The sequence below is a fragment of the Actinomycetospora sp. CA-053990 genome (assembly GCF_050948445.1).
Lineage (GTDB): Bacteria > Actinomycetota > Actinomycetes > Mycobacteriales > Pseudonocardiaceae > Actinomycetospora > Actinomycetospora callitridis.
On sequence record NZ_CP192043.1, the window covers coordinates 339,992 to 451,670 of the forward strand.

Below are 111,679 nucleotides of genomic sequence, written 5' to 3' on the forward strand. Positions count from 1 at the left end.
GGTCGGTCTTGCGGGCGTAGTCCTCGTACTTCGGGAAGATGCGCGCCATCTGCTCCCAGAGCGGACCCCGCTCCTCCGGGCCTGCGGTCCGGGCGCGGACGGTCAGCTTCCGGGTGCCGACGAGGACGCCGGCCTGCGGCTCGGCGAGCAGGTTCCGGTACCACTGCGGGTCCTCGGGGGCGCCGCCCACCGAGGCGACGACGACGAGGTCGTCGCCGCTCGTGCCGTAGATGAGCCCGGTGCGCCGCGGCTCGCCGGTGCGGGCGCCGGTGGTGGCGAGGACCAACGTCGGCACGCCGCGCCAGTCGTGGCCCTCGGTGCCGCCGGAGGCCACGTAGTGCCGGACGTGCTCGGCGACCCAGTCGGTCGTCGAGTCGGTGGCGCGCTCGATGTCGGCCGCGACGGCCATGGTGGTTCTCCTCAGCAGACGATCTCTAGGGCCCGTGTGCCCCGGCCGGGGCCGGTTGACACGACGGACACCACCACACCTCACGGGTGAACGGCGCGCCGGACCCGGCGGCCGGCCGGAAGCGCACGAGCGTGCCGCAGCGCCGGCACGGCCGGTTCGACCGCCCGGTGACCCAGTGGTTCTCGCCGCGGCGCCTGACGCCGGTGGTGGTCATGCCCGTCCGGTGCTCCAGGCTGTGGCGGATCATGCGCCGGGCCAGCGCGAGCAGGGGCTCGAGGTCGACGTCGCCCACCGGGATCCACGGCCACAGCCCGCGCAGGAAGCAGAGCTCGACGGCCCAGAGGTTGCCGAGCCCGGCGACCCCGCGCTGGTCGAGCAGCGCCTCGACCACCGGCCGCGCCGGGTCGCGGGCCAGCCGGGAGAGCGCCTCGCCGAGGTCGAACTCCTCCTGCGTCGCGGTCGGCTGCCCGGCCAGCACGTCGGGACCGAGGTGACCGACCACCCGGTGCTCGTCGCGGGTGCGCACGAGCTCGAGCACCGGGACGTCGACGCCCACGAGCGAGACCCCGGAGTCGAGGGTCAGCACCGCGCGGACGGCGAGGTGGCGCGGGAGCAGGGGGCGGCCGTGGGTCCCGTGCTTGCGGACGACCGTCCACGAGCCGCTCATCCGCAGGTGGCTGTGCAGGGTCAGGTCGTCGGCCCTGTCATGACGGAGCCGGGTCAGCAGGTGCTTGCCGTGCGCGCGGGTGGTGACCAGGGTCCGCCCGGCGAGGTCGGCGGTCGCGAGCGACGGCGTCCGGAAGTCGCTGCGGACCACGGTCGCGCCGGAGAGCGCGTCGAGGCGGGCGGCGCAGCGGTGGACGGCGTCACCCTCCACGCGATCCCTCCTCGCGTCCGCCCTAGCGCCGCCCCAGACCCAGCCGCTCGGCGGCCCACGCGGCCGCGCCCGAGGCGGGGCCGGTCGCCGAGACCGCGCCCGGGTCCCCGCCGTGGGCCAGGCCGAACCCGGTCCGCTCGGCGAGCCACTCCCGCACGCGCGGCATGTCGGTCAGGCCGCCGCGCACGAGCATCGCCGGCCGGGGACCGGAGAGGGGCCCGACCAGCGCCGAGATGCCCTGGGCGATCTCCTCGAGACCCGGCGCGAGCATGGCGCCGAGGTCGGCGTGCGTCAGCGACACGACGCCCGGCACCGGGTTCTCCGGCGGCAGTACGGGCAGCGCGACCCCCACGGTGCCCTGCGCGGCCAGCGCCTCCTTGGCGTCCCGGACGCTCGTGCGCAGCCGGTACCAGGCGCGGTGGGCCTCGAGGTCGCCGCCGAAGCGCACGCGCGCGGCGAGGTGGGGCGGCGAGCGGTCGAGGATCAGCTGGGCGAGGGCGTCGTCGAGCACCTCGGCGCCCACGTTGACCGACCGCATCGCGGTGACCGAGCCGGTGCCGTCGCCGCCGCGGTCGACGACGGCCAGCTCCGTGGCCGCGCCGCCGACGTCGACGACCAGCAGCCGGCCCTGGCCGCCGAGCCGGTGCGCGGCCGCGCGCGGTCCGTCGAGCAGGTCGAGCTGGTCGGGCGAGGTGTAGGGGATGGCCGAGAGCGCGGCGAGGCCGGCCTGGCGCAACGCCTCCCGGGCGGGCGCCGACCACGACGCCGGGTGCAGCAGGACCACCGACGACGGCAGCGTGCCCCGGCGCCCGGCCTCCGCCCGGATCACCTTCGCGATGAGCGCCGTGGCGACGTCGACCGCGGTCGTGGGCCGGGGCCACTGCGTCAGGAGCTCCGGCGGGCCGCCGGTGCTCGCCGCGAGGTGCGGCCGCGTGCGCAGCAGCGCGGCGGCCGGGTCGAGCGTGCCGGCCTCCAGCGCGGGCCGGCCGGCGAGGACCGCGCCGTCGGGGCGCGAGAGCACCGCCGACGGCATGCCGGACGCACCGTCGACCGTCACGGCGCCCACGCGCACCCAGCCGTCCCGCGGGTCCACGTCGGCCCAGGCCCCGACGGTCGTGGAGGTCCCGTGGTCGATCGCGAGGGTCCAGCGCGCGTCCGGTGCCGTCATGACGCCGTCGCCCCTCCGCTCACCCGCCGCAGGGTGTCACAGGGCGGGTCCCGCCGTGCGGTCAGGCGGACTCGTCGACCGCCTCGGGAGCGAGCACCACCGGCAGCCGCGCCCAGGCGTTGACGAGCACGCTGCGGCGACGCTGCAGCGGCACGTCGGACCCGGCGACGAACGCCGGGAAGCGGTCGAGCAGCGTCCGCAGCGCGACCTCGGCCTCCAGCCGGGCCAGTGACGCGCCGAGGCAGAAGTGCAGCCCGTGCCCGAAGGCGAGGTGCCCGGTGGTGTCGCGCAGCTCCTCGTAGTGGTCGGGCCGCTCGAAGCGCGCGGGGTCGTGGTTGGCGGCGGCCAGCGACACCATCACCATCGCGCCCCGGGGCACGACGACGCCGTCGAACTCGACGTCCTCGGCGGCGAAGCGCAGCGGGGCCTGGGCGATCGGCGAGCCCCACCGCAGGAACTCCTCGATCGCGGCCCGCAGCTCGTCGGACTCCGCGACGGCGAGACGGTCGCGCAGGGCGTGGTCGCGCAGCATCGTCTCGACCGCCGTCGTGATCAGCGTCGCCGTGGTCTCGTGGCCGGCGATCAGCAGCAGCATCCCCATCGCGACGATCTCGGAGGTGGAGAGCTGCTCACCCTCCTCGGAGACCTCGATCAGCGCGGAGATCAGCGCCTCGTCGGGCTGGGCGCGCTTGCGCTCGACGAGCTCGGCGAGGTACGCGCTCAGGCTCGCGCTGGCCTGGTGGGTGGCGGCCTCGCCGGAGTCGTCGATCATCGTCCGCGACCACGCCCCGAACGCGTCCTGGTCCTCCACCGGCACGCCGAGCAGCTCGCAGATGACGGCCGTCGGCAGCGGCACCGCGAAGGCGTCGACGAGGTCGACGGGCTCCCCGGCGGGCAGCCCCGCCAGCAGCGCGCCGGCGATCGTCTCGATGCGGGGGCGCAGGGCCGCGACCCGGCGCACGGTGAACGCCTTCACCACGAGCTTGCGCAGGCGGGTGTGCACCGGCGGGTCGTTGAGCAGCATCATGTCGCCGGTCGGCGAGGGGATGCCCGGGACGTTCGCCCGCTGGTCCTCGGGCAGGGAGTTGCGGAAGTCCTTGACGAAGCGCGGGTCGGCCATCACCGACCGGGCGTCGGCGTACCGCGTGACCAGCCACGTCGTGCCGCCCTCGGGCAGCTCGACCTCGCGGACCGGGGCCTGGTCGCGGACCTCCCCGAGGACGGCGAAGGGCTCGCGCCAGTAGTCGTCGGTGAAGACCGGGCCGGTGGCGAGGTCGGTCACGGGCAGGACCCCTTTCGGGCACGCTCAAGATTCACTGAGTGTTGGTTCAGTGATGACGCTACCCGCGCCGCAGGGGTCCCGCCGTGCCTGGCGGGGGGCTCAGGTGCCCCGCTTGCCCATGCCCGCGCTCGACGCCCCGAAGGTGCGTCCGGTCTTCCGGAACTGCTCCTCCAGACGGGGCACCATCTGCTTCGCCTGCGCGAGCACGGGCAGGTCGCCGAGCCAGGAGAACGTGATCGGGCGGGCGGCGGCGACCAGGGCGACCGCCTTCGGGACGAAGATCCGGCGCTTGCGCTTGAGGATGCCCTCGAGGAAGGCGTCCGCGCAGTCCTCGACCGACGTCAGCGCGCCGAGGGGGTAGGGCAGCTTCTTGAGCGTGTCCTCGAAGGTCGACGAATCGGCCTTGACGTCGCGCACGAGGTCGGTGTCGATCCACCCCATGTGCGCGGTGCCGACGCCGATCCCGCGGTACGCGAGCTCGAAGCGCAGGGCGTTGCCGTAGTTCTCCACGCCCGCCTTGGCGCCGCAGTACGCGGCCATGCCGGGCAGCGCGGTGAAGGCGGCGAGCGACGACACGAGCAGGATGTAGCCCTGCCGCTTCTCGACCTCGGCGACGGTGGCCGAGACCGTCCGCGAGACGCCGATGAGGTTGACCTCCATCACGCGGGCGATGACGTCGGCCGGACTCTCGGCGACCGTCCCGTGGTTGGCGATCCCGGCGTTGGCGATCACGACGTCGATCCCGCCGAGCGCGGCGACCGTCGTCGCGACGGCGGACTCCAGCGAGGACTGGTCGGTGACGTCGCACTCGGCCCAGCAGTGGCCGGGGCCGAGCTCGGCCACGAGCTTCTCCAGCCGCTCGGGCTCCATGCCCACCGCGGCGACGTGCGCGCCGCGGGCGGCGGCGCGCCGCGCGGTCTCCTCGCCGATGCCGCGGGCGGCACCGGTGATGAACAGGACCTTGCCGGCCAGGTCGGCGGCCTCATGGGATGGCACGGGGGGATCTCCTTGAATTCGGGCGTCAGGAACGGGAGGTCGGCGTGAGGACGTACTCCTCGGGCCGGAAGTGCTTCAGGCGCCGCCGGAACGGCATCGTGAACGTGGGCCAGAGCGCGGAGTTCTGGCCGTGCTTGTCGAGGTACCAGCTCGAGCAGCCGCCATCGACCCAGACGGTGCCCGCCGTCCGCCGCTGCATCTCCTCGACGAAGGCGGTCTGCGCGGCGCGGGTCGGCTCGACCGCGCCCACGCCGTGCTCGCGCATGTGGCGGATCGTGTCGAGCACGAGGTTGATCTGCGATTCGATCATGAACACGACCGAGTTGTGGCCGAGGCCCGTGTTGGGCCCGAGCAGCGTGAAGGCGTTCGGGAAGCCCGAGATCATCGTGCCGTTGTGGGCGAACGGCGAGCCGGCCCACTCGTCGGCCATGCTGCGGCCGTCGCGGCCGTGGACGCGGTGGCTGATCGGCAGATCGCCGATGGCGAAGCCGGTGCCGGCGATGATCGTGTCGACCTCGTGGGAGACCCCGTCGGCGGTGACGACGGCGTCCGGCCGCACCTCGACGATCTTCTCGGTGACCACCTCGACGTTGTCGCGGTCGAGCGCGGGCAGGTAGTCGTTGGACAGCAGGATGCGCTTGCAGCCCATCGAGTAGGTCGGCGTGATCTTCTCGCGCAGCTCGGGGTCGGTGACCTGCCGCCGCATGTGACGCTCGGCGATGGCCGCGGCCTTGCCCATGCGCTTCGGGTCCTTGAACCCGAAGACGAACGTCTCGCGCGCCCAGTAGATGGCCTCGCGCACGATCCGCTGGGCCGGCGGGAACCACCGGAACAGCAGCTTCTCGACGCCGGTGATGGCGCGGTCGCCGCGGGGCATGATCCACGGCGGGGTGCGCTGGAAGACCTTCAGCGCGCCGACGACGGGGGCGATCTCCGGCACGAACTGGATCGCGGACGCGCCGGTGCCGATGACGGCGACGCGACGGCCGCGCAGGTCGAGGTCGTGGCGCCAGGTCGCGGAGTGGAACACCGGGCCCTCGAAGTCCTCGAGGCCCGGGACGTCGGGGAACGACGGGTCGGACAGCGCGCCGGAGCCCAGCACCAGCACGTCCGCGGTCCAGACGCCCTGGCTCGTCGTCACCACCCAGTGCTGCGCGTCGTCGTCCCACGACGCGTCGAGCACCTCGTGGCGATTGCGGGTGAAGCGGTCGATGTCGTACTCGGACGACACGCGCTGCAGGTAGGCGTGAATCTCCGGCTGGGCCGAGAAGGAGCGGCTCCAGTCCGGGTTCGGGGCGAACGAGAACGAGTAGAGGTGGCTCGGGACGTCGCAGGCGCAGCCGGGGTAGGAGTTGTCCCGCCAGGTGCCGCCGACGTCGTCGTGGCGCTCGAAGATCAGGAAGTTGTCCTCCCCTGCCTGGCGCAGACGGATCGCCGTGCCGAGCCCGGAGAAGCCGTTCCCGACGATCGCCACCGCGAGGTGGGCGACGGGCTCGTGGCTCGTGGTCCCTGATGTGGTCTCAGAAGACGCCTCTGTCGGCGTGGTCATGGGTCCTCCTCGTGGCGTCGGCGGCCGTGTCCCCGATGCGTTGGTACACGACCGTACCGGAGCGCCGGTCAGTGTGGTACGCGGTGGTACCGTTGTCCAGTGTCCGTTCGCGCACCCTCGAGCGCCCCGGCCTCCTCGGGGGGCTCCGGGAGTCCCGCCCACCGCGACCGCCTGGTCGAGGCGATGATCGCCCTCGTCGCCGACCGCGGGTACGCCGCGGTGACGGTGGCGGACGTCGTCGCCACCGCCCGCGTGTCGAAGCGGACCTTCTACCAGCACTTCGCCGACCGCGAGGACTGCTTCCTCGCCGCCTACGTCGCGGCCGCCGAGGGCCCGCTGACGCGCATCGCCGAGGCGGTCGCGCCCGCCGTCGAGGCCGCCGACGACGCGCCGGCGCCGGACCTCGCCACCGAGGTCGACACCGCGACCCGCGCCTACCTCGACGCCCTCGCCGAGAAGCCGGCCCTGACGCGCACGCTGCTCACGGAGATCAGTGGGCTCGGGCAGCGCGGCTGGCGGGTGCGGCGCGAGGTGCTCAACCGGTTCGCCGACCAGCTCTCCGTGCTGGTCGGCCTCGGCGCCGCCCGCTGGGCCGCGGGCGGGTCCGGGACCGTGCCGGAGCTCGAGGGGCTGCAGGGAATACCGCGCCCCACGGCGGTCGCCCTCGTCGGCGGCATCAACGAGCTGGTGCTCGACGCCGTCGAGGACGGGCGCGGCGACCGTCTCGGCGAGCTCGCCCCGACCGTCACCGGGCTCGTCCTCGCGGTGCTCGACCGCGCCGCTCGTCCGGACGTGTGACGCCCCGGGCGGCTCCGGGAGGACGCCCGGCGGAGTGCCGTCAGCACGCCGTGCCGGTCCTCGGCCGTCCGGGGGCGGTCGGCCACCGTCGTGGCCTGCGTATCCTCTCCGACCACGACGGCCCGCGGCCGGCACCCGACAGCCGGTCGGCGCCCCCGGCGCTCCGTCACCGCGAGGCACGAGGTGAGGCGGCGATGAACCGACCCGGCGGACTCCCGGTCGGGGGCGACCCCTCGGGCCCCGGCGGCCCACCCGGCGGACCTCCCCCGGTGGCGGCCCGCCCCCGGCGGTCGTCCGCCCGGCCGGCCCGCGGGCCCGCCTCCGGGACAGGCACCGGGCCCGCCCCCGGGACAGGCACCGCGGCCGGCCCCGGGCGGCCCGGCCCCCGAGCGGCCCGGCGGGTTCTCGATGCCCGGCCGCGGCCGGAAGACCCCGCGCGGGACCGCGGCGGCCGGGGCCGGCGCCGCCTCGCCGCCCTGGGCGCAGCCGACGCGCGTTGGCGCGCCGGACTGGAACCGCGACCCGCAGGTCGGCTTCGACCCGGACGTCGCCCGCGAGGCCCGGGAGCAGCGCCCGTCGTGGCGCGAACGGCTCCCCGAGCGTCCGGGGTGGTCGCGCAGCGGCGCCGGTTCGGGAGCGGGCGGACGCCCCCGGCGGGGCGGCCCCTTCTCCCACTGGAGCTGGCCCAAGCGCATCGGCGCGGTGCTCGCGGTGATCGTGCTGCTGTTCGTCGGCTTCGGGATCTACCTCGACACGCAGATGACGCGGATCCAGGCGCTGCCCGAGTACGAGGGCTCCTCGAGCTCCGGGACGAACTGGCTGATCATCGGCTCGGACAGCCGCGCCGGCCTCAGCGACACCGCCGCGCAGCAGCTCTCCACCGGCGAGGTCGACGGCAGCCGCACCGACACGATGATGCTCGTGCACGTCGGCGGGTTCGGCGGCCAGACCTCGCTCACCAGCCTGCCGCGCGACTCGATCCTGCCGATCCCCGGCCACGGCCGGGGCCGGCTGAACTCGGCCTACTCGATCGGCGGGCCGGAGCTGTTGACGCAGACCGTCGAGACCGCCGCCGACATCGAGATCGACCACTACGCGGAGATCGGTTTCGAGGGCTTCGCCGGCATGGTCGACGCGATCGGCGGGGTCGACATGTGCCTCGACGACGCGATCGACGACCCGAAGGCCGGCATCGACCTGCCCGCCGGGTGCCAGACGCTCGACGGCCCCCAGGCGCTGGGCTTCGTGCGCACCCGTGCGTTCCCGAACGCCGACCTGCAGCGCATCCAGAACCAGCGCAAGTTCCTCTCCGCGCTGGTCAGCGAGGCGGCGAGCCCGGTGACGCTGCTCAACCCGTTCCGGATCGTGCCGTTCGCGAACTCGGCGATCGGCACCCTGACCGTCGACGACAGCACCCACATCTGGAACCTGGCGAGCCTGGGCTTCGCGATGCGCTCGCTGTCGGGCGAGGGCGGCGTGACCACGACGGTCCCGATCGACCTGTCGTCCAGCGTCTCGGGCGGCGTGGTCTGGAACAAGCAGAAGTCCGCGCAGTTCTTCGACGCGATCCGTGACGACGAGGAGATCCCGCCGAACCTCCTCACCGGCGGCTGACCCGGCGAGCTCTAGGCGGGCGGGTCGACGATCTGGATCGCGCCGGTGGAGACGCCGGCCACGTAGAGCCGGCCCGTCTGCGGGTCGACGCCGAGGGTGTACGGGTTCTGCACCGTGGCGACCCGTCCGACCTCGCGCGGCTGCGGCGCGGTCATGTCGTAGGCGATGACCTCGTTGGTGCCCGAGGAGGCCACGTACACGCGGTCGCGCGCGGGGTCGTAGGTGATGCCGTAGGGCCCGCCGGGCTGGGCGACGCGGGCGACCTCGCGTGGCCCGCCGTTCGGCCCGGAGGTCGGCTCGAAGACGATCACGGCGTCGCCGCGCGTGTCGGTGGCGATCATGCGGCCGTGCCGGTCGGCGACCATGTGCGTCGGGCCGGCGCCGGACGGCACCTCGCCGACGATGCGCAGGGTGTCGACGTCGTAGGTGGTCAGCGTGTTCTTGCGGACGTCGACCATGCCGACGATGTTGCCCACCGGCACGATCCCGGCGGGCTGGACGGCGTCGGTGAAGACCTTGACCACCTGGTCGCCGCGCACGGCCGAGACGGTGCCGCCGAGCTCGTCGGCGGCCATCACCGTCCCGTTGGGGGCCTGGGTGACGTCGTGGGGCACGGTGCCGACGACGATCGGCGCCTGCGCGGTGCCCCCGGGCAGGCCGACGCGGACCACGGCGTTGGCGCTCTCGACGGGCACCAGCACCGGCCCGCCGGGGCCGGCGAGCTGGAGGTGTCGCACGAACCCGGGCAGCGGCGTGCGGCCGCGGACCTCGCCGGTGTCGGCGTCGAGCAGGACGAGCTCGTTCGGGTTGCGCTTGGCGACGGCCACGGTGCGCGTCACCGGGTCGACGACGATGCCCTCGGGCGCGTCGCCGACGCGGACCTGCTGTCCGGGCGGCGTCGATGTCGGCACCGGGGCCGAGCGCGGCTCGGCGGCCAGCGGCAGGTTCTCCGTGGGCGGGCGCGTGCCCTCGGTGGGGACACCGGGCGGCAGGAACCCGGTGGTCGTCGGCACGGGTGGCGCGGGGCTGGCGGGCGCGGCGGCCGGCGGCGTCGGGGCCTCGTTGCTGCAGCCGGCGACCGCGAGGCCCGCGATCAGACCGACGGCGACCACGGCACGGGCGGTGCGTCTGCGCATGGGGCGGGAGTATGTCCCGCCGGGCGTGTGCTCCGCGCGACGACGCCGACCGGCCCCGTTCGGGTGCCGGTCGGCGTCCGGGTGGTGCAGTCGTCGCGCCGGGATCAGGCCTGGTCGGCGCTCAGCGCGTGCGCGGGCGTCGGGGCCTGCGCGAACTCCTGGACGAGCGTGCGGCAGAAGGCCGGCAGGTCGTCGGGGCTCCGGCTGGTGATCAGCCCCTCGTCGACCACGACCTCCTCGTCGACCCACTCCGCGCCGGCGTTGCGCAGGTCGGTCGCGATGCTGGGGAACGACGTCAGGCGGCGCCCGCGCAGGACGTCGGCCTCGACGAGCGTCCACGGCGCGTGGCAGATCGCGGCGACCGGCTTGCGGTTCGCGAAGAACTGCCCGACCACCTGGACGACGTCCGGGATCGTGCGCAGCAGGTCGGGGTTCGCCACGCCGCCCGGCAGCACCAGGGCGTCGTAGTTCTCGATCTTGACCTGGGTGATGACCGCGTCGACGTCGAAGCGGTCGCCCTTGTCGAGGTGGTGGAAGGCCTGGATGGACCCGGGCGTCTCGGAGACCAGCACGGGGGTGCCGCCCGCGTCCTCGACCGCCTTCCAGGGCTCGGTGAGCTCGACCTGCTCGGTGCCCTCCTTGGCGCAGAGGAACATGACGGTCCTGCCCTGCAGCGGTGCGTTCTCGACCATCGTCGTCCAGCGCTCCCTCGCGTCGTGGTTACCCTCGGGGGGGTATCGCACCGGGCCCTGTGCGGGACGGTGCCGGGGACGCGAGGGGCTCCCCCGGCCCCGGCGCGACGAAACGGAGGCACGTCGATGGCCAGCACCACCCTGTCGGTCCCGGAGATCCACTGCGGGCACTGCAAGTCGGCGATCGAGGGTGCCGTGGGTCCGCTCGACGGCGTCCAGAGCGTCGAGGTCGACGTCGACGGCCGCCTCGTGCGCGTGGAGCACGACGAGGCCGTCACCGTCCGGGCCCTCGTCGACGTGATCGAGGACCAGGGCTACGACGTCCCCGAGCAGGAGGCGCTCGCGAACTGAGCCGCCTCAGGCGGTCTTGCTGCGCCCGCCCTTGGCCGTCGCGGCCTCCTCGTCCTCGTCCTCGTCGGACTTCTTCTTCGACGACTTGCGGGTGGAGGACTTCTTCGGCGCCTCCTCGGCGGGGGCCTCGTCCTTCTTCTCCGCGGTCTTCTTCGAGCGCGAGCGCTTCGGCCTCTCCTCGGCCGGTGCGTCCCCGGTCTCGTCCGCCGTGTCCGACGACGCGGCCGCGGGCTCCTCGGCCGGTGCCTTGCCCCCGGCCGCCTCGACGCTGCGGCGCAGCGCGGTGAGGAGGTCGGTCATGTCGTCGCCCTCCTCGGCGGGCGCGGCCTCCGGCGTGGGACGCCCACCGCCGTGCTCGATCTTGTAGTCGATGAGGTCGACCATCGCCTGGCGGTAGTCGTCCTCGAACTGGTCGGACTGGAAGTCGCCCGAGAGGCTCTCGACCAGCGAGGACGCCATCTGCATCTCCTGCGGGCGCAGCTCGACCTCGGTGCGCAGGGTCTCGAACTCGGGCTCGCGCACCTCGTCGGGCCAGAGCATCGTCTGCAGCACGATCGCGTTGTCGCGCACCCGCAGCAGCGCCAGCGTCTCCCGCTGCCGCAGCGCCACCTTGACCACGGCCATGCGGTCGGTCTCCCGCAGCGCCTCGCGCAGCAGCGCGTAGGGCTTGACCGCCTTGCTCTCGGGCTCGAGGTAGTAGCTCTTGTCGAGCAGCAGGGCGTCGATCTGGTCCGAGGGCACGAACTGCACGACGTCGATCTCGTGCCCGCTCGCCACCGGCAGCGTCGAGAGGTCGTCGTCGTCCAGCATGATCAGCTGGCCGTCGTCGGTCTCGTAGCCCTTGGCGATCTCGGAGTACTGGACCTCCTCGCCGCAGACCGAGCAGGTGCGCTTCTGGCGGATGCGTCCGCCGTCGCGCTCGTGCACCTGGTGGAAACGGATGTCGTGGTTGCTGGTGGCGGCGTAGAGCCGCACCGGCACGTTCACGAGCCCGAACGACACGGCGCCGTTCCAGATCGCGCGCATCATCGGCCCCTCTCGGCGGGCACGGTGCGTGGTCTGCCCACCGTGCGAAGCCACCAGCATGCCCCACCGGCACCACTCGTCCCAGTCAATGACGCGCCGACCCCGGTCCCCGCCGTTGTCGGTGGGCGGGGGCACGATGGCTTCGTGCTCCCGATGCTCCCCGTCCCCGGCGACCTGCCGGTCGAGGGCGCGTGGAGCTACGAGGTCGACTGGGCGGGGGTCCGCCTGCTCGCCGACGTCGATCAGGGCGAGCTGACGCTGTGCACCGCCGACGGCGAGGACGTCACCGCGCGGTTCCCCGAGTTCGCGGGGCTCGTCGACGCCGTCGCCGACGGCCTGCTCGACGGCGAGGCCGTGATGCTCGACGGCGGGAGCCCCTCGGCCGACGCCCTGGGCGAGCGTCTCGGGGTGGAGGACGCCACCCGCGCCCGGGCGCTGGCCCGCGAGCGTCCCGCGGTCTTCATGGTCTACGACGTCATGCGGCTCTACGGCGTGCCGCTCGACCCCCGGCCCCTCGAGGAGCGGCGGGCGGTGCTCTCGCGGCTCGACCTGTCGCGGGCCACCCGCATCCAGATCTCGCCGGCCTACGACGACGGGTCCGCCCTGCTCGCCGGCGTCGTCGCCCAGCGGCTGTCCGGGGTGATCGCCAAGCGCCGGGGTACGCCGTACCGCTCGGGGGACTCGGGGGGTGACTGGGTCCGCGTCGCCCCGCACGCGCCACGGGAGGGAGCGCACGCGGGCCCGCCGGCCACCGTGTCGTCCTCGGCGTCTCCGCTCCCGTCGACGACGTCCTCGCGGCGGCCCCGCCACGCCCGTCGCGAGCGCACGCCCCAGCACGACACGCTGTTCTGAGCGGGCCGACGCGCCCCACGACCGCCGCGAACCCCAGTGATCTCCGCCCGACTGCCGTATCGTGGGTCGGCCGAGCTGCGCGGTTCCCGCGCGGTGAGCACCCCCCGGAGGAACGGGACCGATGAGCGACGTCGACGGTGAGAAGCTCGTCGAGGCGATGCGCCGCAGCGCCGACGAGCTGAGCAGCTGCCGCGGCCTCCGCGACCTCGAGGTGACGCTGGAGCAGATCGTCACCGCGGCCGTGGAGACGATCCCCGGGGTGGACGAGGGCAGCGTCTCGCTGACCGAGGGCGGGGGTGTCTGCACACGGCACCCCACGACGGAGACGATCCGCAGGCTCGACGAGGCGCAGACCGCGGTCGGCGAGGGCCCCTGCCTGACGGCTCTCGCGACGCAGTCCGAGGACGGGGTCGTCGTCGCCCAGGACCTCGCCGGTGCCGACGCGCAGCGATGGCCCCGATTCGCCCCCGTCGCCGTCGAGCAGGGCTACCGGGCCCTGCTGTCGACCCAGCTCCGGGTCGCCGCCCGCCCCCGCGCCGCGCTGAACCTCTACGCCCACGACGCGGACGTCTTCGACGAGCACTCCCGGATCCTCGCCGGCCTCTTCGGCGCCCAGGCCGCCCTGCTGTTCTACGGCGCGGAGAACGCCGGCCACCTGCAACGGGCGGTCGACAGCCGTGACCTCATCGGTCAGGCGAAGGGCATCATCATGGAGCGCTTCACGCTCGACGACGACGGCGCCTTCGCGCTGCTCGTGAAGTCCTCGCAGGAGACCAACATGAAGCTCGTCGAGGTCGCCCGCTGGCTGGTCTCCGAGGTCGTCGGCCGCCGGGCCCACGGTGCGAAGGCCACCGCCACCACCCGCGAATAGTCGATCGCGACACCGGCAACCCGGCCGGACGCGGACCGACGGACGGAGGACCGCCGTGCCACCCCACCCCGAGAGCGTCCCCCCGGCGGGGAGCGGCCGTGGCCGGCGCCACGACACGTTCGCGGTGCTCGGGCGTGCCCAGGCCGCGGTCGATCGCGCCCACGTGGCGCTGGACCGGGCCTTCGAGAGGTCGATCCACTCCTCGTCGGCGCCCGCGAGGCGACAGGCGCCCCCCGCGCCGGACGCGGCCGCCCTGTGGCTGCTGCGCCGGCGGTTCGACGGCGGCCCGGGACCGACCGACCCGTAGCCCGCTAGTCCTCGCTCCCGAGCGCCGCCTCCAGGGCCTCGGGCGTCCAGCCGATGACCCGGCCGCCGGTGCGGCCCACCTCGCGCATGGCCTCGAGGAACTCCGCAGGCGTGCCCTCGAGGTCGATGCGCACCTCGCGGCGGGCCCGCCGGGCCGCGTCGAGCGCCTCCCGGCCGTCGTGGCCGGCGGTGAGCGTGGCCAGCAGCCCCCGGTGGAGGCCAGCGAGCCGCGGGCGGCGCCGAGACGCCCCAGGGCGTCGTCGAGGGACGACAGGAGCGCGGCGCGGTTGCCCTCGCACATCGCGGCGGTGAGCTCGGGACGGGTGGCGGCCACGCGGGTGCCGTCGGTGAACGACCCCGCGGCCAGCGCCAGGGCCAGCTCGCCGCCGTCGGCGCCCACGGAGGCGAGCACGGCCGCGAGCAGGTGCGGCAGGTGCGAGATCCGGGCGACGGCGAGGTCGTGCTCGTCGGCGGCGGCGGGCACGACGACCGCCCCGCAGGCCAGCGCGAGGGCGGCGACGTCGACCCACACCTCGAGGTCGGCGTCGTCCTCGGTCGCGACCACCCAGACCTTCTCGTGGAAGAGCTGCAGCGACCCGGCGTCCCACCCGGAGAACTCGGTGCCGGTCATCGGGTGACCGCCGACGAAGCGGGTGGCGGGCGCCCGGCGGGCCGCGGCCTCGGCCACCGGGCCCTTCACGCTGGTGACGTCGGTGAGCCGGCACCCGGGGGCCTCGCGGGCCACGACGGCGAGCACGTCCTCCAGCGCCGTGAGCGGGACGGCCAGCACGACCAGGGCGTCCTCGGCGGCGGCGCGGGCGAGCGCCGCGTCGACCGAGACGGCGACGTCGTAGCCGTCGGCGGCGGCCTTCTCGGCGGTCGTCGTCGAGGCGGACGCGCCCCAGGCGGACCGGCCGGCGTCGGTGGCGGCGCGCAGCAACGAGCCGCCGATGAGGCCGAGGCCGATCACGCACACGGGGCGGTGCTGCGCGGCGGCGAGGGTGGCACCTGCGGATTCGACGACAGCTTCCACGGGGCCGACCCTAGGACGACCCGGGAGAGTGAGGGAGGTGCGCCCGAACGGGGGCCGAGCGGAGGCTCAGGCCCGCCGGAGGGCGTCCAGGACGTACCCCGAGTACAGGGCCACCCCGGCGACCATGGCGTCCTCGTCGAACACGACGCGGTTGGAGTGGTTCGGCGGCGCCTCGGCCGGGTCGACGTCCGCCGGGCACGCCCCGAGGAACGCCAGCGCGCCGGGCACGCGCCCGAGCACGTAGGAGAAGTCCTCCGAGCCCATGATCGGGTCCGGCATCGGCTCGACGAAGCGCGACCCGAGCACGGAGCGCCCGGCGTCGGCCACCCGGTCGGCGACGTCCGGGTCGTTGACCGTCACCGGGTAGCCGGCCTCGATCTCGACCTCGCAGGTGCAGCCGTAGGCGTCGGCCACGCCGGTGCACACCCGCGTGACCTCGTCGAGCACGCGGGCCCGGGTCTCCTCCGACAGCGTGCGGACGGTGCCCTCGAGCGTCGCGGTCTCGGGGATGACGTTGGTGGTGGTGCCGGCGCTGATGTGGGCCACGGTGAGCACGGCCGGGTCGAAGGCGCTGACCCGCCGCGTCACCATCGTCTGCAGCGCGCCGACCATCGCCGCCGCCGCGGGCACCGGATCGAGCGCGTCGTGCGGAGCGGAGGCGTGCCCACCTCGCCCGGTGACCGTCACGTGGAGGTCGTCGGACGACGCCATGATCGAGTCGGGGCGGGTCTGCAGCGTGCCCGCCGCGAGGCGCGACGTGACGTGCAGGGCCATCGCCGACTCGGGCGTCCCGCCCGGCCCGTCGGCCGAGAGCAGCCCCTCGGCGATCATCATGCGCGCGCCGTGGGAGCTCTCCTCGCCGGGCTGGAACATGAGGACGACGGTGCCGGCGAGGCGGTCGCGCCGTCCGGCGAGCAGCCGGGCGGTGGACGCCAGCATCGCGGTGTGCAGGTCGTGCCCGCACGAGTGCATGGCGCCGTCGACCTCGGAGGAGAACGGCAGCCCCGTGTCCTCGTTCATCGGCAGCGCGTCCATGTCCGCGCGCACGAGCACCGACGGCCCCGGCCGCGCACCGCGCAGGACGGCGACCACCGAGCTGCACTCCCGGCCGGTGTCGACCTCGAGCGGCAGGTCCTCGAGCGCGGAGAGCACGGCGGCCTGGGTGACGGGCAGCGTCAGGCCGATCTCGGGGTGCCGGTGCAGGGCGCGCCGCAGCTCCAGCGTCCGTGGTTGCAGGGCGCGGGCCTCGGCCAGCAGGGCGCGCTCCGGGGCACGGTGCGCCGCGCGGCGCCCGCCCGCTCGCCGCTCCGGAGCGCTCACCCGTCCGATCCTGGCACCCCCACCGTGAAGTCGCCGCATCCCGGTTCACCCACCGGCGTACCCCCGGACGGCCGGAGGCCCTGCGCCGACGACCGTCCGGCGCTTCCGTGACCTCGCCGGACTTCCACTGGACACTTGCCCGGACCTACCGTAGGGCCATGGCAGGTCAGGGGTCCGCAGGCGCCGCCGCGACACGCGGGGGCGCCGGCACCGTCGCGCCCCTCGACGGGTGGGCGGTGGCCGTCACGCGCGAGGAGGGTCGCTGGCGCGCGGTCGCCATGGAACGCGACAGCCTCGCCGACCTCGACTCCGCCATCAGCGCGCTGCGCGGCCTGCGGTCCACCGGCGCCGTGCTGGGTCTGCTCGACGTCGACGACGAGTTCTTCGTGCTCGTGCGCCCCACGCCCGGCGGGGTGGCGCTGCTGCTCTCCGACGCGGTCGCCGCGCTCGACTACGACGTCGCCGCCGACGTGCTCGACCTGCTGCGCCTCGAGGTGCCCGACGAGGACGAGGCCGACGACGACCCGTGGCCCGAGGGCGACCTCGGGATGCTGGCCGACCTCGGCGTCCCCGCCGACGAGCTCGCCGTGCTGGTCGAGGAGATCGACCTCTACCCGGACGAGCAGCTCACCGCGATCGCCCGTCGCTGCGGATTCGCCGACGAGCTGGCGAAGGTCGTGGAGACCGCTGACGCCTGAGCAGTGGATGTCCCGTGCGATCGAGGTGGCACGGACGTCCGGTGACGACGTGCCCGTCGGCGCGCTGGTGATCGACGCCGACGGCCGGGAGCTCGCCGCGGCGGCCAACGCCCGCGAGGCCACCGGCGACCCCACCGCCCACGCCGAGATCCTCGCCCTGCGCGAGGCCGCCCGGCACCACGGCGATCACTGGCGCCTCGGCGGCTGCACGCTCGTCGTCACCCTCGAGCCCTGCACCATGTGCGCCGGCGCGGCGGTGCTCGCCCGCGTCGACCGGATCGTGTTCGGGGCCTGGGAGCCGCGCACCGGTGCCGCTGGCTCCCTGTGGGACGTGGTGCGCGACCGGCGGCTCAACCACCGCCCCGAGGTGCTCGGCGGGGTGCTCGAGGCCCGGTGCGCCGCGCTCATGGTCGACTTCTGGCCCGGTCGTCGGCGCGAGGACCGCGTCCCGTAATCTTGACGTCGGTAGCGTGTCCGAGCGGCCAAAGGAGCGCGCCTCGAAAGCGCGTGTGGGTTCTGCCCACCGTGGGTTCGAATCCCACCGCTACCGCCCCTGACGACGAAGGGCCCCTCCCGGATTCCGGGAGGGGCCCTTCGCGTCGATGCGGCTGCTCAGCTCACGGCCTGCCGGGTGAAGTTCGGCGGGATGATCAGGTCCTCGGGGGCGAGCTCGTGCACCGAGCTCTTGCCCAGGCCCATGAGCCCCGAGCCGATGCCGCTGCGCAGGATCTCGAAGACGTTCTCGACGCCGGGCTGGCCGTTGGCGGCGAGGCCCCAGAGGTAGGCACGCCCGATGGCCACCGCCCGGGCGCCGAGCGCCAGGGCCTTGACGACGTCGCTGCCGCGCCGGATGCCGCCGTCGAGGATGACCTCGACCTCGCGGCCGACGGCCTCGACGATCCCGGGGAGCACGCGGATCGGCGCCGGGGTGGAGTCGAGGTTGTTGCCGCCGTGGTTCGACACCTGGATCGCGGTGGCACCGGCGTCCACGGCGCGCTTCGCGTCGTCGATGCGGGTGATGCCCTTGACGCAGAACGGCCCGTCCCACTGCTCGCGCAGCCAGGCGACGTCGGCCCAGGTGGGCGGCGGGGTGAACATCCACTGCCCGTACGCGCCGAAGAAGGTCGGGGGCTCCTCGCCGCCGACGGGGATGTTCGGCACCGTGAGGTCGGGGATCTTGCCCGCGCGCAGCATCCGCAGGCCCCAGCGCGGCCGGGTGACGCCCTCCGGGATGTACTTGATGAGCGTCTTGAGGTCCATCTTCTCCGGGATGGCCGGGCTGCCCCAGTCCCGTCCGTGGGAGAACGACCAGTCGAGGGTGACGATGAGTCCCTTGGCGCCCGCCTTCTTGGCGCGCTCCGCGCGGGCGGCGAGGGTGTCGCGGTCGCCCACCCAGTACATCTGGAAGAACGTCTTCTCGTTGGCCTCGAGGACGTCCTCGACCGAGCGGCTGGCGAACGAGCTGAGCCCCATCGCGGTGCCGGCGTTCTTCGCCGCGCGGGCCACCGCGACCTCGCCCTCCGGGTCCACGGCCTGCACACCGGTCGGCGAGATGATCACCGGCATCGAGACGTCCTGGCCCATCACCGTGGTGGACAGGTCCTTCTCGAACGGCAGGTCGCACACGTGCGGCAGGAACTCGAGCTCCCGGAACGCCGCCATGTTGTCCTCGAGGGTCGCCCCCGCCTCGCTCCCGGCCACCAGGGCGCCGTAGACCGACTTCGGGAGCTCCTTCTTCGCCCGCCGATGGGCCTCGGCGACCGACTCGAACCACTGACCAGCCATGTGCAACCTTCCGGGTCCCGTGACCTGCTTCACCGCTCCCGGTCACCGTAACCGGACGCGGCGACCCGCACGGTGTCTGCGCGGACGGTCCGGAACCCTCCGAACGGAGGGGTCGGGTCACCGCCCGGGCGGGGGGCCGGTGGAGGCGCGGACGACCAGCTCGACCGGCAGGCGGTGCTCGTCGCCGGCGACGCCGGGGCGCAGCAGCAGCTCCGCGGCGCGCCGGCCCTTCTCCCGGTGCGGCTGGCGCACGGTGGTCAGCGCGGGGTGGGCGTCGGCGGCCGCGGGCACGTCGTCGAAGCCGACGATCGCCACGTCGCCGGGCACCGACAGGCCGGCGTCCGCGGCGGCCGCCATCGCGCCGAGGGCGAGCTCGTCGCTCATCGCGAGCAGGGCGGTGGGGCGCGGGCGCCGGGCCAGCAGGGCGGCGGCGGCCTGGCGCCCCGCGTCGCGCCCGTAGGGCACGCGCTCCTCGACAGGCACCGCCGACCACGCGTGCCCGGCCCCCTCGACGACCTCCCGGTAGCCCCGCAGGCGCTCGCAGGACGCGCGGTAGTGGGCCCGGTCCTGGCGGTCCTGGTCGGCCGTGCCCTCCCACCCGTCCTCGATCAGGGGCATGGCGACGACGCCGAGGCGGGTGTGGCCGAGGTCGAGCAGGTGGCGGGCCGCGGAGGCGGCGCCGCCGCGGTCGTCGATCCCGACGTGCCCGGCGCCGGGCAACCGTGGGCCGTCGACGACGACGAAGGGCAGGCCGCGGTCGACGATGGCCGCGAGTCCGCCCTCGGCGGGCACGTCGCAGTAACAGATCATGGCGTCGACGAGCGCGACGCGGGCGACGGCACTGTCCGGCCCGCCGGCGATGAGCACCAGGGCGAGGTCCTCGCGCTCGCACACCTCGCTGACGCCCTGGAGGAACAGCACCGCGGCCGGGTCGCTGAACCCGAACGACATCGGTGCTCCGTGGACCAGGCCCAGCGCGTTCACCCGGCCCCGCGAGAGCGTCGCCGCGAGCGGATCGGGGCCCGCGTAGCCCAGCTCGCCCGCCGTGCGCAGCACGCGGCTGCGCAGGCGCGGGCTCAGGCGCTCGGGGTGGTTGTAGGCGTTGGACACGGTGGCCCGGGAGACGCCGAGGGCGCTCGCCACGGTCGCGAGCGTGACCCGCCCGCCCGCGCGTCCGCCCGTCTCCACGCCCCGATCCTCCCCCGTCGTGGTCGGCACCCAGGAGACCGATCGCAGGTGAACCGGTTCAAATGCAGGCGATCGGCTCCGACGCACCCCTTGCGGACCCTGGCTTTGAACCGGTTTAGTCGTTGCCACCGACGACGAGGAGGGGCTGATGGAGCTCCGAGCGATGTGGCGGCGGGCGACGCGGTGGATCGGCGGCGCCACGCACCGGCGCGCGGCCCGGGAGGTCGCCGACGCGGCCGAGCAGGTCGTCGGGCGGGCCGCGGCGCGGGCGCGGCTCGCGGCGGTCGAGGCCGAGATCGTGGCGCTGATGGCGGACGACCGGATGCCGGCGCGCGGGCGGCGTCTGCGGGCGCTGGAGCAGGCCAGGGACGACCTGCGGGCGGAGCTGGAGGAGGACCGGGCCCCGGTGACGCGGGAGGACCTCGCAGTCAGGACGTAGGTGACACCTCCGGATTCTCTGCACCACACCGGCCGAACGGCCGAACCGCCGACCACCGGCGGGCGAACGGTGCGCAGTGATCCCCGACGGAGGAGGTGGCCGCGTGTCCCTGCCCCTGATGCCGGCTCGTGCGGACGCCCCACCCGAGGTGGGGGGCCCGTCCGCAGCAGCCGGCACGGCACGGGACGGGCGGCGTGGCCGTTCCCCGATGTCAGTGACGCCGCCCGCCGAGGCGGCGGAGCCCGCGGTGCCCGCTGGGTCCGCTGGGTCCGCTGGGCCGGCGGGGAGCGAGGCGGCGGCCGCCGACGCCGCGCTGCTCGTCCGTCTCTCCGACCGCGAGACCGCGGCGCTCGACGCCCTCTACCAGCGCTACGGGCGCCCGGCCTACTCGCTCGCGCGGCGCATCTGCGCCGACGACGGGCTGGCCGAGGACGTCGTCCAGGAGGTCTTCCTCGCGCTCTGGCGCGACCCCGGGAAGTTCGACCCGGGGCGCGGCGCCGTCGCGAGCTGGCTGATGACGCTGGTGCACCACAAGGCGGTCGACGCCGTGCGCCGCGAGGCCACCCGCCGTCGCCACCACCCGACCACGGGCGAGCCGGACGAGGGCGTGCCCGCCGCGGGCCCGTCCGCCGCGCGCCAGGCGCTCGGCGCGGTGATCGGCGAGCAGGTCCGTGCGGCGATGGGGCGGCTGCCCACCGAGCAGCGCACCGCGCTCGGGCTCGCCTACTACGGCGGCTACTCCCAGCGGGAGGTCGCGAGCCTCACCGGCGTGCCGATCGGCACCGTGAAGTCGCGGATGTTCGCGGGCGTGGCACGGCTGCGCGTCCTGCTCGGCCCCGTCCTCGGCTCCTCGGCGGATGCGCTCGGGGACCTCGCGTGAGCACCTGTCCTCAGCGGGCCGACGCCGTCGGCGCCGCCTTCTCCGCGCTCGAGCCCGACGAGGAACGCGCCGTGCAGGCCCACCTGCCGCACTGCGCCGACTGCCGTCGCGCCTTCGACGAGGCCCTCGAGGTGGTCGCCGCCCTCGGTGCCGCGGTCCCGTCCCTCGAGCCGCCCGCCGAGCTGAAGGGTCGGGTCCTCACCGCGGCCCGGGCCGAGCCCGGGACGCCGGTCCGTCCGGTGCGCAGGCCGGCCCCGGCCCGCCCGGTCACCCACCCGGTCACCCACGGACCCCGCACTCCCGACGGCCCCCGGCCCGCCGGCCCGACCCCGCGGCCCCGCTCGCGGCGGCTCGTCACCGCCGCCGGCGGCCTGGTCGCCGCGGTGGTGCTCGGCGTGGGCCTCATCGTGGCGCGCGGCGTGCTGCCCACCCAGGAGGCGCCGCCGGACACCCCGGCGGTGGCGCTGGACCAGCAGGCCGACCGGGTGGTCGACGACGCCCGGTCCCGCGACCCCGGCCTGCGCTCCGCGGTGCTGCGCGGGGCGGACGGCAACCCGGCCGCGGTGGTCCTCGACCCGGGTGACGCCACGGCCCCGGTCCGCATGGTGTCGCTGGACCTCCCCGCGACCGGCAACCAGCGCGACTACGTCCTGTGGGCCACCGGCATGCCGGGCAACGCCCCGGTCGCCGTGGCGGTCATGGACCCCGCCGACGGGGTGACACGCCCCCTGGAAGCGACGGCCCAGCCGTCCGGACCCGGGGACCCGGCGCCGCGCGGGTGGGCGGTCTCGGTCGAACCCACGGGCCCCGTGCCCGCGCGGCCGTCGACGGTCGTCGCGGTCGGGCTGGCGGCGGCCTGAGCCTGCTCGCCCACCCGCGACACGCCGTTCCACCGTTCGTCGCTGCTCACCGTTCCCCGGTCGCAGTCCGCGCGCGCCGCGTCCGCGACGACGGTGCCACCGTCGGGGTGCGCGGATACCGTGGACCCCGCCGGCGATCACCCCGCCGGCGGTGGCGAGCGGGTCGGGGAGGTGGCACCGATGGCAGGGGTGTCTGCTCTCACGACCGGGGAGCTCGGCGTCACGTCGTCCGCCGACCACGCCGAGGCCTCGCCGGGGCGCCCCATGCTCGCGAGCGCGGGCGACGTCCCGCGCGGCGCGGGCTGGGCGTTCGAGTTCCTCTGGGACGGGCTGCGCTGCCTCGCGCGCACCGGTGACGAGGGGCTGCGGCTGGTCACCGACGCCGGGCGCGACGTCACGTCGCACTTCCCGGAGCTCGGGATCGCGGCGCCCTGGACGGGCACCGGCGGGCTCGTGCTCGACGGGGTCGTCGTCGCCCTCGACGGGGTGGGCCGCCCCAGCGCCGGCAAGCTGCGCCGCCGGGCCCGTGTCGCCCACCCGTCGGAGATCCTGCAGGCGCGCGTGCCGGTCTCCTACTACGTGTTCGACGTGCTGGAGGTGGCCGGCGTGTCGACGCGCCGCCTGCCCTACCGCCAGCGTCGCGAGCTGCTCACCGAGCTCGACCTCTCCGGCAGCCGCGTCGTCATCCCCCCGTACTTCACCGGTGTGGGCGCCGAGGCCGTGGTCACCACGGCGCGGCGCTACGGCCTGGACGGCGTGGTCGCCAAGCGCCTCGAGTCCACCTACCAGGTCGGCCGGCGCTCGCGGAGCTGGATCGAGACGCCCGTGCGTCGTGTCCAGGACGTCGTGGTCGGCGGCTGGGTTCCGGCCCGGGGGCGGCCGGACACGGTCGGGGCGCTGCTCGTCGGGGTGCCGGGCGAGTCGGGGCTGCGCTACTCGGGCCGCGTGCTCACCGGGGTCACCGCCGCGGCGCGGCGCGAGCTCGACGGCGTGCTGAGCGCGCTCGAGCGGCCCGAGAACCCGTTCGTCGACGTGGTGCCCGAGGACGCGCGCGGTGCCGCGCGCTGGCTGGTCCCGCGCCTGGTCGGCCAGGTGGAGCACCGCCGCTGGACCGCCACCGGGCTGCTCGAGCGCCCGGCGTGGCAGGGGCTGCGCGCAGCGCACCCGGCCACGGTCGCGGCCCCGGTGCTCGCGGCGCCGGTGGTCGACACCGACCTCGAGCTCGACGACCTCGAGACCGCCGAGTCCCCGAGCGGCGGGCTGCGCGCCCGCCCGTCGGCCACCGTCGCCGACATCGTCACGGCGCCGTCGCCCGAGGACGTCGAGTCGGCCCTGCGCTCGCGCTTCTCGGCGCACTTCGTGCACAACACGCTCACCGCGATCGCGTCCTACGTGCGCACCGACCCGTCCCGGGCCCGCGAGCTGCTCACCGAGTTCGCCGACTTCACGCGGTACTCGTTCCGCTCCGGGGGCGAGCTGACGACGGTCGGCGACGAGCTCCACAACGCCGAGCGCTACCTCACCCTCGAGCAGGCGCGGTTCGGTGCGCGGCTGCGGGCGGAGGTCGCCGTCGCCCCCGAGGTGCGCGGGGTCCTGGTGCCGCCCTTCGTCGTGGCGCCCCTGGTCGAGAACGCCGTGCGCCACGGCATCGAGCCGGTCCCCGGGGGCGGCGCGGTCAGCGTGTTCGCCTCGGGCTCCGGGTCCGACTGCGTGATCACCGTGTCGGACGACGGCGCCGGCATGGGTCCCGAGGCCACGCGCACCGCGTCACAGGTCGACCGCCGTCACGGCGGCATCGCCGAGGTCTCCCGCCGGCTCCACGCCGCCTTCGGGTCGCAGTGCGACGTCCACGTCGACACCCGGCCCGGCGTCGGCACGGCGGTCCGGATGCGCATCCCGGCGATCTCGACGGCCGAACCGAGCCGGACCCTCGTCGGCTGAGGTCCGGCCCGGCTCCGGCGCCGGAGCGGCTCCGGCCTAGTCGTCCTCGTCGTCGTCCACCACCGCGCAGGTGATGTCCGACGGCGCCGCGTCACTGCCGCCGAGGACGTCGGACAGGATCGGGACGCCGGCGTCCACCCCGCAGGCCTGGACGGGCAGCACGGTCAGGTCGTTGAGCAGCGCGATCCCGGTGTCGCCGTCGTCGGTGGGAACGGGGTCGGCCGAGGCCAGCGGGGCCGCGGCGAGCAGCCCGGCGGCGGACAGGGCGACCGATGCCGACAGGGTGGCGGCAACGCGTCGGAACATGGCAGGACTCCTCGCAGAGGGCGGAACGGGAGCGACCGTTCGTCGCAATCAGTGCTGCGATGAACGGTCGCCGTGGACTCAACCCCGCCCCTCGGAGCCGGGCAATCGGTGCGACGAAGGCCCACCGGAAAGCGTGGTGGTCGGTTGAGCGGGATCGGCGGTGGGCAACGCGCGACGAGCGGCGACTCGTGGACGACGAACGGCGGGCCGGTGGGACGCGGCCGGCGGCGGCACCATGGAGTCGTGGAGGTGCTCGCGGTGGACTGGTCGGGGGACGCCCGCGCATCCCACCGGCGGATCCGCCTCGCGAGCGCCCGACCGGGCCGCCTCGTCGACGTCCGCGCCGGTCTCGACCGCGACGGCCTCACCGAGCACCTGCTCGCCCGCGCCGCCGAGACGCCCCTCGTCGTCGGTCTGGACTTCTCCTTCGGCCTGCCCGCGTGGTTCGCCCGCGAGCACGGGTGCGGGGACATCACGGCCCTGTGGGGCCTCGTGGCCCGCGACGGCGAGGAGTGGCTGCGGGCCTGCCGGCCGCCGTTCTGGGGCCGGGGACCGACACCGCGCCCGCCGCACGACCCGGCGCGGCCGGGGTACCGGGCCACCGAGGAGGCCGCCCGCGCCGACGGCCTCGATCCCCGCTCGACGTTCCAGATCGGGGGCGCGGGCGCCGTCGGCACCGGCTCGCTGCGGGGTATGCCCCACCTCGCGCGGCTGCGGGCCGCCGGGCTCGCGGTGTGGCCGTTCGACGACGCCGGGCCGGCCACGGTGCTCGAGATCTACCCGAGGGTCCACACCGGGCCCGTCGTGAAGCGCTCGGCGACGGCCCGCCGCGCGGTCGTCGACGCCGACCCCCGCATCCCGCCGGAGCTGCGCGACGCCGTCGTCGACACCGAGGACGCGTTCGACGCGGCGCTCTCGGCGCTGGACATGGCCGAGCACCAGGGCGAGCTGGCGGCGTTGCGGGCCGCCGCGCCGGGCAGCCCGGAGTCGATCGAGGGCGCCTTGTGGCGTCCGGTCCGCCCCGATGCTCCGGTTGCGGACCATTCGTCGGCGACGGCGTAGCCCCGTCGGGGGCAGGATGTCCCCCGGCGGGGGCAACAGCAGGGAGGAACGCGCGTGAGCCTCGGGTCACGTCCGGTCCGGGTCGCGATCGTCGGTGCCGGCGGTCGGGGTCGTCTGCACGCCCGGAACGTCCGCCTGGCGGGCGGGCTCGTGACGGCGATCGCCGAACCGCGCCGGGAGCGCCGCGAACGCCTGGCCGACGCCTGCGACGTCCCGGAGCAGGCCCGGTTCGCGCGGTGGACCGAGCTGGCCGAGCGCGCGGACCTCGTCGACGTCGTCGTGATCGCGACCCAGGACCACGACCACGTCGACCCCGCGATCGCGTTCGCCGAGCGCGGCGTGCACCTGCTCGTCGAGAAGCCGATCGCCCCGGACGAGGCCGCCGCGCTGCGCGTCGCCGAGGTCGTGCGCCGGACCGGCGTCCTCTTCTCGATCTGCCACCCGCTGCGCTACGCGCCCTACACCGCGGCGCTCGTCGCGGCCCTGCGGGCGGGGCGGATCGGCGACCTCGTGTCGGTGCAGCACCTGGAGCCGGTCGGCGCCTGGCACTTCGCCCACTCCTACGTGCGCGGGGAGTGGCGCCGGGAGGACCTCGCGTCGTCCCTGCTGCTCGCCAAGTGCTCGCACGACGTCGACCTGCTGACCCACCTCGTCGGCGACCGCCCGACCCGCCTGTCCTCGTTCGGCCGGCTGAGCCACTTCCGGTCCGACAAGCAGCCCGAGGGCGCGTCGTCCCGCTGCCTGGACTGCGCGGTCGAGCCGACGTGCCCGTACTCGGCGCCGCGGCTCTACCGGTCGTGTCTGGGCGACCCGGAGTGGGAGCACCAGCTGCTCGGGGCGGTCACCGAGGTGCCGACGGCGGAGGCCCTCGACGAGGCGCTGCGCACCGGTCCCTACGGCCGGTGCGTCTACTGCTGCGACAACGACGTCGTCGACCACCAGGTCGTCGCGTTCGAGTTCGACAGCGGCATCACGGCCACGCACACCGTCACCGCGTTCTCCGAGCTCGCGCCGCGCCAGACCCGGGTGTTCGGCACCCACGGCGCGGTGGAGGGCGACGGCCACGTGCTGCGCTTCCACGACTTCCGCACCCACCCCGGCCAGGCCGTCGAGACGCTCACGCCCGGCGACGGCCGCCCGCCCCACCAGGAGGGCGACGAGGAGCTCGTCCGCGCCTTCCTGCGCGCCGTCGCCGACGACGACCCGTCCCCGGTGCTCACGGGGCTCGACGAGACGCTGACGAGCCATCGGATCGTCTGGGCGGCCGAGCGGTCGCGGCGCTCCGGGGAGACGGTGACGCTCGACTGGGACCCCCTCGGCGACTCCGTCGGGGTCGCGGGATGAGGATCGGCGTCACCGTCCCCAACTTCGGCCCCGCCGCGACGGTCGACTCGCTGCGCGCGTGGGCCGCGCTGGTGGAGGACGCCGGTTTCGACTTCCTCATGGTCGGCGACCACGTCGCCGCGACCCCGGACGTCACCGCCGCCTACCCGGGCCCGTTCTGGGAGCCCCTGACGCTGCTGGGCTACCTCGCGGGCGTCACCCGGCGCGTCGAGCTGGGCACCACCGTCCTGGTCGTGCCGTACCGGGACCCGCTGCAGACGGCCCGCAGCCTCGCGGGCCTCGACCAGCTCAGCGACGGGCGGCTGATCGTGGGCGTCGGGGTCGGGTGGGCGCGCTCGGAGTTCGCGGCGCTCGGCATCGACCCGGGGCGTCGCGGGGAGATCACCGACGAGTACCTCGGCGCGCTGCTCGCCCTGTGGAGCGACGACGTCGCGAGCTTCGCGGGGCGCCACGTCGCCTTCACCGACGTCGACACCCGCCCGCGCCCGCACCGCCGGCCGCACCCGCCGCTGTGGATCGGCGGCAACGGCGACGCCGCCCGCCGACGCGCCGTCCGCTGGGGTCAGGCCTGGCACCCCCTGCGCGTGCCCGCGGGCTGGCTGCGGGCCGAGGGACTGCCGGCGCTGCGGCGCGCCGCGGACGAGGCCGGCCGCCCGGTGCCCGCGCTCGCCCCGCGGATCGTGCTGCACCCCTCCGACGAGCGCCGGCGCGACGCCGACCGCCTCGCAGGCCAGGGCCGTCCCGACCAGATCCGCGCCGATCTCGACGAGCTGCGGGACCTCGGGGCGACGCACGTCCTGCTCGACACCCACCGCGACGCGGCGACGGTCGGGCACGACCACGCGGCGGAGCGCGCGGTGCTCGAGGAGGCCGCGGGCTGGCTGCTGGGGTGACCCGGTCTCAGCCCCGCGCGGAGACCAGGTTGTCCCACGCGAGACGGCGGGCCTCGGCCAGCGCGCCCCACAGCGGCGCGGTCTCGCCGAGCGCGCCTGCGGCCACCGGCACCTCCCGCGGGGCGAGCTCGGCGACCGTGGCCTCGACGTGCGGGAGCAGGCCCGGCAGGAGGCCGACCGGCCCGCCGAGGACGAGCAACGCGGGGTCGACCGTCGCGCACACGGCGACGGCGGCCTCCCCGAGCGTGCGGCCGGCCTGCGCGAGCACCTCGTCGTCGAGGGCGTCCGCGCTCGCCCGCAGCCCCTGCGCCGCGATCTGCTCCCCGAAGCGGAAGCGGCCCGTGCCCTCGCCGAGCGGCAGGTAGCCGATCTCCCCGGCGAGCCCCCGCGCGCCGCGGACGAGCGCGCCGTCGAGGACGAGCCCCATGCCGACGCTGTGCCCCTCGCCGACGTAGAGGTAGGCGAACGTGGACGTGCCGGAGGCGGCGCCGTGGTCGCGCTCGGCGAGCGCCGCGAAGTTGACGTCGTTGTCGAGCACGATCATCGACGGGTCGACGCCGCGCACGTCGTCGGTGCCCACCACGCCCGCGGGGAAGGCGGACTCCCGCAGCTCGACGACCCGCCCGGTGGCCGGGTCGACGGGGTTGGCGATCGACACCGCGACCGCCCGCACCGGGCGCCCGTGGCCGAGCCAGCGCTGGGCGAGCGTGTCGAGGACCTCGTGCAGGCGCGCCGCGACGACGTGCCCGTCCTCCGGCGGGTCGTGGTCGGACCGTTCCAGCGTGCGGCCCGTCAGGTCGCCGACGGCACTCCGCACCACCGAGCGGTTGATCTCCACGGCGACGACGACGCCCGTGCCCGGGGCCAGGTCGTAGAGGGTGGCGACCGCGCCGGGGACCCCGGAGCGCGGACCGACGGCGACGAGCACGGCGTCCGACTCCATGCGCCGCACGGCCTCGCTGATGGCCGGCGGGGAGATCGCGGTGCGGCGGGCCAGCTCGGCACGGGTCAGCGGGCCGTCCTCGGTGGCGAGACAGTCGAGGATCGCGCGCTCGGTGGTGGCCCGGCGCAGTCCGCTGTGCGGCGACGTCGCCCGCGCCGCCGGGTCCGGCTCGTCCATGCCACCTCCCGGGCGTTGGCGTGCAGGGTAGGCCCTGGTCACACCGCCGTGTCGTCCTCCCGGAAGACGAGGCCCAGCTGGTCTCCCGCCTCGGCGAGGACGCCCTGCACGGCGAGCGTGTCGTCCAGCGGCATCACCGTGCTCTCGGTCGCGCCGGAGCGCAGGCACTCGGTGACCTCGACGAGCTCGTGGCTGTAGCCCGCGCCGATGGGCGGCAGCTCGATCCGCTCGCCCGGGTCGTTCGTGTCGTGGTGCAGGACGATCGTCGTCGGGTGGTGGAACCGGGGGAGGACGTCGATCCAGCCCGTGGTGCCGAAGACCCGCGCCTGCCCGGGCGACGGGCTGTGGAAGGACGTCTGCAGCGTCGCGTAGCGCCCGTCCTCCCAGGACAGCAACATCGCGCCGTCGGCGTCGACGCCGGTGGTCTCCCGGGACGCGACGGCGTGCACGCGGTCGGGCGTGCCCAGCACCATCTGCGCGAACGACACCGGGTAGACGCCCAGGTCGAGCAGCGCGCCGCCGCCGAGCTCCGGGGCGAACAGGCGGTCGGTCGGGTCGACGTCGCGGACCGTGCCGAGGTCGGCCTGCACCGAGCGGGGCTCGCCGATCTCGCCCTGCGCGATGAGCTCCCGCAGACGCACGACGGCGGGCTGGAAGCGGGTCCACATCGCCTCCATCGCGAACACGCCCTGGGTGCGTGCGGTGTCGACCACCCGCCAGGCCCCGGCCAGCGTGGCCGTGAAGGTCTTCTCGACCAGCACGGCCTTGCCGGCCTCGAGGCAGGCCACCGCGAGCGCGGCGTGCTGGGGGTGCGGCGTCGCCAGGTAGACGACGTCGACGTCCGGGTCGTCGACGAGGGCGCGGTAGCTGCCGTGCGCGCGCACGTCGGCACCGCCGTGGTCGTCGGCGAACGCCCGGGCGCGTTCCTCCGACCGGGAGCCGACGGCGACGAGGGACGCGCCCTCGACCAGGGCCAGGTCCTCGGCGACCTTCGCGGCGATGCGGCCGGGTCCCGCGATGCCCCAGCGGATGTCCTGCATGGGCTCACTGTGTCAGGACCCCGGACGGGCCAGGAGGTCGACGTCCCGTGCGGTCCCCGAGACCACCAGGACGCCGTCCTCGGCGCGCAGTTCCGTCGCGGAGATGGAGAACGGCAGCTCGCCGGGGTCGACGCTGGTCGAGAAGCCCGACAGCCGCGAGCGCAGGGCGCTCGCCGCGACCTGCCCGGCCGCGCCCTCGCCGCCCTCGGCGCGGATGTCGCGGGCCGACAGGGTGATGCGGCCGCCGGAGAGGCGGAACGACGCGATGACCGCGACCTGCACCTGCTGGCCCTGCACGGTCGTCGACGACGTGAGGCGCACCGACGACGCCGGGTCGACGTCGGCCAGCGCCTCGCTGCTGCCCGAGGCGCCGGAGTCGTCGGCCTCGGCCTCGGAGCGCAGGCGCTCGAGGTCGGCCTCGGTCAGCGGCTCGATGGTCAGGTCGCCGACGTCGAGCAGCCGGGCGAGGTCGGTGGGGTTGACCCGCGCCGCCGCCGTGACCTGGCGGGCCGGGATCTCGCGGACCTGCCCGTTCACCAGGTTCTCCAGCGGCAGGGACACCCCGGAGAGGTCCGCGGTCAGCGTGAGGTCGCGCAGCTCGCCGTAGCGGATGCCCGGCGCCGAGAGCCCGACGTCGTCGTAGCTCCCGTCGAGGGCCTGGGTGAGGAACGGGAAGCCGCGGATGTCGACGTCCGGCGACTGCGGCAGGTCCAGCGAGCTCTGCAGCGCCGCCCCCACCCGGTCCTCGGCGACCCAACGGGCCGCGAAGTCGATGCCGACCAGCACGGCGACGATCACGACCAGGGCGATCAGCAGTCCGCGCACGCCCGACACCGTGTCATCAGCCGTCGACGACGCGGTCGGGCGGGGCGGGGGCCGGACGGTTGGCGCCAGCCTCCCGCGCGGGCGGTCGGTGGCGCTGCGCCGATCGGCCTGACTCCGGCCCGATCCCCGCATGACCTGCGTGTCGATCGAGGGCGACGGGCACCAGGCAGCGTTCCTGACGTCTCGAGCACCCGGGACGGCATCCGGCACGAGGACGGGGAGGCGCATGACCTCCGAGAAGTACGGCCAGACGTCACCGCACCAGACACCACCGATGGTGTCCGACGCCGTCGCGACCTGGTTCGACGACGTGTTCCGCATCTATGGCGAGGTGGTGGACTCGCAGCGGCGCCTGGCCGTCGCGCTCGTCCACGCGTCCTCGCCGGTGCTCGACGTGGGGGAGCGGGCGAGCGAGAAGGCCGCGGCGGGCGCCGAGCGCCTGTCCGCGACGGTGCAGGCGCGGCGGCAGGACCCGGGTCGCACCGCGGCGCCCAGACCGGTCGCACCGCCGCCGTCCGGCGGCTCCGGCGAGCAGGAGGACGGCGGGGAGCTCCCGGCGTCCCGGGAGGACGTCGCCGGGGACGAGGGCTCCAGGGAGGTGAGTTCCGGGGACGAGGGCTCCGGCGACGAGGAGATCGCCGACGTCACCGCGGCCGAGGCGGAGGCCGCCGGCACGGAGGAGGCGGGCACGGAAGAGGCCGACGCCGGCGCCGTGGTCCCGACGGGGGCCGGCGAGGACGTGGATGCCGATGCCATCGCCCCGCTCGACGTCGACGGGTCGGTGGACGTCGACACCCCGGTGCAGACCGACACCGGGACCGCGGAGGCCGCCACTCCGGTGGCGACCGACGCCGGGACCGAGGGCGACGGCGTGGACGACGACGCGGGCGGAGACGCCGGGGAACGCGACAGGACGCCACGGCGATCGAACGGCGACGACGCGGACAGCTCCGCGCGGAGCCGTGCCACCGGCGCCCGGAAGGCCTCCGGGGCTCCCGGCCGGCACGGCGGCCGACCTCGGGCGCGTCGGGCGGGCGCGGGACCTCGCGCTGATCCGGCGGTGCCGTCCCGGCCGACCGCCGGGGCGGCACCGCAGTGCGGGACCCGGAAGCACGAACGCCGGCCGGGCCACGAGGGTCCGGCCGGCGTCGCCGCTGGTCAGCGGGTGCGGAGGATACGGGATTTGAACCCGTGAGGGTGTTGAGCCCTACACGATTTCCAATCGTGCGCCTTAGGCCGCTCGGCCAATCCTCCGCGGGGGACGATACAGCCCGGCGGGAGGCGCCGAGGGGGTCGGGGCGGGCCTCGCGTGGGGATCGGCCGACTTCGTTACACTGGGCCACGGACCCCGCGCGGCGTCCATCCTGTGAACTCCCCCAGGGCCGGAAGGCAGCAAGGGTCAGCGGGCTCTGGCGGGTGCGCGGGGTCCCCTTCATCTCCCCTCCGGCGGCGTCGGGGGGTCCGCGTAGCCTCGGGCTCGTGGCTCTGGCGCTCTACCGCAGGTACCGGCCGGCGACGTTCGCCGAGGTGGTCGGTCAGGAGCACGTCACCGATCCGCTGCGCACGGCGCTGTCCGCCGGCCGGGTCAACCACGCCTACCTCTTCTCCGGGCCGCGGGGCTGCGGCAAGACGTCCAGCGCGCGCATCCTCGCCCGCTCGCTGAACTGCGAGCAGGGCCCGACGCCCGAGCCGTGCGGCGTCTGCGAATCCTGCATCGCGCTCGCCCCCAACGGGCCCGGCTCGCTGGACGTCACCGAGATGGACGCCGCCAGCCACAACGGCGTCGACGACGCCCGCGAGCTGCGCGACCGTGCCCACTTCGCGCCGGTGAGCTCCCGCTACCGCGTCTTCATCATCGACGAGGCGCACATGGTCACCACGGCAGCGTTCAACGCGCTGCTCAAGGTGGTCGAGGAGCCGCCCGAGCACCTGATCTTCATCTTCGCGACGACCGAGCCGGACAAGGTGCTCACCACCATCCGCTCGCGCACCCACCACTACCCGTTCCGCCTGCTGCCGCCCAGCACGCTGCGCGGCCTGCTCGAGCGCATCTGCACCGAGGAGGGTGTCACCGTCGAGCCGGCGGTCTACCCGCTCGTGGTGCGCGCCGGCGGGGGATCGGCGCGCGACTCGCTGTCGGTGCTCGATCAGCTGCTCGCCGGCGCCGGCCCCGAGGGCGTCACATACGCCCACGCCGTGGGCCTGCTCGGGGTCACCGACGTCGCGATCCTCGACGATGTCGTCGACGCGCTCGGGGCCGGTGACGGGCCTGCTGTGTTCGGGGCGGTCGACCGGCTCGTCGAGGCGGGGCACGACCCGCGGCGCTTCGCCGCCGACCTGCTCCAGCGCCTGCGCGACCTCATCCTCGTGCAGGCCGTCCCCGACGCGGGGGAGCGCGGCCTCGTCGACGTCCCCGCCGACGAGATGGAGCGGATGGTCGACCAGGCGCAGCGCCTCGGCCCGGCGGCCCTGGCCCGCCACGCCGAGCTCGTGCACACCGCGCTCACCGAGATGCGTGGGGCGACCGCCGCGCGGCTGCTGCTCGAGCTGGTCTGCGCCCGCATGCTGCTGCCCGCCGCCTCGTCGGCGGACGCAGCGATGATCCAGCGCCTCGAGGGCGTCGAGCGGCGTCTCGCGGTGGGCGCGCCCGGCCCGTCCGACGACGCGTCCTCCCGCTTCAGCCGGCCGTCGCAGCGGCCCGAGGAGGACGCGCCCCCGCGCGCCGGCGAGCTCGACGCCACCGTCGTCCCGCCCACCGACCGGCCGGCGGCCACCGTCGAGGCCCGCGACGAGCCGCCCCGCGACGCTCCCCGGGAGCGCCCGCAGGCGGCGCCCCAGCGCCCGGCCGCCCGGGAACGTCCGGCCGCTCAGGAGCGTCCCGCGGCCCCGGAGCCTCCGCAGGCGCCCGAGCCCGAGCCGACCCCGGAGCCCCAGCGCGCCCCCGCGGCCGCCGGCGCGCTCGACGCCGCGGCACTGCGCCGGGTCTGGCCCGAGGTGATGACCCAGGTCCGCGAGCGCAACAAGCCCACCCACGCGCTGCTCCAGAACGCGACGGTGACGGCGGTCGAGGGCACCACGATCACCCTCGGCATGCCGACGCCCCCGCTCGCGCGCCAGCTCTCCCAGCCCAACCGCGCCGACCACGTCGCCGCGGCGCTCGGGGCCGTGCTCTCGGGGCAGTGGACGGTGCAGGCCGTGCACGGCACCGGCGGGGGAGATGGGGGCGGTGGCGGTGGCGGCAACGCACGGGGCGGCGGACGCCCGGAGCAGCCCCGTCAGCGCCCCGACCCGCCGCGGCGTCCCGAGCGCCCCCAGCGCCCGGAGCAGCCACCGCGGGCGGACGCTCCCCCGGCCGAGGCTCCCGCCCGTGGTGCTTCGGGCGACGCCCCGCCGGCCCGGCGCCCCGCACCGCCGTCGGACATCCCGCCCCCTCCGGAGCCGCCCGAGGACGGCGACGTGAGCGAGGAGGACATGTACGCCGAGGCCGCGGCCGACCCGGGCGGCACCGCCGGCGGCGCGCGCGTCGACCCCGAGGAGGCGGCCATGGAGCTGCTCACCTCGCAGCTCGGCGCGCGGCGCGTCGACGGCCGCTAACGCTCAGCCCAGGGCGCGAGCCAGGAACGCGACGGCCCGGGGGTAGGCGTCGAGCCGGTTGGCGCGCTTGGCCAGCCCGTGGCCCTCGTCGTCGTAGACCACCATCTCGACCTCGACGCCGTTGGCCCGCACCGCCGCGGCCACCTGCTCGGCCTCGGAGAGCGGCACCCGCGGGTCGTTCGCGCCGTGGATGACGAACAACGGCGCGCGCACCTCGCCGATGCGCGTCAGCGGCGACGCGCGCTCGAGGAACGCGCGGTCGCGCTCCAGCGAGCCGTACTCCCGCTCGCGGTGGGCGCGCCGGTAGGGCGAGGTGTTCTCCAGGAACGTGACGAGCGACGAGATGCCGACGATGTCGACGCCCGCCGCCCAGAGCTCGGGCTGGAAGGCGAGCCCGGCGAGCACCATGTAGCCGCCGTACGAGCCGCCCCACAGCGCCGCCCGCGCGGGGTCGAGCCCGAGGCGGGGGAGGTAGGCGTGCAGGGCGGCGAGGTCGGCGACGGAGTCGAGGCGCCGTTCGACGTCGTCGAGCGAGTACCAGCGCTTCCCGTAGCCCACCGAGCCGCGCACGTTCGGTACGAGCACGGTGTGCCCGGCGCCGACCAGCGCCTGGACGATCGGCGAGAACGCGCGCACCGACTGCCCCTCGGGCCCGCCGTGCACGATCGTCACGCTCGACCCCGACGGCTGGGACGGGGAGTAGACGAAGCACGGGACGGTCTCGCCGTCGGGCGTGGGGACGCCGTGGCTGGTGGGGGCGACGAGGTCGAGGTCCGCCAGCGGCTCGCGGGACGAGGCCACCACGCCGGACCGGCCGCGCGCGGCGTCGAGGAGCAGGACGTCGGCCGGGGTCGCGGGGTCGGTCCACGTGATCGCGAGCCCGGTGCCGTCGGGCGACCAGCGTGGCACGGCGAGGAAGTCGGCGACCCCGCCGTGCAGCTCGGAGGGCAGGCCGACCGCGTGCCGGAAGGTGCCGTCGACGTCGTGGACCGCGAGGCGGCTCGTGCCGTCGTCGTCGGTGATCACCAGCAGCGTCTCGCCGTCCGGGGACAGGCGTGCGGTGACGTCGTGCTCGTCGTCGGTCACCAGCCAGGTCAGCTCGCCGCTGCGGACGTCGAGCCGGGCGACGCCGAGGTGGTCGCGCCCGGAGTCCGTGGTGATCACCGCGGCCTCGCCCCGCGGCATCCATTGCGGCCCGAGGTAGCGGGCGTGCTCACCGGCGTCGGTGAGCTCGGTGGTCGTGTCGCCGGCGAGCAGCAGGACCTGCGAGCTCAGCGCCGGGCGACCGGGTCGCGTCATCAGCGCGCGGGTGCCGTCGTGGCTCACCGCGGCGCCGCCGACCATCCCGCCGCCGTCGTAGAGGACGGTCTCGGTGCCCCTGTCAGCACCGCGGACGCGGCGGACGACGAGGTCGAAGTCGACGCCGTTGCGGCGGTTCGTCGTGTAGACGACCTCGCCCGTCGGGAGGACCTCGACGAGACCGTGGATGTAGGCCGGATCGTGCACGAGCGGGACGAGCCCGTCCTCGCCGACCGGCTCGGTCACGGCGTCCGGGTCGAGCAGCGAGAGCTGGGCACGCTCATCGCCGCCGGCGTCGTGGGAGACAACGACGCGTCTCGTGCCCGGCAGGTACCGCCCGTGGCAGGCGCCCGACAGCGCCGTGAGGGGCACGCGAGTGCCGTCGGGACGCAGCTCGACGAGCTGCACCGTCCCGGACCCGTCGTACCCCGCGAGGATGCGGCCCTCGGCGTCCACGTCGAAGGCGCGCCAGGTGGTGACCTCGAGGAGGCGGTGCAGCAGATCGGTCGTCTCGTCCATCGGGAGGCAGCCTGCCTGCCCACGCGCTCCGCGGCGACCACGGGCGCGCGGTTAGGGTGGTGATGTGCAACCCGGTCAGAACCCTGAAGGCATGGACATGGGCGCGCTGCTGCAGCAGGCGCAGGCGATGCAGGAGCAGCTGATGTCCGCCCAGGCGGAGCTGGCCGAGGCGGAGGTCACGGGCCAGGCGGGCAACGGCCTGGTCACCGTCACCCAGACCGCCACCGGCGAGGTCCGCTCCGTGAAGATCGACCCGAAGGTCGTCGACCCGGACGACGTCGAGACGCTGCAGGACCTCATCGTCGGCGCGATCTCCGACGCCGCGCAGGCCGCTGCCGAGCTGCAGGCCGAGAAGATGGGCCCGCTCGCCGGTGGGCTCGGGGACATGGGCGGCGGGCTGGGCCTGCCGGGTCAGTAGGTTCGTCGGGTGTTCGAGGGACCGGTCCAAGACCTGATCGACGAGCTGGGCCGCCTGCCCGGTATCGGTCCCAAGAGTGCCCAGCGCATCGCCTTCCACCTCCTCGCCACCGAGGAGGCCGACGTGACGCGCCTGCAGGAGGCCCTGCAGAAGGTCAAGGTCGGTGTCGTCTTCTGCGACGTCTGCGGCAACGTCTCCGAGCAGCCCCGCTGCCGCATCTGCAGCGACGCCCGACGCGACGCGACGGTCGTCTGCGTCGTCGAGGAGCCGAAGGACGTCATGGCGGTGGAGCGCACCCGCGAGTTCCGCGGTCGGTACCACGTCCTGGGCGGGGCGCTCGATCCGCTCTCGGGCATCGGCCCCGATCAGCTGCGCGTCCGTGAGCTGCTCACCCGCATCGGCGGCGCCGGCGACGAGCCGGAGATCGCCGAGGTCATCCTGGCCATGGACCCGAACACCGAGGGCGAGGCCACGGCCACCTATCTCGTGCGCCTGCTGCGCGACTTCCCGGGGCTCAGCGTCACCAAGCTGGCCTCCGGCCTCCCCATGGGCGGCGACCTCGAGTTCGCCGACGAGCTCACGCTCGGCCGGGCCCTCGCAGGCCGCCGCGCCTTCTAAAGCCGGGCGTCCCGCGCCCGGATGGGCGTGCGGTAGGCGACGGACTCGGCCCGGTCGAGCTCCATCTCGGCGCGGTGCACGCGCCCCATCCGCTTGCGCGTCGCCTCGCGGTGCACGGAGATGCCCACGAGCACGCCCAGGACGAACAGCGCCCAGAAGATCACTACGGCGATGATGATGGTCATGGCGGTCATCGTCGGCCGCCCTTCGTTGCGCTCATGATCAGTGCCTCCCGTCGAGTCGTGCGGCCCGTCGTGCGGTCCACAGCTCCGGCGATCCAGCTCCGGTATTCCTGACAGTGCTGTGTGAGAGCCCACAGCACAAGCGAATTCTGCAATTGCACGCAACGATTGCGTGACGGCATGGCCGTCCGGGGTCTACCGTGTACGGACAGAGGTCGGCAGGGGGGCCGGCGCTTGAACGCCCGACCCCAGGAGGCTCACGGATGACCTGGTCGCCCGGCCCCGTGGTGACCCGCCGCCGCCTCGGCGGCGAGCTCAAGCGCCTGCGTGAGGCGAGGGGCTTCAAGCTCGAGGACGTCGCTCGGCAACTCGAGTGTTCGCAATCGAAGATCAGCCGTCTCGAGAACGGCAAGGGCGTGCCCCGCTGGCGCGACGTGCGGGACATGCTCGAGGTCTACGGCGTCCCGGACGGCGACGAGCGCGAGCGGCTCCTGGACTGGGCGCGCGACGGGCGCGCGAAGATGTGGTGGCGGTCGTACAGCGACGTCCTGCCGCCGGTGATGGCAACCTACGTCGAGCTTGAGTGGGATGCGGCAAAGATTCGCGCCTACGAAGCCCACATCGTTCACGGGCTGTTGCAGACCCGCGACTACGCCCGCGCGGTGCTCCGCAACGCCTACGGCTCGACGACGTCTGAGCAAGACATCGAGAAGCTTGTCGAGGTGCGAATGCGGCGGCAGGAAGCGCTGACCGCGAGCCACGGACTGTCGTTCCACTGTGTTCTCGATGAGTCGACGCTTCACCGGGTCGTTGGCTCCCCGGCCATCCTTCGAAGTCAGGTCGAGCACTTGATCGCAGTGGCCCAGGCCGAACACGTCGACGTTCGCGTGCTGCCCTTCTCGGCAGGACTGCTACCCGGCAGCCGCGAGGCCTTTGCCAAGCTCGACTACTCCGAGGGCATCGAGGACGGCGTCGTCTATGTCGAGCGGCCCGGGATGGCCGGCGAGTTCCTCACCGACCCGAGTGAGGTCTCTGATCACGAGACCTGGTTGGACGGCCTCTACGCGGTCGCCCTGACCGAGGGCGAGTCCATCCCGCTCATGGAGCGAGCCGTTCGCCGCATCGACGCCACCGGTGGGTGATCACGCTCTTCCCGGCGCTGCCGGGCCCCTCGAAGATGCCGCAGTGCATCTGCCCCGTGACGCTGACGTGATGGTGAGGACTAGCTCCTTCTGTAGTGAAGGGAGCTGTGTCGGCGTAGCGCTTGAACCGGACGGGGTGCGTGTTGTCGACACCAAGCTCGGCGACTCCTCGGGGCTTCGGTTCACACCGGCCGAGTGGGCGGCGTTCGTGGCCGGCGTGAAGGCCGGGGAGTTCGACCTTCCCTAGGCGAGATCTGGTTCCGTGGAGCGAACGCTCCGCTCAGCGGAACGATCGCTCCAGATCCCGGGATCTTGCCGACCTCGGTGACGAAACCCGCGCTCAGCGCGGGTTCCGCCACCCAAGTCGGGCCCTCACCGTGCGCGCCGTCCCCCGCGTCGCCTGACCGGAGTCGCCAGCGTGAAGGCCGGGGAGGTCCCGACCTCGGTGACGAAACCCGCGCTCAGCGCGGGTTCCGCCACTCAAGTCGAGAACGTCAGCGCATCGCCCGGTTGATCGCCGACACGACGGCCTTCAGCGAGGCCGTGAGGATCGAGCCGTCGATCCCGATGCCCCAGACCTCGACGTCACCGACGGCCGCCTCGACGTAGGCGGCGGCGCGGGCGTCGTCGCCGGCGGACATCGCGTGCTCGGCGTAGTCGAGGACGCGGACGTCGTAGCCGACGGTGGCGAGGGCGTCGACGAAGGCGGCGATCGGGCCGTTGCCGACGCCGGTGACCTCGTGCAGATCGCCCTCGACCTTCAGCGTGGCGCTGAGCTCGGCCTTGCCGTCGTCGTGGGTCGAGACCCGCGAGCTGACGAGCTCCAGGGGCACCCGGCGCAGCAGGTACTCCTCGGTGAAGATGTCGTACATCTCCTTGGCCGAGACCTCGCCGCCCTCGGAGTCGGTGACCTCCTGGACGCGGCGCGAGAACTCGATCTGCAGGCGTCGCGGCAGGTCCATCTGGTGCTCGGTCTTCATCAGGTAGGCGACGCCGCCCTTGCCCGACTGCGAGTTGACCCGGATCACGGCCTCGTAGGTGCGGCCGACGTCCTTCGGGTCGATCGGCAGGTACGGGACCTCCCACGGGTGCTCGGACACGTCGTGCCCGGCCTCCGACGCCTCGGCCGCCATGGCCTGCAGGCCCTTGTTGATCGCGTCCTGGTGCGAGCCCGAGAACGCGGTGAAGACGAGGTCGCCGCCCCAGGGGTGGCGCTCGCCGACGGGCAGCTGGTTGCAGAACTCGACAGTGCGGCGGACCTCGTCGATGTCCGAGAAGTCGATCTGCGGGTCGATGCCCTGGCTGAAGAGGTTCATGCCGAGGGTCACCAGGCAGACGTTGCCGGTGCGCTCGCCGTTGCCGAACAGGCAGCCCTCGACGCGGTCGGCGCCGGCCTGGACGCCGAGCTCGGCGGCGGCGACGCCGGTACCGCGGTCGTTGTGGGGGTGCAGCGACAGGATGATCGAGTCGCGGCGCGCGAGGTTGCGGTGCATCCACTCGATGGAGTCCGCGTAGACGTTCGGCGTCGCCATCTCCACCGTGGCCGGCAGGTTGACGATCATCGGCTTCTCGGGCGTCGGCTCCCAGACGTCACCGACGGCGTCGACGATCTCCTTGGCGTAGGAGAGCTCGGTGCCGGTGTACGACTCGGGCGAGTACTGGAAGCGCCAGTCGGTGCCCGGCCGCTTCTCGGCCTCCTCGCGGACCTTCTTCGCGCCGTCGACCGCGATCTTCGTGATGCCGTCACGGTCGGAGCGGAAGACCACGCGCCGCTGCAGGATCGAGGTCGAGTTGTAGAGGTGGACGACCGCCGAGTGCACGCCCTCGAGGGACTCGAACGTGCGCGCGATCAGTTCGGGCCGGGCCTGGGTCAGCACCTGGATGCGGACGTCGGCCGGGATCGCGCCCTGCTCGATGATCTCGCGGACGAAGTCGAAGTCGGTCTGCGAGGCGGCGGGGAAGCCGACCTCGATCTCCTTGTAGCCCATGCGGACGAGCAGGTCGAACATGCGGCGCTTGCGCGCGGGCGACATCGGGTCGATCAGGGCCTGGTTGCCGTCGCGCAGGTCGACCGCGCCCCAGAGCGGGGTCTTGTCGATCACGCGGTCCGGCCAGGTGCGGTCGGGCAGCGAGATCTTCTCGACGAGGTCGGCGAAGCGCCGGTAGCGCTGCACCGGCATGCGGCTGGGGCGCTGGGTGTTCCAGGCCGGCTGGCCGTCGGGGATGTCGCCGTCGGGATGGACGACGGTCGAACGGATGTCGGCGATCGGCTCGTCGTTCATCGACGTGCCGGGAGTGATGCTCATGGGGTGTCGCGCTCCTGGATCCTGCAGCACTGCGAGGGATGGCGACCGGCAGCGCGCATCACCCGCGGCAGGGGGCCGGTCTTTTCAGACCCCGCCGCGGCGGCGAAGAAGCAGGCCCGGGGTGATGGCCGGGGCTGCGGGCGCGGAGAACATCGCCTCCACGGTAGCCCCGGCACGTCGTGGTCCGGTACCCCGGGACCCCGGACGGAGGGGTCCGCGGACCCCCGATCAGGCCTCCGACCTGCGAAGGAATGCTCCGGTGACACAGGTCGCACCCTCGGCTACCGGCCAGTCACCCAACGTGCCATGATGTCGCGCATGGCGCAGGATGCGAGCACGGACACGTCCGAACAGCGGCGTTCGCACACCTCCGAGGACATGCGCGCACTAGTCCGCAAGGTCCTCACCGTGGCGGCGTCCGTGATCCGGATCCTCACCGTCATCTTCGCGGCGATCCTCGTCGTGCACGTGATCCTCGCGGTGGCCGGGGCCAACCCCGCCAACGGCATCACGATCTTCTTCCGCGATCTCGCGAACAACCTGACGCTGGGCATCGGCGACCTGTTCCTGCCCGCCAGCGAGTCGCTGCGGATCATCCTGAACTTCGGGCTCGCCGCGGTCGTGTGGCTCGTGATCGGGATCGTCGTCTCCAAGCTGCTCAACGCCCTCGCGCCGTAGCCGCTCCACGGTGGTGACAGCCACCTCGTGAGCCCACGCGCCTCGGATAGGGTCGGAGCCGTTCGCCGACCAGCAGGTGGAGGTCCGTCGCGGTGGCACTCGTCGTCCAGAAGTACGGCGGCTCGTCGGTGCAGTCGGCCGACCGCATACGACGGGTGGCCGAGCGCATCCTGCGCACCGGCAAGGACGGGAACGACGTGGTCGTCGTCGCCTCGGCCATGGGCGACACGACCGACGAGCTGACCGACCTCGCGGCGCAGGTGCACCCCAGCCCGCCGCCGCGCGAGATGGACATGCTGCTGACGTCGGGCGAGCGCATCTCCAACGCGCTCCTGGCCATGGCGATCAACGCCCAGGGCGGCCGTGCGCGGTCGTTCAGCGGCTCGCAGGCCGGCATGATCACCACGGGGAAGCACGGCGACGCCCGCATCGTCGACGTCACCCCGGGTCGCATCCACGCCGCCCTCGCCGAGGACCACATCGCGCTCGTCGCGGGGTTCCAGGGGGTCAGCGCGGACTCGAAGGAGATCACGACGCTCGGCCGCGGCGGGTCGGACACGACCGCCGTCGCGATGGCCGCGGCGATGAAGGCCGACGTCTGCGAGATCTACACGGACGTCGACGGCGTGTACTCCGCCGACCCGCGCATCGTCCCGGACGCGAAGCTGCTCGAGACCATCACCTACGAGGAGATGCTCGAGATGGCCGCGTGCGGGGCCAAGGTGCTGCACCTGCGCGCCGTGGAGTACGCCCGTCGCGAGGGCGTGCCGCTGCGGGTGCGCTCGTCGTACAACGACAAGCCCGGCACGACGATCGTCGGGTCGATCGAGGAGCTCAGCGTGGAACAGGCCGTCCTCACCGGCGTGGCGCATGACCGGTCCGAGGCCAAGATCACCGTGATCGGCGTGCCCGACCAGCCCGGCTTCGCGGCGCGCATCTTCCGCGCGGTCGCCGACGCCGAGATCAACATCGACATGGTGCTGCAGAACGTGTCGCACCTGAAGACGGGCAAGACCGACGTCACCTTCACCCTGCCGGTCAAGGACGGCCCGAAGGGTGTCGCCGCCCTGTCCGCCGTGCAGGGCGAGGTCGGCCACGAGGACGTCATCTACGACGAGCACATCGGCAAGGTGACCCTCGTGGGCGCCGGCATGCGCAGCCACCCGGGCGTCACCGCGACGTTCTGTGAGTCGCTGGCCCTCGCCGGCGTGAACATCGAGATGATGAACACCTCGGAGATCCGGATCTCCGCGCTCATGCGCGACACCCAGCTCGACGACGCCGTCCGCGCCCTCCACGCCGCCTTCGACCTCGGGGGCGACGAGGAGGCCGTGGTGCACGCGGGAACAGGACGCTGACCATGACCACCCTCGCCATCGTCGGCGCGACCGGGGCCGTGGGCTCCGTCATGATCGACATCATCAACGCCCGGGAGTCCGTGCCCTGGTCGGAGATCCGCCTGATCGCCTCGCCGCGCTCGGCGGGCAAGCGCCTCACGGTGCGCGGCCAGGAGATCGAGGTCGTCGCGCTCGCGCCCGAGGCCTTCGACGGCATCGACATCGCGATGTTCGACGTGCCCGACGAGATCAGCGCCGAGTGGGCGCCGGTCGCGGTGTCCCGCGGCGCGATCGCGGTCGACAACTCCGGCGCGTTCCGCATGGACCCCGAGGTCCCGCTGGTCGTGCCCGAGGTCAACGCGGAGGCGGCGCACACGCGGCCGAAGGGCATCGTCGCCAACCCGAACTGCACGACGCTGTCGATGATGGCCGCGCTCGGGGCCCTGCACCGCGCCTTCGGGCTGCGCGAGCTCGTCGTCGCCAGCTACCAGGCGGCGTCCGGAGCGGGCCAGGAGGGCATCGACCGCCTGCGCGCCGAGCTCGCGGCAGTGGCCGGCAAGGACGTCGGCAACCGGCGCGGCGACGTCGCCGAGGCCCTCGCGGCCGCCGGGCTCTCCGAGGACACCCCGTTCGGCGCCCCGCTGGCGCTCAACGTGGTGCCGTTCGCGGGCTCGCCGAAGGCCGACGGATGGACCTCCGAGGAGCTCAAGGTCCGCAACGAGTCGCGGAAGATCCTCGACCTGCCCGAGCTCAAGGTGTCGGCCACCTGCGTGCGCGTGCCCGTGATCACGACGCACTCGCTCGCCGTGCACGCCACCTTCGCCGGCCCGGTCGACGTCGCGACGGCGCACCAGGTCTTCGCCGCCCAGCCCTCGATCGTGCTGGTCGACGAGCCGGAGGCGAAGCGCTTCCCGACCCCTGCCGATGTCGTCGGCGAGGACCCGACCTACGTCGGGCGCGTGCGTCAGGCGCTGGACTTCCCGGACACCCTCGACTTCTTCGTGTGCGGCGACAACCTGCGCAAGGGTGCCGCGCTGAACACCTACGAGATCGCCGAGGAGCTCGTCCGGAGCTGAGGCGCCGCCCCGCTTTTCTTGACTCGTTCCAGTCTCGGTGGCACCTTGGGGTCATCATGACCTCACGGACCGAGCCCGAGGGCGACCCCGCAGCGATGCCTGTGGTCGCGTCTCCTGCGGATCCGCGCCACCACGTGGCCGACCCGCGGGCACGGCTCCGCCAGGCCGGGCTCCGGGTCACCGCGCCCCGCCAGGCGGTGCTCGGCGTCCTCGGCGAGCACCCCCACTCCACGGCCGACGCCGTGGCGTCCGCGGTGCGGGGCCGGTTGGGGTCGGTGTCCACCCAGGCCGTGTACGACGTCCTCGCCGCGTGCGTGGACGCCGGCCTGGTGCGCCGCATCGAGCCCGCGGGCTCGGCGGCGCGGTACGAGACACGCACGGGCGACAACCACCACCACGTCGTCTGCCGCGCGTGCGGCGCGACCGGCGACATCGACTGCGTGGTCGGCGAGCGCCCGTGCCTGGCCCCGTCCGACGCGGGGGGCTTCGTCGTCGACGAGGCCGAGATCGTCTTCTGGGGCACCTGCCCGGCCTGCCGCGCCGCGGGAGCGGGTACCCCTCTGGCCAGCACCGACGGGACGAACTCGATCCCGTCACGGTGAGACACGAGAGCCACCACCACGAGGAGAGGCGAACGTGACCAATCCGAATCGCTCTTACGCCACCGATGACGCCGGTATCCCGGCACCCAGCCACGAGTTCTCCGCGACGGTCGGGACGGACGGTCCCCTGGTCCTCCAGGACCACTACCTGATCGAGCAGATGGCGAACTTCAACCGCGAGCGCATCCCGGAGCGGCAGCCGCACGCGAAGGGGAGCGGGGCGTTCCTCAAGTTCGAGGTCACGCAGGACGTCTCGGCCTACACCAAGGCCGCGGTCTTCCAGCCCGGTGAGACCACCGAGGGCATCATCCGGTTCTCCACCGTCGCCGGTGAGCGGGGCAGCCCCGACACCTGGCGCGACCCGCGCGGCTTCGCCCTCAAGCTGTGGACCCGCGAGGGCAACTGGGACATGGTCGGCAACAACACGCCGGTCTTCTTCATCCGCGACCCCATGAAGTTCCAGAACTTCATCCGGTCGCAGAAGCGCCTCGCCCGCAACGGGCTGCGTGACCACGACATGCAGTGGGACTTCTGGACGCTCTCGCCCGAGTCGAAGCACCAGGTCACGTGGCTCATGGGCGACCGGGGCATCCCGAAGGACTGGCGCCACATGAACGGCTACTCGAGCCACACCTACATGTGGATCAACTCGGCCGGCGAGGAGTTCTGGGTCAAGTACCACTTCAAGTCGGACCAGGGCGTCGAGTGCCTGACCGAGGAGGAGGCCGGCCGCCTCGCGGGTGAGGACGCCGACTACCACCAGCGCGACCTCTACGAGGCGATCGAGCGCGGGGAGTTCCCGAGCTGGACCCTCCACGTGCAGATCATGCCGTTCGAGGACGCGAAGACCTACCGGTTCAACCCGTTCGACCTGACCAAGGTGTGGCCGCACAGCGACTACCCCCTCCAGGAGGTCGGGAAGATGACGCTGAACCGGAACCCGGTCGACTACCACACCGAGATCGAGCAGGTCGCGTTCGAGCCGAACAACCAGCCGCCCGGGCTGGGCCTGTCGCCGGACAAGATGCTGCTGGCCCGCGGGTTCTCCTACGCCGACGCGCACCGCGCCCGGCTCGGGGTCAACTACAAGCAGATCCCGGTGAACTCGCCGCAGGGCACCGACGCGCACCCGTACACCGTGGCGGGCGCGATGCGCGTCGTGAACGCACCGGACCCGGTCTATGCGCCGAACACCAAGGGCGGCCCGCAGACGACCGAGACGATCCAGCCGCCGACGTGGTACTCGGACGGCCAGATCCAGCGCGCGGCCTACACGCCGCACGCCGAGGACACCGACGAGGTCCAGGCCCGCACGATGATGCTCGAGGTCTGGGACGACGACATGCGCGACCGCTTCGTCGAGAACGTCTCCGGCCACCTCTCCAAGGGTGTCGGTGACGACGTCCTCGCCCGCGCGTTCGACTACTGGAAGTCGATCGACGAGGGCATGGGTCAGCGCGTCGAGGACCGCGTCCGCGAGCTGACCGGCAAGGAGCAGAAGGTCCTCAGCCAGAGCTGAGCCGCGCGCTCACACACGTCGCCACGGCCCACCCCACCCATCCTGGTGGGGTGGGCCGTGGTGCTCGAAGGGAGATCACCACCATGGCCACCGCCCCCATCACGAGCCCCCTGCCCGACGACGCGCAGCAGATCGTCGGCGCCGTCCTGCAGGACAGCCTGGCCGACTTCGTCGACCTGTCCCTGACCGCCAAGCAGTGGCACTGGAACGTCGTCGGTCGCAACTTCCGCGAGGCGCACCTGCACCTCGACGAGCTGGTCGAGCTCGCGCGCACCTACTCGGACGAGGTCGCCGAGCGCGCCGCCACCATCGGTGTCTCGCCCGACGGCCGCACCGAGACCGTCGCCAAGAGCAGCGGCCTGCAGAAGACCGAGGAGGGCTGGCGCGACGTCGAGGACGTCAACGAGGCCGTCGTCGAGACCCTCGCCCGCCTCATCGAGCGCATGCGCGAGCGCATCGAGGCCACCGACGAGCCCGACCCGGTGACCCAGGACCTGCTCATCGCCCAGACGGCGAAGCTCGAGGAGGCCCACTGGATGTGGCAGGCCAAGACGGCCTGACCCGGTCGGGCTCTGTCTGTCAGGCGGGCACCGGGAGCCCGAGCGCGCGGCGGGCGAACGCGATCTCGGCGACCGTGTGGCGCAAGGTCTCGGCCACCACCAGGGACCCGTGCCCGGCGTCGTAGCGCACCATCGCGTAGTCCCGCCCCCGCTCCGCCAGGGCGTCGAGGTAGTTGTCGATCTGACGGATCGGGCAGCGGGGATCGTTCTCGCCGGCGAGCACCAGCACCGGGGCCCGCACCGCGTCCACCCACGTGAGCGGTGAGGCCTCGGTGTAGCGCTCGGGCACCTGCTCGGGCGAGCCGCCGAACAGCGACCGGTCGAAGGCGCGCAGCGGCTCCATCTCGTCCTCGTAGGCCGCGAGGTAGTCCGCCACCGGGACGCCCGCACACCCCACCGCCCAGCGCTCCGGCTGGCGCCCGAGGCCCAGCAGCGTGAGATAGCCGCCCCAGGACCAGCCCTCGAGGACACAGGCGGCCGGGTCGGCGAGCCCCGACGCGACGGCCCAGTCGTGCACGGCGGCGACGTCCTCGAGCTCGGTGGTGCCCGCGCGTCCCTCGATGGCGTCCCGCCACGCCGACCCGTAGCCCGACGAGCCGCGATAGTTCACGTGCACGACGGCGAAGCCCGCGTCGACCCAGACCGCGCGCACCGGCGACCAGCGGTCCTCGTCGGCCGCCTGCGGGCCCCCGTGGATCATGAATACGGTCGGGACGGGGCCGGTCGTGCCCGCCGGCCGGGTCCACAGCGCGTGGACCGGGCCCGCGACCCCGTCGACCCACGCGTCCTCGAGGGCGACGGAGGGCTCGGGTCGCTCGCCGGGCGGGGCCAGCAGCTCGGTGTCGGTGCCGTCCGGGCGCAGGGCGCGCACCGACGACGGATACGCCGCCGAGGACCAGCCGTACTCGACGGTGCCGTCGGGGCGCACGTCCGCGCCGCCGACCGACCCCGCCGCCGTCGGCAGGTCGGACAGCGCGCCCGTGGCGAGGTCGTAGCGGTGCAGCGTCGTGCGGCCCGCGCGGGTGTGGGCGACGAGCAGCGCCGAGGCGTCGGGGTAGAAGCCGGCGGCGAGGTCGCCGGGCAGGTCGATGTCGAGCACCGTCTCGGTGTCCGTCGCCAGGTCCCAGATCAGCAGCTCGTCGCGGCCCCGGCGTTCGTGGCCGACGAGCAGCCGCTGGTCGCCCTCGACCGGCGCGAACTCGATCGGGTCGAGTCCCATCCCCTCGCCGTCGTACCGCTCGCCCACCGCGGCGCCGTCGGACACCCGGAGCACGCGGATCGCCGGGTGGCGCGAGTCGCCGTGCTCGGCGTGCGAGATGGCCAGCAGCGTCTCGTCGCGCGACAGCGCGCCGATCCCGGCGTCCTCGGTGTGGGTGTAGACCACCCGGGCCTCGCCGCCCTCCTCGCTGACCGCGAGCGTCGACCCGTCGTCGGTCGACCAGCCGACGGCCACCGTGCGCCGGCCCAGGTCGAGACCCGCCGGATAGCCGGGCTCGGCGCCCGAGACGGCCGGCTCGGCCGACCCGCCGTCGAAGGGCTCGCGGACCCACACCCCGAACTCGTCGCCGTCGGTGTCGTCGAACCACCAGATCGCGGTGCCGTCGGTGCTCGCCGCGCCGCCGCGTGTGCCGTTCGGTCGATCGGTGACCCGCCGATGGGTGTCCGTGGACCGGTCCCAGGCGTAGATCTCCCAGGTTCCGGTGGCGTTCGACGAGTACACGCTGTGGTCCGGGGCATCCCGCGCCCAATCGGGCACCGAGACGCGCGCGGCCGTGAACCGGCCTCGCCAGCGGTTCTCGACGGCGTCATCGGCGAACAGGGCGTCCGGGATCTCCGGAGCCGGGTCCTGGCGGCGGTGCGGCGACGACGCGGTCATGCCCCGAATCCTGCCCGTCGGTGTGCCGATGCCGCCGGGTGGACCGGCCGGTGGGAGAGGATGCGCACCGGGGGGAGTGACTGATGACCGATCTCGGGCCGGACGACGAGGGGACGCCGCCGAACCTGGCGCGCGTGTTCGACCACTATCTCGGCGGCGACGACAACACCGTCGTCGACCGTGAGTTCGCCGCGGAGGTGGATCAGGTCCTGCCCGCCATGGGCGACCTGTGCCGGGGCCACCGACGGTTCTCCGCGGCGGTGGTGGACCACTGGTGCGCCGAGGGCATCGACCAGTTCCTCGAGCTGGGCGCGGGCCTGCCGACCGTCGACCACGTCCACGTCCGCGCCCGCCGGGTGCACCCCGGGGCGCGGGTGGCCTACGTCGACTACGACCCGGTCGCGGTCGTCCACGCCCGCCGTGTCGTCGCGCGCCACGAGGGCGTCTCGGTGCTGCTGGCCGACGCGGGCGACGCGGAGACGGTGCTCGCCGCGCCCGAGGTCCGGGACCTCCTGGACCTCGCCCGGCCGGTCGGGGTGCTCGCCGTTGGCATCCTGCACTACGTGCCCGACGCGGTCGCCGTGGAGGCGATGCGCCGCTACCGCGAGGCCCTCGCGCCGGGGAGCGGCGTCGCGATCTCGCACCTGACGGGCGTCGGGCGGCCCGACGTCCACACGTGGTCGACGATCAACCACGGTGGCTGGAGCTACGCGCCGACGCTGCGGGACCCCGAGGACATGGACCTGTGGCTCGAAGGACTGGAGCTGGTCGGCCCGGGCTGGGCCTCCGCGCCGCACTGGGCCCCGGAGGGCGCGGTGCCGCGTGCCGAGGAGACGGCGAGCGGGCTGTGGGGTGTGGTCGCGCGGAGACCCGCCCGCCGGGGATGATCGGTGCGTGATCCGCACCCAGCGCCACGACGGCGCGGTCCACGAGATCCGCCTCGACCGCACCGAGCGGCGCAACGCCCTCGACACCGCCCACTGCCGCGACCTGCACGCGGCCGTCGACGCGGCTCTCGCCGACGGCGCCCGCGTGCTCGTGCTCACCGGCGAGGGCACGGCGTTCTGCTCCGGCGCGGACCTCGACACCGTCGGCGACCCCGACTTCCTCGCCGCCCTCTACGGCATGCTGCACCGGCTCGCGGAGGTGCCGGTGCCCGTCGTGGCCGCGGTGCACGGGCCCGCGATCGGCGCCGGCACGCAGCTCGCGCTCGCCGCGGACCTGCGCGTCGTCGACCAGGCCGGCGTGTTCGGGCTGCCCACCGCAGGCCTGGGCCTCGCCGTCGACCCGTGGACGGTCCGCCGGCTGGCGCTCGTCGCGGGTGGCGGGGCGGCGCGACGCATCCTGCTGGCCTGCGAGCGCCTCGACCACGACGCTGCCCGGGCCGCCGGCCTGGTCGATCGTGTCGGCGACCGCGGCACCGCCCTGGCCTGGGCCACCGAGATGGCCGCCCTCGCGCCCCTCACGCTGGCCTACAACAAGCTCGCCGTCGCCCGGCTGCTCGAGGACGCGCCGGTGCCCGACGAGGTCGCTGCGGCCTTCGACGCCTGCTGGGCGAGCGAGGACCTCGTGGAGGGCCGCCGGGCCCGGGCGGAGAAGCGGGCGCCGGTCTTCCGGGGTCGGTAGCTGGTCAGCCCTCGCCCGGCCAGTGGGCCAGCGTGTCGATGTAGGACTGCCGGACGCCCTCGATGCGCTCGTCGAGGTCCTCGCGGGTCCAGGACGAGACGTCGATCGGCGGCAGTACGGCGACCTGGACGACGCCGGGATGGATGATCAGCGCGTTGCGACTCATCAGCTCGCCGGTGTTGCGGAAGACGAGCGGGACGATCGGCACGCCGGCCTGCATGGCCAGGTGGAACGCGCCCTTCTTGAACGTCCCCGGCGTCGGGGTGGGCGAGCGGGTGCCCTCGGGGGCGATGACGATCGAGGTGCCCTCGCGCAGCCGCTCGACGGCGGGCTCGAGGGCCTTGCGGGCCTGGGCGTTGTCGGCGCGGTCGATGAACGCCGTCTCGAGCAGGCGCATGAGCCCGCCGAACAGCACGTCGTTGGCCAGCTCCTTCTTCGCCACCGGCGCGAAGTTGCCGCGCAGGAGCCCGCCCAGGACGAGGACGTCGAGCTGGCTCTGGTGGTTGAACAGGAAGACCGCCGGCTGGGCCTCCCAGATGTGCCGGGCGCCGTGGACGTCGAGCGAGACGCCCGAGGCCATCAGCGAGAGATCACCGCCGAGCCCGATGCCGAGGTTGAGCCCGGCCCGCCGCGAGCCGCCGAGCAGCCCGAGGCCGAGGCCGGTGGCGAAGCCGCCCATCATCCCGGCGAACGTGGCGACGGTGCGGCCGATCTCGATCGGTGTCGTCCACGGGCGGCCGTCGAAGTCGAGCGCCGGCCAGGCGCGCTCCGCCGCGGCCCGGCGCAGGCCCGCGCTGGGGTTCACCGCGGCCGGGTGGCCCACGGTCGCCAGGAAGGGGACGTCCTCGCCGCCGTTGGAGTACGCGAAGCTCGCGTCCAGGTCGACGTCGTGGGCCGCCGCGAACTCCTTGACCGCCGCCGCCTTGCCCTCGCCGTAGGGCGAGCGGCCGTCGGGGTGCCCGGTGAGCGTGCCGTCCTCGCCGACCTCGACGGCTGTGTAGATCGTGTGGTCGACGCCCAGGGCCTTCGCGGCCGGCTCGACCTGGAACCGGGTGGCCGAGCTCGCCAGGACGACCGTGTGGCCCTTCTCCAGGTGCAGGCGGATCAGCCGCCACGCCTCCGGGTAGACGCTCGGGCCGATCTCGTCGCGGAAGAGCTGGTTGCCGATCTTCTCGAGCTCCTCGGGCGTCCGGCCCGCCCAGGTGCGCAGCGTGATGCCGAGGAACTTGCGGAAGTCCTCCTCGCCGTGGAGGCCCTGCCAGCCGCTGACCAGCGTGTCGAGCGTCGTGCGCGGGTGCAGGTCGAGGTTCTTGACGTGGTGACGCATGAAGGCGGTGACCGAGTAGCCCGCGATCACCGTGCCGTCGAAGTCGAAGAACGCGCCCACCTGGGGGCCCTCGGGTGCCGCGGCGACCGCGTCCATGAGGTCGGCGGCGGTGACCGCCGTGCTGGTCTCAGGGTCGGACACCCGCGGACTCCTGTCGGTTCGTCGCGTCGGTCTCGTCGATGGTCACGACTCGTTCCACTACCCCGCGAATCTCCGCGGCGAACGCCCGGCGACGGGTCGCCAGGTCCGGCTCCCCCTCGCGGGGGGTGTTCGGGGCCAGGAGACCCCGGTTGGCGGCGAGCCGCACCGCGGAGGCGAAGAGCTCCCTCGACAGCGACTCGGGCCCGTGCAGCTTGCCCTGCAGCAGCAGCTGACGCCCGACGGCGGCGGAGCGGTCGAGCAGCGCGTCCTCGTCGACGGGCGTGTCCGGGTCGTGCTCGGCGAGGCGCTCGGCCACCACCCACTGCGCGTCGACGAAGGACCGCAGCACCCGGTGCGCGCACAGGAACCGGCTCTGGCGCAGCAGCTTCTGGGTGCGGGCGACGTCGTCGACCCCGGACTGCCAATCGGGGTCGATGAGCGTGAGCTCGCGGATCAGCTCCTCGCGGAACGTCTCCTTGTCGGGGAAGAAGAACTCGTACTTCAGGAGGTCGCGCAGGTCCAGGGCCGCCTGGAAGCCGCGCGCGAGCGCGTCCCGGCCGGTGAGGTCGCCGACCTCGAGGATCGAGAGCTCGACGATCGCGCGGTTGACGAAGTGGTGGATCGCGGAGTTCCGGTAGAACGCGGCGACGATGTGGTGGCCCCGCTCGACCGAGAACACCGGCTCGGAGCCCTCGGTGTAGGCGCTGACCACCTTCTCCCGGCGCAGCGAGAGGAGTGCCTCCGCGACGCCGCCGTTGGTGCGCAGGGAGCCGATGCCGGTGTGCGGCAGTCCGCGGGCGTCGACGTAGTCGAGCACCGGCTCGACGACCCGGCGGACCTGCGAGAGCGTCAGCGCGCGGTCACGCACCCCGAGCAGGGCGAGGGCCGCCAGCGCGATGGGCGTCACCGGCGTGACGCGGTTGATGCGGACGAAGACCTCGAACGCGGTCTTCTGCAGGGCCAGGCGGCGGGCCGCGGAGTCCTCCGCCGCGACGCCGTCGACGTCCTCTCCCGTCTGGCTCGGACGGACGTCGAGCGCCGGGTCGTTGGCTGCGGAGAGCGCGGCGCGCAACGACAGCGGCTCGCCGAAGCTCACGTGCACCCCGCCGACCGGGCGGCGCTGCGCCCGGGCGTAGCCGGCGAGCCAGCGCAGGCCCTCCGGGGTCTTGGTGGCGCCGGTCTGCTCGGCCGCCATCTGGTGCACTTCCTGGAGCTGGTCGTGGATGATCGACACCGGGACGAGGTAGACATCCTCGGCGCGCCGGGTCTCGACGGCGCTGGCGACGTCGGAGAGCAGCCCGTACTTCGGTGGCCGGAGCTTCCCGGTGCGGGTGCGCCCGCCCTCCATGTACCACTCGAGGTTGAAGCGCTTCGCCGACAGCCACGAGAAGTACTCGCGCACCACGGCCTTGTAGACCGGGTCCCCGCCGAAGCTGCGGCGGATGAAGATGATGCCGCTGCGCCGCGCGAGCTGCTCGAGCCCGAGGATGCGCAGGTTGTCGCCGCCGAGGACGTGGTTGCGCGGGAAGTCGTTGCTGCGCAGCACGTCGGCCAGCACGAACGGGTCGGTGTACGAGCGGTGCGACGGCAGGAAGACCAGGGCGTGCTCGGCGTTGAGCTCCCGCAGCGGCTCGAGCCCCGCGGTGTCGGCGTGCACGGTCCACGCCTTCTCGTGCATGGGGCGCAGCACGCCGGAGAACAGGTCGACGGCGCTGGGGTCGAGCGAGGCGACGATGCTCTCGAGGTCGGTGGCCGCCTCGGCGGACACGTCGTCCTCGGGGCGGCCGGTCTCGGCGGCGAGCCGACGGATCTCGCGGCTGAAGTGCGCCGACCCGATGATCTGGGACGCCACCTCGCGGGGCACCTTGAAGCGGTTGCCGGTGAGCGCGCGCTCGGCGCGGTCGAGCGCGAGCGTCGCCTGACGGGCCACGAACCGCACGAAGTCCGCGCTGTCGGTGGAGTCCCGCTCGCGCCGGTGGCGGCGCAGGAGCTCGCGGACCGTGGCCGGGCGCCCGACCACGACCTCGTGCTGCGGCGGGCTGCGGCGCGCGGCGCGGGCGCGGTTGCGCAGCGCCCAGCCGCGGGTGAGGACGTCGGCGAGCCGCAGCAGCGTGCCGTCGGGCTCCGGATCGGTCGCCCACACCACCCGGACGGGGACGAGCAACGGGTTGTCGCCGCGCGTCAGGCGCGCGGCGAGCTGCTCGCTGTCGGCGGGCAGCACCTCGAGGCCCCGCCCGCCCGGCTGACCGTCCCCGCGGACCCGGGCGAGCCAGCGGTCGACGAGGCGGCGCTCCATGCCGGAGGGCGCGTCGACGAGGACGACGAGAGGCCGGTCCCCGGAGTCCGGGAGGACCGCCGTGTCGACCTGGGTGCTCACGTCTCGCACCTCCCGCGTCTCGCGACACCGCGTGTCCGGCGTCACCGTCGTGCCTGCTTCGGACCCTACCGGGTGGGGTCGTCCGACGACCGGCCGTGAAGGTCGATCACTCGGGTCCGGTGATGACCTACGGCGCCGCGGTGAAGCCCTGCGCGATCCGCGTGAACGCCCAGGGCTCCTGCTCGATGCCGCTGCAGTCGTCCGTCTCGTCCTCGGTGCCGGGGCAGGAGCCGTTGTCCCGGGCGAGGGCCCAGAAGCCGACGCCGCCGTAGCCGTTGCCGCGGGCGTCGTCGACGACGGCCTGCGCGTCCTCCGGCGTCGTCGTCATGTCCATGTCGTTGCGCCCGACCATGAACGTGACCCCGGTGCGCCGCCGGACGTCGACGGGGTCGCTGCCCGGCCAGAGGGCCTCGAGCTGACCGACGGCGGTACGTGCGGCGCCGGTCATGGCGTCCGCCCAGGCGCCCTCGTACGAGAAGTTCATGACCATGAGGTTCACGCGCGCGGCGACGCCCGCCGTCGTGGCCTCGCGCACGAGGTCGACGGCGTCGGCGCTCATGCCCTCGCTCACACCGTCGATCTGCACGGTCAGCGTCACCCGCGTGCCGCGCTCGCGCTGGAGCAGGGCGAGGGCCTCGGCGATGCGGCTCGACGACACCTCGCGGCCGCTGTCGGTCTCGACGTCGACGTCGAGGTGGTCGGTGCCGACGGCGTCGAGCGCGGCGCCGTAGGCGCGCGCGAGCGACGGCGCGTCCGGGCAGGCCTTCTCGAGGTAGTCGCCGAGCGCGCCGCCCGACGACACGGTCACGGTGCCGCCCCGGGACTTCAGGCCGGCCACCCGCGCCATCACGGCGGGGTCGGCCAGCGGGGTCGTGCCGCCCCAGGTCGGCGCACACGAGCCGTCGGCCCCGGCGAGGACGAAGGCGAGCACGACGTCGGCGTGGCCGGTCGCGTCGGCCATGTCGGTCATGGTCGGGAGCGGCGGGGTGGTCAGGTCGACGTACGGCGCCATCCCGACCGTCGGCAGCGGGCCCTCGGGGGCCGCCACGCCGGCACGCCGCGGGGCGTCCGACGACGCGCCCCCGGCCTCCACGACGTCCGCCAGCGCCGGCTCGGGGGACGGGGTCTCGCCGGTGACCATCGGTGCGGTGATCAGGACCGCCACGAGGGTGGCGAGCAGGAAGGCGCGCAGCGACGGCCGGGTCGCGCTGCGGCGGGGCCGGCTCAGGTGTCCGCGCCGGCGTCGTCCGCGGCGTCGGCGGCGTCGTCCTGGGCGTTCGGGACGTTCTGGGTGTCGGCGACCGGCGCCGGGTTGGCGCGGGCGGGGCCTGCGGCACCACGGGCACCGGCGCGACGACGACCGGGCGCGGTGCGACGCGCGCCTTCGGGGTGGTCGAACGGGGCGTGCTGCGCGTGGTGGCGCGCGCGGACCGGGTGGTGGTGGACGTCGCCGTCGGCTCGACCTCGGCGACGTTCTGCGCGGCGGGTCCCGGATGGCGGTCGGTGCGGGCGGAGCCGTCGTCGGCGCCGGCAGCAGCGTCGGCGAGGAGGTCGGCCCGACCGGACCGGCCACCGCGCCGACGGCCACGACGCCGACGTAGGACGCGCAGACGGCGGTCGCCAGGATCGCGGCGGTGCGCCAGCGGCGGGCGCGGCGCCCGCTGCCGTCGGCGAAGACGGGAGCGGCCCCGGCGACCGGGGCGGCGAGCGGGGCGGGGGCGGCGAGCGGGGCCGGCGCGGCGAGCGCGGCCGGAGCGGCGGCCGCGGCGCGGCGGGCCGCGCGGCCCGGGTCGGGCGAGGCGCTGATCAGCGTCGTCGTCGCCCGCGCCGCGATCTCCTCCGGGTCGGAGCGACGGGCGGCGGGGCGCTTGGCGCGCACGGGTGCGGGGCCGGGGGTGGCGGCGGCGGTGGCGGTGGTGTCGGCGCCGGCCGGCGTCACCGCGGTGGCCTGCGTCGCGCCCGTGGGCGGGAGCGGGCGGGGGACCGGGCCCTGCAGCGGGACGCCCCGTCCCGGCGCCTCCGCGTGGCGCGGGCGGTCGACGGCGTGGGTCGACGGGGTGTGGGCCTCGGGAGCCGGCCGGGGGTGGGCAGCGCGACGGCGTGCCGGGTCGCGGGTGCCGGATCCGCGAGCAGGTCGGCCACACGTGTCGTGTGCCGGGGCTCGGCGTCGCGTCGCGAGGCGCCGGACCCGTCCGGTCCCGCCGAGTGCCGCCCGCCCGTCACGGGTGTGGCGGTGGCCGGCCGCGCGGGCGCGGCGTGCCGCCCGGTGGGCGGCTGCGGTGCCCCTCCGTGTCGCATGGTGTCCCCGATCCGTGTGAGAGCGCCCCCGACAGGGTGATCCGAGAGGACCATCGTCCCCCGACATCGTGTCGTTACCGGACGGAGACCGACAAGTGCTGGTTCCGACGAGGGAACCAACGTCACTCGACCGTGGAGAGCAGGGCTGACGGACGAACGCGCGACGCGTGGGTCACCGGGCCCGCGCCACCACCGGCGACCTCATCCGCGCACCGACCCGCGACCGCAGGCCGCGCCGCGACCCGACCAGGCCCAGAAACGCAGCAAGCCCCGAACCCGTGAGGGCTCGGGGCTGTGCCGATGTCCTGCGACATCACGACGTCGGGGTGGCGGGATTCGAACCCACGGCCTCCTCGTCCCGAACGAGGCGCGCTACCAAGCTGCGCCACACCCCGGAGGCGATCGCGCAGTCGGAACTCTACCCGTTGGCCCCCGACCGGGCGGACGGGGGCCGCCCCCCGCCCTCGACGGCGGTGGCCGGCGGCGAGGAGGTCGGGGTGGGACGGGGCACGAGCTCGAGCAGGGTGGCCTCGGGCCGGCACGAGAACCGCGCCGGGGCGTACGGCGAGGTGCCGAGACCGGCGGAGACGTGCAGTCGCATGTGGGAGCCCCAGCGCGAGGCGCCGCGGGCGCGGGAGCGGTCGACACCGCAGTTGGTGATGATCGCGCCGTAGCCGGGCAGCCGCAGCTGGCCACCGTGGGTGTGGCCCGCGAGGACGAGGTCGTAGCCGTCGGCGGCGAACGCGTCGAGCACCCGGGGCTCGGGGGAGTGGGTGAGCCCCAGGCGCAGGTCGTACGGCCCGTCGGCCGGGCCGGCGATGCGGTCGTAGTCGTCGCGGCCGATGTGCGGGTCGTCGACGCCGCCGATCGCGAGGCGGAGCCCGTCGACGGTGAGCGTGTGCCGGGCGTGGGTGGCGTCGAGCCAGCCGTGCTCGAGGAACGCGGCACGCAGGTCGCGCCACGGCAGCTCGGGTCCGAGGACCCGGTGCTGGGGGTTGAACAGGTAGTGCGCGGGGTTCTTCGGCTTCGGCCCGTGGTAGTCGTTGCTGCCCCAGACCACGACGCCGGGCTTGTCGAGCAGGCCCCCCAGCGCGCGCAGCACCTCGGGCACCGCGCGCCGGTGGGAGAGGTTGTCGCCGGTGTTCACCACGAGGTCCGGCTCGAGCTCCGCGAGCCCCTCGACGAACCGCTGCTCGAGGCGCTGGCCGGGCCGCAGGTGCAGGTCGCTGACGTGCAGCACGCGCAGCGTCCGGCCGGCCGCGGTGACGGGGTCGAGGACCTCGAGGCGGGCCCGGCGCAGCGCGAACCAGTGCCGCTCGACCCCGACCGCGTAGCCCAGCCCGAGGGCCCCGGCGGCGGTCACGCCCGCGGCGGCGCGCAGGGCCGTCCCCGCGATCGTCGTCCCGCTCATCCGCCGCCTCCCGTCGCTCCGGTGTTCGTGCCCCCCGCCAGGGGTGGCGGGCCGCTCGGCGGCGTCGGGGGCGAGGGCACGGTCCCGTTGGAGACCTGCAGCGTCACGACCTGGTCGGGGAGGATCGAGCCCCGCGGGTTCTGCCCGACGACCGTGCCGGCCGGGGCGCGGTTGCCCACCTGCGTCTGCGCCACCTGGAAGCCGGCGTCGCGCAGCTCCTCGGTGGCCTCGTCGACCTGGTCGCCGACGACCTCGGGCACCTGCTCGTTGCTGCCGCCCTGCAGGTAGCGCGGGCTCGTCGGGGGCAGCTGGGCCACCGGGAGCGGCGCGAAGAGCGGGTTCATCGCCTTGTACCAGGTCAGCGCGGGTGTCTTGCCACCGAAGATGTTGGGGTCACCGCAGGGGAACGGCGGGTTGTCGCCGCCGCTGTCGCACAGACCGCGGGGGGACGACGAGTCGTCGAAGACGATCACCGCGCCCGAGTACTGCTGGGTGAAGCCGAGGAACGCGGCCGACTTGTTCTGCTGCGTCGTGCCGGTCTTGCCGGCCATCGGGCGGTTCCAGCCCTGGGACGTCGCCGCGGCGTTCGACGTGCCGCCCGGCTGGTCGTCCTTGGCCAGCCCGCTCATCAGCGTGTCGGCCAACGCGGGGTCGACGACCTGCTCGCAGGGCTGCTCCGAGACCGGCACGGGCGAGCCCGACGCGTCGGTGACCGACTCGATGGGCGTCGGCGGGCAGTACATGCCGCCCGAGGCGAGGGTGGCGCCGGAGTTGGCGAGCTCGAGCACGCTCGTCGGCGTGACACCGAGGGTGAACGAGCCCTGGTTCTGCTCGCGCACCGTGTCGGCGATCGACACGCCGTCGGGGCCCGGCTCGGCGAGCGAGCGCATGCCGAGGCGCACGGCCATGTCCACCACCGGCGGAACCCCGGTGTACTCCATGAGCTTCACGAAGCCGGTGTTCGGCGAGGTGGCGAGCGCGTCGGTCATGCTCAGTCGCGGCGGGGCCGGGCTGGCGTTGCGCACCGGGAACGGGTTGCCGCTGCCGTCGCGGTAGATCGGCGACGCGTAGCCGTCCGGCGGGATGTCCATCTGGTAGTTGATGCCGAGGCCCTTCTCCAGGGCCGCCGCGGCGGTGAACACCTTGTAGACCGAGCCCGCGCCGAGGTTCACGGGTTCCCAGGGCAGCCCGTAGCTCGTCTGCAGGGCGTCGCCGTCGACGCCGAACACGCGGTTCGCGCCCATGGCCACCACGCGGTGCTTGTCCCGCCCCGGTTGGATGTTGGCCATGGTGTCCGCGACGTTGCGCTGATCGGGCGGGACCTCGTCGTTGAGGGCCGTCTGCATCAGGTTCATGGCGTTGCGGTCGAGCGTGGTGCGGATCGTGTAGCCGCCGCGGTTGATCTGCTCGGCCGAGATGCCGGACTCGCCGAGGTAGTCGACGACGTACTTGCAGAAGAACGCGGCGTTGCCCGCGCCGATGCACCCGTTGGGCGGCGTGGCCAGCGGCTCGACGATGCCGAGCGGGGCGGCGACCGCCTCCTGCGCCTGCTGCTGGGTGATCATGCCCTGGCCCAGCATCTGGTTGATGACCTCGTTGCGCCGGCCGGTGGCGGCCTGCGGGTGGCGGGTCGGGTCGAACTGGGTGGTCGACTGCACCATGCCGGCGAGCAGCGCGGCCTGCGGCACCGTGAGCCGCTCGGGCGTGGTGTTGAAGTACGTGCGCGCCGCCGCGGCCACGCCGTAGGAGTTGTTGCCCAGGAAGACGATGTTGAGGTACCGCTCGAGGACCTCGTCCTTGGCCTCCTGCTTGGTGCGCCCGGACGCGAGCTGGCGCTCGAGCTGCAGGGCGACGCGCACCTCACGCAGCTTGCGGGCGTAGGTCGGCTCGGTGGCCTCGAGGCGCTCCGACTCGGTCTGCGCCGTGACGTAGAGCTGGTAGTTCTTGATGTACTGCTGCGTGAGCGTCGAGGCGCCCTGCTGCGTGGAGCCGGCGGTCTGGTTGGTCACCAGCGCCCGCAGCGTGCCGGTCCAGTCGACGCCGTCGTGCTCGTAGAACCGGCGGTCCTCGATCGCGACGATCGCGCCGCGCATGGCGGGCGACATCTGCTGCAGCGAGACCGGCGTGCGGTTCTGTTCGTAGAGGTAGGCGATCGGCGCGCCCTGGTTGTCGGTGACGGTCGAGACCCCGGGCAGCTGGCCGGCCGCGAGGTCCGACGACGTGGCGTTGACCGTGTCGCTGGCGTCGTTGGAGATCAGCCCCATCGCGCCCGCGAAGGGGAAGGTCATGCCCGCGACGATCACGCCCGCCACCAGGCAGATCGCCAGGAGCTTCGTGATCGGTCGCACCTTCGCACCGATGTTCCGTTCGCCCCTCGCCACGACGGTGAGGGTACGCGGTGGGGCGTGAACGACCTGTCGGCGCGGCCCGCGCGTCGGGTGCCGCGCGGCGGTCGGGCGGCGGTGCGGTGCAGCGGTGCTGCGCGGATCCCGTTGTGACGGGAACCGTGCGCCCATACAGTGCGTCAGACCCCAGTGACGGGCAGGGCGCGCCCGGGGACGGATCCGGCGCGCGCACGTGTGGCGCACCTGCGGGGAGGTGTGTCCGCGGACGAGGCGCCCGCACGGGGACACGAGGGTGGGGACACGACGTGACAGGTGAGTCGGTGCCGTTCGTGACGGCGAGCTCGGCGACCTCGTTCGACTGGCGGCACTCCGCGCGCTGCCGCGACGACGACCCGGAGACCTTGTTCGTCCAGGGCGCGCAGCAGCGGGACGCCCGCGAGGTGTGCAAGGCCTGCCCGGTGCGCACGGAGTGCCTCGCGCACGCGCTGGACAACCGCATCCGGTTCGGCGTGTGGGGTGGGATGACCGAACGCGAGCGCCGGGCCCTGCTCAAGCGCCGGCCCGACGTGATCTCGTGGGCGGCCCTGCTCGAGTCGGCCCGCCGGGCGGCGCTCGCGAGCCCGCCGGCCGACCCGGACGCGCCCGCCCGCACGCGCCGCAGCGCGCCGGCCCGCCCCGCCGCGCCCCCGGCGCCGGCCCGTCCCGCCGCGGGCGGGACGCAGCGCCACGTCGGCTAGGACGCCAGGCGGCGCCCGATCTCGCGCAGACCGTCGAGGTCGTGCACGTCGGTGCTCATGGCGGGCACGTCGATGATCGGCACCGTGGGGTGCGCCCGGGTGAAGCGCCCGAGGACGCGGCGCTCCCGCTCGGCGGTCTCGACGCGGTCGGCGTGCAGGCGCAGCACGGCCGCGGCCAGCTCGTCGCCGCGCGCCGACTCCAGGGTCTCGGCGCCCTCCCGGGCCCGCGCGCCGGACAGCGTCGCGTGCACCGGGTGGGTGCGGTTGAGCACGAGGCCGGCGAGCGGCATGCGCTCCGACGACAGGCGCTCGACGAAGTAGCTCGCCTCGCGCAGGGCGTCGGGCTCCGGGGCGGCCACGACGACGAACGAGGTGCCCGGGGCCCGCAGCAGCTGATAGGTCGCGTTCGCGCGCTCCTGGAAGCCGCCGAAGAGCGTGTCGAAGGCCTGCACGAACGCCGACGCGTCGGCCAGCATCTGGCCGCCGAGGATCGTCGAGACGGCCTTGGCGAACAGGCTGAACGTCGAGCCGACGATCTTGCGCAGGGCGCTGCCGCCGGCGCGCGCCGGCGCCGAGAGCAGCCGGATCATGCGCCCGTCGAGGAACGACGAGAGCCGCTGCGGGGCGTCGAGGAAGTCCAGCGCGGACCGCGACGGCGGGGTGTCGACGACGATGAGGTCCCAGAGGCCGGTGCTGGAGAGCTGGCCCAGCTTCTCCATGGCCATGTACTCCTGCGTTCCGGAGAACGAGGTGGAGATGGTCTGGTAGAAGGGGTTGTCGAAGATCGCCTGCGCGCGGTCGGGCGTGGTGTGGCCGGAGACCATCTCGTCGAAGGTCCGGCGCATGTCCAGCATCATCGCCTGCAGCTCGCCGTCACCCCGGTCGGCGGTGTTGCGCAGCGCGCCGGGCACGTTCCGGGGCTCGTTGTCGAGCTCCTCGAGGCCCAGCGACTGCGCGAGCCTGCGGGCCGGGTCGATGGTCAGCACGACCACCCGGCGTCCCTGCTCGGCGGCCCGCAGGGCCAGCGCGGCGGCGGTGGTGGTCTTGCCGACCCCGCCCGAGCCGCAGCAGACGAGCACCTTGGTGTCGCGGTCGGCGAGCAGCCCGTCGAGGTCGAGGTGGCGGGGTCGTCCGGCGCGGGCGTCGGCTCGATCGGCGGCCATCAGCGCACTCCCTGCTCGCGCAGCAGCTCGGCCAGCTCGTAGATGCCGCCGAGGTCGACGCCCTCGGTGAGCTCGGGCAGCTCCAGCTGGGGCAGGCCGGCGGCGGTGAGGCGTGAGCGCACCGCCGACTCGATCTGCACCCGCTCGGCGTGCTCGACGGTCTCGCTGACCAGCCCGTCCACCTCCTCGTCCTTCAGGAACAGCCCGGCGGCCTCCAGCCCCGAGCGCAGCCCGGAGCCCAGCCCCGCGCCCGTCGCCGCCCCGGTCAGCGCCGTGGCGGGCAGGCGGGAGGGGCGGATGCGGTTGACCAGCACCGCCCCGGTGGGCAGGCCGGCCTCGGCGAGCTCGTCGACGGTGTCGAGCGTCTCCTGCACGGGCAGGTCCTCGAGCTGGGTGACGAGGTGGATCGCGGTGCGCGAGGAGTGCAGGAGCTCCACCACGCCCTCGCTCTGCGTGTGGATGGGGCCGGTGCGCGCGAGCGAGCCCATCGCCTTGGTGACGTCGAGGAACTTCACGATGCGTCCGGTGGGCGGCGCGTCGAGCACGACGGCGTCGTAGAGCGGCACCCGGCGTCCCCCACGGCGGTCCTCGCCGACGGTGCGCCCGACGCACTCCTTGACCTTGCCGGACAGCAGCACGTCACGGAGACCCGGCGCCAGCGTGGTCGCGAACTCGATCGCGCCCATCCGCCGCAGCGTCCGGCCGGCGAGGCCGAGGTTGTAGAACATCTCGAGGTACTCGAGCAGGGCCGCCTCGGCGTCCACCGACAGCCCGCGGACCTCGCCGCCGTCGGGGGCGACGGCGATGCGCTGCTCGGCGTACGGCAGCGGCGGGGTGTCGAAGACCTGGGCGATGCCCTGCCGGCCCTCCACCTCGACGAGCAGGGTGCGTCGCCCGCCCGCGGCGAGCGCGAGGGCCAGTGCGGCGGCGAGCGTCGTCTTGCCCGTGCCGCCCTTGCCGCTCACCACGTGGAGCCGGGCCTCGGCGAGGGCGGCGGGCCAGCGCTGATCGGTCACGACGTCCACCCTAGGCCCGGTCCTGCGCGATCGCGGGCGGTGCGGACGGGGTCCGGGTCACAGCGGTGTCGGGTGCGGTCTCTACCCTCGCCCGTATGAGTGCGGATGCCGTGAAGTGGGAGTACGCGACGGTTCCGTTGCTGACCCACGCCACCAAGCAGATCCTCGACCAGTGGGGTGAGGACGGCTGGGAGCTGGTCACCGTGCTGCCCGGGCCCACCGGTGAGCAGCTCGTGGCCTATCTGAAGAAGCCGCGGGCGTGACCGGGCCCCGGGAGCGGCTGCAGGAGCTCGGGCTCGAGCTCCCGGCGGTGGCCGCGCCCAAGGGCGTCTACGTGCCCGCCCGCCGGACGGGCGACCAGGTCTGGACCTCGGGGCAGCTGCCGCTCGTCGGCGGGGAGCTACCGGCCACCGGGCTGGTCGGCGCCGACGTCGACCCGGACGACGCCGCGGCCTACGCCCGGATCGCCGCGCTCAACGCGCTGGCGGCCATCGACGCCCTCGTGGGGCTCGAGGCGATCCGGTCCGTGGTCAAGGTCGTCGGCTACGTGGCGTCCGCCCCCGGGTTCGGCGGTCAGCCGCAGGTGGTCAACGGGGCGTCCGAGTTCCTGGGTGCCGTTTTCGGTCAAGCGGGCGAGCACGCCCGCTCGGCGATCGGAGTGGCGGCGCTGCCGCTGGGGGCCCCGGTCGAGGTTGAGGTCGTCGTCGACCTCACGTGAGCTGGGTTCCGGACCGTCCGACACCACGGGCGGCCCGGTCGGATCGCCGCAGGGTGGATCGGAGCACAGAGCGTGGACCAGAACGGGACCGTCTCCTCGTCGGCCGACGAGGCCGAGCAGGCGTGCCACGACGTCCTGCTGGCGATGGCCGGCCGGCTGCCGGACCGCCTGCTGTGGCGTCTGCGCGACTGGTTGTCCAGCGGCGCCCACGTCGCCCTGCGCACCGCGCTCCCGCGGGCTCTCCTGCGCCACCGCATCGGTGTCTCCGAGGACGAGCGCGCCCGTCTGCGCACGGCCGTGCTCGCCTGGGGCGGGCCGGCGCGGCTGGTCGACGCCGTGCTGCACGTCGACGCGGCGCCCGAGCCGACCGCAGGCTTCGTCGAGCCGGGCCGCGGGCCCGGGTGGGACGACACCGACCTGGTGCTCCGCGCCCTCGCGCCCGTGGCCGGCGGCGTCACCGCGGTCCGCCGTGCCTGGCGCCACGGGTCGGGGGCGCCGGTGCGCGTGGTGATCGTCGACGGTCCGGCGGACGCCTCCACCGGCGGCCGGGCGGCCCTGACCGGGGCGCTGCAGCGCGCGCTGCGTGCCCGGGGCGAGTCCGACCCGTGCGTCGAGGTGCTCGCCCCGACCATCGTCCCCACGCCGTACCACCGGGCCGCGCTCGCCGCGGCCGAGGTGCTGTGGCGCCGCGGCACCGACCGCGTCCCGCCCGCCCGTGCCGGGCTCGGCGCGGAGGCCGGGGAGCTGGTGGGCCATGGCTGAGCGCGACATGACCGGTGAGGAGCGCCCGGAGCGTCTCGGTCTGCCGGGCGACGTGGCCGGACCCGACCTGGCCGGACCTGACCTGGCCGGACCTGACCTGGACGGCTCGCGTCCGGCCGACCCCGACGCGTCCGCGGGGCTCGCCCGACGCCGCGCCGACGACTATCCCCGGATCAGCCGGCTCGGCTTCCAGGGCTTCGCCGCCGACCTCGCCGGCCTCGCCGGCGGGGCCGGGGATCTCGCCAACCTGCCGCCCTGGTCGGTCCGTGACGACAGCGCCGGCGACCGCCCCGACCGCGACCCGGTCGCGCTGGCCGCCTGGCGCCGCGTCGCCGAGCGTCGCCGCCTGCGGGCCGGCCTCGAGCCGGTCGGCGCCGGCATGGAGGTCGTGGACGACATCCCGGCCGCCGACGTGCCGGATGTCGTGCGGGCCGAGGTCGTCGGCGACCTCGCCGACGACGACCGTGTCGAGCACTCGGCCTGGACCGAGGGAACGGGGCACCACATGGCGGGCGACCGGGCGGAGGTCCCGGTCGACGAGGACGCCGTGGAACTCGTGGACTCTCCGGCTGCGGCTGAGGTCGATCACGACGACGCCGAGCCCTCCGACGGGTTCGTGAACGAGATCCGTCCGGACGAGGTGCCGGCCGAGACCCCTGCCGACGAGCCCGCCGCGCCGCCGGCCGCCTCGACGTCCGAGGGACGGCCGGAGAGCGGACCCCCGCCCGCTCGCGGCCCCGGGGCTCCCGCGGCACGCGGCGGCCGCGATCCCCGCCCCGGCACGCCCCCGACCGCCCGCCCCGACCAGGGCGGGCGCCACGAGGTGCTGCTCTCGCTGGCGGGGCGGATCGACGACGACGCCCTGTCCTCGGTGCGCGAGCTGGTCGCCGTGGAGGACGACGCCGCGGCCGCGGAGCTGCTCGGCGGCTGCCTGCTGGCCGCCGGCGCCGGGGTCACGGCGCGCGAGCACGCGGTGCTCGGGCGCTGGTTCGCCGCGTCGCGCGTCGACCCGGAGCTCGTCGACGTCCTGCCGCGAGACCCCGAGGCCGACCGGCGCGAGGAGCACCGGTTCACGCCCGACCCGCCGGCCTCCGCGCGGGCGCCCGGCTCGTCCCGCGACGCCGGCGAGGCCGTTGCCCGCGCCGCCGCGCGGCTGCCCGGGGTCCAGCGCGTGCGCCAGTGCTGGCGCACCACCCCGGCCGGGTCCGCACCGGGTCCCGTGCCACACCGTGTGGTGCTGGTGGAGACCCACTCCGCCGACGACTGCGAGCACGTCGCGCACCACGTCGCGCACGCCGCCCGCGAGCTGGGTGCGGTGTCGGTCGAGGTCTTCGCCGCCGGCGCCGAGCTGCCCGCCTACCACCGGGCGGCCGTCCGCGTGGCACGCCCGCTCGGCGCCGCCGCGCCGTCGGCTCCGTTGTCCTCGGCGTCCGAGACCGCGCCACTGGGCCCGCCCGTCGGGGCGCCCCGCCCGTCGCCCGGCCCCTCGAGCCGCCGTGACGACGACGAGGTGCCGCCGTTCGGCGTGCCGGTGTCCGCGGCGTCGGCGGGCCCGCCGTCGTTCCTCACGGTGACCGGCCCCGACGACGCCGACGAGCGCCGGCCCGCCGAGCCCGCCGAGGAGCGGTCCGGCGACGAGCAGTACCGCATCGTCGCCGCCGCGGGCCCCGACCCGCTCGAGCGCGAGCGCGCCCGGACCCATGACGTCGAGGCCGACGCCCCGGAGCCCGAGGCCCCGGCGGAGTCCGAGACGGTCGCCCCCGAGGAGCCCGCGCCGGTCGACCTCGACCCGGAGGCGACCGCGGAGCGCATCGCGGCGCTGTGGCGCACCCCGCCGCCCGACGAGATCCTCTCCGACGAGCACCCCATCTCCTCGTGGGCCGAGACGTCGCTCGGGGTCAGCTTCGGTCCCGACGACCCGCTCGCCGGTCCGGCACCGGCCGGGCCGTCGGTCGACCCGGACGCCGCCACCGGCGAGTTCCCCGCCGTCGCCGCCCCGGCGACCCCGCCCACCGGCGTCGACGTGCCCGCCACGAACGGCGTCGACCTGCCCGGGGCGAACGGGGAGGCGCGCGTCCGGCGAGCCCGGCACAGCCGCAGCGAGACCGGTGAGTTCGAGGCGCCCGTCGTCGACACCCCGGTCCGCCTTCGCCGACCCCGCCGGCGCGCACCAACGGCCACCACCACGGCTCCGAGCGCCCCGACGCCTCCGGGGACGCGGTGACCGGGCCGGTCCAGCGTCCCGCCGAGACACCCGCGCCCTCCACGCCGCCGTCGCCCGCGGCCCCGGTGGGCTCCTCCGGTCCCGACTCCGTCGACTCCCAGCTCTCCGACCGCGAACGGGAGCTGCTCGCCCGCCTGCACGAGGAGCTGGCCTCCCGCGAGCGTCTCGAGGCTGACGCGCCCGACCCGCTGACGGGCCGCCCCGTGGCGCCCCCGCCGGGGTCCGAGGACGCCACGGCACCCCGGCCGCGCCCCACGGGCCCGCACCCGGGACCGGGTCGCCCGCCGGGGCCACCGCGGCCCGGACCCGGGGGGAGCAACGGGCACCGTCCCGTCAACGGCCACGGTCTGCCCCGTCGCCGCGATCACGACGGCGAGGACGGGGCGTCGCCGGGCGCCTGAACCGTCCCGGCGACGAGGAGACGGCCCGACATCGCTCCTTCGTCGCGCTGCCGTCCCGTTCCGCCGCCTAGGGTGCCCCGCGTGACCACCGACCTCGTCGACCTGCCCCCGCGGTTCGGGATGGACCGGCCCGCCTTCGACAAGATCGGCAGCCGGCCGGCGGGCGAGCTGCGGCTGGCGGCGTCGGTGGTGCTCGTGCGCGACGCGGCCGCCGGACCGGGCGTCGAGGTGTTCCTGCTCGAGCGGGCCGCCGAGATGGCGTTCGCCGCGGGCATGTCGGTCTTCCCGGGCGGCGGGCTCGACGCGGCCGACCGGGAGGCGCTGGCCGAGGGCCTGGTCGACGCCGACGCGGCCGAGGACGCCGCGCGCAGCTGGGACACGGCGCCGGACGCCGCCGCGGCGCTGATCGCGTGTGCCGTGCGCGAGACCTACGAGGAGACCGGCGTGCTGCTCGGAGGAGCCGCGCCGCCGGCCGCCGGGACGCGGGAGCGCCTGGTCGCGCGCGAGACCGGCCTGCGGGACGTCGTGGGGCACGTCGAGGCCGCGGCGCTGCGGCCCTGGGCCCGCTGGGTCACGCCGGAGGGGATGCCGCGCCGCTACGACACCGCCTTCTTCGTCGCCGGGGTGCCCGACGGCCAGGAGCCCGACGGCGCGACCACCGAGGCCGTCGGGGCCGGCTGGTGCGCGCCCGCGCAGGCGCTCCACGAGTGGGAGGACGGCGTGCGGGCGCTGATGCCGCCGACCTGGGCGGTGCTCAGCGAGCTCGCCGCCGCCGACTCCGCCGCCGGACTCCTCGACGCCGCCGCGGGGCGACGCCCGGAGCCCGTGACCCCGAGCTTCCGGCCCGACGGCGAGCGCGTCGGCCTCGTCGTCCCGTCGCACGCGTTCGGGGTGGACCGATGAGCGGCCGTCCCGTCCCGGGCCCCGCAGGCGCGTCACCGGCGCACCCTGCCTACGGGCTCCTGAGGCCCGTCACGGAGGCCGCGGCGGTGGTCCTGGCGGAGAACCCGTCACCGATGACGCTGGACGGCACCAACACCTGGATCCTGCGGGCACCGGGGCAGGCCGGCTGTGTCGTCGTCGACCCCGGCCCGGAGGACCCGGCGCACCTCGACCGACTCGAGGCCTGCGGGCCCGTCGAGCTCGTGGTGCTGACCCACCGGCACCTCGACCACACCGAGGCCGCGCGGACGTTCGCCGAGCGGGTCTCCGCCCCGGTCCGTGCGCTCGACCCGACGCTGACCCTCGGCGCCGAAGGCCTCGCCGCGGGCGAACGCCTGGGCGTGGCCGGGCTCGACCTGCGCGTCCTGGTGACGCCGGGGCACACCGACGACTCGCTGTGCCTGGTGGTCGACGACGACGGCAGCGTCCTGACCGGTGACACCGTCCTGGGTCGCGGCACCACCGTGCTCGGGGACTACGAGGGCGCGCTCACCGACTACCTCGACTCGCTGCGCCGGCTCGCCGAGCTCCCCGAGGGCACCACGCTCCTGCCGGGGCACGGGCCGGACCTCGCCGACGCCGGCGAGACCGCCCGCCAGTACCTGCAGCACCGCGAGCAGCGGCTCGACCAGGTGCGCGCGGCGCTGGACGAGCTCGGGCCCGAGCCCACGCCCCGTCAGGTCGTGGAGATCGTCTACGCGGACGTCGACGAGAAGCTCTGGCCGGCGGCCGACCAGTCGGTGGCCGCGCAGCTCGAGCACCTGCGCAGGGTGGACTAGCGGGCCCGTCGCGCCAGGCGGTCCGGCTCGAGGATCAGCACGCTCTTGCCCTCGAGGCGCAGCCAGCCGCGGGCGGCGAAGTCGGCGAGCGCCTTGTTGACCGTCTCGCGGGAGGCGCCGACGAGCTGGGCGATCTCCTCCTGCGTGAGGTCGTGGGTGACGCGCAGCAGACCGGCCTCCTGCGACCCGAAGCGCTGCGCGAGCTGCAGCAGCGCCTTGGCCACGCGGCCCGGGACGTCGGTGAAGATGAGGTCGGCGAGCAGGTTGTTGGTGCGGCGCAGGCGCCGGGCCACGACGCGCAGCAGCTGCTCGGCGATCTCGGGTCGCTGGGCGATCCACTCGCGGAGCGCGTTGCGGTCCATCGTGTAGGCGCGCACGTCGGTGACCGTCGTGGCGGTGGAGGTCCGCGGGCCCGGGTCGAAGATCGAGAGCTCGCCGAACATGTCGGACGGCCCGAAGATCGACAGCAGGTTCTCGCGACCGTCCGGTGACCGCCGGCCGATCTTCACCTTGCCGGTCGAGACGATGTAGAGCCGATCGCCGGGCTCGCCCTCGTTGAAGATCACCGTGCCGCGTGGGAACTCCACGCGCTCGAGGGACTCCGTGAGCACCTCGATGGCGGCGGGGTCCACCCCCTGGAAGATCCCGGCCCGCGCCAGTACCTCGTCCACCGTCCGCTCCTCAACGACTCTCGCTCTACCGCGCGCGTCCATCGGGTCACCGACCCCCGTCCGCACCTCTGTGTCACCAGTCACGTTCGCCGCAGCATAGTCACGTCCCTCGCCGTGATCACGCCACGCGACACCTTGGAACTCACCGCATCGGGGCTGATCGCCGATTTCACGGTCCCTGTTCCCCCGATCGGACCATCATAGTCCAGAGATCCGGCGGCGTCGCTGCCGTGCGTGAGCGTCAGGCCCGTTCCTTGGTTCGCCGGGGCCCGCCCCGTTTGCCGAGGTTGCGGAGCCGGAACATCTGGAGGGCTCCGCCGATCCCCTGACGGAACAGCGCCTTGACCTCGTCGGGCCGGGCGCGCTCGAGGAAGTCCTCGACCTCGTCCTCGCGCACGGTGCCGGAGCGCAGGCGGGTCTCGAGACGCTCCATACCGAGCGCGAAGACCATCACCAGCAGCGGGATGAGGATGGCGAGCCAGGCGGTCATGGTCTGCGCATCGTCGCGCACCGGTGAACGCCGTCGGGCATCGGGGTCGCCCCGGCGTGTCGTGGGCGCCGTGCCCCCGACCTCCGGCGCAGAGCCGCGTCCTACCCTGGGTGGGTGAGCAGGGCTGCGCGCGCCACGGGCGAGGAGAGCCGTCTCGCCCTGGTGCGGCGGGCGCGACGGATGGACCGCGATCTCGCGATCGCCCACCCCGACGCGCACGCCGAGCTGGACTTCACCTCGCCGCTCGAGCTGCTCGTCGCCACCGTGCTGTCCGCGCAGACCACCGACGTGACGGTCAACCGCGTCACCCCGGGTCTGTTCGCCCGCTACCCGGACGCGGCCGCGTACGCCGGCGCGGACCGCACGGAGCTCGAGGAGATCCTGCGCCCGACCGGCTTCTTCCGGGCGAAGGCCGAGTCGGTGACGAAGCTCGGCGCGGCGCTCGTCGAGCGCTACGACGGCGTCGTCCCCGGGCGCCTGGAGGACCTCGTCACCCTCCCCGGTGTCGGGCGCAAGACGGCCAACGTCGTGCTCGGCAACGCCTTCGGCGTCCCCGGCATCACCGTCGACACACACTTCGGGCGCCTGGCCCGCCGCTTCGGCTGGACGACGTCCGAGGACCCGGTGCAGGTGGAGAAGGAGGTGGGCGAGCTCATCCCGCGCAAGGACTGGACGATGCTCTCCCACCGGTTGATCTTCCACGGCCGCCGCGTCTGCCACGCCAAGAAGCCGGCCTGCGGGGCCTGCACGCTGCGTCGCGACTGCCCGTCGTCGGAGACCGGCGAGACCGACCCCGTGAAGGCCGCCAAGCTGATCAAGGGGCCGGACGCCGACCACCTGCTGTCCCTCGTCGGCCTCGAGCGGTGACCCGCGCCGAGGTCCGGGCCACCCTCGTGGTCGTGGTGCTGGCCGTGGTCGGTGTGATCGCGCTGTGGCCCCGGGACACGGGGGCTGGGTCTGCTGGGCTCCCCGCCACCGACCCGAGCTCCGTGCTCCAGCCCGCCCCCGCCGCCGGCAGCGACGACCCCGCCGCCGTCGCCTCCGCCCGCGCGTCGGCGGCGCTGGCCCCCTGCCCGGAGCCGGTGCCGGGCGCGGCGCCCGTCGCGGCGCTCTCGGGCGTGACGCTGGAGTGCCTCGGCGCGCCGGGTCCGGTCGACCTCGCCACGGCCCTGGCCGGGCGGGACACGCTGGTGAACCTCTGGGCGTCCTGGTGCGCGCCGTGCCGCGACGAGATCCCCGCGCTGGCGGCCTACACGGCACAGCCGGGCGCGGTGGCGGTGCTGGGCGTCGACGCCGCGGACCGCACGACGACCGCCCTCGCGCTGATGGAGAGCCTCGGCGCCCGCTACCCGTCGGTGAGCGACCCCGCGCAGGTCGTCGGGCCGAAGCTCGGCGCGCCCCCGATCCTGCCCGCGAGCGTGCTCGTGCGCGCCGACGGCTCCGTGGTCGACATCCCGCCCCAGGTGCTGCGCACCCCCGAGCAGGTGCGCGCCGCCGTCGACGCCGCCCGGGGCGGTGCCGGATGACCGACACGGACTCCGGCACCGACTCCGGCACCCATCCCGAGGCCGCCCCCGACTGGCTCGCCCCGCTCGTCGCGGCGTGCCGGCGCCTCGGGCCCGACGACGTGCCGTTCCGGCGGCGTATCGCCGGGACGGCGCCGAACGGGCGCAGCGCCGCGGTGCTCATGCTGTTCGCCGGCCCGGGCGACGCGCCCGAGCTGCTGCTCACCGAGCGCGCCGCCGAGATGCGCGCGCACGCGGGCCAGGCCGCGTTCCCCGGCGGGACGATCGACCCCACCGACGCCGGGCCCGTCGCCGCCGCGCTGCGCGAGGCGAACGAGGAGACCGGCCTCGATCCCGACGGTGTCGTCCCCCTGGTGACGCTGCCTCCGCTGACGATCCCGGTCACCGGCTTCGCCGTGACGCCCGTGCTCGCGCACTGGGCGCGGCCCGTACCCGTACGGGTCGTCGACCCGGGCGAGACCGCCGCGGTGGTCCGCGTGCCGGTCGCCGCGCTCACCGATCCGGCGGCGCGGTTCCTCGTGACCGGCCCATCCGGGTACGTGGGTCCCGCGTTCGCCGCAGGAGGACTGCTCGTCTGGGGCTTCACGGCGGGCCTGGTGGACTGGATGCTCACCCTGGCCGGGTGGGCGAGACCCTGGGACCGTTCCGATGTGCGTGACCTCGACGAGGTGTGGGCGCAGCGGCACGACCTGAGCGCAGGGACCACTGCAGGGACGTCTGTGCACCCCGCGAGCTCTGGGCACCCAGCGCCGAGCAGGCCGGACGCGGCCGCCGAAGGAGGTCCGATCCGGTGAGCTGGGTCGATGTCGTCGTCGTGTTGCTCGCGATCGCCGCGGGCATCTCGGGCTGGCGCCATGGTCTCGCCGTCGCGGCGCTGAGCTTCCTCGGCGTGCTCGGCGGCGCGCTGCTGGGGCTGAAGATCGCCCCTGCGCTGGTCGACAACTTCGAGGGGACGACGTCGAAGATCGTCGTCAGCGTCCTGCTGGTCGTCGCGCTCGTCGCCCTGGGCGAGACGCTCGGGGTCTACCTCGGGCGCGCGCTGCGCGACCGGATGCGCCTGCCGGCCGTGCGCACCGTCGACTCGGCCTTCGGCTCGGTGCTGCAGGCGATCACCGCGCTCATCGTCGCCTGGCTGATCGCGCTGCCGCTGGCGAGCTCCTCGGAGACGGCGCTCGCGTCCTCGCTGCGCGACTCGCGGGTGCTGGCCGGCGTCGACTCGGTGATGCCCGCCCCGCTGCGCGCGTTGCCCTCCGAGCTGCGGGCCCTGTTCGACGCCTCGGGCTTCCCGGACGTCCTGAGCCCCTTCTCGTCCACCCCGATCGCCGAGGTGCCCCCGCCGGAGCAGGCGCTCGTCGAGGACCCCGTGGTGCAGCAGGCCCGCGCCAGCGTGCTCAAGGTGCGTGGGCGCGCGCCGTCGTGCCAGCGGGCGCTCGAGGGCACCGGGTTCGTCGTCGGCGAGGACCGGGTCATGACCAACGCGCACGTGGTGGCGGGCACCGACGAGGTGTCGGTCGAGGTCCCGACCTCGGACGGCGACTCCCGCACCCGCGCGGCCCGCGTCGTCTATTACGACGACGAGGTCGACGTCGCCGTGCTCGCGGTGCCCGGGCTCGACGCGGACCCGCTGGACTTCGACTTCGCGGGCGCCGAGACCGGCGACAACGCCGTGGCGCTCGGCTACCCGCTCGACGGGCCGTTCTCGTCCTCGCCGGCGAAGGTGCGCCAGCGCATCCAGCTGCGCGGCCCGAACATCTACGAGAGCGAGACCGTCACCCGCGACGTCTACACGATCCGCGGGCAGGTGCGGTCGGGGAACTCCGGCGGCCCGCTGGTCGACCCCCAGGGCCGCGTCATCGGCGTCGTCTTCGGTGCGGCGGTGGACCAGGGCGACACCGGCTTCGTGCTCACCGCCGACCAGGTGCGCCCGGCCCTCGACGCCTCCCCGGGCGCCACCGGCCGCGTGAGCACGGGGTCGTGCGCGGCGTAGGTGGGTGTCGGCTCCGCGCCAGCATGGGGGCCATGCTGACGTTCACCGTCAGCAAAGCCCCCACGATCACTCGTCCAGGAAGTCCAGCAGCGCGTCGGTGACGTGCTGGGGCGCCTCCTGGTGCGGGAAGTGCCCCACCCCGCTGAGCGTCCGGTGCACGTGCCCCGCGTCGCACCAGCGCGCCGAGGCACGGGCGACGCGGTCGGGCACCCAGGGATCGGCCTCGCCGTGGATCTGGAGTACCGGCACCGTCACGCGGCGGGCCATCGCGGCCGCGTAGCGGGCCCCGTCGGGCCGGAACTGCGAGCGCACGCACCAGCGGAAGCCCTCCAGCGCCGTGTGCGAGACGCGGGGGGTCAGCATCGCGGCGCGGTGGCGGTCGGCGACCTCGGCGAACTCCGGCGCCGACGCCCACCCGTCGCCCGAGCCCGCGCGCAGCAGATCGGCGACCCAGGCGGCGTCGTCCCGCCGGAGCCGGCGCTCGGGCAGGCGCGGTGGCTGGAGCCCCGCGACGACCCGGACCGCCGGCCCCCACGGACGACGACGGGCGGCGGCGCGCACGGCCCGGGGTGCGGCGCCGCGACGGCCGCGATCCGGGAGACGACGCCGGGGCGCAGCGTCGCGAGCGTCCAGGCGACCGCGCCGCCCCACCCGGCGCCGACGATCGTCGCCTCGCGCGCCCCCAGCGAACGGACGAGGCCGGCGGCGTCACCGGCCAGGGTCCACAGGTCGTAACCGCGGGGCGGGCGGTCGGATTCGCCGTAGCCGCGCAGGTCGGCCGCGGCGACCCGGTACCCGGCGGTCGCGAGGGCCGGGAGCTGGTGGCGCCAGGCCCACCAGAACCCGGGGAAGCCGTGGAGCAGGAGCACCAGCGGCCCGGACTCCGGGCCCGCCTCCGCGACGTGCAGCTGCACGCCGTTCGCCGAGATGGTGCGGTGGGTCCAGGGCCCGGGGATCTCGACGGCGGACCCTGCGGCAGTGCTCAGGTGGGTGCTCAGGCGGCGTCGGCGCGGCCGCGGCGCAGGACCTCGACCGACTCCTTCGCGGTCTCGATCGTCCGCTCCGGCGCCTTGATCTTGCGGACCTTGAGGTAGCCGAGGAGGCCCAGGATGCCCGCGACGAGGATCATCAGCCCGAACGTCACGGCGTAGCCCGCCCACTGCTGGGTCGGCCAGATGAGGTTGAAGGCCTCGGACACCGCGATGAAGAGGAAGAACAGGCTGAACAGCGCGATCACGCCGGCGACGACGAAGAAGACGCTGCCCTGCACGCCCTTCTTGACCTCGGCGGTGATCTCGGTCTTGGCCAGCTCGACCTCGGCGCGCACGAGGGTCGAGACGTGGGTCGTGACCTCCTTGACCAGCGAGCCGACGGAGGCGTCGCCGTCCTGCCGGACGGGCTCGGCGTTCAGGGGGATCGAGGGCACGACCGGCGGGGCGGACGAGCCGCTGGCCGGCTGCTCGGGGCGGGTCACGGGCGCTCCTGCGTGGGTCGGTCGCTCGGGGTGGGGACGGCGAGCGGGTGCTGAGGTCGGTCATCGTGCCACGTCACCGGGTGTGCGCCGCGCTCCACGGCGCGCCGCCCGCTGATCACTTCTCGGCCCGGTCTTCCCCCTGACCGCCCGCGGTACTCAACGCGTTCCCCCGTTGGGGGTCACTCTCCGCTCGGCCGGCGGCGCAGTTCCTTCACCGCGCCCTGCCGGCGCTTGGCCTCCAGGCGCCTGCGGCGGGCGGAACGGGACGGTGACGTGGGACGACGGGCGGGCGGGGGCGGCGCCAGGGCGTCCCGCAGGATCGCGGCCAGGCGCTGGCGTGCGGCGCGGCGGTTGCGTCGCTGGGAGCGGTCGTCGGACGCGACGACGGTGAGGACACCGTCGTGCAGGCGCCCGGCGAGCCGGTCGAGGAGCCGGGTGCGGTCCTCGTCACGCAACGGCGCCCCCGCCGGTTCCACCGAGCGCAGGTCCACCGAGAGCTCGACCCGCGAGTCGGTGGTGTTCACGCCCTGACCGCCGGGTCCACCCGCGCGGGAGAAGCGCCAGTGCAGATCGGCGGCGGACAGCACGACGTCGCGGGTGACCACGAGGTCACCCGCGACGTCGTCGCCGGTCGGCTGCATCCCGACCAGGATGCCCGGATCAGCTGCGCGGGCCCACCGGGAGCACGGTGCGGCCCCACGTGGCGTTGGTGACGACCGCGGCCGAGGCGTACCAGGCGATCAGCGCGCTGAGCAGCCCGACGAACCCGCCGACGGTGGCGATCCCGTCGACACCGGTGAGGTCACCGGCGGCCAGCAGCGCGAACGTGAGGAACAGCGTGGCGAACACACCCACCAGCGCGCCGGTGGTCCGCAGCGACGCGAAGAGCATGTAGAGCGTGAAGATCGCCCAGCCGACGAGGAAGATGCCCGTCGCCGTCTTCACCTGGGCCTCGGTGACGCCGGAGGCCTCCATCTGCGGCTCGATGAACTGCACGTAGGCCGCGAAGGCCAGCCAGAACGCGCCGTAGGACGCGAAGGCCGTCGCACCGAACGTGTTGGCCTTGCGGAACTCCCACATCCCGGCGAGGAACTGGGCGAGACCGCCGTAGAAGAGGGCGAGCGGCAGCACCAGCGGCTCGAGCGCCTCGGGGGCGAGCCCGGCGTTGAACAGGCTCAGGGTGAAGGTGGTCAGGGCGAAGGCCGCGAGACCGAGCGGTCCCGGGTCCGCGAAGCTCGGGGTGGAATCCGCGGGCGCGGGGCTCGGCGCCGGCCGCGCGGTGCGCTCCTCGGTGGTGCTCGACATAAGTCGCTCCTCTCGGGTGGCCCCACGGCGCTGTGGTGCCGATCACGTGGTCCACCTACTGCCCGGTTTCGGGAACCGGATATGCGGCCTGCGCGAACCGGACCGATACAGGTCCGTTCGGCGGTTGCCACTCGGGCCGTTCGGCCGCAGGAGGTGGGCCGTGACGTGGCCGGTCGGCGCGGTGCTGGGACGATCGGGCTCGTGGCCGATCCGCTGGAGCCCCTGACCCGCCTGCCCGGCGTCGCCGCGGACGCCGACGCCGTCCGCGCGGCGTTGACGGCGGTGCACAACCACCGCGCGAACCGGCGCGGGTGGCCCGCGACGTCCGCCGAGGCCTCCGTGCGCGCGGCCCGTGCCTCGTCGAGCCTGGACGGTGGGTCGGCCGAGCTGCCCGACGACGGCCGCGTCACCGATCCCGTGCTCGCCGGCGCCCTGCGGGTCGCCGAGGACCTCGACGGGCTGCTGGCGGCCTGGCGCTCGGCGCCGCGCCAGGCACTCGCGCGGCTGCACATGCTCGCCGCCGCCGACCTGCCCGGGATCACCGACGACGACCTCGGCAGGCCCCGCCTCGACCGTGGTGTCGGCGAGCGCCTCGACGGGCTCGCAGGGCTGGTCACGGGGGGCACCTCGGTGCCGGCGCCCGTGCTCGTCGCGGTCGTGCACGGCGAGCTCCTCACCCTCGCGCCCTTCCCGACGGCGGGAGGCGTCGTGGCGCGCGCCGCCGCTCGGCTGACCGCGGTCGCCACCGGGCTCGATCCCAAGGGCCTCGCCGTCCCCGAGGTCGGCCACTTCCGGGCGGAGACCGAGTACCGCGAGGCCGCCGCGGCCTTCGCCACCGGCTCGCCGGAGGGGCTGGCCCGCTGGTTCGCCCACTGCGCCGAGGCCTGGCAGGTCGGCGCGCGGGAGGGGCTCGGGATCGCGGAGGCGGCGCAGCCCGCCTGACGCACTCCTGACCGACCCCGGCGACGCCGGACCGCCTCCCGGACGCCGCGGCTAGGGCGTCCGGGCGTCTTCGGCCCCGAGCGCGGCACGCCTCCGTCCCCAGGCCCCTCGGCCGTCCCCAGCGCGGCGGCGGACGCTCCCTCCCTGCGTCCCTCCCGCGGCAGCGTCCTCGTCGACGGCGGGACGCGAGAGGGGTCACCGATGGCGGGGACGGGTGGGGCGGGCGCACAGGGTCGACGGCGCGCGGTGGTGATGACCGACGACGAGGAGCTCCTCGACGAGGTCGTGCGGCTGGCCGCGGCCGCGGGTGCCGAGCTGGAGCGGGTGCCGGACGCGGCGGGGGTGCGCCGGCGCTGGCACACGGCCGGGCTGGTGCTGGTCGACGAGGACGCCGCCCGGGCGCTCGGGCCGCTGCGCCTCGGTCGCCGCGACGGGGTCGTGCTGCTCTGCCGCGGCGAGCCGCCGGGATCGGTCTGGGAGCGCGCCGTGGCGGTGGGCGCGGAGCACGTGGTGTCGCTGCCGGACGGCGAGCACTGGTTGATCTCGGCGCTGGCCGACACCGGGGCGCGCGCCTCGCCGGACGTCGGGCCGGGCCGGGTGGTCGCCGTGGTCGGGGGACGTGGCGGCGCCGGGGCCTCGGTGCTCGCCGTGGCGATCGCGGGGCGGGCGAGCACGGGCGGGACGCGGGCGCTGCTCGTCGACTGCGACCCGCTCGGGGGCGGGATCGACCTCCTCGCCGGCGCCGAGGAGCTCGAGGGCTTCCGGTGGGGCGGGCTCGCGCTCGGCGGCGGAGGCGGGGGACGGGTGTCCGCGGCGTCGCTGCACGAGGCGCTGCCCTCGCCCGACGGGATGCTGACGGTCCTCGCGTGCGACCGCGGCGGCGGCGGCCCGGAGCCCGACGCGGCCGTGGCCGTCGTCGAGGCCGGCCGCCGGGCCGGGGACGTCGTGGTGTGCGACCTGCCCCGGCACCTCTCGGACACGGCCCTCGCCGTGGCCGACGCCGCCGATCTCGTGGTCCTGGTGGTGCCCACCGAGGTCCGCGCGGTCGCGGCCGCCGCCCGCGTCGCCGAGCCGCTGGTCGAGCGCGGGGTGCCGCTGCGTCTGGTCGTGCGCGGCCCCGCGCCCGGCGGCCTCGACGCGGACGACGTCGTCCGCGCCCTGGGGCTGGACGTGCTCGCCGCCGTGGCACCCGAGCCGGGCCTCGCCCCGGCGCTCGACCGCGGCAAGGTCCCCGGCCTGCGGCGCGGTCCCCTGCAGGACGCGGCCACGGCGGTGCTCGAGGCGCTCGACGCCGTGGCCGACCGGGGACGGGCGGCGTGAGCACCGCACCGACGGACCTCGTCGATCGCGTCCGGACACGGCTGGTGAGCTCCGGCGGGCAGGCCGGGGTCGACGACCTGGCGGCCGCCGTGCGGGCGGAGGCCCGCGGCGTGGTCGGCGACGCCGACGTGCTCTCCGCCGTGCGGGGCCTGCAGCGCGAGCTCGTCGGCGCCGGCCCGCTCGAGCCGCTGCTGCGCGAGCCCGGGACCTCCGACGTGCTCGTCACCGCCCCGGACGCGGTGTGGGTCGACCGCGGCGCGGGGCTCGAGCGCACGAACATCCGCTTCCCCGACGAGGACGCGGTGCGCCGCCTCGCCCAGCGGCTCGCGAGCGCGGCCGGACGGCGCCTCGACGACGCCAGCCCGTACGTCGATGCGCGCCTGCCCGGATCGGGCGTGCGCCTGCACGCGGTGCTCGCGCCGGTCGCCGCCGACGGGACGTGCGTGTCCCTGCGGGTGCTCCGGCCCGCCCGCCACGACCTCGCGACCCTGGCGGCCAGCGGCACGGTCGACGCCGACGGCGTGGCCCTGCTCCGCGCGGTCGTCGCGGCGCGGCTCGCGTTCCTCGTGGTCGGCGGCACGGGCTCGGGCAAGACGACGCTGCTCGCCGCGCTCCTGGGCGAGGTGGCGCCGAGCGAGCGCATCGTGTGCGTCGAGGACGCCGAGGAACTGCGCCCGGCGCACCCGCACGTCGTGCGCATGGTCGCCCGGCCGGCGAACGTCGAGGGCGCCGGGCAGGTAATGCTGCGCGACCTCGTGCGCCAGGCGCTGCGGATGCGCCCGGACCGGCTCGTCGTCGGCGAGGTGCGCGGCGCCGAGGTGGTCGAGCTGCTGGCCGCGCTCAACACCGGTCACGACGGCGGGGCGGGCACGGTGCACGCCAACGCGCCGCGCGAGGTCCCGGCCCGGCTGGAGGCGCTCGCCGCCCTCGGCGGGCTGGGACCCGCCGCGCTGCACAGCCAGCTCGCCGCCGCGGTGCAGGTGGTCCTGCAGGTCCGACGCGACCGCGACGGGACGCGCACGCTCGACGCCGTCGGGGTCCTGCGGCGCCGCGACGGGGCCGGCGAGGTCGTCGTGGTGCCCGCCTGGACCCGGGGCGACGGATGGGCGACCGGTCGCGCCGACCTCGGCGCGATGTTCCAGGAGCGGGGCGTGGCGGCCCCGTGGCTCGACCCACCCGACCCGCCGGCCCGGCCGTCCGCCGCGGCACCGCGCGCGGTGAGCGTCGCCGCTGGCGTGTCCCTGCTGCACCGGGAGTCGGCGTGAGCGCGGCGGCGCTCCTCCTCGCTGCGGGTGCGCTGCTCGCCTGGCCCACGCCGGTGCCGGGGCTGCGGGTGTGCGGGGCGCTCCCCGGTCGACGGCGGGCGCCGGGCCTCGACCGCCTCCGGCCCGCCCTGCGACGACGCGGCGTGCTCCTCCCCGCCGCCGCCGTGCTGGGCGTGGTGCTCGCCGGCCCCGGGGAGGCGTGGCCGCGTTCGCGCTCGCCGCCACGGTGCACCGCCAGCGGGCGACGACGGGCGCGGAACGGGACCGGGCGGCCGCGTCCGCCGGGCTCGCGGAGGCGCTGGCGTCGTTCGCCGCGGAGGTCCGCGTCGGCGCGCCCCCGGCCGCCGCGGCCGGCTCCGCGGGGTCCGACGCCCACCCGGTGGCCGCCCGGGTCATGGCGCTCGTGGGCGCGACCGCGCATCTCGGGGCGACGTCCCCGCGGCCCTGCGGGCGGCGCGGGGTCGTGAGCCGGTCGTCGCCGAGCACCTCGACCGCCTCGCCGGGGCGTGGGCGCTCGCCGAACGCCACGGGATCGCCCTGGCCGGCCCGGCGGCGGCGGTCGCCCGCGACCTCCGGGTCCGCGCACGGGTCGCCGGCGGACTGCGCGCCCGCCTCGCGGGGCCGCGCGCCACCGCCGCCGTCCTCGCGGGGCTGCCGGTGCTCGGGCTGGTGCTCGGCGAGGGGATCGGCGCGCGGCCGTGGTCGGTGCTCACCGGGGGTCTGATCGGTCAGGTGCTGCTCGTGGTGGGCGTCGGCCTGGTCTGCGCCGGGCTCGCCTGGACCGAGCGGATCGTCGCGGGGGTGGCCCGGTGATCCCCGGGGTCCTGGTGCTCCTGGCCGCTGCGGTGCTCGTGGCGCCGGGCCCGGTCACGGCACACCACCGGACGTTCCCGCGCCGGCCGCCCCGGGCTCCGGCCCGGGAGGGTCTGGTCCCCGGCCTGGCGCTGCTCGCGGTGGGGGCCGCGGCCGCACTCGCGGGGGCCGGTGTCGCTGCAGTGGTCACGGGCGTCGCCGGCCTCGCGGTCCTCGCCGTGCTGCCGCGCTGGCGGGCGCACCGGGCCAGGCCGCGCCCGGACCCGCTCGGTCTCGCCGGGGCATGGGACCAGCTGGCGGCCTGCCTGCGCGCCGGGCTCCCGCTCGACCGGGCCGCGCGCGCCGTGGTGCCCGTCCTGCCCGCGGCGGCCGGCGAGGCGCTGGGCCGCGTGGCCGACCTCGTCGCCCTCGGCGCCGACCCCGCGGACGCCTGGGCGCCGGCGCTCGACGACCCGGGCACGGCGCGTCTCGCCCGCGCGGCCCGCCGGTCCGCGCGCAGCGGGGCCGCGGTCGCCGACGTCGTCGAGGCCGTCGCCACCGACCTGCGGGCCGAGGCCGCCGACGCCGTCGAGGCCCGCGCCGAGCGCGCGGGCGTGATGGTCACCGGGCCGCTCGGCCTGTGCTTCCTGCCGGCGTTCCTCGCCCTGGGCATCGTCCCGGTGGTCGTCGGGCTCGCCGGGCCGCTGCTGGAGCAGCGATGAGCCCGCACGCCCCGCCGGGGCGTGGGACGAGAGGAGAACCCCATGACCGCACGGACGACGACCTGGCGCCACAGGCTGGCCCGGCTGCGCGAGGACGACGACGGGATGTCCACGGCGGAGTACGCGGTAGATTCCTCCTCATACCGCGGCCCAGACGGGCCGAGAAGGGGCCATCGTGGCAGGCAAGCGAGCACTGATCGTCGTGCGTCTCTCCCGCATGACGGAGGCGAGCACGTCGCCGGAGCGTCAGCGTGAGGTGTGCGAGAGGTTCTGTGCGGACCGGGGCTACCGCGTCGTCGGGGTAGCGGAGGACTTGGACGTCTCCGCTGGCACCGTCTCCCCGTTCGACCGGCCACAGCTCCGGCCGTGGCTCGGCGAGCGGTCGGTTGAGTTCGACGTGATCGTTTTCTACCGGGCGGACCGGATCATCCGCCGCGTCGTGCACCTCTCGCGACTGATCGAGTGGTCGGAGGAACGCGGCAAGCAACTCGTGTCCGCCACAGAGCCGATGTTCGACCTCACGACGAGCATGGGTCAGGCCGTGGCCGTGTTCATCTCCGCCATGGGTCAGATGGAGCTTGACGCCATCTCCGAGCGCAACAGCAACGCAGCTCAGTACAACATCAGGGCGGGCAAGTACCGGGGCAGCACGACGCCAGTCGGCTACCGCGCCGAGAAGGATGGTGCCGGTGACTGGCGGCTGATCCCCGACGAGGGTGGCCTTGCTCCGGTCATCCGCGACGTCATCGGCCGCGTCATCGCTGGCGAGCGTGCCGCGTCCATCGTCGCTGACCTCAACGCCCGTGGCGTGCAGACGCACAAAGATCGTCAGGCCGACCTCATGGGCCGTCCGACCACCGGGCGGAAGTGGACGATCAACAACCTCAGACGGATGCTGTGTTCTCCTACCATCATCGGTCAGGTTGTCCACCGTCCGGCGCTCACCGACGACGAGGGCAAGCCGATCAAGGGCAAGGGTGGCGAGAAGCAGTACGGCCCTGAGCAAGTGCTGTTTGAGGACGGCGCGCCCCTCGTACGCGCTGAGCCGCTTGTGTCCGCCGCCGACTTCTACGCCGCTAAGCGAATCATCGATGACCGGCGGGAGGCGGAGCCTAAGCAACGCCGCTCCGCCGAGACGTCGCTACTCGTCAACGTCCTGTTCTGCGGTCACTGCGGAGCACCCATGTGGAAGCTGAAGGGTGGACCGGGCCGGACACCTCGTTACCGGTGCGCGTCCGCCGGCACCGGCAAGTCGTGTGGCAACCGGTCAGTGACCATCCCGGAGGCAGACGGACGAGTCCTGGACCTACTGTTCGCCGCACTCGGCAACTTGCCGCATATCGAGAAGGTCTATGCACCCGGAGTCGACAACTCGTCGGCCATCGCTGAGATCGACGCTCAGCTTCTCTCGCTGTCGTCGGCTGTTGACCGGTTCCCGGCAAGCTCGCCCGCATGGGAAAGCATGATGGAGAAGGTCGACAGCCTCACAGCCGCGCGGGAAGCGCGGGAGGCTGAGGGGGACATTGAAGCCGGCTATCAGTACGTCAGGACGGGCGCGACGTTCGGACAGTACTGGCAGAACCTCTCATCAGCCGGCCGCAACGATTACCTCCGCGATCACGGTATGCGCGTCACCTTCCTGCGCATGGGCGACGACGAGCCGGATTGGCAGATTGACCCTGGCGACATTGCCACGATGATTGAGGCTGTCAGTCCCGGCTCTATTGCCGCCACGCAGGCAAAGTTGGCCGAGTTCGGTCTACCGACCGATGATCTCGGCCTGATCCTCAGCTCTATCGAGCGCACCGGGCCGGAGGCGGAGTTGCCGTCCGGTGCCCTTGAACTGGACCGGCCATAGTACCGAGCCTAGACACACGAAAGCCCCGGCACCCGGTGCAAGGTGTCGGGGCTCTCGTGCGTTCAGGACTGTCTAGGCACGTAGGTGAAGCCGGCTAGGTACTCGTGTGGCCGGCTGTCCTCCGGGAAGTGGTGGCCTACGTAGACGAGTCCGGAGCACGTTAGGCAGTCATAGGTGCGGTGCCCTCGCCGGCCGTCTCTGGTGCCGGCGCACTGACAATGAGCCCAACTGACGATGACGTTACCGTGCACGAGGGCGTGGCCCTCCGAGCAACGCTCAGGGCCGATCTCGACTAGCTCACCGGGCGGGCGGTCAGGCCGGCTCACTGCCGGTCTCCCGGACAATCTCCGCTGAGTCGACCTCTCGCGCCTGAAGGATGATCTCCGGCCCACCACTGGACATCGGCTGCACCCGCAACGCTGCCGTCCGAGAGGCCGGCGGTAGCCGGCTCTCGTTCGCCCGTTGCACACCCTCGACGAAGTTGCGCAGCTCCCCCGCCTGTTCGTCGGGCACTCCCACGGACTCCGTCTGCCCAGCCTTCGCGTGATTGCGGTTGTACCGCACGTTGGCCCACAACGTCATGCGCTCACCGTACTGCACGGGGCCGACGGTGCCCCGAGTTCCCGTCTTAGATCGATTCCGCCGGCCTCGCAGAGCCGGCGAGGGCGAGGCCGACCGGAGAAGTATCCTCAGTGGCGCAGGAGATGTCTCAGGGCTCTATGCTCGACATGGACGGGACGGCGGGACGAGGGGGACGCTTTGGGCACTGCCGGCGGAGCAATCATCATCTCGATCGTCGCAGCCGTCATCTCCCTTGGGAGCCTTATCAGTAGCATCCTCATCGCGATCCGAAACGAACGCAGCAAGAAGGCTGATGTTCTACGCGACAGCCGACAACGGCTGTTGTATCACATAGAGCGTTTGCGGCTGTGGGGTCCGGAGGATGGCGACGAAACCGCCTACGATGCATTAGCCACACTCCGCGCAATAGTCAACGAGGAGCCGACTTGTGTGAGCGACCGCGAAGCAGCGCTCGCTTCCGTGCACAGAATGGAAAGGCGAGTCAGTAAGCTTGTAGTGTCTAGAGGCAAGTATCGAACTGCGCGGTTCAGGCTTGAGCCCGAAGAATCTGATTTGTCAGAGCTGCCGCCCGGGTTCGCTGTAGATGTAGCACTGATAACGGAACTTGAAAACGAGTGTACCGTGCTACTTAAGCTAGCGAGCCCGCCGGAGCCAACTGTCAAACAGTAGCCTCATCGATGTTTGACTAGTTGCTCGCCGATGAAGTCACGCATACGCTCGAAGTCTTCGGCTGAGCAGTCGTTGCGCCATGGAAAGCCATACTCCCGGACGAGCCACGAGTGCACGTGCCGGGTCTCCTGACCCGTCTGCTGCGCTAGCTCGACGGCTAGCGCATTGACTTCCTTCTTCAACGCGTAGTAGCGCTCGCGCTCGACGTACTCAACTTCCGTCAAGCCCATTTCAAGGCGGAACTCCTCGCGGGTCCGCCATACCGACGCAGCGTCATAATCTCGCCAGTAGGCGACTTCCCCACCGGGGTAGTCCGACGGCGACCCCTTGAACCGGGGGTCACGTCGAGGTTCGGGCGGCAGCTCGTCCGGTCGCACCGGTCCATCCTGCACGACTGACAGGCAGCGCGAGGGTGTGCCCCCGGCCCATCGCGCGGTCTAGGCTATCCGGGACGGCGGGAGCGAGGGGGGACCTTGGCGACAGCACGGCGCATCAGTCCGGGCGCTTATACAGCCCTACGTGACGCGTTGGCTAGTGTCTACTGGTTCAAGCCGGACCTTCGGGCGTTCCTACGGAGCGCTCTCTACGATGCACCCGAACTCCTGAGAGACCTTGACTGGGATCAGTACAAGATTCGGACTGTGAGCGACCTCGTTGGTCGAATGCAGGCACGGGAGAACGACTATCAAGACCAGATTCTGCGCTTGATGCAGCAGGTCGCCGATTTTGAATCGTTCGAGCACCTGGCGAGGCTCGATGACGGCGCCGAGAAAGTGCAGCGGGCGAAGGCAGCCGTGAAGGCGTTGAAGGACTGGATAGCGCCTCACCGTAAGCAGATGGAGGACCTTGCCGCTGCTGAGGAACGCTTGCGCGAACGCCGGGACGCCGATTTGGGTGCTCAAGCCTTTCAGGCGCGACTAGATGAGTTGCGTGCGCAGTTTTACTCGCTCCACTCCGGGTCCAACACCCCTCAGGAACGGGGTCTAATCCTCGAATCCCTGCTCCGCGACCTGTTTGAACTCTTCGACCTTGACCCTCGCCGTTCATTCAAGTTGAACGGCGAACAGATCGACGGGGCTTTCACCTACGAAGGTACTGACTATCTAGTAGAAGCTCGATGGACTAAGGACAAGATTCAACCTAAACACATTCGAGACTTCAGCGGCAAGGTACACGAGAAGCTAGACAACACGCTTGGCGTGTTCATCTCCATCAATGGATTCACCGAGAATGCGGAAACCATGAATCTCGGGAGCGGGGGCCGGCCCAACGTCATCCTAATTACGGGAGCAGACTTGAACGCGGTCCTCGAAGGTCGCATTGACCTCGTGCAACTCTTGCTCCGCAAACGCAGGCACGCCGCGCACACTGGTGAGATAAACCTACCGGTCAGCCGCATCCTGACGGAGGACTAGTTTGGTGTCACGCCTGCTGAATTGGGCGCTTAGATTCCTCTGGGTGCCTGGCATTGCTCTTCTCTGCATCGGCATTATTGGTGACGTTCAGAACTGGTGGGATGAACTCGGGTACACCAGCAACATGGTTGCCGGCGCGACAGGCGCGTGCTTTGGGGTACCTATCGCCTATTTCGTCATCCAACGGCTGAGCCGCGAACGAGATGAACGCCGTGGCCGGGAGAGCCTAGAGGGACGGACGCTAGAGCAGGTAGTGAAGTTCAAAGCGGATGCGGAGATTCTCCTGACCAGTGACCGTCAGATCCTGGCGGAGATGACTCGCGATGCAGGCCGACTGACCGCTTTCGCCGTGAACGTGAAGTGGCTTTGGGGCGAGGGCTACAAAGTCGGTTCGCGTCGTTTAGAAGAGGCGCACAGACACTCGCGGCGACTGAGGGCGAACGTCGAGTCTCTGCGCCTATGGGAACTGCCTGAGGCAACCGACCCAGTCTGGGCGCGCCTGTGCTCCAGGTGGGCGCTCTTAGAGCGGGAACTTCTCCCACGGGCAACGTTAGAGGGTATCGATGTGCTCCCTCCGCACTTGTCACAGGACATTGGAACGTATCTTCAGGAGACGAAGGGTGACTTCTCCTCATTCTATGAGTACGCAGGAAGCGGAGATTTAGACTACATCGATGAAATCATTAGCGAAGCGATCGAGAAGGGCACCGGGTTGCCGCCTCCCAGTGACGGCAAGGACGTAGTACACGAGCTGTTCGAGGAAGGGCGCCTACATTTCATCCGAATTGGGAAGCAGATAAAGGCGTATGAACAGTTTCTGTCTATCGTCGAGATTGCGGAGAACATGGCCCGCGAGAAGCTTCTAGTGCCAGCTACAGAGTAGGGCTCTAACGTTGGGCGACGTCTGACAAGCCATGCAATTCCCGCAGCTCAGAGGGTGTGCGGTACTAGCTTAGGACGTCCTGAAACCGGCAGACTCCCGAGATGCCTCCCCGGCGGTCCCGCGTGGCCGGCTGAGGTGGGTCACCCCCCGGTAGGTAGGGGGGAGGGGTCGCGCTTCGCTCGACAGGACGCGTTGTCGTGATTCGAGAAGTTCGCCATAAACAATTGTGAATAATGCGAAATAAGCAAATAAAGCGGAATTGAGAATTATCAATTCGATCAGCAATCAGCGTTGATATGTGATGTGCATGGGTGCATGCCATAGGGGTATGGGCATGGGGTATGGGCATCGGGTTTGCCCATGCCCTATGCATGTGGGCATGCGTACGCATTCGGGTATGCGATATGCATTGGCTATGTGATATGCACATGCGCTTAGTGCAGTAACAAGGGGTAAGCAATCAAGGGGGGGTATGCACAAGGGGTGGCACACACGGGGTGTGTGCAGGGTGTACCTAGTGCAGGGGGAGAGAGGCAGGGCCGACACAACCTCAGAACGGTGCCGGTCCCTACCTCATCCCCTCGTCAGGCGCAGGGCTCATCGCGGGGCATTGCCAGTCCACTTCGTATCCCTTAGCTCCGTTGCTCCCCCATGGATTCATCGGGGCGGTGACCTTCACGCCTGGACCCGTGCTCAGGTGCACGGGAAGCTAATTACTGACCTGTCCGGCCATCAGGTCATCAAGCTGCCCTGTCTCATAGGCAGCGACAATCTCAGACGGAGTCCTATTCTTCAGCTCCTCGCGAGTCCACTGACCAGCGGGAGGGACCTCGTTGGTACCCGTGCCGGCACTACGGCCGGCGTCATTGGGCTGCGTCATGGTTACCCCATCCCCTTATCGCGCTTCTGCTCCGCGATGCTCTTGCCAGGCAGGCCAAGCCGCGTACTCGTGTCGCCTTCCCACGGCTGAAGGAACCCGGCGAAATCACTGAGCGCGTACCGACGCCGGTTCGGCTCAGAGTTGCGAACACGATCGGAATAGTCGATCAGGTAACTCTGTCGCTTCACCGGATCATCAATATCGTGCGGAAACTCGAAAGTCTCCGGGTCATCCGTGCTGACATGCTCGATGTTCCTGTTGCGGATGAAGCTCCGCACATCATTGAGCTTACAATTGAGGTGGCCGGCGAGTTCACTAATCGTCATCGTTCGGTCATTCTTAGCCATCAGGTTTATACCCTTCTCCTAAAAAATTATGCGGCTAGAGCCGGCCGGCCCTCAGCGAGGGCTAGGGCCGTCTCGGTCTGATAGAGCGTCACCGGCTTACCGCTCGGCGGGAAATACGTTCCTGCCTCGTCGAGCTGTCCGGCAGCAACCCACCGACGCACACGAGCGGCAGCGTTGCGCACGCCCATAGCGGTCAAATCCGCCACGCTCGACAGGGTGGGAAGGTCCGCCGGCCTGAGCCGGCGGGACGGGGCACAACTTATGCTTCTAACGTTGCTGGTCATAGCGTTGTCCGTTTTCCTCATTGAGCCGTAGCCGGCTCGAACGGCCCTCCCTAAGGTGGTTGGGCCGGGAAGCCTATTGATGTTGTTAGAGAGCAAATGTGATGACCCAGAGAGCGAGCGCGACCGCAACGGAGAGGAAGCAACGCGCTCAGCACTCAGAACCGTGACGTAAAGAAGTGCCCGACGACCGACCGTCGAGCCCTCCGGGTCGGGTCTTATCGGTCGAACGGACCGACCATGTTGAAACCGGGACCGAACGCCGGCCTCGTGCCGCCGGGAAGCATCTTGTGTGCGTAGGCGGACGGGCCAGGCCAGTCGGTCACGTCGGGATGCTCTGCGATGAGGTCAGCGGCTAGCTCACCGATGACACCGTCGCTAAAGCGCATTTCCTCGTCGGTAACCTGTCGAGCCTTGTAAAGGTTGGCACGAGCCGCGACCTGATGAGCGGCGTGTGCGCCCGACTCAACGGCGATACCGTCAATAATCTGCTGAGGGGTCATAGTCTCTCGTTCCTAAACGGGCCATTGCCGGCCCTCAGATAAACGCTCACGGCCTGAATAGGGTTGGCCGGTACCCGAGTAAGGGTCAAGCCGCAGAATCAATCTCAGGGCGTCTGTAGTGACGCCGGCCGGCATCGAAGTTGTGCGTGCCATACACGCCTCTAGTGATCCGGTCTAGGTTGGAGTCACCGCCACCTTGACCGTCCTCGCCGACATACCCGACGGTTGCCGGCGCTCTCTCCGGGAGAGGCCGGCTCTCGGCCCACTCGACGTAGGCACGCACAGCCTCCGGCAGCTCGAACGTCTCAGAGCACAGCTCGACCGGCGGGGCGTGCTCGCCGGTCACGCAGCCTGCCGGTCAACCGCTAGGTCATGCACGGCCTGGACGAGGTCCCGGAATCGGTAGGCCGGCCTCAGTGGGCCGGACTCGTCGGAGCCATAGCCGACGATCGGAGGACGAGCGTGCTCGATGGCCTGGCGGACGACGGCCGGCGGAAGCTGAGACTCAAAGCTGAAGTCCAGCCCGGTCATAATCTGGTCGCTCATGCGTGCCCACCACGCTCACGCTGTCGCTGAGCGAGGCCAACGATGACGGGCAGAATGTCCGTGTGGCTCAGAAACCGGCACTCAGGTTCGAGGTCACGGCTCAGCACGCGGTCGGCAGCCTCAACGGCAGAGCGCGGGCCGGCGATCGTCACCACATCGCCGGCATGCACACCTAGCCCGATGACCGGTAGCAAGTGCTCGACCTCAGCGGTACGGCCGTCAGCCGTCGTGATCGTCGCCGGCTCGGCCCCGACATCGCCGATGCTGTACGTGACCGCGTTCGCGAGGATCACAGCCGGCCTGAGGTGGAGGTCAGAGCGGACGACCACGTTGCGCTCGATCATGCGGCACTTCCGGTGAAGCGAGGATCAGTCGCAGCCTCAGCGGCAAGCCGGGTGACCTCTGCGACGAGATACATCGGACGCTGATCGGAGTTCCAGACAACCGGCCGCAGCCGGCCACGGGCGCGCCACGAGTAGACCTGGCCTCGTCGGGCGAGGCCGGCCCGTTCAGCACCGGTGGCGCTCACGACGCGAGTCCCGTAGTCCTCGCCGGCAAACGGCATGTTCGCTAGGTAGAAGTCATCCGACTGGCCGGCTCCGTAGCCGAGCCGGGCCGGATACCCGTTTTCGTCATAGACAGTTTCGTCAATCATGGACATTCGCTCATCCCAAACTAGGTAATGGTCCTCCGGCATCGTCATCGTCCTGAGGAACGTAAATAACCGACTCGTCGATAGCGTCGGACCAAAACTGATCCCACACGATCGAATCGTTGACCTTGCTGACGTGGCACACTTGCCGGCCCCGTGCGGTCCGGCCGTTGAATAGGATTACCTGACTTAGGTCTACCGTGGCGCCATCGTCTCGTGTGGCAGGGCGGACGAGCATCGGGTAATTAACCGGCACCTGAGAAGGGTGCCGGATTGGCTCGGCTTCTCGTGAGCCGGCTTGAACCCAACCGATCACGCCGTCAGTGCCGGGGACAGCCGGATATTGACTCCAACGCTTCTCGTCCTCGTGCTCTGAATCCTCGAACACGTTAAGCGGATCATCGATAGGACCGGGGTCAGTCGGGACCTCAGGGTTACCGCACTCCGCACACAGATAGTCGTCCGTCAGCTTTCCACACGACACGCACTCAACCTGATGCTTCGCATTATCCGGTGTGTAGTCGACGAGGTCAGCCGGCCTTAGCGGGCCGGCTACCCATCCCATGCCATCCGGGGGACGTTGAATAACACCCTTCTCGCCGAGCGTTTGCATGGCTCGGCGAGCTTTGTTGATGCTCATGCCTAGATCACGGACGAGATCAGCCGGGTAGCACACCCGGCGTGAGTCGAGTACGTAGGCATAGGTACGGAGTTGCTTAGGATTCAGCGGCGGGGACGGGCGGACCAGACGTCCGTCCTCGTCCTGTGGCATAGGTGGCATGATGGTAAACAGGAAATCCTTCAACAGGGCTAGTTGCCGGACGGGGGAGGCTTCCGAGCCTCCCACGGATAGACCCTTGTAACTATCAACATTGCCGGTGCCTCGTTCATTGCTCCCAAGGGGTCGCTTATCACTCGGCCCCGGCCTATTACTAACAAAGTTAGTAATACCCTGTGTGCAAACTTGGGTACCCCCGGAAGAGTGACGGAGACTGTCACCCTGGAAAACTTGGGTAGGGTCAGTCTCTTTGCCGGAAAACTTGGGTAGGGAGGTACCTAACGTGCCGCCGAGCCGGAGCACGGTTGCGCTCTCCCGAAGGTTGCTTTTCTGCGCCCATGCGTGCGTGTAGCGGCCCGTTGGATCGTCGGTGACGTCATCGAAATGACCGGCCTCAACGAGCCGCTCAATCACGGTGCCTGCACCGCGCTCAGAAACGTCAGCCTCACGAGCGACGTAGCCGCGTGTCGTGAGCACAGCTCCCCGGCCACGCTTAATCATGTTCCGGAGGATCACGACGGCTACAGCGAAGTTGTGATCCGGCTTCTCGCCGGCTCCCTGCATTGTGCCGTTCAGAACGGCAATCATTCGTTTATAGGTTGGCATTAGCTATCTCTCAGTGGCGGCTACGTAATTCATCCCCCGGCGTGCTCGCCCGTAGCCGTAAAACGAGGGCCGGAAAGGTAAGCAAACGCGTCTAACAACGCGCGTGCAGGGGTCATTATATCACGAGGTACCGGTTTCCCGGACCATTTTGAGCACTTTGTTGATCTACGGCTTGCACATTCGGAGTAACAGTTTCATGATTCTTGCTGGTCACGAGTGACGGGAAAATTGTTTTGTGCTATCTGGCACATAGTGCAATTGGAACTTCATTTTGGGACCAAATCTGTCAGGCGAGCTAGCGTTTCTTGCACCGCCATGCCAGCGGCATTCATGGCAACCTCGTGCTCGTCCGGCCGGTTGCTGTCGCCCGGCTCGGCCGTCACGGTTCCGTCCGTCGACACGGTCAGGCTGAACACGGTTCCCGGCTCCATGGTTGACAGCTTCGCACCGGCGCAGCCGGGAAGTGCACCGGGGGTAGCTCAGAAATGGTTGACAGCCGGCAGGAATGCCATTTGTCAACCTTTCCGACGGCGGAGGAGACGTCGCAGCCATCGGCAGCGGCAGCGGCCGGCACGTCGCCCGGTCATCGTCCACCGACGTCCCGAGCCGTCGTCGCGGTGCCGTCCTGCCACGTGCGACAGCATGCACTGTCGCTGTGCTGTCTGCACAAGCACTGTGCGCGTGCAAGCGTCTGGGGGTGACCGCACCCCGCGACCGCGCCCGTCAGGCGCTGAGCGAGGCCGTCAGGGCCAGGGATGAGGCACGGCGCGAGTACGAGGCCACCGACGGTGCGCTACGGCAGGCCATCCGCGACGCGGAAGCCGTTGGGGTGACCCTCGTCGAGATCGCGGAGACGACCGGGCTGCACAGGAACACGGTGCGGACCATCGTGAGGGGCGAGGGCGGCAGCCCGCGCGAGTAGCCGTCGTTACCTTCGTCGGATGCCCCCGGCTCCCCCGGTCGTGTTCCCGACGGCGTACTACGCGGCGTTGGCTGCGCTTATCCCGCTCGTGTGGATCACGCTCGTGTTCGAGGCCAAGATCAACCAGGAGCCGTGGCCGGACCACGTGCGCAACGACGTCCACGCGGTCCTGGTCTACCTGGCTCTACAGCTCATCGGCCTCATCGGGCTGCCGCTCATGGAGTTGGGCGTGTTGCTGACCCTTCGCGACCAGCAACCGAAGTGGTGGGTGGAGCAGAGCGTCGGGCGGTTCCTGGTCGTTGCGGTCGGTCAGATCGTCGTCCCCGTCATCTGGCGGGTCGTGAAGCAAGCCGTGCCGGAGCGGTGGCACGACGGCATCGTCAAGTGGGGCGGAGCGGCCCTGGTCGTGTTGGCCTACTTCTTCGCGGGTGGCCTACTGCCGTGGCAGGGCAGCCTGTAGCTACCGGCCTCCGCGCCAGGGCCAGAGGAACGCTCTGACGAGATCGGCCAGGGCGCGGACCACGGCGGCACGGTGCCGGGACTCTGTGCCGGCGAGAGCGACGAGGGCGACGACAGCGGCAGCGACTACAGCACTGAGCAGGGCAACGCCCCACCACGGCGGAGGAACCATGCCCTCCTAAGCTAAGCGAACGTGTGTTCGATCCGCGCGCAGGGGGGGCAACTCCTCTGACCGGCTCCGGCCCTCCCGGCGTGTCGTGCCTGGTCAGTGGCGCACAGTGCGGTATGAGTACCGGTGTACCGCGTATGCGATCGGGACCATCGCCGCGGCGGCCTTCGGGGCCCTGCTCTACACGGTGATCACGGGCGACTCGATCATCGGGGCGCTCACCGCGATCGTGCAGCGGGCGCTGACGAGCACGTTCTGACGTCCGGTCCTGATACCGGCTCGGTCACCGTCGAGGCGGCGTTCGCGGTCGGCAGCCTCGTGGTGGTGCTCGCCGTGGTCCTCGCGGCGATGGGGGCGGTGGTGCTGCAGCTGCGCTGTGTCGACGCCGCCACCGAGGCCGTCCGCCTCGGTGCCCGCGGGGATCCGGACGCGGCCCGCCGCGCGGCGGCGCGGCTGCTGCCCGACGGGGCGGAGGTCGTCCTCGAGACCCGCGGTGACGACGTGGTCGCCCGGGTCCGGGCGGCGCCGCTCGGCTCGGCGCTACCCGCGCTGCGGGTGGGCGCCGAGGCCGTGGCGGCGCGCGAGCCGTCGCCGGTCGCCCCGGTCGAGGGCCCCGACCCGCTCCCCGGCGAGCCGCCGGAGGCCGACGCCGCCGGCGCCGCGGCTCTCCCGGAGAGCCCGGCCGTCCCGGTCGGCCCGGTCAGCCCGGCGTCGGCCTCCGCGGTGCGCACGCCTCCGGGCGGTGCGCGGTGAGCGGCACGGTGGGCGGTCGGGAACCGTTCGACGACGGCTACGCGACGGTGTTCGCGGCCGCCGCGGTCGGTGTCCTGGTCTGCCTGTTGGGTCTCGGGCTGCAGGTCGGGGCCGCGGTCCTCGCCCGGCACGGCGCCGAGACGGCGGCGGACCTCGCCGCGCTGGCCGGGGCCCGCGAGGCCGTGCGCGGGGCCGATGTGGCCTGCTCACGGGCCACCGAGGTCGCCGCGGGCAACGGTGCGCGGCTCGTGGCGTGCTCCGTCGAGGGCTGGACCGTGATCGTTGTCACGGAGAGATCGTGCGGGTGTATGCCGAGCGTGGCCGGCGACGCCTCGGGACGCGCCCGCGCGGGCCCGGTGGCGTCCGCCGGCACCCCGTCCGGAGTCGTGGCGGTGTCCGGTGCGTAGCCGGGACGGGACGAGCGGAGGGCGGTCCCGGCTGAGCGGCGACCTCGGCGGGCGTTCGAGCAGGGTCACCCAGCTCAGCGCGCGCTCGCCCGCTGAGCGGGGCCGAGGGTGACGCTCGGCGTGTGATCACGGCCGATGGGCGATGACGGGTGGCGCCGTCACGTGTGCATGCCGTTACTGGGAACAGCACACCGGGAGCAGGAACACCGGGGCACAGGAGGAACCGATGCAGTGGTGGGACAGCTACCGCGCCGTGTACGGCACGGAGCTCCGTGCTGAGGCCATGGTGCTCGCCGACCACGGCTGGGCCGTCGTGCCCGGCACCTTCCCGCAGGGCGAGGTGTGGAGCGGCTGCGCCGAGGCGCCGCAGGCCGGTCCGTGCCCGGTCCTCGACGACTGGGCGCTGCGGGCGTCCACCGACTGCGGCCAGATCGCCGAGTGGTGGTCGGGCCTGCCGTACTCGATCCTCCTGCCCACCGGACTGACCTTCGACGTGCTCGAGGTCCCCGCCACCGTGGGTCGCCGCGCCGCCGCCGTCCTCCGGGCGCTCGGGGTGCCGGTGCCGATCGCGGCGACGCCCACCGGCGAGTGGCTGTTCCCGGTCGGCGCGGGCGAGCCGCTGCGTCCCGACCTCGCTGAGCGCGGCGGCATCTCGCTGCACGGCCGCGGCAGCTGGTTCGCCGCGCCGCCGTCGACGTACCCGCAGGGTTCCGTGCACTGGCGGGTCCGCCCGTCGGCGTGCGGCTGGATCCTCCCCGACCCGTTCCGCGTCCAGGACGCGTTGGCCGAGGCCGTCGCGCAGCGTCCCGCCGTCGCCGGCGGCGGGTCGACCTACCGCCTCGCCACCGTCGCGACCGGGGTCCGCTCCTAGGACCCCGACGCGACACCCACCACAACTCCACACTCGGGTCCCCTCGGGGGCGACGCCGGATCAGCGAGGCCCACGTGATGAGGGCCGCGCCCGCCGCCCCACCCGGATCCCGTGGCCGACGCGCCGGTGCACCCGCCGCGACCGGCCCGCGGTCCGGGCCAGGGAGGACCCGCGGCGGTGGACCGCCCGCGACGAGAGCGTCGCGCGGTCCACCGCCGCCACATACCGCGCCGCAGGCCGGGTCGATGAGCTCCCCGGCCTGCGGCGTGACATACCTCGCCGCGGGTCGGGACGGCCCCGAAACCCCCGACCCGCGGCGGAGCCCAACCCCTCCTAGAAGCAGCGAACGAGTGGTTCGCTGCTTCTAGGCGCACGAACTCCCCGTTCGCTCGCGCTCAGCCCTCCGCGAGCCGGGTCAGCACCACGTCGAGCACGACGATCGCGCCGGCCTTGTCGAGCGGGTCGTTGCCGTTCCCGCACTTGGGCGACTGCACGCAGGACGGGCAGCCCGACGGGCACTCGCAGTCGGCGATCGCGCCCCGGGTCGCCGTGAGCCACTCCCGCAGGGCCTCGTGGCCCCGGTCGGCGAAGCCCGCGCCGCCGGGGTGGCCGTCGTGCACGAACACCGTGGGTCGGCCGGTGTCGGGGTGCAGGGCGGTCGAGACGCCGCCGATGTCCCAGCGGTCGCAGGTCGCGACCAGCGGCAGCAGCCCGATCGCCGCGTGCTCGGCCGCGTGCAGGGCGCCCGGCCAGCGCGACGGGTCCAGGCCCGCCCGCAGGAGCGCGTCCTCGGTGAGCGTGTACCAGACCGCCCGGGTGCGCAGGCTGCGCTCGGGCATGTCCAGCGGCGTCGAGTCGAGGACGCGCCCGGATGGGAGTTTCCGCAGGTAGCCGACCACCTGCTCACTGACCTCGACCGAGCCCAGGCACACCTGCAGGTCCCCGTGCGAGGCGCACTGCTCGGTCTCGATCACGGTGATGTCGATGACCGTGCGGGCCTGGGTCGTCCACTCCGGGTCCTCGGCGTGCAGGTGGGCGAGGCCGTCGTCGAGGTCGAGGGAGTCGACGACGTAGCTCTCGCCCTGGTGCAGGTGTACGGCGCCGGGGTGGACGGTCGCGGGGGCGGTGCCGGGGTCGACGGTGCCGAGCATGCGCCCGGTGTCGGACTCGACGAGGACGACCTGCTCGCCGCCACTGCCCCGGATGTCGACCCCGGCGTGCGGGCGGTCGGTGGGGTGCGACCAGAACCAGCCGCCGCGCCGGCGCCGCAGCAGGCCCTCGGCGACGAGGTCGTCGACCACCGACAGGGCGGCGTCACCACCCAGGGACGCCACGTCGTCCCGCGTCAACGGGATCTCCGACGCCGCGCAGGCCAGGTGGGGCGCGAGCACGTAGGGGTTGGTGGGGTCGAGCACGCACCGCTCCAGGGGAGCGCCGAGCATGGCCTCGGGGTGGTGCACGAGATAGGTGTCGAGGGGGTCGTCGCGGGCGACGAGCACCACGAGCGCGTCGTCGCCCGACCGCCCAGCGCGCCCGGCCTGCTGCCAGAACGACGCCCGCGTGCCCGGGAACCCGGCGACCACCACGGCGTCGAGCCCGGCGATGTCCACCCCGAGTTCGAGGGCGTTCGTCGTCGCCACCCCCCGCAACGACCCGCTGAGCAGCGCCTGCTCCAGCGCACGGCGCTCCTCGGGCAGGTAGCCCGCCCGGTATGCCGCGACCTGTGATGCCAGCTCCTCGTCGATGTCCGCGAGCACCCGGCGGGCGCCCAGCGCCGTCAGCTCCGCCCCGCGTCGCGAGCGCACGAAGGCGAGCGACCGCGCGCCCTCCACCACGAGGTCGGCGAGCATCCGTGCCGTCTCCGCCCCCGCCGATCGCCGGACCGGGGCGCCGTTCTCGCCGGTGACCTCCTCCAGCAGCGGTGGCTCCCACAACGCGACCGCCCGGGCGCCGCGCGGGGACCCGTCGTCCGTGACTTCCGCCACGTCCAGACCGGTGAGCACCGAGGCCGAGACGGCCGGCTCGGACACCGTCGCCGACGCGAGCACGAACGTCGGGTGCGCGCCGTAGCGCGCGCACACCCGCCGCAGTCGCCGAATCAGCAGCGCGACGTGCGAGCCGAACAGGCCGCGGTAGGTGTGGCACTCGTCGATGACGACGTAGCGCAGGCGGCGCAGGAAGGTCGTCCAGCGCCCGTGCCGCGGCAGGATCCCGCGGTGGAGCATGTCCGGATTCGTGAACACCCAGTTGGCGTGCTGGCGCACCCAGTCGCGCTCCGGGAGCGGGGTGTCGCCGTCGTAGGACGCCGCGCGGACGCCGTCGACGCGGAGCTCCGCGACGGTGCGCAGCTGGTCCGCACCCAGCGCCTTGGTCGGCGAGAGGTAGAGCGCGGTGGCCCGCGGATCGGCGTTCAGCCTGGTCAGGACGGGTAGCTGGTAGGCCAGCGACTTCCCCGACGCGGTGCCGGTGGCGACGACGACGTGCTCGCCGGCGTGCGCCCGGTCGGCGGCCGCGGCCTGGTGGCTCCACGGGCGCTCGATGCCGCGGGCGAGGAACGGCGCGCGGACGTCCTCGGGCACCCAGTCCGGCCAGCCCTGCGTGACGCCCTCGCGGGCGGGCACGAGCTCGGCGTGGGTCAGCGGGCTCTCGCCCGCGGGCGTCCCGGCGAGCACCCGACGCAACAGCACGGAGCCCCGGCTCCGGCCGTCGAGCACCGCTCCGGTCGTGGCTCCGGGAGCGCCGAGCAGCCGTCCGCCGTCCACGTCCGTCGAGCCTGGCACAGGTCCTCCCGTCGCTGCTCTCGTTCGTGAAAGACGTACACCTCACAGCTCGTCGGGGAACTGCTGTGCGCCTGGGTGAAGGCCACCTCCTACACTGCGGCACCTGTCCACCACCCGCCGTGCCGGGTCGTGACTGTGATCATCACGCGCCGCAGCCGCCGCGAGGCCTGGCCCGGCGCGTCGTGTTTGTAGGTGCCAACCGGGAGGCTGGATGCAAGCGTCCGTCCTCGCCGCGGGGATCACGTTCTCCGCCGGCGACAACATCGTGGTCATCGTGGTGGCGGCCGTCGCCGTCGTCGCGCTGGCCATCGGCTTCGTCCTGCGCAGGCAGGTGCTCGCCGCCGACGAGGGCACGCAGGGAATGCGTGACATCGGCAAGGCGGTCCAGGAGGGCGCGAGCGCCTTCCTCACCCGCCAGTTCAAGACGCTCGCTCCGTTCATCATCGTCGTCTTCCTGGTGCTCTTCGCGCTGCCGGCCAACAGCACCGGTGAGCTGATCGGGCGCTCGGTGGCCTTCGTGGTCGGCGCGCTGTTCTCCATGTCGATCGGCGCGCTGGGCATGAACCTGGCGACGCAGGCCAACATCCGCGTCGCCGCGGCGGCCAACGAGTCGGGTGGGCGCGACAAGGGCGCGAAGATCGCGTTCCGCACCGGCGGCGTGGTCGGCATGGCCACCGTCGGGCTCGGCCTCTTCGGTGCCTCGATCGTCGTGCTCCTCTACGTCGAGGAGGCCCCGCGCGTGCTCGAAGGCTTCGGCCTCGGCGCGGCCCTGCTCGCCATGTTCATGCGTGTCGGTGGCGGCATCTTCACCAAGGCCGCCGACGTCGGCGCCGACCTCGTCGGCAAGGTCGAGCAGAACATCCCCGAGGACGACCCCCGCAACGCGGCGACGATCGCCGACAACGTGGGCGACAACGTCGGTGACTGCGCCGGCATGGCCGCGGACCTCTTCGAGTCCTACGCCGTGATGCTGGTGGCCGCGCTGATCCTGGGCTCGGTCGCGTTCGGCACGCTGGGCCTGACCTACCCGCTGATCATCCCGGCGATCGGTGTCATCACCGCGATCATCGGTGTGTTCATCACCCGCACCCGCGAGGGCGAGAACGCGCTCCGGGCGATCAACCGCAGCTTCTACGTGTCCGCGGTCATCTCCATCGTGCTCTGCACGATCGCCGCGTTCACCTACCTGCCGTCGAGCTTCACCGAGCTGCCCGGCGTCGACGCCGCCCGCATCGGCGACCTCGCCGCGGCCGGCAACCCGCAGATCATCGCGTTCGCCGCCGTCGCCATCGGCATCGTGCTCGCGATCATCATCCTGTCGCTGACGGGCTACTACACCGGCACCGAGACCCAGCCGGTCAAGGACGTCGGCACGAGCTCGCTCACCGGCGCGGCGACGGTCATCCTCGCCGGCATCTCCGTGGGCTTCGAGTCCGCCGTCTACACCGCGCTGGTCATCGGCGCGGCCGTCTACGGCGCGTTCCTGCTCTCGGGCTCGGTGTTCGTCGCGCTGTTCGCCGTCGCCCTCGCGGGCACCGGCCTGCTGACCACGGTCGGCGTCATCGTCGCCATGGACACCTTCGGTCCGGTCTCGGACAACGCGCAGGGCATCGCCGAGATGTCGGGCGATGTCACGGGCGCCGGCGCCGACATCCTGACCGAGCTCGACGCGGTCGGGAACACCACCAAGGCGATCACCAAGGGCATCGCGATCGCCACGGCGGTGCTCGCCGCGACGGCGCTGTTCGGGTCGTACAACGACGCGATCACCCAGGCCTACTCCGAGGCCGGGCAGGCGCTGACCGACATCTACAACGTGACCGCCCCGAACGTCCTCGTCGGCGTGATCATCGGTGCGGCCGTCGTGTTCATGTTCTCCGGCCTCGCGGTCAACGCCGTGTCCCGCGCCGCGGGGGCGGTGGTGTACGAGGTGCGCCGCCAGTTCCGCGAGAACCCCGGGATCATGGACTACTCCGTGCGGCCCGAGTACGGCCGCGTGGTCGACATGTGCACGCGGGACGCGCTGCGCGAGCTCGCCACCCCGGGCCTGCTCGCGATCCTCGCCCCGATCGCCGTCGGCTTCGGCCTCGGCGTCGGCCCGCTCGCGGGCTACCTCGGCGGCGCGATCGCGGCCGGCACGCTCATGGCGGTGTTCCTGGCCAACTCCGGTGGTGCCTGGGACAACGCCAAGAAGCTGGTCGAGGACGGCAACCACGGCGGCAAGGGGTCCGACGCCCACGAGGCGACGATCATCGGCGACACCGTCGGTGACCCGTTCAAGGACACCGCCGGCCCGTCGATCAACCCGCTGATCAAGGTCATGAACCTGGTCTCGGTGCTGATCGCCCCGGCCGTCGTCGCGCTGTCGGTCGGCGTGGACGCCAACCCGGCGATCCGCATCACGATCGCGGTCGTCGCCCTGCTGGGCATCGTGGTCGCGATCTACGTGTCGAAGCGCCGCTCGACCGCGATCGCCGACTCCAACACGGACGCCCCGGCGACCGCCCAGGCCTGACGGCCACAGCTGTACCGCGCGAAGGGCACCTTCGGCCGATCTAGTCGGCTGAAGGTGCCCTTCGTTCGTTCCCGGACGGGTCGGTCACCAGGGCACGAGGCCGTCCCTCTCGACGAAGCGGCCCGAGGGCGACGTGGTGTCGAGCGCGGCGGCGACGATCGCGTCGGCGCCCTCCTCGACGGTCTGGGTGCCCTGGTGGTCGTTCAGGTCGGTCGCGGTGAAGCCCGGGTTGACGACGGTGACGAGCACGTCGGGCATCGTCCTCGCGTACATCACCGAGATCATGTTCAGCGCCGCCTTGGACGACGGGTAGGCGAGGTACGGGTGGTTCTCCCACCGCCAGTCGCTCATGTCGGCCAGCGAGCCGAGGCTCGACGAAACCATGACGAGCCGTGGCTGCTCGGCGCGCCGCAGCAGGGGCAGGAACGCGCGGGTGACGCGGACGAGGCCGAAGACGTTCGTCTCGTAGGCCTCGCGCAGGACGTCGGCGCCGGCCTCGGCGGGCTCGACCATCTCGCCGACGATCGCGGCGTTGTTGACCAGGACGTCGAGGCTGTCGACGTGGGCCTCGGCCTCCTTGACGGCGGCGGCCACCGACGCGTCGTCGGCGACGTCGAGGGCGATGGGGCGGATGTCGAGGGCGGGGTCCAGCGTCTCCGCCAGGCGTCCGGGCTCGCGGCACCCGGCGAGGACGGTCCAGCCCTGGGCGGCGAGACGGCGGGCGGCCACCACGCCCAGCCCGCGGGACGCTCCGGTGATCAGTGCGGTGCTCATGGCGCCCACGCTGCGCCCGCGCCGGCCGGCCCTCCAGGGACGGCGGACCCGGGGACCCGCGGTACCAGGCTCCGCGGCCCGCGACGGAGCAGAGTGGGGTCATGAGCCGCGGTGACCACGCCGAACTGGCCGCGGCGCTGCGCCAGTGGCGCGAGCGCCTGACGCCCGCGGACGCCGGGCTGCCCGCCGGCCCGCGACGGCGCACGCCCGGGCTGCGTCGCGAGGAGGTGGCGCGCCTCGCGGGCGTCTCCGTCGACTACGTGGTGCGCCTGGAGCAGGCCCGCGGCCCGCACCCGTCGGAGTCGGTGCTCGGGGCGCTGGACCGCGCGCTGCGGCTGTCGGCCCCGGAGACGGCCCACCTCTTCGACCTCGCCGGGGTCGAGCGTCCCGGCGCCGGCCACGTCATCGACACCGTCCGGCCCAGCGTGCTGCGCCTGCTCGACCGCATGGCCGACCTCCCCGCCATGCTCGTCGATGCCCGCAGCACGCTGCTGGCCTGGAACCCGCTGGTCGAGGCCCTCTACGGCGATCTCTCCGCGATCCCCCGCGACCGGCGCAACATGCTCTGGATGCGCTTCGGGCCTGCGGGCGGCGAGGGTCGCTCCCTCGTGGTGGACGAGGACGGGACGCGCGAGCGCCTCGACCGGCTCTCGGTGGCGCAGGCCCGGGCGGCGCTCGGGCGCTACCCCGGCGACACGATCCTGCGCGGGATCGTCGACGAGCTGCTTCGGACCAGCCCCCTGTTCGCCGAGCTGTGGGCGCTGCGCCCGGTCGAGGACCGCCGCGTCGACCGCAAGAGCTTCGACGTCCCCGGCGTCGGCCGGATCACGCTCGACTGCGACTCCCTCGACGTCCCGGGCGACGACCAGCGCCTCGTCGTCTACTCCGCCGCGCCGGGCACCCGGGACGCCGAACTGCTCGACCTCCTGCGCGTGGTGGGGTTGCAGACCGTCTGATCCGGGTGTCGGTACCCCCGTTCGTTCGAACGCATGTTCTAGGCTCCGCGGGCGTGGGGCAGCTGTCGTTCTGGTCGGCGGACGCCCGTCCGCGCGCCCTGGGCGATCTCGAGGGCCTGCTCTGCGGGCCGGGGCGGGCGGAGCTCTTCGGCCGCGGGTCCCTGGCGCGCCTGATCGTGGTCCTGGGCCCGCCGCCGGAGCCGGAGCCGGAGCCGGAGCCGGAGCCGGAGCCGGAGGAGGACGAGGACGCCGATCTCGAGGCCGAGCACGAGGAGCCCGGTCCCAGTACCAGCGTGGGGGCCATGCTGACGTCCAACGTCAGGATCGCCCCCAGCTCGCCGGAGGGACACGCCGAGCCGGTGGCCCACGAGACCGAGGACCACGACCCCGCCCCCGACGTCGACCTCGACGACCTGGCCTTCCTCGACCTCGACCCCGACGAGATGGCGGCCCGCCTGGGCCTGACCCCCGCCACCCCGACGCCCGTACCGGAGTCCTCAGATCGAGATGGGGGATTTCCTGACGTTGAACGTCAGCATGGCCCCCATGCTGACACCGACCACCCACCCGACCCCGCCCTGACCTGGCGCGCTCACGCCGTGCGCTGCGCGCTCCGGACCCGGGGGGTGCCCGCCGAGATCGGGCGCACCGAGGACGGCCGGCCCGAGGTCCGGACGGCCTTCCGTGCCGACCTCGTCGACCTCGCCCGGGCGTGGACGGCCGGGGACGGAATGAAGAAGGTGCCGGCGGAGTTCGAGCTGGACGGGCCGCGGTTGCGTCTGTGGGTGCTCGCGGCCGGGGTGCACGACGGCCGGGCGTACACGCTCGGACTCGATCCCGAGGACCGCGGCACCGACGGCGACCTGCTCACGGCGAGTCGTCACCTGGGTCTGGGCGCGTCACTCCACCCGCCGGCCCTCCGGGTCGTCGGCGCCCGCCGGCAGCGGCGTCTGGGTGAGCTCGTGGGGCGCCCGCCCGGCGATCTGATCGACGGCGTCTGGCCGGTGTGAGGCCCGCGACACCCCGCCGGGGCCGTCCCATCAGGCCGCTGTGCAGGGGTGATCGGTGTCCGGACCACGCCGTCCCCACCCGGGTGCGGACGTGATGCGACCGGTCGCACCCGGAAGCACATTGACGGTGAGGCACACTGGCGACGGGTGGCGTCCCGCCACACGAACGACGAGACGAGGCATGTCCGTGGCAGCGAAGGGCTCGACGACGGCACGCAGCGCGACCACCGAGACCGCCGACACCACCGAGGTGGAGTCGACGGAACGGTCCGGCGCGCGCGCGACGTCGAGCACGAAGTCCGGCGGCAAGGGCTCCGGCGGCGGCCGGAAGACGGGCCGCGGGGGTGCGACCCCGGCCGGGGACGGCGGACGCCGTCTGGTGATCGTCGAGTCGCCCGCGAAGGCCCGCAAGATCGCCGACTACCTCGGCTCGCGGTACATCGTCGAGTCCAGCCGTGGCCACATCCGCGACCTGCCGCGCGGCGCCGCCGACGTGCCCGCCAAGTACAAGGGCGAGTCCTGGGCCCGCCTGGGCGTGGACGTCGACCACGACTTCGAGCCCCTCTACGTGGTCTCCCCGGACAAGAAGTCCACGGTCTCCGAGCTCAAGGAGGCCCTCAAGGAGGTCGACGAGCTCTACCTCGCGACGGATGGCGACCGCGAGGGCGAGGCCATCGCCTGGCACCTCCTCGAGACGCTCAAGCCGAAGGTCCCGGTCCGCCGGATGGTGTTCCACGAGATCACCGAGTCGGCCATCCAGGCCGCCGCCGCGAACCCGCGCGACCTCGACCAGGACCTCGTCGACGCGCAGGAGACCCGCCGCATCCTCGACCGTCTCTACGGCTACGAGGTCAGCCCCGTGCTGTGGAAGAAGGTCATGCCGAAGCTCTCGGCGGGCCGCGTGCAGTCGGTGGCCACCCGCGTCATCGTCGAGCGCGAGCGCGAGCGCATGGCGTTCGTGTCCGCCGGCTACTGGGGCATCGACGCCCAGCTGCGGGCGACCGAGAAGAAGGACGAGCAGGCCCCGCGCAGCTTCAAGGCGGCGCTGACGTCGATCGACGGCGCCCGCGTCGCCACCGGCCGCGACTTCGACTCGCTCGGGCAGCTCAAGAACAGCGACGTCAAGCGCCTCGACGAGGGCGACGCCCGCCGGCTCGCGGAGGCGCTCGCCGACCGGGACTACACGGTCTCGTCGGTCGAGGAGAAGCCCTACACGCGCAAGCCCTATGCGCCGTTCATGACGTCCACGCTCCAACAGGAGGGTGGCCGCAAGCTGCGGTTCTCGGCCGAGCGGACGATGCGCACCGCGCAGCGGCTGTACGAGAACGGCTACATCACCTACATGCGTACGGACTCCACGACGCTGTCGGAGACCGCGATCAACGCCGCGCGCACCCAGGCCCGCGACCTCTACGGCGACGAGAACGTCGCGGAGAAGCCGCGCCAGTACACGCGCAAGGTGAAGAACGCGCAGGAGGCGCACGAGGCGATCCGTCCCGCCGGGGACTCCTTCCGGACCCCCGGGCAGGTCGCGAACGAGCTCTCCGGCGACGAGTTCCGGCTCTACGAGCTGGTCTGGCAGCGCACGATCGCGAGCCAGATGCGCGACGCGCGCGGCACGACGATGAGCGTGCGGATCACCGGTACCGCCGCGACGGGCGAGGAGTGCACCTTCTCCGCGTCCGGGCGCACCATCACGTTCCCCGGCTTCCTGCGCGCCTACGTCGAGACCGTCGACGAGGAGGCCGGCGGCGAGGCGGACGACGCCGAGAGCCGCCTGCCGCGCCTGGCGGAGGGCGACGGCTGCGCCGCGGAGTCGCTGGACCCCGAGGGCCACAGCACCAACCCGCCCGCGCGCTACACCGAGGCGAGCCTGGTCAAGACGCTCGAGGAGCGCGGCATCGGTCGTCCCTCGACCTACGCGTCGATCATCAACACGATCCAGGAGCGCGGGTACGTCTGGAAGAAGGGCGGCGCCCTCGTCCCGAGCTGGATCGCCTTCGCGGTCATCGGGCTGATGGAGGTCCACTTCGGCCGACTGGTCGACTACGACTTCACCGCCGCGCTCGAGGACGAGCTGGACGGCATCGCCGCGGGCACCACCCAGCGCGAGACGTGGCTGTCGCACTTCTACTTCGGGGCCAACGGCAACGGGACCGTCAACGGGAACGGTGCCAACGGCAACGGGGCCAACGGCAGCGCCAACGGGCACGGCAGCGGCGTCGAGGCCGCGATGTCGCAGGCCGGCGGTCTGAAGAAGCTCGTGGGCGACAAGCTCGAGGGCATCGACGCGCGCCAGGTCAACTCACTGCGCATGTTCGCCGACGACCAGGGCCGCGACGTCGTCGTGCGCGTCGGTCGGTACGGGCCCTACCTCGAGCGGACGATCACCGAGGACGGCGAGGAGAAGTCGCAGCGGGCCAACCTGCCCGACGACCTCCCGCCCGACGAGCTCGACCTCGAGCTCGCCGAGCAGCTGTTCTCGACGCCGCAGGAGGGTCGCTCGCTGGGCACCGACCCGGAGTCGGGCCACGAGATCCTGGCGAAGGAGGGCCGCTTCGGTCCCTACGTCACGGAGACGTTGCCCGAGGGCGCCAAGGAGAAGCCGCGCACCGGCTCGCTCTTCAAGTCGATGACGCTCTCGGAGATCACGCTCGACGACGCGCTGAAGCTGCTGAGCCTGCCGCGCGTGGTCGGCACGGACCCGGAGTCCGGCGTGGAGATCACCGCGCAGAACGGGCGCTACGGGCCGTACATCAAGAAGGACAAGGACTCCCGCTCGCTCGACAGCGAGGAGAAGCTCTTCACGGTCACCCTCGAGGAGGCCCAGAAGATCTTCGCGCAGCCGAAGCAGCGGGGACGGGCCGCCGCGAAGCCGCCGCTCAAGGAGCTCGGCACGGACCCGGCCTCGGGCGAGCCGATGGTGGTCAAGGACGGCCGCTTCGGGCCGTACGTCACCGACGGCCTCGGGGTGAACGCCTCGCTGCGCAAGGGCGACGCGGTCGAGTCGCTGACCGACGAGCGGGCCTCGGAGCTGCTCGCCGAGAAGCGGGCCAAGGACGGGATCAAGCCAGGCGCCAAGAAGGCCCCGGCGAAGAAGGTCCCGGCCAAGTCGACAACCAAGTCGACGGCCAAGACGACGACCAAGAAGGCGCCCGCCAAGAAGGCGCCGACGAAGAAGAGCGGCACGCCCAGCCGCTGAGGCCCTGACCGGTTCCCGGTGACCGCCGGATAATCTGGCGGTCACCGAGACCGGGAGGTGTCTCATCGCCGAGCCGACGGTCGGTGGGTCCCCCGCCGATGTGACTGCCGACGTGACCGATGCCGAGGCGTCCGCCTCCGCGACGCACCGGATCCGCAGCGTGCTCGCGATCCGGCCGTTCCGGCGGCTGTGGGCGGTCACGGCGGTCGCGAGCTTCGGCGACTGGCTCTCGCTGCTCGCGCTCACCGCCCTCGCCACGCAGCTCACCAGCGGCTACCAGGCGCAGAGCTTCGCGCTCGGCGGCGTGGTGGCCACCAAGCTGCTCCCGGCGCTGTTCATGGCGCCGCTGGGCGGGGTGCTCGCGGACAAGTTCGACCGCCGCACGGTGATGGTCACCTGCGACGTCCTCAAGGCCCTGCTCTTCCTGTCGATCCCGCTCGTGGGCTCGCTGTGGTGGCTGTTCGCCGCCACCTTCCTCATCGAGCTCTGCGCGCTGTGCTGGATCCCGGCCAAGGACTCCTCGGTCCCGAACCTGCTCAAGCGCTCCGACCAGATCGAGACGGCCAACCAGCTCTCGCTGGTGATGACCTACGGCGTCGCGGTGATCAGCGCCGCCGGGGCGTTCGCGCTGATCTCCAAGTCGGGCAACATCGCGGGCTGGCACCCGAGCCCGACGACGACGGTGTACCTCGCGCTCGTGGTCAACGGCCTCGCCGCGCTGCTCACCGCGTTCACCGTCGCCTTCCGCATCCCCGAGATCTCGGGCCGCAGTGCGGAGCGCCGGGAGGCCGCTCCGGGCCTGCTGGCGATGCTGCGTGACGGCGCGCAGTTCGTCTCGACGACGCCGCTGGTGCGCGGGCTGGTCGTCGGCATCATCGGGGCGTTCGCGGCCGGCGGCGCGGTCATCGCCAGCGCCCGGCTCTACGCGGCGAGCCTCGGGGGTGGCGACGCGGCCTACTCGGTGCTGTTCATCGCGCTGTTCAGCGGCCTCGCGCTGGGGATGGCGACGGTGCCGCGGATGGCGCGCCGGATGCCGCACAACCGCCTGTTCGGCGTCGCCATCGTCGGCGCCGGCACCTCGCTGCTCGCCGTCGCGATCGCCTGGCACCTCTACCTGGCGCTGGCCACCGTCGTCCTCGTCGGCTTCTTCGCCGGCACCGCGCTGCTCACCGGCCTGACGATCATCGGCGCGCAGGTCGAGGACGCCGTGCGCGGGCGGGTCGTCGCGTTCGTGCAGTCGATCGTGCGGGTCGACCTGCTGGCGTCGATGTCGGTGGTGCCGCTGCTCGTCGGGCTCGTGCAGTCGCGGACGCTGACGCTGTTCGGCCAGCCCGCGCAGGTCGACGGCACCCGCTTCGTGCTCTTCGGCGCGGGCATCGTCGCCGCGGCGGTCGGCGTGCTCGCCTACCGGCAGATGGACGACCGGCGCGACCGGACGATCCTCGCCGACGTCAAGCGCGCCCTGCGCCGCAGCCGGCACGGCGAGCCGGGGCTGCTCGTGGCCGTCGAGGGTGCCTCGCGCACCGACACCGACGTGCAGAGCGACCTGCTCGTGGCGTGGCTGCGGGAGCAGGGCGCCGACGTCGTGCTCGCCGGCCGCAGCGCCAGCGACGCCGCCCGGGTGTCCGCGGCCGTGGGCGCCAGCGGGGTCGAGGGTCAGCGCGCCCGGGCCCTGGTGGCGGCCGCGGTGCGCGCCGACGTGCTCGCCGGCGAGGTCCTGCCGGCCCTGCGCGCGGGCCGGGTCGTCGTCATCGAGGGCTGCCTGGACTCCCCGCTGGCCCGGGTGGGTGACGAGCTCGACGCCGCCGACCTGCAACGCCTGGGCGCGTGGGCCACCGGTTCGCTGCGTCCCGACATCACAGTGCTGCTCGACCGCGACCCGTCGGTCCACGACGCCGCCCCGGTCACCGGCGGGATCGTCGACACCTGGCAGGTGCAGCGCACCCTCACCGAGATGGCCGCCGCCGACCCCGGGCGCTACGTGCGCGTCGACGGCGACGGCGACCCCGACGACGTCAGCGCCCGGGTGCGCGAGGTGCTCGCGCCGCTGGTGGCCCGAGCGTTGCCCACGAGCACCGCCTGAGCCACGGGGCCGCGGGCACCGGGTTCGTCGACACCGTGCTCACCGACCCCGGATGATGGCCCGGTGCTCCTGATCGGCGGCAGCACGCGCGCCGCCTCGACGACCACCGCGGTCCTGCGCACCGCCCGCGAGCTGGCCCGGCCCGGCGCGGTGCTCTACGAGGAGCTCGCCGCGCTCCCCGCCTTCGACCCCGACGACGACCGCGATCCCCTGCCGCCCGCCGTCGAGCGGCTGCGCGGGGCGATCCAGGAGGCCGACGCGGTGCTGTTCTGCACGCCCGAGTACGCGGGCGGGCTACCGGGGTCGTTCAAGAACCTGCTCGACTGGACCGTCGGGGACGCCTCGCCCCGCTCGATGTACGGCAAGCCGGTCGCCTGGATCAACGCGGCCTCCCCGGCCTCGCCGACGGGCGCGCGCGGCGCCCACGAGGGGCTCGCGACGGTCCTGGGCTACGTCGGTGCCGACGTCGTCGAGGCCGCGTGCGCGCGCATCCCGGTGACCCGGGACGCCGTCGGCCCCGACGGTCTCGTCGGCGACGCCGACCTGCGCGCCCGCCTCGGGGCCGCGGTCGAGGCGCTCACGCGTCACGCCACCTCGTCCTGAGGTTCGGGGACGGTCTCCCCGTGGAGCTCCCACCCGGCTCCGAGGCTCCGGCGCCAGCGCAGCGGGCCCTCCTGCTCCCACTCGCCGCGCAGGGCCCGCTGGTGGACCTCCCAGGCCCACACCTGCCGTTCCCACGCCCGCACCAGACGCCGTCCCAGGTTGCCTCGCATGGTGTCGACCCTGGCGGAGGTGCAGGCCCCGGACGAGTGGCAGGAACGACGTCGTCCGATACATTCCTGCCATGCACGTCGTCGCGGTCCCCGTCACCGACGGGACGCCGATGTTCGAGCTCTCGACGGTGCACGAGATCCTCGCGTCGGACCGCTCCGCCAGCACCGGGGTGCCGCGCGAGGACTGGTACGACGTGCGCCTGGTGGCCGGCGAGCCGGGTCCGCTGCGCCTGCACGCATGGGGCGTGGCGGACACGGGGTGGGGCCTCGAGGGCCTCGACGACGCCGACACCGTCGTCGTCCCGCCACCCCGCGACGGCCGCGAGGAGTTCCCGGCCGAGCTCCTCGACGCGCTGCGGGCCGCGCACGCGCGCGGGGCGCGCCTCGCGTCGGTGTGCACCGGGGCGTTCCTCCTGGCCGCCGCGGGCCTGCTCGACGGGCGGCCGGCGATCACCCACTGGAGCTCGGTCGACGAGCTCGCCCGCCGCCACCCGCGCGTCGACGTCCGGCGCACCGTGCTCTACGTCGACGACGGCGACGTGCTGACCTCGGCGGGCTCCGCGGCGGGCCTGGACCTCTGCCTGCACCTCGTGCGCCGCGACCACGGCAGCCGCGTGGCCGGCATCGTCGCGCGCCACAGCGTGGTGCCCCCGCACCGCGAGGGCGGGCAGGCGCAGTTCGTCCCGGCCGCCGCGCCGGAGCTCCCGCCGTCGGGGTTCTCGGCGAGCCTCGACTGGGCGCGCCGCCGGCTCGACCGGCCGATCGGGGTGGACGAGTGGGCGCGTGCGGCGGGCACCAGCCCCCGGACGTTCGCCCGCTGGTTCCACACGTCCCTCGGGTCGACGCCCGGGCGGTGGCTGGCAGCAGAGCGGGTGCGGCGGGCCCAGGAGCTGCTCGAGGCCACGGAGCTCCCCGTCGAGGCGGTGGCGCAGCGCTGCGGCTTCGCCACGGCCGCAGGCCTGCGCCGGCCGTTCCTGCGCGAGGTCGGCGCCACCCCGCAGGAGTACCGCAGGACGTTCGGGATGGCTCCGCCACGTGAGCGGAATGGGTCGCCATGACGACCCAGATCGCGCACGTGGCGAAGACCTCGGGCGGGTGGGGCATCATCGACGGCGTGAGCGTGTGGTCGCAGGTCGTCGGTCAGCCCACCGCGGTGTCCGAGCTGCAGGCCGCCGCCGCGCAGGCCGCGCGGGTCCGGTTCTCCGACGAGCTGGGCGACGGTGTGCCCCCGGGCAGCGGGGGCATGACGCACTCCTGGCTGTTCACCGGGCCGCCCGGGTCGGGACGATCGGTGGCGGCCCGCGCATTCGCGGCCGCGCTGGAGTGCCCGGACCAGGGCTGTGGCGAGTGCCCCGCCTGCCACACGGTCATGGCCGGCACCCACGCCGACGTGCGCGAGATCGTCCCCGAGGGCCTCTCGATCGGCGTCAAGGAGGTGCGCACGACCATCGACGTCGCCGCGCGCCGCCCGACCACGGCCCGCTGGCAGATCGTCATCGTCGAGGACGCCGACCGGCTCACCGAGCAGGCGTCGAACGCCCTGCTCAAGTCGGTCGAGGAGCCGGCCGAGCGAACCGTCTTCCTGCTCTGCTGCCCGTCGGAGCACCCCGACGACATCTCGGTGACCATCCGCTCGCGCTGCCGCGCGCTGCGCCTGCGCACCCCGGCGCCGGAGGCGATCGCCGCCGTGCTGGTCGAGCGCGACGGCATCCCCGAGGCGGACGCGACGTGGGCGGCGTCGGTGTGCGGCGGGCACATCGGCCGCGCTCGCCGGCTCGCCCGCGTCCCCGAGGCCCGCGAGGAGCGCGACGCCGTGCTGGCGCTGCCGCGTGCGCTGAGGTCCGCGGCGGACGCCTTCGCCGCCTCGGACGCCATGGTGGGCGCGGCGGCGTCGGAGGCAGCGGCCCTCGCCGAGTCCCGCGACGAGGCCGAGCGCGAGGAGCTCGCGGTGTCGATGGGCGCCGGCGGCACGGGCAAGGGCACCGCGCAGGCCCAGCGTTCGGCCCGCGCCGCGGAGAAGGACCTCGAGAAGCGGCAGAAGAGCCGCACCACCCGCAACCGGCGCGACGCCCTCGACCGCGCGCTCGTCGACCTCGCGGGCTACTACCGCGACGTGCTGGCCCGGGGGCTCGGCGCATCGGTCACCTCGACCCATCCCGACCGCGCCACCGAGATCGGCGCCGCGGCCCGCGACAGCACTCCCGAGGCCTCCCTGCGCCGCCTCGAGGCCATCCTGGCCTGCCGCGAGGCCCTCGCGACGAACGTGAAGCCCGAGATCGCGATCGACGCGCTCGTCACGTCGCTGCGCGCCGGCTGAACGTCGGCACCCGAGCACGCCTCCCGTGACGCGGGGTGGCGTGACGACCCGTGCCCGCTGCTAGCCTGTCGCTGTGCCGGAATCACGGAAAAGCGTAATCGCCGTGGGCGCGCTCGCCGTCGCGCTGCTCCTGCCGACGGCCTGCTCGTCGTCGCCTGAGGCCGGTGGGGCGCCCCCGGAGGTGCCGGCGGCGTCGGTCCCGGCCAACCCGCCGCGTCCTGCGGACTGCGGCCCGGCACCGGCCGCGAGCCCGACCAGCCCCGACGGCTGGCTCGGTCTGCTCGCGGCGACGCCCGACGACGTGGCCACCGTGGTGGACGACGGGCGTGGCTCGGTCGTCTCGCACGCCGCCGAGCGGCCGATGCCGCTGGCGTCGGCGGTGAAGATCGTGCACGTCGCGGCGTACGGCCGGGCTGTCGCCGACGGCCGCCTGGACCCCGACGAGCCGATCCGGCTCGCCGACTGGGAGGCCTGGTACCTGCCGGCCGACGCCGGAGCCCACGTGCAGGCGCTCGACGCCCTCGGGATCCCGCGCGACCC

110 protein-coding genes, 3 tRNA genes, 1 other RNA gene and 2 pseudogenes (2 of these 116 cut by a window edge) are annotated in these 111,679 nt (G+C 73.5%); 67 read left to right on the top strand and 49 right to left on the bottom strand.

Annotated features, from left to right (window positions below):
* The 6 genes from ACQPYN_RS01685 to ACQPYN_RS01710 form a co-directional block, all read right to left on the bottom strand.
* A protein-coding gene (locus tag ACQPYN_RS01685) for a nitroreductase family deazaflavin-dependent oxidoreductase (RefSeq protein WP_433032581.1) crosses the window boundary here: on the bottom strand, nt 1-409 show its 5' portion. The gene continues 38 nt to the left of window position 1, outside the view; the window shows 409 of its 447 coding nt (coding positions 1-409); its start codon is at nt 407-409; its stop codon lies beyond the left edge, outside the window.
* Between the two features lie 25 nt (nt 410-434).
* Nucleotides 435-1,286: a DNA-formamidopyrimidine glycosylase family protein gene (locus ACQPYN_RS01690; RefSeq protein ID WP_433032584.1), complete on the bottom strand. Its 852-nt coding sequence runs from the start codon at nt 1,284-1,286 to the stop codon at nt 435-437.
* A 22-nt stretch (nt 1,287-1,308) separates the two neighbouring features.
* The gene (locus tag ACQPYN_RS01695; RefSeq protein WP_433032586.1) at nt 1,309-2,454 is read right to left on the bottom strand and encodes a hypothetical protein; all 1,146 of its coding nucleotides are present in this window, start codon (nt 2,452-2,454) and stop codon (nt 1,309-1,311) included.
* 61 nt (nt 2,455-2,515) lie between these two features.
* Nucleotides 2,516-3,736 carry a cytochrome P450 family protein gene (locus ACQPYN_RS01700; RefSeq protein ID WP_433032589.1) on the bottom strand — a complete coding sequence of 407 codons (1,221 nt, stop codon included), beginning with the start codon at nt 3,734-3,736 and terminating at the stop codon, nt 2,516-2,518.
* A 99-nt stretch (nt 3,737-3,835) separates the two neighbouring features.
* The gene (locus ACQPYN_RS01705) at nt 3,836-4,732 is read right to left on the bottom strand and encodes an SDR family oxidoreductase (RefSeq protein WP_433032592.1); all 897 of its coding nucleotides are present in this window, start codon (nt 4,730-4,732) and stop codon (nt 3,836-3,838) included.
* Between the two features lie 25 nt (nt 4,733-4,757).
* On the bottom strand, nt 4,758-6,281 hold the full coding sequence (locus ACQPYN_RS01710) for a flavin-containing monooxygenase (protein ID WP_433032595.1): 1,524 nt from the start codon (nt 6,279-6,281) through the stop codon (nt 4,758-4,760).
* Nucleotides 6,282-6,380: 99 nt separating this feature from the next.
* Between ACQPYN_RS01710 and ACQPYN_RS01715 the strand changes: the two genes are divergently transcribed.
* Together ACQPYN_RS01715 and ACQPYN_RS01720 are read left to right on the top strand one after the other, a co-directional pair.
* Nucleotides 6,381-7,079 (top strand): TetR/AcrR family transcriptional regulator, encoded by a 699-nt coding sequence (locus ACQPYN_RS01715; RefSeq protein ID WP_433032598.1) that lies wholly within the window; start codon nt 6,381-6,383, stop codon nt 7,077-7,079.
* A 408-nt stretch (nt 7,080-7,487) separates the two neighbouring features.
* Nucleotides 7,488-8,693, top strand: a complete 1,206-nt coding sequence (locus tag ACQPYN_RS01720; protein WP_433032601.1) for an LCP family protein — start codon at nt 7,488-7,490, stop codon at nt 8,691-8,693.
* 11 nt (nt 8,694-8,704) lie between these two features.
* Here the strand turns inward: ACQPYN_RS01720 and ACQPYN_RS01725 are convergent, their stop codons facing one another.
* Complete coding sequence (locus tag ACQPYN_RS01725) at nt 8,705-9,829, bottom strand: YncE family protein (protein ID WP_433032604.1); 1,125 nt, start codon at nt 9,827-9,829, stop codon at nt 8,705-8,707.
* A gap of 104 nt (nt 9,830-9,933) precedes the next feature.
* The gene (locus tag ACQPYN_RS01730; RefSeq protein ID WP_433032607.1) at nt 9,934-10,521 is read right to left on the bottom strand and encodes a type 1 glutamine amidotransferase domain-containing protein; all 588 of its coding nucleotides are present in this window, start codon (nt 10,519-10,521) and stop codon (nt 9,934-9,936) included.
* A gap of 126 nt (nt 10,522-10,647) precedes the next feature.
* On the opposite strand from ACQPYN_RS01730, the gene ACQPYN_RS01735 reads away from it, so the two are divergent.
* Entirely contained in the window at nt 10,648-10,872 is a 225-nt protein-coding gene (locus ACQPYN_RS01735; protein ID WP_433032610.1) for a copper ion binding protein, read from the top strand.
* Nucleotides 10,873-10,878: 6 nt separating this feature from the next.
* On the opposite strand, the gene ACQPYN_RS01740 is transcribed toward ACQPYN_RS01735, so the two are convergent.
* Complete coding sequence (locus ACQPYN_RS01740; RefSeq protein WP_433032613.1) at nt 10,879-11,898, bottom strand: Ku protein; 1,020 nt, start codon at nt 11,896-11,898, stop codon at nt 10,879-10,881.
* Between the two features lie 153 nt (nt 11,899-12,051).
* Between ACQPYN_RS01740 and ACQPYN_RS01745 the strand changes: the two genes are divergently transcribed.
* From ACQPYN_RS01745 to ACQPYN_RS01755, 3 genes are all read left to right on the top strand, one after another.
* Complete coding sequence (locus ACQPYN_RS01745; protein ID WP_433038660.1) at nt 12,052-12,750, top strand: hypothetical protein; 699 nt, start codon at nt 12,052-12,054, stop codon at nt 12,748-12,750.
* Nucleotides 12,751-12,871: 121 nt separating this feature from the next.
* Complete coding sequence (locus ACQPYN_RS01750) at nt 12,872-13,621, top strand: GAF and ANTAR domain-containing protein (protein WP_433032616.1); 750 nt, start codon at nt 12,872-12,874, stop codon at nt 13,619-13,621.
* Nucleotides 13,622-13,676: 55 nt separating this feature from the next.
* Nucleotides 13,677-13,928, top strand: coding sequence for a hypothetical protein (locus ACQPYN_RS01755; protein WP_433032619.1), 252 nt, complete (start codon nt 13,677-13,679; stop codon nt 13,926-13,928).
* Between the two features lie 4 nt (nt 13,929-13,932).
* Here the strand turns inward: ACQPYN_RS01755 and ACQPYN_RS01760 are convergent.
* Nucleotides 13,933-14,897 (bottom strand): annotated as a pseudogene (locus ACQPYN_RS01760) (prephenate dehydrogenase).
* 129 nt (nt 14,898-15,026) lie between these two features.
* On the bottom strand, nt 15,027-16,217 hold the full coding sequence (locus ACQPYN_RS01765) for a M20 metallopeptidase family protein (RefSeq protein ID WP_433038662.1): 1,191 nt from the start codon (nt 16,215-16,217) through the stop codon (nt 15,027-15,029).
* Nucleotides 16,218-16,438: 221 nt separating this feature from the next.
* On the opposite strand from ACQPYN_RS01765, the gene ACQPYN_RS01770 reads away from it, so the two are divergent.
* From ACQPYN_RS01770 to ACQPYN_RS01780, 3 genes are all read left to right on the top strand, one after another.
* Nucleotides 16,439-16,978 (top strand): tRNA adenosine deaminase-associated protein, encoded by a 540-nt coding sequence (locus ACQPYN_RS01770; protein ID WP_274188682.1) that lies wholly within the window; start codon nt 16,439-16,441, stop codon nt 16,976-16,978.
* Nucleotides 16,979-16,985: 7 nt separating this feature from the next.
* Nucleotides 16,986-17,432 carry a nucleoside deaminase gene (locus ACQPYN_RS01775; protein WP_433032623.1) on the top strand — a complete coding sequence of 149 codons (447 nt, stop codon included), beginning with the start codon at nt 16,986-16,988 and terminating at the stop codon, nt 17,430-17,432.
* 10 nt (nt 17,433-17,442) lie between these two features.
* A tRNA-Ser gene (locus tag ACQPYN_RS01780) sits at nt 17,443-17,528 on the top strand.
* A 62-nt stretch (nt 17,529-17,590) separates the two neighbouring features.
* Here the strand turns inward: ACQPYN_RS01780 and mftD are convergent.
* Nucleotides 17,591-18,763 carry a pre-mycofactocin synthase MftD gene (gene mftD / locus ACQPYN_RS01785; RefSeq protein WP_433032626.1) on the bottom strand — a complete coding sequence of 391 codons (1,173 nt, stop codon included), beginning with the start codon at nt 18,761-18,763 and terminating at the stop codon, nt 17,591-17,593.
* 117 nt (nt 18,764-18,880) lie between these two features.
* Nucleotides 18,881-19,951, bottom strand: coding sequence for a LacI family DNA-binding transcriptional regulator (locus ACQPYN_RS01790; protein WP_433032629.1), 1,071 nt, complete (start codon nt 19,949-19,951; stop codon nt 18,881-18,883).
* A 148-nt stretch (nt 19,952-20,099) separates the two neighbouring features.
* Here ACQPYN_RS01790 and ACQPYN_RS01795 point away from each other — a divergent pair, with 148 nt between their 5' ends.
* From ACQPYN_RS01795 to ACQPYN_RS01810, 4 genes are all read left to right on the top strand, one after another.
* The gene (locus ACQPYN_RS01795; RefSeq protein WP_433032632.1) at nt 20,100-20,390 is read left to right on the top strand and encodes a hypothetical protein; all 291 of its coding nucleotides are present in this window, start codon (nt 20,100-20,102) and stop codon (nt 20,388-20,390) included.
* A gap of 247 nt (nt 20,391-20,637) precedes the next feature.
* Nucleotides 20,638-21,270, top strand: a complete 633-nt coding sequence (locus ACQPYN_RS01800) for an RNA polymerase sigma factor (protein ID WP_433032635.1) — start codon at nt 20,638-20,640, stop codon at nt 21,268-21,270.
* On the top strand, nt 21,267-22,130 hold the full coding sequence (locus tag ACQPYN_RS01805) for a hypothetical protein (RefSeq protein WP_433032638.1): 864 nt from the start codon (nt 21,267-21,269) through the stop codon (nt 22,128-22,130). Before ACQPYN_RS01800 ends, ACQPYN_RS01805 begins: the two co-directional genes overlap by 4 nt.
* 189 nt (nt 22,131-22,319) lie before the next feature.
* On the top strand, nt 22,320-24,071 hold the full coding sequence (locus ACQPYN_RS01810) for a histidine kinase (RefSeq protein WP_433032641.1): 1,752 nt from the start codon (nt 22,320-22,322) through the stop codon (nt 24,069-24,071).
* Nucleotides 24,072-24,107: 36 nt separating this feature from the next.
* Here the strand turns inward: ACQPYN_RS01810 and ACQPYN_RS01815 are convergent, their stop codons facing one another.
* Entirely contained in the window at nt 24,108-24,377 is a 270-nt protein-coding gene (locus ACQPYN_RS01815) for a hypothetical protein (RefSeq protein ID WP_433032644.1), read from the bottom strand.
* A gap of 243 nt (nt 24,378-24,620) precedes the next feature.
* On the opposite strand from ACQPYN_RS01815, the gene ACQPYN_RS01820 reads away from it, so the two are divergent.
* From ACQPYN_RS01820 to ACQPYN_RS01830, 3 genes are read left to right on the top strand one after another with little or no spacing between them, the layout of a single operon-like run.
* Complete coding sequence (locus ACQPYN_RS01820) at nt 24,621-25,439, top strand: hypothetical protein (protein WP_433032647.1); 819 nt, start codon at nt 24,621-24,623, stop codon at nt 25,437-25,439.
* Nucleotides 25,440-25,493: 54 nt separating this feature from the next.
* Nucleotides 25,494-26,783 (top strand): Gfo/Idh/MocA family protein, encoded by a 1,290-nt coding sequence (locus tag ACQPYN_RS01825; protein WP_433032650.1) that lies wholly within the window; start codon nt 25,494-25,496, stop codon nt 26,781-26,783.
* Entirely contained in the window at nt 26,780-27,676 is an 897-nt protein-coding gene (locus tag ACQPYN_RS01830) for a TIGR03619 family F420-dependent LLM class oxidoreductase (protein ID WP_433032653.1), read from the top strand. The genes ACQPYN_RS01825 and ACQPYN_RS01830 overlap by 4 nt, the downstream gene beginning before the upstream one ends.
* 7 nt (nt 27,677-27,683) lie before the next feature.
* On the opposite strand, the gene ACQPYN_RS01835 is transcribed toward ACQPYN_RS01830, so the two are convergent.
* From ACQPYN_RS01835 to ACQPYN_RS01845, 3 genes are read right to left on the bottom strand one after another with little or no spacing between them, the layout of a single operon-like run.
* Nucleotides 27,684-28,796: an ROK family transcriptional regulator gene (locus ACQPYN_RS01835; RefSeq protein WP_433032656.1), complete on the bottom strand. Its 1,113-nt coding sequence runs from the start codon at nt 28,794-28,796 to the stop codon at nt 27,684-27,686.
* A 38-nt stretch (nt 28,797-28,834) separates the two neighbouring features.
* On the bottom strand, nt 28,835-29,836 hold the full coding sequence (locus ACQPYN_RS01840) for a Gfo/Idh/MocA family protein (RefSeq protein WP_433032659.1): 1,002 nt from the start codon (nt 29,834-29,836) through the stop codon (nt 28,835-28,837).
* 12 nt (nt 29,837-29,848) lie between these two features.
* On the bottom strand, nt 29,849-30,661 hold the full coding sequence (locus tag ACQPYN_RS01845; protein ID WP_433032662.1) for an LmeA family phospholipid-binding protein: 813 nt from the start codon (nt 30,659-30,661) through the stop codon (nt 29,849-29,851).
* A 226-nt stretch (nt 30,662-30,887) separates the two neighbouring features.
* Here ACQPYN_RS01845 and ACQPYN_RS01850 point away from each other — a divergent pair, with 226 nt between their 5' ends.
* Nucleotides 30,888-31,856: a hypothetical protein gene (locus ACQPYN_RS01850; RefSeq protein WP_433032665.1), complete on the top strand. Its 969-nt coding sequence runs from the start codon at nt 30,888-30,890 to the stop codon at nt 31,854-31,856.
* Here ACQPYN_RS01850 and ACQPYN_RS01855 read toward each other — a convergent pair.
* Nucleotides 31,830-31,915: transfer RNA gene (locus tag ACQPYN_RS01855), tRNA-Ser, on the bottom strand. The two genes, ACQPYN_RS01850 and ACQPYN_RS01855, sit on opposite strands and share 27 nt — an antisense overlap.
* Before the next feature lie 86 nt (nt 31,916-32,001).
* On the opposite strand from ACQPYN_RS01855, the gene ffs reads away from it, so the two are divergent.
* Nucleotides 32,002-32,096, top strand: an RNA gene (gene ffs, locus ACQPYN_RS01860) — signal recognition particle sRNA small type.
* A gap of 44 nt (nt 32,097-32,140) precedes the next feature.
* Nucleotides 32,141-34,255 (top strand): DNA polymerase III subunit gamma and tau, encoded by a 2,115-nt coding sequence (locus ACQPYN_RS01865; protein ID WP_433032668.1) that lies wholly within the window; start codon nt 32,141-32,143, stop codon nt 34,253-34,255.
* A 3-nt stretch (nt 34,256-34,258) separates the two neighbouring features.
* Here the strand turns inward: ACQPYN_RS01865 and ACQPYN_RS01870 are convergent, their stop codons facing one another.
* Entirely contained in the window at nt 34,259-36,073 is a 1,815-nt protein-coding gene (locus tag ACQPYN_RS01870; RefSeq protein ID WP_433032671.1) for a S9 family peptidase, read from the bottom strand.
* Nucleotides 36,074-36,170: 97 nt separating this feature from the next.
* Here ACQPYN_RS01870 and ACQPYN_RS01875 point away from each other — a divergent pair, with 97 nt between their 5' ends.
* Entirely contained in the window at nt 36,171-36,491 is a 321-nt protein-coding gene (locus ACQPYN_RS01875; protein WP_328311026.1) for a YbaB/EbfC family nucleoid-associated protein, read from the top strand.
* Nucleotides 36,492-36,500: 9 nt separating this feature from the next.
* Nucleotides 36,501-37,109, top strand: a complete 609-nt coding sequence (recR, locus tag ACQPYN_RS01880; RefSeq protein WP_274188664.1) for a recombination mediator RecR — start codon at nt 36,501-36,503, stop codon at nt 37,107-37,109.
* On the opposite strand, the gene ACQPYN_RS01885 is transcribed toward recR, so the two are convergent.
* Complete coding sequence (locus tag ACQPYN_RS01885; RefSeq protein WP_433032676.1) at nt 37,106-37,294, bottom strand: hypothetical protein; 189 nt, start codon at nt 37,292-37,294, stop codon at nt 37,106-37,108. The genes recR and ACQPYN_RS01885 overlap by 4 nt on opposite strands.
* Before the next feature lie 260 nt (nt 37,295-37,554).
* On the opposite strand from ACQPYN_RS01885, the gene ACQPYN_RS01890 reads away from it, so the two are divergent.
* Nucleotides 37,555-38,433 carry a helix-turn-helix domain-containing protein gene (locus ACQPYN_RS01890; RefSeq protein WP_433032679.1) on the top strand — a complete coding sequence of 293 codons (879 nt, stop codon included), beginning with the start codon at nt 37,555-37,557 and terminating at the stop codon, nt 38,431-38,433.
* Between the two features lie 70 nt (nt 38,434-38,503).
* The gene (locus tag ACQPYN_RS01895; RefSeq protein WP_433038664.1) at nt 38,504-38,680 is read left to right on the top strand and encodes a DUF397 domain-containing protein; all 177 of its coding nucleotides are present in this window, start codon (nt 38,504-38,506) and stop codon (nt 38,678-38,680) included.
* 247 nt (nt 38,681-38,927) lie between these two features.
* Here ACQPYN_RS01895 and leuA read toward each other — a convergent pair whose 3' ends face one another.
* Nucleotides 38,928-40,715, bottom strand: a complete 1,788-nt coding sequence (leuA, locus tag ACQPYN_RS01900; RefSeq protein WP_433038667.1) for a 2-isopropylmalate synthase — start codon at nt 40,713-40,715, stop codon at nt 38,928-38,930.
* Between the two features lie 342 nt (nt 40,716-41,057).
* On the opposite strand from leuA, the gene ACQPYN_RS01905 reads away from it, so the two are divergent.
* The 6 genes from ACQPYN_RS01905 (at nt 41,058) to ACQPYN_RS01930 (ending at nt 46,511) form a co-directional block, all read left to right on the top strand.
* The gene (locus ACQPYN_RS01905) at nt 41,058-41,417 is read left to right on the top strand and encodes a hypothetical protein (protein ID WP_274197277.1); all 360 of its coding nucleotides are present in this window, start codon (nt 41,058-41,060) and stop codon (nt 41,415-41,417) included.
* 92 nt (nt 41,418-41,509) lie between these two features.
* Nucleotides 41,510-42,775, top strand: a complete 1,266-nt coding sequence (locus tag ACQPYN_RS01910) for an aspartate kinase (protein ID WP_433032682.1) — start codon at nt 41,510-41,512, stop codon at nt 42,773-42,775.
* A gap of 2 nt (nt 42,776-42,777) precedes the next feature.
* The gene (locus ACQPYN_RS01915) at nt 42,778-43,830 is read left to right on the top strand and encodes an aspartate-semialdehyde dehydrogenase (RefSeq protein WP_433032685.1); all 1,053 of its coding nucleotides are present in this window, start codon (nt 42,778-42,780) and stop codon (nt 43,828-43,830) included.
* A 95-nt stretch (nt 43,831-43,925) separates the two neighbouring features.
* Complete coding sequence (locus ACQPYN_RS01920; protein ID WP_433038670.1) at nt 43,926-44,432, top strand: Fur family transcriptional regulator; 507 nt, start codon at nt 43,926-43,928, stop codon at nt 44,430-44,432.
* A 34-nt stretch (nt 44,433-44,466) separates the two neighbouring features.
* Nucleotides 44,467-45,951 carry a catalase gene (locus ACQPYN_RS01925; protein ID WP_433032688.1) on the top strand — a complete coding sequence of 495 codons (1,485 nt, stop codon included), beginning with the start codon at nt 44,467-44,469 and terminating at the stop codon, nt 45,949-45,951.
* 83 nt (nt 45,952-46,034) lie between these two features.
* Nucleotides 46,035-46,511 (top strand): Dps family protein, encoded by a 477-nt coding sequence (locus ACQPYN_RS01930; protein ID WP_433032691.1) that lies wholly within the window; start codon nt 46,035-46,037, stop codon nt 46,509-46,511.
* A 19-nt stretch (nt 46,512-46,530) separates the two neighbouring features.
* Here ACQPYN_RS01930 and ACQPYN_RS01935 read toward each other — a convergent pair whose 3' ends face one another.
* Complete coding sequence (locus ACQPYN_RS01935; RefSeq protein WP_433032694.1) at nt 46,531-48,387, bottom strand: S9 family peptidase; 1,857 nt, start codon at nt 48,385-48,387, stop codon at nt 46,531-46,533.
* An 83-nt stretch (nt 48,388-48,470) separates the two neighbouring features.
* Here ACQPYN_RS01935 and ACQPYN_RS01940 point away from each other — a divergent pair, with 83 nt between their 5' ends.
* Nucleotides 48,471-49,274 (top strand): SAM-dependent methyltransferase, encoded by an 804-nt coding sequence (locus ACQPYN_RS01940; RefSeq protein ID WP_433032697.1) that lies wholly within the window; start codon nt 48,471-48,473, stop codon nt 49,272-49,274.
* A gap of 7 nt (nt 49,275-49,281) precedes the next feature.
* Complete coding sequence (locus ACQPYN_RS01945; protein ID WP_433032700.1) at nt 49,282-50,013, top strand: enoyl-CoA hydratase; 732 nt, start codon at nt 49,282-49,284, stop codon at nt 50,011-50,013.
* Between the two features lie 4 nt (nt 50,014-50,017).
* Here ACQPYN_RS01945 and ACQPYN_RS01950 read toward each other — a convergent pair whose 3' ends face one another.
* From ACQPYN_RS01950 to ACQPYN_RS01975, 6 genes are all read right to left on the bottom strand, one after another.
* Nucleotides 50,018-51,481 carry an HAD-IB family hydrolase gene (locus ACQPYN_RS01950; RefSeq protein WP_433032703.1) on the bottom strand — a complete coding sequence of 488 codons (1,464 nt, stop codon included), beginning with the start codon at nt 51,479-51,481 and terminating at the stop codon, nt 50,018-50,020.
* Nucleotides 51,468-53,858 carry a glycerol-3-phosphate 1-O-acyltransferase gene (locus tag ACQPYN_RS01955; RefSeq protein WP_433032706.1) on the bottom strand — a complete coding sequence of 797 codons (2,391 nt, stop codon included), beginning with the start codon at nt 53,856-53,858 and terminating at the stop codon, nt 51,468-51,470. Before ACQPYN_RS01955 ends, ACQPYN_RS01950 begins: the two co-directional genes overlap by 14 nt.
* Nucleotides 53,859-53,985: 127 nt before the next feature.
* Complete coding sequence (locus ACQPYN_RS01960; protein ID WP_433032709.1) at nt 53,986-55,797, bottom strand: hypothetical protein; 1,812 nt, start codon at nt 55,795-55,797, stop codon at nt 53,986-53,988.
* 680 nt (nt 55,798-56,477) lie between these two features.
* A tRNA-Pro gene (locus tag ACQPYN_RS01965) sits at nt 56,478-56,551 on the bottom strand.
* Nucleotides 56,552-56,574: 23 nt separating this feature from the next.
* Nucleotides 56,575-57,567, bottom strand: a complete 993-nt coding sequence (locus ACQPYN_RS01970) for a metallophosphoesterase (protein WP_433032712.1) — start codon at nt 57,565-57,567, stop codon at nt 56,575-56,577.
* Entirely contained in the window at nt 57,564-59,948 is a 2,385-nt protein-coding gene (locus ACQPYN_RS01975) for a penicillin-binding protein (RefSeq protein WP_433032715.1), read from the bottom strand. The genes ACQPYN_RS01970 and ACQPYN_RS01975 overlap by 4 nt, the downstream gene beginning before the upstream one ends.
* Before the next feature lie 293 nt (nt 59,949-60,241).
* Between ACQPYN_RS01975 and ACQPYN_RS01980 the strand changes: the two are divergent.
* Nucleotides 60,242-60,517, top strand: a pseudogene (locus ACQPYN_RS01980) (WhiB family transcriptional regulator); the annotation flags it as partial.
* A gap of 128 nt (nt 60,518-60,645) precedes the next feature.
* On the opposite strand, the gene ACQPYN_RS01985 reads toward ACQPYN_RS01980, so the two are convergent.
* Nucleotides 60,646-61,812 carry an ArsA family ATPase gene (locus ACQPYN_RS01985; RefSeq protein ID WP_433032718.1) on the bottom strand — a complete coding sequence of 389 codons (1,167 nt, stop codon included), beginning with the start codon at nt 61,810-61,812 and terminating at the stop codon, nt 60,646-60,648.
* Complete coding sequence (locus ACQPYN_RS01990; protein WP_274197262.1) at nt 61,812-62,828, bottom strand: ArsA-related P-loop ATPase; 1,017 nt, start codon at nt 62,826-62,828, stop codon at nt 61,812-61,814. Before ACQPYN_RS01990 ends, ACQPYN_RS01985 begins: the two co-directional genes overlap by 1 nt.
* Before the next feature lie 95 nt (nt 62,829-62,923).
* Between ACQPYN_RS01990 and ACQPYN_RS01995 the strand changes: the two genes are divergently transcribed.
* From ACQPYN_RS01995 to ACQPYN_RS02025, 7 genes are all read left to right on the top strand, one after another.
* The gene (locus ACQPYN_RS01995) at nt 62,924-63,091 is read left to right on the top strand and encodes a DUF4177 domain-containing protein (protein ID WP_274188644.1); all 168 of its coding nucleotides are present in this window, start codon (nt 62,924-62,926) and stop codon (nt 63,089-63,091) included.
* Nucleotides 63,088-63,546 (top strand): RidA family protein, encoded by a 459-nt coding sequence (locus ACQPYN_RS02000; RefSeq protein ID WP_433032723.1) that lies wholly within the window; start codon nt 63,088-63,090, stop codon nt 63,544-63,546. The genes ACQPYN_RS01995 and ACQPYN_RS02000 overlap by 4 nt, the downstream gene beginning before the upstream one ends.
* 72 nt (nt 63,547-63,618) lie before the next feature.
* The gene (locus tag ACQPYN_RS02005) at nt 63,619-64,308 is read left to right on the top strand and encodes a hypothetical protein (protein ID WP_433032725.1); all 690 of its coding nucleotides are present in this window, start codon (nt 63,619-63,621) and stop codon (nt 64,306-64,308) included.
* Nucleotides 64,301-66,532 carry a hypothetical protein gene (locus ACQPYN_RS02010; RefSeq protein ID WP_433032727.1) on the top strand — a complete coding sequence of 744 codons (2,232 nt, stop codon included), beginning with the start codon at nt 64,301-64,303 and terminating at the stop codon, nt 66,530-66,532. Before ACQPYN_RS02005 ends, ACQPYN_RS02010 begins: the two co-directional genes overlap by 8 nt.
* Nucleotides 66,529-66,933: a hypothetical protein gene (locus ACQPYN_RS02015; protein WP_433032730.1), complete on the top strand. Its 405-nt coding sequence runs from the start codon at nt 66,529-66,531 to the stop codon at nt 66,931-66,933. The genes ACQPYN_RS02010 and ACQPYN_RS02015 overlap by 4 nt, the downstream gene beginning before the upstream one ends.
* A gap of 81 nt (nt 66,934-67,014) precedes the next feature.
* Complete coding sequence (locus tag ACQPYN_RS02020) at nt 67,015-67,836, top strand: NUDIX hydrolase (RefSeq protein WP_433032732.1); 822 nt, start codon at nt 67,015-67,017, stop codon at nt 67,834-67,836.
* Nucleotides 67,833-68,654: an MBL fold metallo-hydrolase gene (locus tag ACQPYN_RS02025; protein WP_433032735.1), complete on the top strand. Its 822-nt coding sequence runs from the start codon at nt 67,833-67,835 to the stop codon at nt 68,652-68,654. Before ACQPYN_RS02020 ends, ACQPYN_RS02025 begins: the two co-directional genes overlap by 4 nt.
* Here the strand turns inward: ACQPYN_RS02025 and ACQPYN_RS02030 are convergent.
* Together ACQPYN_RS02030 and ACQPYN_RS02035 are read right to left on the bottom strand one after the other, a co-directional pair.
* A complete protein-coding gene (locus ACQPYN_RS02030; protein WP_116708603.1) occupies nt 68,651-69,325 on the bottom strand; it encodes a Crp/Fnr family transcriptional regulator in 675 nt (224 codons plus the stop codon). The two genes, ACQPYN_RS02025 and ACQPYN_RS02030, sit on opposite strands and share 4 nt — an antisense overlap.
* Nucleotides 69,326-69,566: 241 nt before the next feature.
* Entirely contained in the window at nt 69,567-69,815 is a 249-nt protein-coding gene (locus ACQPYN_RS02035) for a hypothetical protein (protein WP_274188638.1), read from the bottom strand.
* A gap of 180 nt (nt 69,816-69,995) precedes the next feature.
* Here ACQPYN_RS02035 and nth point away from each other — a divergent pair, with 180 nt between their 5' ends.
* The 4 genes from nth to ACQPYN_RS02055 are packed head-to-tail and all read left to right on the top strand — an operon-like array spanning nt 69,996 to nt 73,328.
* On the top strand, nt 69,996-70,682 hold the full coding sequence (gene nth / locus ACQPYN_RS02040; RefSeq protein ID WP_433038672.1) for an endonuclease III: 687 nt from the start codon (nt 69,996-69,998) through the stop codon (nt 70,680-70,682).
* The gene (locus ACQPYN_RS02045; protein WP_433032739.1) at nt 70,679-71,341 is read left to right on the top strand and encodes a TlpA family protein disulfide reductase; all 663 of its coding nucleotides are present in this window, start codon (nt 70,679-70,681) and stop codon (nt 71,339-71,341) included. The genes nth and ACQPYN_RS02045 overlap by 4 nt, the downstream gene beginning before the upstream one ends.
* Nucleotides 71,338-72,135, top strand: a complete 798-nt coding sequence (locus ACQPYN_RS02050) for an NUDIX hydrolase (protein WP_433032742.1) — start codon at nt 71,338-71,340, stop codon at nt 72,133-72,135. The genes ACQPYN_RS02045 and ACQPYN_RS02050 overlap by 4 nt, the downstream gene beginning before the upstream one ends.
* Nucleotides 72,132-73,328: a MarP family serine protease gene (locus ACQPYN_RS02055; protein WP_433032745.1), complete on the top strand. Its 1,197-nt coding sequence runs from the start codon at nt 72,132-72,134 to the stop codon at nt 73,326-73,328. The genes ACQPYN_RS02050 and ACQPYN_RS02055 overlap by 4 nt, the downstream gene beginning before the upstream one ends.
* A gap of 66 nt (nt 73,329-73,394) precedes the next feature.
* Here the strand turns inward: ACQPYN_RS02055 and ACQPYN_RS02060 are convergent, their stop codons facing one another.
* The 5 genes from ACQPYN_RS02060 to ACQPYN_RS02080 form a co-directional block, all read right to left on the bottom strand.
* Nucleotides 73,395-73,691, bottom strand: a complete 297-nt coding sequence (locus tag ACQPYN_RS02060; protein WP_433032748.1) for an alpha/beta fold hydrolase — start codon at nt 73,689-73,691, stop codon at nt 73,395-73,397.
* On the bottom strand, nt 73,685-74,242 hold the full coding sequence (locus ACQPYN_RS02065) for an alpha/beta fold hydrolase (RefSeq protein ID WP_433032751.1): 558 nt from the start codon (nt 74,240-74,242) through the stop codon (nt 73,685-73,687). The genes ACQPYN_RS02060 and ACQPYN_RS02065 overlap by 7 nt, the downstream gene beginning before the upstream one ends.
* Before the next feature lie 80 nt (nt 74,243-74,322).
* Entirely contained in the window at nt 74,323-74,802 is a 480-nt protein-coding gene (locus tag ACQPYN_RS02070; protein WP_433032754.1) for a phage holin family protein, read from the bottom strand.
* Nucleotides 74,803-74,981: 179 nt separating this feature from the next.
* A complete protein-coding gene (gene arfB, locus ACQPYN_RS02075) occupies nt 74,982-75,443 on the bottom strand; it encodes an alternative ribosome rescue aminoacyl-tRNA hydrolase ArfB (protein ID WP_433032757.1) in 462 nt (153 codons plus the stop codon).
* Between the two features lie 19 nt (nt 75,444-75,462).
* Nucleotides 75,463-76,107, bottom strand: coding sequence for an acetate uptake transporter (locus tag ACQPYN_RS02080; RefSeq protein WP_433032760.1), 645 nt, complete (start codon nt 76,105-76,107; stop codon nt 75,463-75,465).
* Between the two features lie 201 nt (nt 76,108-76,308).
* Between ACQPYN_RS02080 and ACQPYN_RS02085 the strand changes: the two genes are divergently transcribed.
* The 6 genes from ACQPYN_RS02085 to ACQPYN_RS02110 all read left to right on the top strand — a co-directional run bounded on the left by ACQPYN_RS02085 (nt 76,309) and on the right by ACQPYN_RS02110 (nt 83,006).
* A complete protein-coding gene (locus ACQPYN_RS02085) occupies nt 76,309-77,049 on the top strand; it encodes an oxidoreductase (RefSeq protein ID WP_433032763.1) in 741 nt (246 codons plus the stop codon).
* A 201-nt stretch (nt 77,050-77,250) separates the two neighbouring features.
* Nucleotides 77,251-78,369 carry a septum site-determining protein Ssd gene (gene ssd / locus ACQPYN_RS02090; protein ID WP_433032766.1) on the top strand — a complete coding sequence of 373 codons (1,119 nt, stop codon included), beginning with the start codon at nt 77,251-77,253 and terminating at the stop codon, nt 78,367-78,369.
* Complete coding sequence (locus ACQPYN_RS02095) at nt 78,366-79,634, top strand: TadA family conjugal transfer-associated ATPase (RefSeq protein ID WP_433032768.1); 1,269 nt, start codon at nt 78,366-78,368, stop codon at nt 79,632-79,634. Before ssd ends, ACQPYN_RS02095 begins: the two co-directional genes overlap by 4 nt.
* A 657-nt stretch (nt 79,635-80,291) precedes the next feature.
* The gene (locus ACQPYN_RS02100) at nt 80,292-80,447 is read left to right on the top strand and encodes a hypothetical protein (RefSeq protein WP_433032771.1); all 156 of its coding nucleotides are present in this window, start codon (nt 80,292-80,294) and stop codon (nt 80,445-80,447) included.
* Complete coding sequence (locus ACQPYN_RS02105; RefSeq protein WP_433032774.1) at nt 80,444-81,148, top strand: type II secretion system F family protein; 705 nt, start codon at nt 80,444-80,446, stop codon at nt 81,146-81,148. The genes ACQPYN_RS02100 and ACQPYN_RS02105 overlap by 4 nt, the downstream gene beginning before the upstream one ends.
* A 175-nt stretch (nt 81,149-81,323) precedes the next feature.
* Nucleotides 81,324-83,006, top strand: a complete 1,683-nt coding sequence (locus ACQPYN_RS02110; protein ID WP_433032777.1) for a recombinase family protein — start codon at nt 81,324-81,326, stop codon at nt 83,004-83,006.
* Nucleotides 83,007-83,318: 312 nt separating this feature from the next.
* Here ACQPYN_RS02110 and ACQPYN_RS02115 read toward each other — a convergent pair whose 3' ends face one another.
* Entirely contained in the window at nt 83,319-83,606 is a 288-nt protein-coding gene (locus ACQPYN_RS02115) for a hypothetical protein (RefSeq protein ID WP_433032781.1), read from the bottom strand.
* Between the two features lie 159 nt (nt 83,607-83,765).
* Here ACQPYN_RS02115 and ACQPYN_RS02120 point away from each other — a divergent pair, with 159 nt between their 5' ends.
* Nucleotides 83,766-84,257, top strand: a complete 492-nt coding sequence (locus ACQPYN_RS02120; RefSeq protein ID WP_433032784.1) for a hypothetical protein — start codon at nt 83,766-83,768, stop codon at nt 84,255-84,257.
* 2 nt (nt 84,258-84,259) lie between these two features.
* Here ACQPYN_RS02120 and ACQPYN_RS02125 read toward each other — a convergent pair whose 3' ends face one another.
* Nucleotides 84,260-84,634, bottom strand: coding sequence for a hypothetical protein (locus ACQPYN_RS02125; protein WP_433032787.1), 375 nt, complete (start codon nt 84,632-84,634; stop codon nt 84,260-84,262).
* Nucleotides 84,635-84,898: 264 nt separating this feature from the next.
* On the opposite strand from ACQPYN_RS02125, the gene ACQPYN_RS02130 reads away from it, so the two are divergent.
* Nucleotides 84,899-85,672, top strand: a complete 774-nt coding sequence (locus ACQPYN_RS02130; RefSeq protein WP_433032790.1) for a restriction endonuclease — start codon at nt 84,899-84,901, stop codon at nt 85,670-85,672.
* 4 nt (nt 85,673-85,676) lie between these two features.
* Nucleotides 85,677-86,555 (top strand): hypothetical protein, encoded by an 879-nt coding sequence (locus ACQPYN_RS02135; RefSeq protein WP_433032793.1) that lies wholly within the window; start codon nt 85,677-85,679, stop codon nt 86,553-86,555.
* An 882-nt stretch (nt 86,556-87,437) separates the two neighbouring features.
* On the opposite strand, the gene ACQPYN_RS02140 is transcribed toward ACQPYN_RS02135, so the two are convergent.
* The 7 genes from ACQPYN_RS02140 to ACQPYN_RS02170 form a co-directional block, all read right to left on the bottom strand.
* Nucleotides 87,438-87,761, bottom strand: coding sequence for a hypothetical protein (locus ACQPYN_RS02140; protein ID WP_433032796.1), 324 nt, complete (start codon nt 87,759-87,761; stop codon nt 87,438-87,440).
* A 520-nt stretch (nt 87,762-88,281) separates the two neighbouring features.
* Nucleotides 88,282-88,566 (bottom strand): hypothetical protein, encoded by a 285-nt coding sequence (locus ACQPYN_RS02145; protein WP_433032799.1) that lies wholly within the window; start codon nt 88,564-88,566, stop codon nt 88,282-88,284.
* Between the two features lie 342 nt (nt 88,567-88,908).
* Nucleotides 88,909-89,112: a hypothetical protein gene (locus ACQPYN_RS02150; protein ID WP_433032802.1), complete on the bottom strand. Its 204-nt coding sequence runs from the start codon at nt 89,110-89,112 to the stop codon at nt 88,909-88,911.
* Nucleotides 89,109-89,456, bottom strand: a complete 348-nt coding sequence (locus ACQPYN_RS02155; RefSeq protein ID WP_433032805.1) for an HPr family phosphocarrier protein — start codon at nt 89,454-89,456, stop codon at nt 89,109-89,111. The genes ACQPYN_RS02150 and ACQPYN_RS02155 overlap by 4 nt, the downstream gene beginning before the upstream one ends.
* On the bottom strand, nt 89,453-89,815 hold the full coding sequence (locus ACQPYN_RS02160) for a hypothetical protein (protein WP_433032808.1): 363 nt from the start codon (nt 89,813-89,815) through the stop codon (nt 89,453-89,455). The genes ACQPYN_RS02155 and ACQPYN_RS02160 overlap by 4 nt, the downstream gene beginning before the upstream one ends.
* Nucleotides 89,778-91,148 (bottom strand): hypothetical protein, encoded by a 1,371-nt coding sequence (locus ACQPYN_RS02165; protein ID WP_433032811.1) that lies wholly within the window; start codon nt 91,146-91,148, stop codon nt 89,778-89,780. Before ACQPYN_RS02165 ends, ACQPYN_RS02160 begins: the two co-directional genes overlap by 38 nt.
* Nucleotides 91,149-91,414: 266 nt before the next feature.
* Nucleotides 91,415-91,564: a hypothetical protein gene (locus tag ACQPYN_RS02170; RefSeq protein ID WP_433032814.1), complete on the bottom strand. Its 150-nt coding sequence runs from the start codon at nt 91,562-91,564 to the stop codon at nt 91,415-91,417.
* Between the two features lie 281 nt (nt 91,565-91,845).
* Here ACQPYN_RS02170 and ACQPYN_RS02175 point away from each other — a divergent pair, with 281 nt between their 5' ends.
* The 6 genes from ACQPYN_RS02175 (at nt 91,846) to ACQPYN_RS02200 (ending at nt 94,729) form a co-directional block, all read left to right on the top strand.
* Entirely contained in the window at nt 91,846-92,070 is a 225-nt protein-coding gene (locus tag ACQPYN_RS02175) for a hypothetical protein (protein WP_433032817.1), read from the top strand.
* A gap of 19 nt (nt 92,071-92,089) precedes the next feature.
* Nucleotides 92,090-92,530 carry a hypothetical protein gene (locus tag ACQPYN_RS02180; RefSeq protein WP_433032820.1) on the top strand — a complete coding sequence of 147 codons (441 nt, stop codon included), beginning with the start codon at nt 92,090-92,092 and terminating at the stop codon, nt 92,528-92,530.
* Between the two features lie 277 nt (nt 92,531-92,807).
* Complete coding sequence (locus tag ACQPYN_RS02185) at nt 92,808-92,957, top strand: DUF4244 domain-containing protein (protein WP_433032823.1); 150 nt, start codon at nt 92,808-92,810, stop codon at nt 92,955-92,957.
* Nucleotides 92,954-93,451, top strand: a complete 498-nt coding sequence (locus ACQPYN_RS02190) for a TadE family type IV pilus minor pilin (RefSeq protein WP_433038675.1) — start codon at nt 92,954-92,956, stop codon at nt 93,449-93,451. The genes ACQPYN_RS02185 and ACQPYN_RS02190 overlap by 4 nt, the downstream gene beginning before the upstream one ends.
* Entirely contained in the window at nt 93,448-93,858 is a 411-nt protein-coding gene (locus ACQPYN_RS02195) for an Rv3654c family TadE-like protein (protein WP_433032825.1), read from the top strand. Before ACQPYN_RS02190 ends, ACQPYN_RS02195 begins: the two co-directional genes overlap by 4 nt.
* A 226-nt stretch (nt 93,859-94,084) precedes the next feature.
* On the top strand, nt 94,085-94,729 hold the full coding sequence (locus tag ACQPYN_RS02200) for a bifunctional DNA primase/polymerase (RefSeq protein ID WP_433032828.1): 645 nt from the start codon (nt 94,085-94,087) through the stop codon (nt 94,727-94,729).
* A gap of 395 nt (nt 94,730-95,124) precedes the next feature.
* Here the strand turns inward: ACQPYN_RS02200 and ACQPYN_RS02205 are convergent, their stop codons facing one another.
* The gene (locus ACQPYN_RS02205) at nt 95,125-97,443 is read right to left on the bottom strand and encodes a DEAD/DEAH box helicase (protein ID WP_433038677.1); all 2,319 of its coding nucleotides are present in this window, start codon (nt 97,441-97,443) and stop codon (nt 95,125-95,127) included.
* A 277-nt stretch (nt 97,444-97,720) separates the two neighbouring features.
* Here ACQPYN_RS02205 and ACQPYN_RS02210 point away from each other — a divergent pair, with 277 nt between their 5' ends.
* Nucleotides 97,721-100,024 carry a sodium-translocating pyrophosphatase gene (locus ACQPYN_RS02210; protein ID WP_433032831.1) on the top strand — a complete coding sequence of 768 codons (2,304 nt, stop codon included), beginning with the start codon at nt 97,721-97,723 and terminating at the stop codon, nt 100,022-100,024.
* A gap of 84 nt (nt 100,025-100,108) precedes the next feature.
* Here ACQPYN_RS02210 and ACQPYN_RS02215 read toward each other — a convergent pair whose 3' ends face one another.
* Complete coding sequence (locus ACQPYN_RS02215; protein ID WP_433032834.1) at nt 100,109-100,798, bottom strand: SDR family NAD(P)-dependent oxidoreductase; 690 nt, start codon at nt 100,796-100,798, stop codon at nt 100,109-100,111.
* Nucleotides 100,799-100,899: 101 nt separating this feature from the next.
* Here ACQPYN_RS02215 and ACQPYN_RS02220 point away from each other — a divergent pair, with 101 nt between their 5' ends.
* From ACQPYN_RS02220 to ACQPYN_RS02240, 5 genes are all read left to right on the top strand, one after another.
* Nucleotides 100,900-101,754, top strand: coding sequence for a helix-turn-helix transcriptional regulator (locus tag ACQPYN_RS02220; protein WP_433032837.1), 855 nt, complete (start codon nt 100,900-100,902; stop codon nt 101,752-101,754).
* Nucleotides 101,755-101,807: 53 nt separating this feature from the next.
* Entirely contained in the window at nt 101,808-102,764 is a 957-nt protein-coding gene (locus tag ACQPYN_RS02225) for a hypothetical protein (protein ID WP_433032840.1), read from the top strand.
* A gap of 376 nt (nt 102,765-103,140) precedes the next feature.
* Nucleotides 103,141-105,966, top strand: a complete 2,826-nt coding sequence (gene topA / locus ACQPYN_RS02230) for a type I DNA topoisomerase (RefSeq protein ID WP_433038679.1) — start codon at nt 103,141-103,143, stop codon at nt 105,964-105,966.
* A 112-nt stretch (nt 105,967-106,078) separates the two neighbouring features.
* Nucleotides 106,079-108,049 (top strand): MFS transporter, encoded by a 1,971-nt coding sequence (locus ACQPYN_RS02235; protein WP_433032843.1) that lies wholly within the window; start codon nt 106,079-106,081, stop codon nt 108,047-108,049.
* Between the two features lie 63 nt (nt 108,050-108,112).
* Nucleotides 108,113-108,652, top strand: coding sequence for an NADPH-dependent FMN reductase (locus ACQPYN_RS02240; protein WP_433032846.1), 540 nt, complete (start codon nt 108,113-108,115; stop codon nt 108,650-108,652).
* On the opposite strand, the gene ACQPYN_RS02245 is transcribed toward ACQPYN_RS02240, so the two are convergent.
* Complete coding sequence (locus tag ACQPYN_RS02245) at nt 108,634-108,822, bottom strand: hypothetical protein (RefSeq protein ID WP_433032849.1); 189 nt, start codon at nt 108,820-108,822, stop codon at nt 108,634-108,636. The two genes, ACQPYN_RS02240 and ACQPYN_RS02245, sit on opposite strands and share 19 nt — an antisense overlap.
* A gap of 71 nt (nt 108,823-108,893) precedes the next feature.
* On the opposite strand from ACQPYN_RS02245, the gene ACQPYN_RS02250 reads away from it, so the two are divergent.
* From ACQPYN_RS02250 to ACQPYN_RS02260, 3 genes are all read left to right on the top strand, one after another.
* Nucleotides 108,894-109,880, top strand: a complete 987-nt coding sequence (locus tag ACQPYN_RS02250; RefSeq protein ID WP_433032852.1) for a helix-turn-helix domain-containing protein — start codon at nt 108,894-108,896, stop codon at nt 109,878-109,880.
* Nucleotides 109,877-111,139, top strand: coding sequence for a DNA polymerase III subunit delta' (locus ACQPYN_RS02255; protein WP_433032855.1), 1,263 nt, complete (start codon nt 109,877-109,879; stop codon nt 111,137-111,139). Before ACQPYN_RS02250 ends, ACQPYN_RS02255 begins: the two co-directional genes overlap by 4 nt.
* Nucleotides 111,140-111,242: 103 nt before the next feature.
* On the top strand, nt 111,243-111,679 hold the beginning of the coding sequence (locus ACQPYN_RS02260; protein WP_433032858.1) for a serine hydrolase. It continues 718 nt past the right edge of the window; the window shows 437 of its 1,155 coding nt (coding positions 1-437); it begins with the start codon at nt 111,243-111,245; its stop codon lies beyond the right edge, outside the window.

What these genes read in the sequence shown, in the direction of transcription:
- ACQPYN_RS01695 (WP_433032586.1), bottom strand. Translation starts at nt 2,454, where the DNA reads ATGACGGCACCGGACGCGCGCTGGACCCTCGCGATCGACCACGGGACC.
- ACQPYN_RS01710 (WP_433032595.1), bottom strand. Translation starts at nt 6,281, where the DNA reads ATGACCACGCCGACAGAGGCGTCTTCTGAGACCACATCAGGGACCACG.
- ACQPYN_RS01720 (WP_433032601.1), top strand. Translation starts at nt 7,488, where the DNA reads ATGCCCGGCCGCGGCCGGAAGACCCCGCGCGGGACCGCGGCGGCCGGG.
- ACQPYN_RS01725 (WP_433032604.1), bottom strand. Translation starts at nt 9,829, where the DNA reads ATGCGCAGACGCACCGCCCGTGCCGTGGTCGCCGTCGGTCTGATCGCG.
- ACQPYN_RS01730 (WP_433032607.1), bottom strand. Translation starts at nt 10,521, where the DNA reads ATGGTCGAGAACGCACCGCTGCAGGGCAGGACCGTCATGTTCCTCTGC.
- ACQPYN_RS01735 (WP_433032610.1), top strand. Translation starts at nt 10,648, where the DNA reads ATGGCCAGCACCACCCTGTCGGTCCCGGAGATCCACTGCGGGCACTGC.
- ACQPYN_RS01740 (WP_433032613.1), bottom strand. Translation starts at nt 11,898, where the DNA reads ATGCGCGCGATCTGGAACGGCGCCGTGTCGTTCGGGCTCGTGAACGTG.
- ACQPYN_RS01745 (WP_433038660.1), top strand. Translation starts at nt 12,052, where the DNA reads ATGCTCCCCGTCCCCGGCGACCTGCCGGTCGAGGGCGCGTGGAGCTAC.
- ACQPYN_RS01750 (WP_433032616.1), top strand. Translation starts at nt 12,872, where the DNA reads ATGAGCGACGTCGACGGTGAGAAGCTCGTCGAGGCGATGCGCCGCAGC.
- ACQPYN_RS01770 (WP_274188682.1), top strand. Translation starts at nt 16,439, where the DNA reads ATGGCAGGTCAGGGGTCCGCAGGCGCCGCCGCGACACGCGGGGGCGCC.
- ACQPYN_RS01775 (WP_433032623.1), top strand. Translation starts at nt 16,986, where the DNA reads ATGTCCCGTGCGATCGAGGTGGCACGGACGTCCGGTGACGACGTGCCC.
- mftD (WP_433032626.1), bottom strand. Translation starts at nt 18,763, where the DNA reads ATGGCTGGTCAGTGGTTCGAGTCGGTCGCCGAGGCCCATCGGCGGGCG.
- ACQPYN_RS01795 (WP_433032632.1), top strand. Translation starts at nt 20,100, where the DNA reads ATGGAGCTCCGAGCGATGTGGCGGCGGGCGACGCGGTGGATCGGCGGC.
- ACQPYN_RS01815 (WP_433032644.1), bottom strand. Translation starts at nt 24,377, where the DNA reads ATGTTCCGACGCGTTGCCGCCACCCTGTCGGCATCGGTCGCCCTGTCC.
- ACQPYN_RS01830 (WP_433032653.1), top strand. Translation starts at nt 26,780, where the DNA reads ATGAGGATCGGCGTCACCGTCCCCAACTTCGGCCCCGCCGCGACGGTC.
- ACQPYN_RS01835 (WP_433032656.1), bottom strand. Translation starts at nt 28,796, where the DNA reads ATGGACGAGCCGGACCCGGCGGCGCGGGCGACGTCGCCGCACAGCGGA.
- ACQPYN_RS01840 (WP_433032659.1), bottom strand. Translation starts at nt 29,836, where the DNA reads ATGCAGGACATCCGCTGGGGCATCGCGGGACCCGGCCGCATCGCCGCG.
- ACQPYN_RS01850 (WP_433032665.1), top strand. Translation starts at nt 30,888, where the DNA reads ATGACCTCCGAGAAGTACGGCCAGACGTCACCGCACCAGACACCACCG.
- ACQPYN_RS01870 (WP_433032671.1), bottom strand. Translation starts at nt 36,073, where the DNA reads ATGGACGAGACGACCGATCTGCTGCACCGCCTCCTCGAGGTCACCACC.
- ACQPYN_RS01875 (WP_328311026.1), top strand. Translation starts at nt 36,171, where the DNA reads ATGGGCGCGCTGCTGCAGCAGGCGCAGGCGATGCAGGAGCAGCTGATG.
- ACQPYN_RS01885 (WP_433032676.1), bottom strand. Translation starts at nt 37,294, where the DNA reads ATGACCATCATCATCGCCGTAGTGATCTTCTGGGCGCTGTTCGTCCTG.
- ACQPYN_RS01890 (WP_433032679.1), top strand. Translation starts at nt 37,555, where the DNA reads ATGACCTGGTCGCCCGGCCCCGTGGTGACCCGCCGCCGCCTCGGCGGC.
- ACQPYN_RS01895 (WP_433038664.1), top strand. Translation starts at nt 38,504, where the DNA reads ATGGTGAGGACTAGCTCCTTCTGTAGTGAAGGGAGCTGTGTCGGCGTA.
- leuA (WP_433038667.1), bottom strand. Translation starts at nt 40,715, where the DNA reads ATGAACGACGAGCCGATCGCCGACATCCGTTCGACCGTCGTCCATCCC.
- ACQPYN_RS01905 (WP_274197277.1), top strand. Translation starts at nt 41,058, where the DNA reads ATGGCGCAGGATGCGAGCACGGACACGTCCGAACAGCGGCGTTCGCAC.
- ACQPYN_RS01915 (WP_433032685.1), top strand. Translation starts at nt 42,778, where the DNA reads ATGACCACCCTCGCCATCGTCGGCGCGACCGGGGCCGTGGGCTCCGTC.
- ACQPYN_RS01920 (WP_433038670.1), top strand. Translation starts at nt 43,926, where the DNA reads ATGCCTGTGGTCGCGTCTCCTGCGGATCCGCGCCACCACGTGGCCGAC.
- ACQPYN_RS01930 (WP_433032691.1), top strand. Translation starts at nt 46,035, where the DNA reads ATGGCCACCGCCCCCATCACGAGCCCCCTGCCCGACGACGCGCAGCAG.
- ACQPYN_RS01935 (WP_433032694.1), bottom strand. Translation starts at nt 48,387, where the DNA reads ATGACCGCGTCGTCGCCGCACCGCCGCCAGGACCCGGCTCCGGAGATC.
- ACQPYN_RS01940 (WP_433032697.1), top strand. Translation starts at nt 48,471, where the DNA reads ATGACCGATCTCGGGCCGGACGACGAGGGGACGCCGCCGAACCTGGCG.
- ACQPYN_RS01970 (WP_433032712.1), bottom strand. Translation starts at nt 57,567, where the DNA reads ATGAGCGGGACGACGATCGCGGGGACGGCCCTGCGCGCCGCCGCGGGC.
- ACQPYN_RS01985 (WP_433032718.1), bottom strand. Translation starts at nt 61,812, where the DNA reads ATGGCCGCCGATCGAGCCGACGCCCGCGCCGGACGACCCCGCCACCTC.
- ACQPYN_RS01995 (WP_274188644.1), top strand. Translation starts at nt 62,924, where the DNA reads ATGAGTGCGGATGCCGTGAAGTGGGAGTACGCGACGGTTCCGTTGCTG.
- ACQPYN_RS02010 (WP_433032727.1), top strand. Translation starts at nt 64,301, where the DNA reads ATGGCTGAGCGCGACATGACCGGTGAGGAGCGCCCGGAGCGTCTCGGT.
- ACQPYN_RS02025 (WP_433032735.1), top strand. Translation starts at nt 67,833, where the DNA reads ATGAGCGGCCGTCCCGTCCCGGGCCCCGCAGGCGCGTCACCGGCGCAC.
- ACQPYN_RS02035 (WP_274188638.1), bottom strand. Translation starts at nt 69,815, where the DNA reads ATGACCGCCTGGCTCGCCATCCTCATCCCGCTGCTGGTGATGGTCTTC.
- nth (WP_433038672.1), top strand. Translation starts at nt 69,996, where the DNA reads ATGGACCGCGATCTCGCGATCGCCCACCCCGACGCGCACGCCGAGCTG.
- ACQPYN_RS02050 (WP_433032742.1), top strand. Translation starts at nt 71,338, where the DNA reads ATGACCGACACGGACTCCGGCACCGACTCCGGCACCCATCCCGAGGCC.
- ACQPYN_RS02060 (WP_433032748.1), bottom strand. Translation starts at nt 73,691, where the DNA reads ATGCTGACCCCCCGCGTCTCGCACACGGCGCTGGAGGGCTTCCGCTGG.
- arfB (WP_433032757.1), bottom strand. Translation starts at nt 75,443, where the DNA reads ATGCAGCCGACCGGCGACGACGTCGCGGGTGACCTCGTGGTCACCCGC.
- ACQPYN_RS02080 (WP_433032760.1), bottom strand. Translation starts at nt 76,107, where the DNA reads ATGTCGAGCACCACCGAGGAGCGCACCGCGCGGCCGGCGCCGAGCCCC.
- ssd (WP_433032766.1), top strand. Translation starts at nt 77,251, where the DNA reads ATGGCGGGGACGGGTGGGGCGGGCGCACAGGGTCGACGGCGCGCGGTG.
- ACQPYN_RS02140 (WP_433032796.1), bottom strand. Translation starts at nt 87,761, where the DNA reads ATGACGATTAGTGAACTCGCCGGCCACCTCAATTGTAAGCTCAATGAT.
- ACQPYN_RS02145 (WP_433032799.1), bottom strand. Translation starts at nt 88,566, where the DNA reads ATGACCCCTCAGCAGATTATTGACGGTATCGCCGTTGAGTCGGGCGCA.
- ACQPYN_RS02150 (WP_433032802.1), bottom strand. Translation starts at nt 89,112, where the DNA reads ATGAGCGACCAGATTATGACCGGGCTGGACTTCAGCTTTGAGTCTCAG.
- ACQPYN_RS02155 (WP_433032805.1), bottom strand. Translation starts at nt 89,456, where the DNA reads ATGATCGAGCGCAACGTGGTCGTCCGCTCTGACCTCCACCTCAGGCCG.
- ACQPYN_RS02160 (WP_433032808.1), bottom strand. Translation starts at nt 89,815, where the DNA reads ATGACGATGCCGGAGGACCATTACCTAGTTTGGGATGAGCGAATGTCC.
- ACQPYN_RS02165 (WP_433032811.1), bottom strand. Translation starts at nt 91,148, where the DNA reads ATGCCAACCTATAAACGAATGATTGCCGTTCTGAACGGCACAATGCAG.
- ACQPYN_RS02180 (WP_433032820.1), top strand. Translation starts at nt 92,090, where the DNA reads ATGCCCCCGGCTCCCCCGGTCGTGTTCCCGACGGCGTACTACGCGGCG.
- ACQPYN_RS02200 (WP_433032828.1), top strand. Translation starts at nt 94,085, where the DNA reads ATGCAGTGGTGGGACAGCTACCGCGCCGTGTACGGCACGGAGCTCCGT.
- ACQPYN_RS02210 (WP_433032831.1), top strand. Translation starts at nt 97,721, where the DNA reads ATGCAAGCGTCCGTCCTCGCCGCGGGGATCACGTTCTCCGCCGGCGAC.
- ACQPYN_RS02215 (WP_433032834.1), bottom strand. Translation starts at nt 100,798, where the DNA reads ATGAGCACCGCACTGATCACCGGAGCGTCCCGCGGGCTGGGCGTGGTG.
- ACQPYN_RS02220 (WP_433032837.1), top strand. Translation starts at nt 100,900, where the DNA reads ATGAGCCGCGGTGACCACGCCGAACTGGCCGCGGCGCTGCGCCAGTGG.
- ACQPYN_RS02245 (WP_433032849.1), bottom strand. Translation starts at nt 108,822, where the DNA reads ATGCGAGGCAACCTGGGACGGCGTCTGGTGCGGGCGTGGGAACGGCAG.
- ACQPYN_RS02250 (WP_433032852.1), top strand. Translation starts at nt 108,894, where the DNA reads ATGCACGTCGTCGCGGTCCCCGTCACCGACGGGACGCCGATGTTCGAG.
- ACQPYN_RS02255 (WP_433032855.1), top strand. Translation starts at nt 109,877, where the DNA reads ATGACGACCCAGATCGCGCACGTGGCGAAGACCTCGGGCGGGTGGGGC.